Raw genomic sequence first — 115,343 nt, forward strand, 5'->3', positions numbered from 1 at the left:
GATCAACATGCGTGCAGGCTACACGCGATTCGTGACGCCAGAAAGTCGGTTTTTACCCTGCGAATACGGGTTTTTACCGGGTTGATCGCAGCGCATACCGGATCGATCGCGCCCTTTGCGGTCGATTATCGTGCGTGTTTGCCCATTCAACGTGCCACGCAATAAATCGCGACGCGTGAAAGTAGTGCGTAAGGCGGTAAGGTCATCGCGACTCGCGGCACGGTGAAACTGCGCGCACCGCCATCGCGCCCGTTTTACAATCGAGCATCAGTTAGTGAACAGTAACGGAACACCATGTCACTTCATTCGAAGAAAGAGCAGATTCATACGTTGCGGGAGCAGGGTTTTGTCGTCGTGCCCGGATTGGTGTCGCCCGAGCGCTGCGAAGAACTGAAGCAGATTGCGCAGCAGCAGTTGGTCGAAGCCGCCGCGCCGATCGAGTTCGAAGCGGATCTGCAATATCCGGGCGCGCCGTCGTCGAAACATGCGCCTGGCGGACATACGGTGCGGCGTTTGCTCGACGCATATGGCCGTCACCCGGCGTTTGCGCAATGGGCGACCGCGCCGGAAATCCGCGGCTGGATGGAACTGTATTTCGGTGAAGAGCCGCGTCTGTCGCGTGCGCATCACAACTGCATGATGACCAAGCACCCAGCGTACGGCAGCCTGACCGGCTGGCATCGCGATGTGCGTTACTGGTCGTTCGAGCGGGACGATCTGGTGTCGGTGTGGCTCGCGGTAGGTTCCGAAACCGTCGACAACGGCGCTCTGTGGCTGGTGCCGAAATCGCACAACGCTCCGTTCACATCGGATCGTTTCGATGAAGCCAAGTTTTTCCGTTCGGATCTGGAAGAAAATCAGGCGTGGATTCGCAGTGCCGTGTCGCCCGAACTCAAAGCCGGTGACGTGGTGTTTTTCCACTGCAACACGCTGCATTCAGCGGGCAAGAATCTCAGCGATCAGGTGAAGTTTTCGCTCGTGTACACCTATCACGGTGCGAGCAATGTGCCGTTGCCGGGAACCCGGTCGGCGGCGAAGCCTGAGGTGGCGTTTTAATCTGCCGATTCCGGCAGCGGCGCTTGAATGTGTTTAATCAGCATTCGAACAGACAGACCACCAGGCGCCGCGCCAATCACGAATCCATTACCGCTTGCGTCCGGACAACGCCATGCCGGTGATTCCCGCAAGCGTCGCCACCACGCCACCCACGATCAGCATGATCGCCTTGTTGCTCGGCGAGCCGGTGAAAAAGCGCGCGACGTCGCTGCTTACCGAATTGAACGCCTGCCCGCCGAAATACAACAACACGATACCGCCGACAATCAGCGCGATCGAAATCGCTTTCGTCATCTGATGCTCTCCCTTGACTTTGATCGGCCAAAGTTTAGGGGAGCGGTCAGCAATCGTCCATCCCGCATACTGGGCGCATGCACGTCTCGCTTCGATTGGCTAACATAGCGGTCTGCCTGCCGCTTTACCTCGATAAAACAGACAACAGATAGCAGCAGAACGCCTCCGCAGCACGCGATTGCCTCACGCCCGCAATGACCGGGTGACTTCCACCAACAAGGACACAAGCAATGGCTTACGAAGCAGCTTCAGAACGCTATTCGGACATGCAGTACCGCGTCTGCGGCAAATCGGGTCTCAAACTGCCGGCGCTCTCGCTCGGCCTGTGGCACAACTTCGGCGACACCACGCCGATCTCCACGCAGCGCGACATCCTGCGCACGGCCTTCGATCTCGGCATCACGCACTTCGACCTCGCGAACAACTACGGCCCTCCGTACGGCAGTGCGGAAACGAATTTCGGCCGCCTGTTCAAGGACGACTTCAAGCCGTATCGCGATGAACTGCTGATCTCGTCGAAGGCGGGTTGGGATATGTGGCCGGGTCCGTACGGCCAGGGCGGCGGTTCGCGCAAGTACGTGCTCGCGAGTCTCGACCAGAGCCTGCAACGCATGGGCCTCGACTACGTCGACATTTTCTATTCGCATCGTTTCGATGCGGACACGCCGCTCGAAGAAACCGCCGGCGCATTGGCGACTGCGGTTCAGCAGGGCAAGGCTCTGTACATCGGCATTTCGTCGTACTCGGCAGCGAAGACGCTCGAAATGACGAAGCTGCTCGCCGAATACAAGGTGCCGATGCTGATTCATCAACCGGCGTACAACATGCTCAACCGCTGGATCGAGCATGAGTTGCTCGATACGCTGGAGCAGGTCGGCGCGGGTTCGATCGCGTTCACGCCGCTCGCGCAAGGTCTGTTGACCGGCAAGTATCTGAACGGCGTGCCGGACGACGCGCGCGTCAACAAGCCGGGCGGCGGCTCGCTGAAGCAGGAGCATCTGAGCCCGCAAAATATCGAGCACGTGCGCAAGCTGAACGACATCGCCCAGCGTCGCGGACAAAGCCTCGCGCAGATGGCGCTTGCGTGGGCGCTGCGCGATCCACGCGTGACGTCGGTGCTGATCGGTGCGAGCCGTGCTGAACAGGTGCGCGAGAACGTCGGCGCGCTGAAGAACCTCGCGTTTTCGAAGGACGAACTCGCCGAGATCGATCGCTATGCGACCGAAGGTGGAATCAACCTCTGGGAAAAGCCGTCCACGGATCAGGCGATCTGATCCGCGAAACGTCACCCCGTCAGTAGAAAAGCCGCCCGTGAGGCGGCTTTTTTTTTGCGCTGTCGCTAGACCAGTGCGGGCAATCCTTCGACCAGCGCGACCGCGCACATCACGCCGATCAGCGCGCCAACGACCCGCAGCGCGTTGTGCCGCAATTCCGTCTTGCAGGGAAGCGCGCCGACAAACAGCGCACCGGCCAGCGCCATCGGAATCACCAGGATGAAATCGCCGATCGTGAAGTAGGTCGTCATGGTTGTCTCCTTATGTATTACTGGCGAAGGCGGCGGCTCCTTTCATGGAGTCATGTATCGCCAAAGCTCAGTTTGAGTATAGGAGACAGTTCGACCAACATAACGACGCCCGGCGGCGTTTCAGCAGCTATTCGCAAGCTGCTGAAACTAGAGCCATCAAGGCTCGCCGAGATTGGCGCGGCGCAGCAAAACGCGAAGAAAAAATGAAGCGTTTGCTTACGTCGTCCTTACTTTTTGATCGTATTTCATGCGATACGGATTACAGCGTGACTCACGCGATCACCTCGCGGTTTGTTCGCGTCTGCGTAACCGTGTTGCCGCAACAATGCCGATAACGAGCAGCGTGCCGACCAATCCGGCGACGCCGTTCCAGCCGTGATTTGCCCACACATGACCGCCGTATGAACCGATCAGGCTCGACCCGGTGTAATACGCGAGCAGATACAGCGCGGCCGCCTGGCCTTTCGCTTCTTTCGCGAGGCGGCCGACCCAGCCGCTCGCCACCGAGTGTCCGGCGAAAAAGCCGAACGTCACGCAGGCAATGCCGGCTGTGATCGCGGCCAGCGGATGGAGCAGCGTGAGCGCGAGACCGAGCACCATCAGCAGCAGGCTGGCGGTGAGCACGCGCGCGCGGCCGAACGTGTCGGCCATGCGTCCCGACCACGGCGATGCAACCACGCCCGTCAGATACACGACGAAGATCGCGCCGATTTCCGTCTGACTCAACTGATACGGCGGCGCGAGCAGCCGGTAACCGATGTAGTTGTATAGCGTGACGAAGCTGCCCATCAGCACGAAGCCTTGCAGGAACAGCAGCGGCAGGCCGGGTCGCGTGAACTGCTTGAGCAGCGCCGTGCGGTGATGCGCGAAGCCGAGCCCGCGGCGCGGCACGAAATGGCGTGACGGCGGCAGCAGCGCGCGAAAAGCGAGCATCGACAGAAGTCCGAGCACGCCGATCGTGCCGATCGCGACGCGCCACGAGAACAGATCCGCGACCACGCCGGTGATCACGCGACCGGCCATGCCGCCGATTGCGGTGCCGCCGACGTAGAGGCCCATCGCGAGCCCGAGGCCGTCGGGATGCACTTCCTCGGCGAGGTAGGCCATCGCGACGGCGGGCACACCGCCGAGCGCGAGGCCTTCGAGCGTGCGCAGCACCAGCAGTTGATGCCATTGCGGCGCGATCGACACGCAGATCGTCAGCACCGCGGATACGGTGAGCGAGAGCGTCATCAGCTTGTGACGGCTCCATCCTTCCGAAACGAAACCGGCGACAAAAATGGCGAGCGCGAGTGCAGCGGTGCTGAACGACAGCGACAGGCTGGACTGCGCGGGCGTCACGTTGAACGTCGCGGAGAACGCCGGCAGCAACGGCTGTACGCAGTAAAGCAGCGAGAATGTGGCGTATCCGGCGAACAGCAGCGCGATGCTGGCGCGCCAGTAGGCTCGCGAACCGCGTTCGAGGTAGGGGATATCAGCGACGTCAGACAAGGCGGAGGCGGTGAAGGAAGCAGACGAAGTGGGAGCAGCCGATGAAGCAGTCCGGTGGGATTCCGGCGAGGGGGTCACAAAAAAATCTCCTGGGAGGAAGCGAAGTCTTCGAAGGAGTTAACGATACGCTGAAAAGAACGATTGGGTTGGCGGGGCGGGCAGCGGGATAGATGAGAGGGTGGAGGCAAGGGCGAAGGGCGAAGGGCGAAGGGCGAAGGGCGAAGGGCGAAGGGCGAAGGGCGAGAGCACAAGGCACAAGGCACAAGGCGAGATAGCGGGGGGCCAAGTCGGCTTGTCGTGAAGCGCGAGGGGGCGTTGTTCACGCACGCACGAAGCGAAATAGCGACGGATTAAGCGGCGCCGCTAATGCGTTCAGCTCAGCTCAGCTCAGCTCAGCGCGAAAGCATAGAAGCATCCAGCCACGTCACTCGCCTCCCCCACCTTTCCCCTCGCCCGCAAAAAAACGCCGCTCAACCGTGCGCCGCCCCGGCCCCCGCCCCCGCCCCCGCATCGCTCGCGCTCGCAGGCGCCGCCGGATGCACGATCTGCTCATCAGTCGGCAGATCGGACACGTTCCAGCCGCCGCCCAATGCCTTCACCAGCGCGACGCTCGCAGCCATCCGCCGACGCGCGATCGACACCGCATTGCGCTCATTCGTCAGAGCCGTAGTCTGCGCGACGACCACATCCAGATAGGTAATCGCGCCGTTCTTATAGCGGTCCGACACGACCGCCAGCGACCGTTGCGCGGCGCTTACCGCGTCGTCCTGCGCGCTGGCTTCCTGTTCGAGCACGCGCAGCGTGGCGAGATTGTCCTCGACCTCGCCGAACGCCGTAAGCACCGTTTGCCGGTATTGCGCGACGCTTTCGTCGTAGTGCGCGCGCGCCTGTTCTTTCACGGATGCGCGTCCGCCGAAATCCAGCAGCGTGCCCGCGAGCGCAGGTCCGAGCGACCACAAGCGGCTCGGCGCGAGCAGCCACTGACTGTAGTTGGTCGCTTCGAGTCCGCCCGTCACCGACAGCACGAGGCTCGGGAAAAACGCCGCCGTCGCCACGCCGATCTGCGCGTTCATGTCGGCAACCTGTCTTTCCGCCGCTGCGATGTCGGGCCGTCGCTCAAGCAACGTGGACGGCACGCCCGCTGCCGCCACCACCGGCACGGCCGTGAGCGGCGCAACCGGCAACGAGAAAGTGGAAGGCGACTGGCCGGTCAGGATCGCGATCGCGTGTTCGAGCTGCGCGCGCTGCACGCCGAGATCAAGTGCCTGTGCCTGCGTGGTTTTGAGTTGCGTTTGCGCCTGCGCGACGTCGGCGTCGGTGGCGATGCCGCCCGCGTAACGATGCTGCGTCAGATCGAGCGCTTCGCTGTAGGCCTTGAGCGTGTCGTCAAGAAGCTGGCGCTCCTGATCGAGTCCGCGTAGCTCGAAGTAGTCGGTGGCGAGTTCGGCCTGCATCGACAGAAGCACGGCCTGGGCGTCGGCGGCACTGGCTTGCGCCTGGGCTTTCGCGCCTTCGACGCTGCGCGACACGCGACCCCACAGGTCAGGTTCCCACGACGCGTCCGCTTGTACGAGGTAGTCGTTCAGCGTGAGGCCAGCGGTCGATTTGTGCAGCACGTTCTCCGACGACCGCGCCCGCGAATAGTTGCCATTTGCGCTGACGACCGGGAAGAAGCTCGACCGGTATTGCGCGACGGTCGCGCGGGCGGCGCGAAAGCGCGCTTCGGCCGACTGCACGTTCTGGTTGGCGGTGGCGACCTGCTGTTCGAGCAAATCGAGCGATGGGTCTGCGTAGATGTTCCACCAGGCGCCGCGCGTGAGCGTATCGGCGGGCTGCGCAGGTTGCCAGCCGCTGCCCGCGAGTTCCTTGTAGGTGGCGGCCGTGGTGGTGGGCGGCTTCACGTAGTCGGGGCCGACGGTACAGGCGGTGAGCGCGAACACAAGCGCAGCGACTGACCATGCTCGCGTATAAGCGCGCCCGCGTGACCGTGTGGATTCGCCGCGTGAGACCAGCGCGTTCATGACGACGCCTCCGCTTTCCCTTCGCCGCCTGGCGCTGCGGAAGAACCAGAAGCACCAGAAGCACCCTTCGCGTTATCCGCCTTGCGCGGTGCAATCCGCACCGCCGCTCCGTCGACGATCGAATCCTGCGGATTCAGAATCACCTGTTCGTTGCCTTGCAAACCCGACGCAATCGCCACACGCGTGCCGAAGTCCGTTCCCAGCGATACCGGCAACAACCTCACCTTGTGATCGGCGTCCACGGTCGCGACCTTCACGCCATCCGGGCGAAACAGAAATGCGTTGCCCGGTAGCGTGAACGGCGCCTCGCCTGTACCCAACGCAAAATGCACCTGCGCATACGCACCCGGCAGCAATTCGCCGTTGCGATTGTCGACATCGACTTCGACCAGCATTGTGCGTTGTTGCGCATCGACTGCGCCCGCCGTACGCGCCACCGTCCCCGGATAATGCTTCGATGGCGTTTCCGTCAGCGTCAAAAACGCGCTCTGCTGCGCGCGGATTTGCTGTGCGTATGCCTGCGGCACGTTCACATACACTCGCAGACGATCCGCCTGCGCAACATGAAACAGTTCCTTCGTCGGACCGCCCGCGCTGCCCGCGTCGATCAGCGCGCCGACATCGACATTGCGCGCGGTCACCGTGCCGTCGAACGGCGCGTAGACCTTCTGGAACGATTGCGTTTTTTCGAGTCGCGCAACGTTGAAGCGCGCGGCGTCGAGCGTGGCTTTTTTCGCGAGCATGTCGCCAACTTTTTCGTCGGTTTCCTGCTTCGATACTGACTTGCTTTTCAGCATGTCGGTCCAGCGATCGGCGGTGCTTTTCGCCAGCGCGTAATTGGCCTCGGCATTCGCGAGATCCGCGCGGGCGGCGCGCAACTGATCGTCCACTTCGGGCGTGTCGATTTCCGCGAGCAACTGGCCGCTCTTCACATGTGCGCCGATATCGGCGTACCACTTCTTCAGATAGCCGCTGGTGCGTGCATAGATCGGCGTGTCGAGAAAAGCCTGCACATTGCCGGGCAAAACAAGATCGAGCCCAACCGACGACTTCTGCGGCCGCACCACTTCGACGCTCAACTGGCTCGCATGCTCCGCATCGCGTTCGAGCGCGGCGTGCGCATCGTGACGCGACCAGATGCCTTGCGCGGCGAGCGCAATCACGGCCAACGCCACCGCGACGGCAATTGCGCGAGTGCGCTTCGTTTTTGCGGGACGGTGCGCAGTATCGGTAGCGGAACTGGAATCGTCCGGACGTTTTGCTTCCATCAAACTTCCCCTGTGAAGATGCGTGGGCAGTCGGCGCTGCCTCTTGTGTAGCGTGTCATTGCGATGGCGATGGCGTTAGTCGGCTTCATGGTTTCTGCACCACGTGTTCGGCCGCGCGCAGACGCCGCGCCGCGAGCCGTTTGTAGATCATCGAGAACACCACCGGCACGAAGATCAGCGTCGCCAGCGTGCCGACCGTCAGACCGCCGATCACCGCGCGCCCGAGCGGCGCGTTCTGCTCGCCACCTTCGCCGAGACCGATCGCCATCGGCACCATGCCGATGATCATCGCGAGCGCGGTCATCAGCACCGGACGGAAACGCGTGAAGCCTGCTTCGATTGCCGCGCGCGTGGCGTCGCCGTGTTCGAGTAACTGCTCGCGCGCGAAGCTGATCACGAGAATCGCGTTGGCCGTGGCGATACCGATACACATGATCGCGCCGGTCAGCGCGGGAATCGACAGCGTGGTGTGCGTGAGAAACAGCATCCACACGATGCCCGCGAGCGCACCCGGCAGCGCGGTGATGATGATGAACGGATCGAGCCACGACTGGAAATTCACGACGATCAGCAGATACACCAGCAGGATCGCGAACACGAGCCCGGCGAACAGACCCGAGAACGAATCGTTCATGGTCTGCACCTGGCCGCGCACTTCGATAGTCGATGTTTTCGGCAGATCGGCCTTTGAGTCGTCGATGATCTTGCGGATATCGTCGGAGACGCCGCCGAGATCGCGACCGTCGGCGGTGCCGTAAATATCGATCGTGGTCTGCGCGTTGTAGTGGTTGATCGTTGCATTGCCGGCTTCGCGCTTCATCGTCGCGAGCGAGCCGAGAATGTTGCTGCGACCGTTCGCGTTCAATGGAATATTTGCGAGCGATTGCAGCGAATCGATCGTGTATTGCGGCGCTTCCGTGATCACGTTATAGCTCACGCCATTGCGCGGATTGAGCCAGAACGTCGGCGTGGTTTGCTGGCTGCCCGACAGCGTGATCAGCAGATTGCTCGCGATGTCGTGTTGCGAGAAACCGGCTTGCTGTGCGCGCGTGCGGTCCACGTCGATGAAAATACGCGGCAAATCCGCAGGCTGCTGGATGCGGGCATCGGCGAGACCCGGCACTGCGCGCAGACGGTTCAGCAACTTGGCAGCAAACACGCGATTGCCCGCGACATCGCGGCCCACGATCTGAATATCGATCGGCGACGGCATGCCGAAGTTCAGCGTCTGACTGACGATATCCGCAGGTAGAAACGCGAACTGCACGCCGGGAAATTCGTCGGTGAGCGTGCGCCGCAGCGTGCGAACGTAATCGGCGCTCGGATGATGATCGGGATTGAGCGTGATGAGCACGTCCGCATCCGACGTGCCGATCGTGCCGGTGCTGCCGTACGAAAGATTGATACCCGACACCGGCAAACCGATATTGTCGATGATCGAATGCAACTCGCCCGCAGGGATCAACTGACGAATGCGCGTATCGACACGATCGGTCATGACCGCTGTTTCTTCCACACGCATGCCGGTTTTCGCACGCAGATGCAGCGCGATGGTGCCCGCATCGACGGCCGGAAAAAAGTCGCGACCGATAAACGGCACGAGCAGCATCGACGCGCCACAGCAAACCAGAAACAGCGTAACGAAAAGACCCGGCCGCGCAACGCGTGCTTCGAGGAACACGCGATAACGGTCGCGCAAACGCGAGAAGCCGCGCTCGAATGCATAGTGAACCCGCATGAACGGATTGCGCGTTTGCACAGACCCGTGATGCGCGGTCGTCGCCACATGGTGATGGCGCAGCAGGTATTTCGCGAGCGTCGGCACGAGCGTACGTGAGAAGAAATACGACGCCAGCATCGCGAACACCACGGCTTCCGCGAGCGGAATGAACAGATAGTGCGCGACGCCCGTCAGCATGAACATTGGCACGAACACGATACAGATGGACAGCGTCGACACTAGCGTCGGAATCGCAATCTGATGCGCGCCGTCGAGAATCGCCTGCTCGAGATTCTTGCCCTGTTCCAGTTGATGGCTGATGTTTTCGATCGCGACGGTCGCATCGTCCACCAGAATCCCGACTGCGAGCGCGAGGCCGCCGAGCGTCATGATGTTGATGGTTTCGCCGAGCATCGAGAGCGCGATGATCGACGTGATCATCGACAGAGGAATCGACACGGCGATGATTAGCGTTGCGCGCCAGTTGCCGAGGAACAACAGAATCATCAGACCTGTCAGGCACGCGGCGATCAACGCTTCGCGCAATACGCCCTGCACGGAAGCACGCACGAATAGCGATTGATCGGCAACGGGGTCGATATTCAGCGACTCGGGCACGAGATTGCGCAGCGTCGGCATCATCGATTTGATGCGGTCGACGATTTCCAGTGTGGACGTGTTGCCGCTTTTGTTAATCGTGAGCAGCGCCGCGCGTTGGCCGTTCACGCGCACGATATTGGTTTGCGGCTGGAAGCCGTCGCGAACATGCGCGACATCGCGAATATAAACGGTGCCGTTCGCGGTGGATCTGATCGGAATATTGTTGAGGCCGGCGAGCGAATCCGGGCTGCCGTTCATTTCCACCGAGTATTCAGTCGAGCCGATTTTCGCGGTGCCCGACGGCAGAATCAGGTTCTGCGCGGTGACCGCGTTGACCACATCGAGCGGCGACAGATTGCGCTCCTGCAATTTGCGCGAATCGATATCGACCATGATCTGCCGCTGCTTGCCGCCATACGGCAATGGCACCGATGCGCCGGGCACGGTGGCGAGTTGCGTCTTCAGAAAATTATTGCCGAAGTCGAACAGCTCCTGCTCGGTCAGCGACGCCGACGACAACGCGAGCCGCAAGATCGGCACCGTCGACGCGTTATAGCGCAGGATATTCGGCGGCGTGATGCCAGGCGGCAGCGAGCGCAATTGCGTTTGCGATAGCGCGGTGACCTGAGCCAGCGCTTCGTCGATATTCGCATGCGGCTGGAAAAAAATCTTGATGACGGCGATGCCGTTCAGCGAAGTCGATTCCGTATGTTCAATATCGTTGACGGTGGTCGCGAGGCCGCGCTCGTAATTGAGCACGATGCGCTTTTCCATTTCGTCGGCGGGCAGACCGTTATACGACCAGATTACCGAGAGCACCGGTATATCGATGTTCGGGAAAATGTCGGTGGGCGTACGAAGAATGGTCAGCGGCCCGACGATCAGAAGTAGCAGGGCCAGGACGACAAAGGTATAGGGGCGCCGAAGCGCGAGTCGAACAATCCACATGACTAGCGCAATCGATAAATGCCGATGACAGCGAGCTTACGCGACCCGCAAACGTTGCAAATAAGCTGGACGTTGTGCACGTTTTTGATATCTCCCCCCGGGTGGGTTTATGATTGTCTCGTTACGACGCGTTAAGCCGAGATGATCGTTTGAGCGAGCCGTAATTGGAATAGGGCGAAACGACGGGTGAAGCGGTTTTTACCTGCATTTTTGATATTTTCGTTTGCACTTTCCAAAGTCCCTTAAAACGGGAACAATGACTTTCAACCTCTCACGCGTATCACGCGCAGCAGATTGGGTGCGTAAGCAACGTTATCGACGGAGCGACGCTTTTATCATCACCTTGACCGGCGCGAAATCATAAAGCCGGCTACGGGAGAAACGGGGAAACATCATGCAAATCGGTTCCATTGTCCGATCGGTGCACATCGCCGTGCCGCAAGGCGCGCGCGGAATTGTCATGCGCATTCTGGGCGACATGGCCATGGTTGCGTGGTACGCGGGCGAGCCCGGTACGTCGCAGCACCTGAATACTGAACCCTTTTTTCTCGAAGACCTGATCGATACGGGCGAGCAGGTGCGTCCGTCCAGCGCGCAGATACATTGATCGTGCTGTGAGTTTCGCTACGTGCGCGCGATGTTAAGCGTGTTGTAAGTCACGCTGAAGTCGCCGTGTCATTCGTATGTTCAACCGCAACGTGAGCCGTGGCCCTCGTCTTTGACGGCGGCGCGGCGCACAATGCGGGCATGAACGACGACATTTCCGATCCTCAGGACGGCGCCACTAGCGCCGCGCCTTTCGCCCGGCTCCAGCCGGAAATCGTGCTCGACGCGCTCGACAGCGTGCTCAGCACGGCAGGCGTGCGCACTGATGGCCGCATGCTGCCGCTCAACAGCTACGAGAACCGTGTGTACCAGGTGGGCGTCGAAGACGGTCCGCCGGTTGTCGCGAAGTTCTATCGTCCGGAGCGTTGGAGCGATGCCGCGATTCTCGAAGAGCACGCGTTCGTCGCCGACCTCGCCGCGCGCGAGATTCCGGCAGTGCCCGCGCGCGTACTTGATGGCCGCACGCTGCATACGTTCGACGGCTACCGCTTTTCGATCTTCGAGCGACGCGGCGGTCGCGCGCCGGACCTCGACCGTAGCGACACGCTCGAATGGCTTGGGCGGTTTATCGGCCGCATTCACGCGGTTGGTCAGACGCAAAATTACACCGAACGTCCTACGCTCGACATCAACACCTTCGGCTACGAGCCGCGCGACTTTTTGCTCGCGCAGCGTTTCGTCCCCGACGACGTTCGCACTGCATGGGAAACCGTTGTGAATCTCGCGCTCGAAGGTGTGGAGCGCGCGTTCGAGCGTGCCGGCGAAATTCGCATGCTGCGAATGCACGGCGATTGTCATCCGAGCAATGTGTTGTGGACCGATGCCGGCCCGCATTTCGTCGACTTCGACGATAGCCGGATGGGTCCGGCCGTGCAGGATTTGTGGCTATTGCTACCGGGCGAGCGTGCCGAGGCATCGCGTGCGCTGGCCGATCTGCTCGCCGGATACGAAGATTTCTGCGAATTCGAGCCGCGCGAACTCTATCTGGTCGAAGCGTTGCGCACACTGCGGCTGATTCACTATCAGGCGTGGCTTGCACGCCGCTGGGACGACCCCGCGTTTCCCGCGGCGTTTCCGTGGTTCAACACGCAGCGCTACTGGGAAGACCGCATCCTCGAAATGCGCGAGCAACTCGGCGCCATGCAGGAAGGGCCGCTCTGGCCGGTTTGAACCCTGCGATTCGAGTTTCGAGTGTGGCGCGTGCAATACGCTTCAAGGCGCCTGCGACGCCACACTCGATGACTCCACCAGCGTCGACTTCACGATCACCTCGGCGCGCACGTCTCGCCCGATCGCCTCGATCGCCGGACGCATCTGCGCGAAATCATCGGGCGAGCACACGTCGCTGTCGAAGTGCGTGGTGCCGTCGCGCGTCATCGTCACCACGTTGCTCGACGGATCGAATGCGTATTGCGACTGGAAATCGACGAAGCGGTCTTGTGCGCGCTTCGCCTCCGGCATATCGAGCACATGGAAGTTGGCAGGCAACTCGATGCGCGCATGTTCGTGCAGCGACAGGTTGTGGCAAACGAACGGCTGCGTGCGCCGCCGCTCGCCGAGCCAGTAACGCGTATCCGCTTCGACGCCGCCGGCGAGACTCGTCAGCGCGCGAATCGACGCCGCCGCGCCGGGCACGACCAGACTCTCCAGCGTGCCTTTCATCGTGATCGTCAGCGGGCCGTCGGCGACGTTCAGATCGTTGGTGCTGAGCGTGGCGGTGCCGCGCAGGTTAGCGCCGCGCAACTCGGCCTGAATCGACTCCTCGCGCTGCGACGGTGTCTGCATGCGCAATCGCGCACGCGCCTGTTCCGCGAACGGGCCGTTGTCTTCCAGCCGGTACGTGAAGCTCGCCGAGCCGTCGGGATCGACCTTGATCGACAGATCGGTGCTGCGTTTCATCAGCGCGGTGGCGGGCGTATTGGCGAGTACGCCGTCGCCGACGAGCACGGTCGGGCGGTTCATATCGGTGGAAGGCAGAAAGCCGAATTCGACATTCGATGCGGTCGAATCGGCGTATTGCTGCAAGTCCGGCAGCCACGTGATGACGTGATTGATGACGCCGTAACCCGGCACGCTCGGCAGCGTGTAGATCGTGCCGCTGCTGATCAGCGCGGGCTCGTTGCGCACGCCGACCGCGTCGAGCAGCGCACCGTACAGCGCGACGTGATCCTTGCAGTCGCCATAACGATTCGCGAGGATCGCGCTCGCGCTGTGCGGCACGACCGCGCCGCGCCCGACGTTGATCGCCACGTAGCGCACATTGCGGCGGACCCAGTCGTACAGCGTTTTCGCCTTGTCGCGCGGCGTGCGGTCGTGCACGGTGAGTTGCTGCGCGAGTCGCGTGATTGCCGGATCGTGCGCGCCCGGGTCCGCAGCCGATTCGCGATAGGTCGCGGCGAAGGCGGCGTAGTCGGGAAAGGTCGACACCATCAGCCGGTCGCCATACGACACGTACGCAATCGAGCCATTCTCCAGCCGGCTGAAATGCGCCTTGTCGTAGCGGAATTCGTAACGCGTGCGGCCGTTCAGCGTGACCGGTGATTGCGCGGTGAAACCCCTGGCGTCGGCATAAAGCGGCTTGCCGGCGGGCAGGTCGTAGATCAGACGGAAGTTGTGGGTCGGGGCGAGATCGGGCGGCGTGAAGTCGCTGAATTCGCCGGGCACGATCGGCTGCTTCTGCGTCTTGCGATACGTCAGATGCACGCGCGCGCCCGGTTCGACCGCCGGGAACACGATCACCTTTTCCTGGATGTCCTGGAACATCGGCGCGTCGAACGAACGGGCCTCCTGTACGTCGCGGATCTGGTCGGGCTGCACCTCGTGACGCACGCCGTCGACGGTCGTCGTGTACGCCTCGAGAATCTGCACGTCCGCCATGTTCCGGTTGAACCAGACGTATTGCTGCGCCACCCGCGCGACGCCGGCCTCGCTGTTCACGCGCAGCGTCAGGGAATCGAGCTTGGAATACGAACCGTCGGCGTTGACGGTGAAGGTTTGCGTCTCGCCTTCGTTGGTATACGGATCGTCGAGTTTATCTGCGACGCTCGCGCTCGCGACGTGGATGCCGGCAAGCCAGCCAACTGAAACGACGCAAAGCACCGAAAGGAATCGCATGGCAGGCAGGTATCCGAACGCGCAACGTTGACGGGATCTGGAGCTAGAGTCGGGTTGCGCCGCGCGCTTGTCAAGCGCCTGCAACACGTTGCGATTGAGCAAAGCGGGTAAATGTGTAATGATAGTCGTTCTCAATTGAAAGGCATCGCCAGCTTCGGTCACATTTCTCCTCCTCTGTGACCGCCAGCCAGCCTTTCGATCAGGACGACCTGGACCGCAAGCCGGGTCGTCCGCCTTCTGACACTTTCCCTCACCGCTGCCGTATGAGCGCGCGCCTCCCCCAGTGTGCCGTCGACGGATCGAGCTGATGCCGCCTGGAGCCTGGATGAACGCCCCCGTTTCAATCGATGCAAAGTCCGCTGCCGGTCAGCGCACACAATCCACCGCCCATACCGAATACACCGCCCATCAGCCGCCGCGCACGCATCATCTGATGGATGACGCCGAGCAGGCGGCGCGGCGTCAGCGTTCGCGTCGCTCGAATTTCATCAAGTGGCTGCGCAAGGTGCATGGCTGGGTCGGCTTGTGGGGCGCGGTGCTGGGTTTGATGTTCGGCGCGACCGGGTTCCTGCTGAACCATCGGGCCGGGCCGCTGAAAGTGTCGACGGGCGAGCCGATCGTCGAGGAAATGCAGATTCCCGTGCCGCAAAAACCGCTGCATTCGCCGATGGATCTGGCGAAGTGGCTCAAAGCCGAATTGAAGCTGGACGGCAAGCCGGGGCGCGCGCGGCGCGAGCCGGCGCATCCGGTCGCGTGGGGCGATCACAGCGCGATGCAGCCGGAGTTCTGGCAGGTCGGCATCATGGGCCCGTCGCAGAACGTGCAGGCGGAGTACTGGGTGGGCAATGGCTTTGTCGCGGTAAAACGCACGCACAACAGTTTTCTCGCGACGATGAACAATCTGCACAAGGGCGCGGGTTTGAGCGTCGGCTGGGTGCTGCTGATCGATACGATCGCCGGCAGTCTGATCCTGCTTTCGCTGACCGGCGTGCTGCTATGGACCGAGTTGAACAAGCGCCGCGTGGTGGGCGTGGTGCTGGTGGGCGGGTCGATTGTCGCGACGGTGGTGTGCGCGCTGATGTGAGCGTTTTATGCGGCGGCGAGCGTTGGACGTTAGCGGTTGCCGGAAAACGCCCCGCGTTCAAACGCTGCAGGCTGCACCGCCCGAGGCCGCGACTTCCCGAGCCGCCTTCGCACCTTCAACCTGAAGCAGCGTCGGCAGCGACACGCCATTCTTCGCCGCCGTCACCTCGGCGAGTATCGAAACGGCAATTTCGGGCGGCGTCCGGCTGCCGATATAAATGCCAACCGGTCCATGCAAACGGGCCAACTCCGTCTCGTTCAGGTCGAACTCTTTTAGCCGCTCGCGCCGCGCCTGGTTATTCCTTCGTGAACCCAGCGCGCCGACATAGAACGCGGGCGTTTTCAACGCTTCCATTAAAGCGAGATCGTCGAGCTTCGGATCGTGCGTAAGCGCGATCACCGCGCAGCGTTCGTCGAGTTTCATGTCGATCACGGTATCGTCCGGCATGGTCCGAACGATCTTCGTGCCGGGGATATGCCACTCCTCCGTGTACTCCTCGCGCGGATCGCACACGGTGACCTGATAATCGAGTCCCACCGCAATCTGGCACAGATAGCGCGACAACTGCCCAGCGCCGATCACCAGCATCCGGTAGCGCGGACCGTGGATGGTCAGCAGACGCTCGCCGTCGAAATGCACGCCGTCCGTTGCGAGCGCCGCATCGAGCCGGACCGCACCGGTACTCATTTCGACCTGACGCGCGACCAGACGCCCGTCCTCTACCGCACGGCACAATTCGGCGATGCCGCTTTGCCGCGTCAACGGTTCCAATACAAGCTGGATCGTGCCGCCGCAAGGCAGGCCGAAACGATGCGCTTCCTCCGCGGTGATGCCGTACTTCACCGCCTCCGGGCGCGTCTGCTCGATTCCCCGTTGCCGCACGCGGTCGATCAGATCGTCTTCGATGCAGCCGCCCGACACTGAGCCGACCACTAGCCCGTCGTCGCGGACCGCGAGCATTGCGCCCTCGGGACGCGGCGACGAGCCCCACGTCTTCACGACCGTCACCAGTAGCGCGCGATGTCCTTCTTCCAGCCAGCGTGCGCTGGACTTCAGGACTTCGAGATCCACGCTGTCCATGATTTCTTCCTCTTGGTTGGGTCTGCGTCGGCGTCGGTGCCGTCGTTCGATTGTGTGTCCTGCGTGGCGGCATCGACGGCGGATGCTTCTTCGGTCGCGTCCGTCGACGCGCCATCCTCTCCCGCAACATGCGCGCCAAATCGCTTGAAGAATTCGCCGGCGATCTTGCGCGCCGCGCCGTCCACCAGCCGCGAGCCGATTTGCGCCAGCTTGCCGCCGACTTGCGCGCTTGCCGTATAGCTTAACTTCGTTGCGTTTTCGCCGTCGGCTTCGAGCGCGACCCGCGCGTTGCCTTTGGCGAAACCCGCAGCGCCACCCTGGCCTTCGAACACGATGCTGTAGGTGTTCGGTGCTTCGATGTCGGTCAGTTGCATGCGTCCCTTGAAACGGGCCTTGACCGGGCCGACCGCGGCGCTCAGCGCGACCAGATACGCGTTCTCGCCGTCCGCTTCGATGCTTTCGCAACCGGGGATGCAGGCGCGCAGCACCTCGGTGTCGTTCAGTGCATCCCATGTTTGCTGCTGCGAAACTGGCAGCGTGTGAGTTTCGGTCAATTCCATGACGTTGCTCCCGAGGTAGCTTTAGCGGCAAGCGCGGGGCGAGGCGCGCGCGTGAGTTGCGCGAGATCGCGGCCGAACGCTGCCAGGCTGTCCAGATTGTGAACCGGACGATGCGCATCGACATACGGCAGGATCGCCTGCACGCCACGCGCCTTCGGAGAAAAGCCGCTAAAACGCAGCAGCGGATTGAGCCAGACAATGCGATGCGCGAAGCGTCGCAGCCGGGCCATTTCGGTATCGAGTACGTCGATGGCTTCGTGATCGAGGCCATCGGTGACGAGCAGCACGGTCGCACGTCCGGTCAGCACGCGCCGCGCCCAGCGCCGGTTGAATTCCGCGAGTGCCGCACCGATGCGCGTGCCGCCCGACCAGTCGACCACCTGATCGGTGAGCGTCGCAATCGCCACATCGGGATCGCGTTCGCGCAGCGCGCGCGTCGCGTTGGTGAGCCGCGTGCCGAACAGAAACACCTGCAGGCGTTCGCGCGATTGCAGCAGCGCGTGGCAAAAATAAAGCACTGCGCGCGAGTAGCTGCTCATCGAACCGGAGATGTCGAGCAGCAACACGAGCGGCGGTTTGCGTTCGACCACCGCGCGATATTTCCATACCGTCCAGTCGCCGCCCGCGCGCACCGCGTGCCGGGCACTCGCGCGCAAATCGGCATGCGTGCCGTGCGATGACGCTTTCAGGCGACGCGTCGGTTCGGTGGCGAGCGGTAGACGCTGGCCACGAATCAGGTGACGCAAGCTGCGCCATTCATCGGCGGAAAGGGTGTCGAAATCGCGGTGACGCAAGCGCTCTTCCGCGCTGAACGTGACGTGCGCGTGCAACTCGTGCTGCTCGGTCTGCTGCGGCGTTCTGGTGTGCGGCGACGGCGGCGCGCGGACGGCGAGGGCATCGGCGAGACGGTTGTTGCGTTTGGGCGGCGGCAGGCCGTCGCGAACTTTTGGTAGCAGCAGCGCGCGCAGTTTGCCCTCCCAATCCGGGTCGCGCCAGAACAGCGCGAACGCGGCGTTGAAGAGTTCGCGCTCGTCGGGCGCGCAGACTAGCGAGGCGGCGAGCGCGGCGCGCACGTCGTCGCGCCGGCTGAGGTCGATCCAGTGCAGGGCGGCGAGGGCATCGACGGCCTGGGCGGGCGACATCGGCAAGCCCGCGCCGCGCAGCACGCGCACGAAGTGAACGACGTTGCGCGCGAGTGTTGGAGTTTGGTCTGGCGTCTCAACCGTTGCGCCTGAAGGGGATTGCCTGGTCATGCTGACGATCCCGGTGCGGGCGCGAGACACTGCGCAATCTGCGCGGCATCGACGCGCGCCAGATCGTCCTGATACTTGAGCAGCACACCCAGCGTGTTCTGCACCGATTGCGGATCGAGTTCCGTCACCGACAGCGCTTCCAGCGCGCGGCACCAGTCGATCGTCTCGGCAATGCCGGGCGCTTTGAACAGATCCATGCCGCGCAGCCGGTGCACGAAATCGACCGCCCGCCGCTGCAATTCCGCCGATGTCTGCGGCGCGCGAGCCGCGACGATCTCCAGTTCCCGATCCCGCTCGGGATAGCCGATCCATTGATACAGACAGCGACGCTTCAACGCGTCGTGCACTTCGCGCGTGCGGTTCGAGGTCATCACGACGAGCGGCGGTTGCGCTGCCCGCACGGTGCCGTATTCGGGAATCGACACCTGGAAGTCCGACAGCAGTTCGAGCAGGAACGCTTCGAACGGCTCGTCGGCTCGATCGATTTCGTCGATCAGCAGCACGCGCCTCGCGCCGGGATGATTTTCATCGGGCATCAACGCTTGCAGTAGCGGACGCTTCAGCAAAAATTCGCCGCGATACAGCGTGTCGTTATCGGGCCGCTCGCCGGCGGCTTCCGCGAGACGCAGCGCCATGATCTGACGCGGATAGTCCCACTCGTACAGCGCGCTCGCCGTATCGAGTCCCTCATAGCATTGCAGACGCAACATCGTGGTGCCGAGCATTCCCGCTGCGGCTTTCGCGAGTTCGGTTTTGCCGACGCCCGGCTCGCCTTCGACGAACAACGGCCGCTCCATCCGCAGCGCGAGATAGAGCGCGGTCGCGAGTTCGCGGCTGGCGAAATAACGTTGCGCGGCGAGTTGCGCGAGGGTGTCGTCGATTGAAGCGGGTTGCATGGCGGTCCTGAATCTGCGCGCCTGATTGACGCCGATGAAGCCTGACAAACGGGCGAGCTGCGATAAAACGGGAACGGGGCTGACGTGCCGAAATAAAAGCACGCCAGCCTGTTCGACGAATCGCTAGCCGTTCGCCTTCGCCACCGCCCGCGCGGCGAGCACCGGGATCAGGTGCGCGCGATAGTCGGCGCTCGCGTGCATGTCGGTGTTCAGATTCGCCGCCGACACGCTTACTCCGCGCGCGGCCTCCGGCGTGAAATTCGCGGATAACGCGCTTTCCAGTTCCGGCACACGAAACACCGACGCCGCCGCGCCCGTCACCGCCACTCGCACGCCGCTCGCGAACTTCGCGACGAACACGCCGACCAGCGCGAAGTGCGACGCAGGATTGCGGAATTTCTCGTAGGCCGCGCGCTCGGGAACCGGAAACTCGACCGCGACAATCAACTCGTCCGGCTCCAGCGCGGTTTCGTACATGCCGACGAAAAAGTCCGCCGATGCAATCCGCCGACGCTCGGTGACGATGGTCGCGTCCAGTGCCATCGCCGCCGCCGGGTAGCACGCGGCCGGATCGTTGTTTGCCAGCGAGCCACCGATCGTGCCCAGCGCTCGCACCTGACGGTCGCCGATGTGCGCGGCGAGATCGGCGAGGCCGGGCGATACGCGACGCAATTCCGCGTGCTCGGCGACATCCGCGTGGCAGACGGCGGCGCCGATCGTCACCGTGTTGGCATCCACGGTGATCGATTTGAGCGCGGGAATGCGCGTCACGTCGACCAGTTGCGACGGTTGTGCGAGACGCAGCCGCATCGTGGGCAGCAGGCTCTGGCCGCCGGCCAGGAATTTCGCGTCGCTGTCGGCGGTGAGGATGGCGGCGGCCGCTTTGGGATCCGTCGCGCGTTGATACTCGAATGAATACATGTCGATTCTCCGCTCAGGATCTCAATGGGGTTGCGCATTGCCTTGCTTCGCCGCGCGAATCGCGGACCACACGCGATGCGGCGTCGCGGGCATTTGCAGATCGGTCACGCCGAGCGGCGCAAGCGCATCGATGATCGCGTTGATCACCGCCGGCGGCGAGCCGATCGCGCCGGCCTCGCCGCAGCCCTTCACGCCGAGCGGATTGTGCGTGCACGGCGTGCCCTTCGCGGTCTCGACGGTGAAGTCGGGCAGATCGGACGCGTGCGGCATCGCGTAATCCATGTACGAGCCGGACAGCAACTGGCCGCTGTCGTTGTCGTACACGCAGCGTTCCAGCATCGCCTGGCCGATGCCCTGCGCGAGGCCGCCGTGCACCTGTCCTTCGACGATCATCGGATTGATCACGTTGCCGAAATCGTCCACGGCGGTGAACTGCTGGATGCGGCACACGCCGGTATCCGGATCGACTTCGACCTCGCAGATGTACGCCCCGGACGGATAGGTGAAGTTGGTCGGATCGTAGAACGCGCTTTCTTCGAGACCCGGTTCGAGCACGTCGAGCGGATAGTTGTGCGGCACGTACGCCGCGAGCGAAATGTCGGCGAATGCTTTCGTGCGATCGGTGCCCGCGACGCGGAACACGCCGTCCTTGAACTCGATATCTTCGGCCGCCGCTTCCAGCAGATGCGCGGCGATTTTCTTCGCCTTCGTTTCGATCTTGTCGAGCGCCTTCATGATCGCCGAGCCGCCGACCGCAATCGAGCGCGAGCCATACGTACCCATGCCGAACGGAATCCGCCCCGTGTCGCCGTGGACGATCTCGACGCTTTCCAGCGCGATGCCGAGCCGGTCGGCGACCACCTGCGCAAAGGTCGTTTCGTGTCCCTGGCCATGACTGTGCGAACCGGTGAACACGGTGACGGAACCGGTCGGGTGCACGCGAATCTGTCCGACTTCGAAGAGGCCCGCCCGCGCGCCCAACGCGCCGGCGATATTCGACGGCGCGAGGCCGCATGCCTCGATGTAGCACGAGTAGCCGAGGCCGCGCAGCTTGCCGTGCTTGGCGGATTCCTGTTGGCGGGCAGCGAAGCCTTTGACGTCTGCGAGTTCGAGCGAACGCGCGAGGATCGTCTCGTAGTCGCCGGTGTCGTAAGTGAGGCCGACCGGCGTCGCGTACGGAAAATCGCGAATGAAATTGCGGCGGCGAATCTCGGCCGGATCGAGCTTCATTTCGCGCGCGGCGGTTTCGACCAGACGCTCGACGACGTAGGTCGCTTCGGGACGGCCCGCGCCTCGGTAGGCATCGACGGGAACGGTGTGGGTGAAGACCGCTTTCACTTCGGCGTAGATCGCGGGCGTCGCGTACTGGCCCGCGAGCAGCGTCGCGTACAGGATGGTCGGCACGCTCGATGCGAACGTGGACAGATACGCGCCCATGTTCGCGATGGTGTGGATGCGCATGGCGAGGAACTTGCCGTCGGCGTCCATCGCGAGTTCGGCTTTCGTCACATGATCGCGGCCGTGCGCGTCGGACACGAACGCTTCCGAGCGCTCGGCCGTCCACTTCACCGGACGGCGGATTTTCTTCGACGCCCAGGTGAGCGCGACGTCCTCGGCGTACAGAAAGATCTTCGAACCGAAGCCGCCGCCAACGTCCGGCGCGATGATGCGCAATTTCGACTCCGGCAGCGACAGTACGAACGCGGCCATCAACAGACGCTCCACGTGCGGGTTCTGATTCGCGACGTAGACCGTGTAGCTGTCGTCCTGCGGCGAGTAGCTCGCGTTGACCGCGCGCGGTTCGATCGCGTTCGGCACCAGCCGGTTGTTGACGATGTCGAGTGTGGTGACGTGGGCGGCTTTGGCGAATGCGGCGTCGGTGGCGGCTTTGTCGCCGTGGCCCCAGTTGTAGCAGACGTTGTCGGGCACTTCGTCGTGGACCGCGGGCTGGCCCGCATCGGCTGCATGCGCTGTGTCGACGACGGCGGGCAGCACGTCGTAATCCACGTCGATCAGTTCAGCGGCGTCTTTCGCGGCCTTGATCGAATCGGCGATCACGAGCGCGACCTGGTCGCCGACGTGGCGCACTTTCGTATGCGCGATGACCGGGTGCGGCGGCTCGTTCATCGGCTTGCCGTCAGTGCTGTGGATCAACCAGCCACAAGGCAATCCGCCGACGTTTTCAGCGGCCATGTCCGCGCCGGTGAAGATCGCGATCACGCCGGGCGACTGCTTTGCCGCCGCGATGTCGATGCTGTTGATCTTCGCGTGCGCATGCGGCGAGCGCAGGAACACCGCGTAGGTTTGCTGCGGCAGGACGATGTCGTCGGTGTACTGGCCGTTGCCGGTCAGAAACCGATAGTCTTCCTTACGTTCGACCGAGGCGCCGATCAGATGGGGGGTGTCGGGTGCGTTCATCGTCGGCTCCTCAGGCGGTGACTGGCGCGGTGGCCGATGCGCTGGCTGCGTTCGCTGTATTCGCATGGGCGGCGGTGTCGGCGCTGGTCGCGACGGTGGCCGCGTTGCCGGCGGACTTCATGCCTGCTGCGCCTTCGAGGACTGCCTTGACGATGTTGTGATAGCCCGTACAGCGGCACAGATTGCCGTCGAGCTGTGTGCGGACGTCGTCGCCAGTGAGGTCGGGCTGGCGTTGCACGAGCGAGACCGCGCTCATCACCATGCCGGGCGTACAGAAGCCGCACTGGAGACCGTGACAGTGTTTGAACGCTGCTTGCATCGGATGCAGGGTGCCGTTCTGCGCGAGCCCTTCGATGGTGGTGATTGCCGCGCCTTCGGCTTGTACTGCGAGGATGTTGCAGGATTTGATCGCGCGGCCGTTCAGGTGGACTGTGCAGGCGCCGCATTGAGCCGTGTCGCAGCCGATGTGCGTGCCGGTGAGGCGTAGCTGGTCGCGCAGGCACTGGACAAGCAGGGTGCCGGGTTCGATAGACGCGGTGACTGGCGCGCCGTTCACCGTCAGACTGATGCTGATCGCCATGAAGTTGTCTCCTGATGGGGTGAGACCGGACCTTCGGGTTTTGGCTGCTTTTGTCTTGTTTCTGGTTTTGCTTTGTTGGTCTGTTGCGCTTCGGGTCCGGTATTGGGGGACTGCTGCTTTTTTCTTACGGGTGTGCCGAAAAGTAAAGCACAAATTGGACGGGGGCGCTATGAGGGGAAGTTTTCTGCGCGGGGCGCTGGGGGGGGGTGTGGTCTTTGGGTGTTGGCCTTTCCTTGTGATCGCGGTGGTCTATTGGCGTTGCCCCTGTGCGGGGCGGCACTCACTTTCTTTGCCGCCGCAAAGAAAGTAAGCAAAGAAAGCGGGCTCACACCGCTAGCTTTGAAGCGGGTCCCCTGGCTTGGAGGGGGCAGTGGTGCATCTGGAATCGGTGCTCCCGCACACTTCGAGCTCGTGACAAGGCAGTCATTCTTCCCGCCTCGCACTACGTGCTCGCCGGAAAGGGCGGTGCCCTGCGTTAGCTGGTGTGCATCGGGATCGCCCTGCGATACGCGGATGCTCGTTCAAATTGAAATGCAAATGCTTGCGCGGCGCACATAGCCACAATTCAATTGAATAGCGCACCCTCAGAACGAGGATGCACTGGAAGTGCACAGAATGAGCGGGGGTTTGAGAACTACTGCGACGGCGCGCGCAGCGTCGCCGGAAGAATGACTGCTTTGTCACTGACGTGGAGTTTGCGGGGGCACTGATTCCAGATGAACCACTGCCCCCTCCAAGCCAGGGGACCCACTTATGAGCTAGCGGGGTGAGCCCGCTTTCTTTGCTTACTTTCTTTGCGGCGGCAAAGAAAGTGAGTGCCGCCCCGCACAGGGGCGACGCTAATAGACCACTGTGATTTCAAGGAAAGGCCAACAACCGAAAGGCCAACAACCCTAAACCCCACCACCGCGAATTCAAGGAAAGGCCAACACCCCAAAACCACCCCCAAACCCGCCGCGCGAGCGTACCTGATCAGGCCAACTTCGAATTCCGCCGCGAATACCCGAAATAAATCACCATCCCGATCACCAGCCAGATACCAAAAGCCGCCCACGTCACACGCTGAAGATTCAGCATAAGAAAGAGACAGGACGCAACAGCAAGCACCGGCACAACCGGCACGCCAGGGCACTTAAAAGCGCGTGGCAAATCCGGATGCGTTTTCCGCAAAACCAGCACGGCAATCGACACCATCGAAAACGCTGCCAGCGTCCCGATATTGATCAGCTCAGCCAGCACATTCAACGGCACGAGCGCGCCGATCAGGCCGAAGAAAATCCCCACGAGCCAGGTCGTGAAAAACGGCGTCGCGAATTTCGGGTGCAGGCGCGAAAGCCGCTCCGGCAGAAGCCCGTCACGCGACATCGCGAAAATCACGCGCGTCTGTCCGTAAGCCATCACGAGAATCACGGTCAACATGCCGAGCACGGCGCCGAGATCGATAAAGCCCGCCACCCAGGTTTGCCCCGCCTGCTGCAACGCATAAGAAACCGGATGCGAAATGCCCGCGAACTTCGCCGACGGCACGATCCCCGTCACCACCGCCGCGACCGCGACGTACAACACAGCGCACACGCCAAGCGAAGCAATAATCCCGATCGGCAGATCGCGTTTCGGATTCTTCACCTCTTCCGACGCCGACGACACCGCATCGAATCCGATAAACGCGAAGAACATCACCGCCGCCGCGCCGAATACGCCGTTCCAGCCGTTCGGCATGAACGGATGCCAGTTGGCCGGCGTCACGTGAAACACGCCCACGCCGATCACCAGCAACACCACCGTCACCTTGATCGCGACCATGATGTTGTTGATCCGCGCGGATTCGCGAATGCCGACCGACAACAACGCGGTAATCGCCATCATCACCAGGAATGCGGGCAGGTTGAACAGCGTGTGCTGTCCAGCCACCGCGCCGGGCGCGGCGCTCAACGCAACCGGCAAAGAAACGCCGAAGCCCGACAGCAACGATTGCAGATAGCCCGACCAGCCGACCGATACCGCCGACGTCGCCAGCCCGTATTCAAGCATCAGATCCCAGCCGATGATCCACGCGGCCAACTCGCCGAGCGTCGCGTACGAATACGTATAAATGGACCCGGCGACCGGAATCGTCGACGCGAATTCCGCGTAGGCAAGCGCAGCGAAACCGCACGCGATCGCCGCGATGATGAACGACAGCATCAGCGCCGGGCCGGCCTGAACGGCGCCCGTGCCGGTCAGCACGAAAATGCCGGTGCCGATAATGGCGCCGACACCGAGGAAGGTCAGATCGAGTGCGCCGAGCGCTTTCTTGAGGCCGGCTTTCTGAGCGCTCGACGCGATCATGTGCTCGACGCTTTTTGTTCGAAACAGGGACATTGGCGTGGGTCTCCAGTGGTGCACGCGTGTTGCGCGCCGAATGTCGGGGAAACCCACGATTTTAACGGATGCGAAGCACTGCACTATTTTGGGACGTACCGCACGGCTTGTACCGGCCGGGCGGAAACTCCCGGCGGCAGGGGCATCGGGCGCGACGTTCGTCCGCCGAACGCAAAACGGCAGCAAAGCTTTCGCGCGATGCGGGATAAATGGGGAGGGAATCTCTCCGTTGCAAACTCGCCGTGTGAGCGGCGAGTTATTCAGCAGACGTAGGACAAATGCAGAGGCAAAAGCGCAGGCGTTCAGCCCGCCATCGCCGGATTCAGATCGACGAGCCGGTTGCTCATCACGTAGAAGGTCAACTCGGCGTTGTTGCGCAGCTTCATTTTCTCGAGCAGCCGCGTGCGATACACGCTAACCGTCTTCACCGATAGCGACAGCGTCGCCGCAATATCGGTCAGCCGCTTGCCGGACGCGAGCATGCACAGCGTCTGATATTCGCGATCGGAGAGCTTTTCGTGCGGCAACTGTTCGCCGTCGAAGGAAACGTAGTCGGCAAGCGCTTCGGCCATCGCCGGGCTCACGTATTTGCGGCCGGCCGCGACCTGCTGGATCGCGCAGATCATCTGCGCGGCATCGACCGTTTTCGACAGATAACCCGACGCGCCCGCCTTCAGCGCGCGCACCGCGTATTGATCCTCGCGATACATCGAGAACATCAGCACGGCCACGCGCGGCGCTTTGCGCTTCAGGCGCTTCAGCACTTCGACGCCGTTCATGTCGGGCAGACCGATGTCGAGCAGCACGACGTCGTAAGTCTGATTGCCGACGGCTTCGAGCGCCTCGGTACCGCTTTGCGCCTCGGTGACTTCACGCGCCACACCACGGTCGATCAGCAATTGACGCACGCCCTGGCGGACCACGGCGTGATCTTCGGCGATCAGAATGCGCAGGCTCATGACCGGTCGCTCACGATTGCAGCGCGTGCCGTTCGGCGCGCGGCGCTTGCGCCAGCATCGCGTCCCACGCAAAGCGTGCGCGCACGAGCGTGCCGCGCGATGGGGAGCCGCTTGCGTCACCGCGTCGGGCGCTGACGCGCAACGTGCCGTCGAACGCGGCGCAGCGTGCCTGCATGCCGCTCAGGCCGAAATGCCCGCGCTGGTTGCCTGCATGGCGAGCCAGTCCGATGCCGTCGTCGCTGACGAGCAGCGTGAGGTGCTGGCGGCTGGTTTCGATCCGCACATCGGCCGATTCGGCGCGCGCGTGCTTCGCAATATTGTTCAGCGCTTCCTGGGCGACACGGAATACGGCCAGCGCGGCGTCGGCGGGCAGGCGCGTGAGGCGCACGTCGGCGGCGCAGACGAAACTCGTGCGCAAGTGCGTGCGGGTCGAGAAGTCGCCGGTCCAGTGCGCGAGTGCGCCCACAATCCCTGCTTCGAGCGACGGCGCATGGAGTTCCGCCACCGCCTGTTGGCTTGCGGCGCACGCGGCGTCGAGCGAACGGCCGGCGACGGCGAGTGCGGCCGCGCATTGCGACGGCGCATCAGCGGGCAGCCAGGTTTCGACACCGGCCAGTGCAAAGCGCATCGCGGTCAGTTCGGCGCCCACGCCGTCGTGCAGTTCGCGCGCCACATGGCGGCAAGCGGCTTCACGCGCCTGAACCAGTTCCGCCGACAGTTCGCTGACCCGTGCGCGCAGCCGTGCAAGTTCGCGTTCGACCGACGACGACGGCGCGGCAACGTCCGCGTCGAAGCCGTCACGCGTCGGCGACGAAGGGGGCTGGGTGTTGAACGGGACGACAGTCAGCGTATCCATAATGTTTCCTGATCAGGAAGCGATGTGGACAGCAAAGCAGGGGCGCAACGGCTGCGCGAAGACGAAAGAACGCATGCGAGTCTCTAGCCTCCAGATACGACCGTCTGACGGAATTCCGTGACGGACAAAACGCTATGGTGAGAGGTAACGAAATTTACATTCAGTAACAAGCTAGCTGGTTGCTAGAAGACTTGTCAAATCGTCTGATTGTGCGGCGCGATGATATCTCAAAAAAAGAAAAAATGCAGGCCCACCAAGGCTTAGAGCTTGCTTTTCATGCAATGGTTGATGATTTTAAACAACGCATTTGTAGGAAGAATACCGACATTGAATGTTAAATGTCGGTTGTGTCATTTGTAACCTGGCCAATAAAAAAAGGAGCCAGAAGGCTCCTTTTTTTGATTCCGCGACATGGTGTCGCGCGTTAGCAACGTGGCTTAGCCGACGAATGCTTTTTCGACAACATAGTGACCCGGCGAATTGTTGCTGCCTTCCTCGAAACCGAGGTCGTCGAGCAGTTTGCGGGTGTCGCGCAGCATGTGCGGGCTGCCGCAAAGCATCACGCGGTCGTTTTCGAGCGAGAAGCCCGGCACGCCGAGGTCGGCGAACAGCTTTTCGGTTTCGATCAGCTCGGTGATGCGGCCGCGGTTCTGGAACGCTTCGCGTGTGACCGTCGGGTAATACAGCAGCTTTTCCTGGACCAGTTCGCCGAGGTGCTCGTGCGCCGGCAGGTGGTCGGTGATGTATTCCTTGTACGCGAGTTCGTCGACGAAACGGCAGGTGTGCGTGAGCACTACGCGCTCGTAACGGTCGTAAATGTCCGGATCTTTAATGATCGACATGAACGGCGCGAGGCCCGTGCCCGTGGACAGCAGCCACAGCGTCTTGCCCGGCAGCAGGTTGTCGGCCATCAGCGTGCCGACCGGCTTCTTGCCGATCAGGACTTCGTCGCCGACCTTCAAGTGCTGCAGACGCGACGTAAGCGGACCGTCCTGCACCTTGATGCTCAGGAATTCGAGATGTTCTTCGTAGTTCGCACTGGCGAGGCTATAAGCGCGGATCAGCGGCTTGCCGTCGACTTCGAGGCCCACCATCGTGAACTGGCCGTTTTCGAAACGGAACCCCGGGTCGCGCGTGCAGGTGAAGCTGAAAAGCGTATCGGTCCAGTGATGGACGCTCAGGACGGTTTGTGAATTCAGGTTGCTCATGGCTTCTTGGATAGTGCGAAAACAAAGGCGGCCAGTCGTTGGAGCCGGCCGGCACGGCAAGGGCGATGCTGCGCTAACCCGTGGTCGGGAGTCACGCGCAATCCGCTATTTTACCGCGCTCGCTGGCTGGAGGCTCGCGACGCGGCGATTGAGCGTGTGATGCGGGTTGCCGGACCTGGAAGCGGCGGCGCCGGCTAGCAATTCAGTCGGGCGTCGCGAAGTACATCGGCGGGAGTGCTGCCGCGCTTCAGCAGGGGTACGGCGATCGGCGAAAACCGCGCTGGGCGGTTGCCATCGGCTGCCTGGCAGACGCCGTAAAGGCACGCCGCGCGGGCAACATTTTCAGGATGATACCGAAACGCGGCGTGCACTGCAGCATTGACCCTGCTGATAAAACTGGCAAATGGGAATGCGGTGCGGGGTGGTGGGGGAGTGCGGGGCGATGGCGCGGCGAGGGATTTGGAAGGTGGAGGAGTCGATTTTTGGTACACAGCAACGAGTTCGGCTTGATGAAGGTTGCTCAAATACACCGTTGATAACCGGCTTTTAGCGATCTCTTATCCGTTCACTCTGAGATGTATAAAGCGTGCTGACATGTGACAAGCGACAGATGGCAAATGCGACGCACACGGTTGTCTGCCGATTTGTGGAAGCCAAGGCGGCAATCAGAACCTTGCCGCCTCGACTCAAACACTTTCACTGCATTTCACGCGTCCGCCGCAACTCAAACGAAATCACGCAATCGAGCCTCACCAACCCGTCAAGCCGCCGCAACCACCCGCTTCTTGCCGCGCTGCTTCAACACCCGAGCCTGCAACACGATCACCAGCAGCAGGAACACGCCGCGAATCACCGACTGCCAGTAAGCCGACAAGCTGATAAACCCCAGTCCGTTCTCGAAGTTCAGCAGGTTGAACACAAGCCCGAGCAGCAGCACGCCGGCAATCGTCATCGCGACCGACCCTTCGCCGCCGGTCAGCAGCGTGCCGCCCAGCACCACCGCCGAAATCGCGAACAGCTCCCAGCCGACGCCCTCGTTCGGCTGCCCCGCGCCAAATTGCGCGGCGAGGATCACGCCCGCCATGCCCGCCAGCAAACCGCTCACCGCGTAAGCCAGCACCAGAGTCCGGTCGACGTTCAGGCCCATCAGTCGCGCAGCTTCCTCGCTGCCGCCGATCGCGAGCGAATGTCGTCCGAAACGCGTGCTGCGCAGTGCCAGCCAGCCGGCCACCGCCGCGACGACCGCGACGATCCCCGGAATCGGCAGGCCGAACAGATCGCCTTGTCCGAAGTTGCCGAAATTCGAGTCCGACGCGATCGACACCGCGTCGTTCTTGCCCAGCAGCAGCGCGACACCGTGCGCGCCGAGACTGGTCGCGAGCGTCACGATAAATGGCAGGATCTTGAGCCGCGTGATGATCAGCCCGTTGAGCACGCCGACCGCGAGTCCTGCAACGCAGCCCGCTACGACCGCGGCCAGGCCGCCGTACGGGCTCGCCAGTGCCGCGACGACACTCGCCAGAGCCGCCACCGTGCCGACCGACAGATCGATACCGCCGGTAATGATCACGAACGCCATGCCGATGGAGATCAGCGCGAACATCGAGTTGTAGCGCCAGAATGACGTGATGTTGTACGCCGAGCCGAAATGGTCATAGCGCACGAGGCCGAAGATAACCAGCGCGGCCAGCGCGACCAGGATAGGAAGATTCTTTTTCATCGCATCGAGTCCAGAAGTGTCCTTGAGGCGTCAGCGCGAGCGCCGCTGCACATAAACCGCCGCGACGATAATGCCGGCCTTCACCACCAGCGCCGCCGCATCGGGAATGCCGTGCGCGAGCAGCGTGTAACGCAGCAACTGGATGATCAGCGCGCCGATCAGCGTGCCGCCGATATACGCCTTGCCGCCCGTCAACGCCGTGCCGCCAACCGCCACCGCTGCAATCGCATCGAGTTCGACGCCGAGGCCGACCACGTTCGCATCGGACGACGAATTCACCGAGATCGAGATCAGCCCGGCCAGACCCGCCAAAGCCGCGCACAACGTGTAGGCGATCAGCTTGATGGTGGCAGTCGGCACGCCGCACAGATACGCGGCCTTTTCGTTGCCGCCAGTGATCAGCAGGTATTGGCCGAACAGCGTCTTGCGAACCACCCACACGAACAGCGCGACCAGCGCCAGCATCAGCAGAACCTGGAAGGGCACGCCCGCGACCTTGCCGAGCGCGATCCACTGGAATGCGGGCGTGTTGAACGCCTGCAGGCTGCCGTCGGTGACGACCTGCGCGATCCCGCGTCCGGCGATGAACAGCACCAGCGTTGCGACAATCGGCTGAACGGCCAGCCTCGTCACCAGAAAGCCGTTAAACACGCCGCACAGCGCCGCGGCCAGCACCGGCAGCACGAAGGCGAGCGCGATCCCGCCGGGGCCCGCGATGTTCAGGAACAGCATCGGCGCGAGCGCACCGGAAATTGCCATCGACGCGCCCACCGACAGATCGATCCCGCCTGTCGCCACCACCAGCGTCATGCCGATGCCGACGATCACGATCGTCACCACCTGCGTCATGTTCACGTTGAAGGTTTGCAGCGACCAGAAGTGCGGCGTGAAGATCAGGTTGAACAGCACCATCGCGAGCAACACGATGACTTCGCGCTGCATCGCGAGATGCCGCCATTTCTGCACCGTGCTCGATGCTTTGGTGCGGGTCGCGCTGGCCGGCGACGAACCGCTGTCGACCTGGCGCCCTTCGGGTTGCAGTGTTTCGGTATGCAGCTTAAGCGCCATGACGGTCGCCCTCCAACGCGTCTTCGATATGGGCGGCGTTTGCCGTTTGCGCGGCTTCGGCCAGTTGCGAATGACCTTCGCTGCCGTACGCGATCGCGTCCATGATCGCGGTCTCGCTCATGTCGGCGCCATTCAGTTCGGCGACCGTGCGGCCGTCGCGGATCACCACCGCGCGGTCGGCCACGGCGGTCAACTCTTCGAGTTCGGACGCGGACAGCAGCACCGCGAGTCCGGCGTCGCGCAATTCGCGAACGATCTTCGCCACGTCCGCTTTCGCGCCGACGTCGATACCGCGGGTCGGTTCATCGAGCAGCAGCAGCGACGGTTCGGCGGCGAGCCAGCGTGCCAGCAAAACCTTCTGCTGATTGCCCCCTGACAGTTCGCGGATCGGTTGATCGGCGGAACGCAGTTTGATGCCGAGCGACGCGATGAAACGGTCGACAATCGCCTGCTGCTTCTTCACATCGACGACGCCGTTTTTCGCCAGCGTGCGCAGACAAACCAGCGTGAGGTTGTCGCGCACCGACAGTTCGGGGACGATGCCTTCGCCCTTGCGGTCTTCGGTGAGATACGCGAGGCCGCGCGCGATCGCGTCTTGCGGCGACTTCAGCGCGACCGCTTCGCCGCCGATCGACAGGGAGCCTTGCTCGAGTGGATCGGCGCCGAACATCAGCCGCATGGTTTCGGTGCGGCCCGAGCCGAGCAGACCGGCGAGACCGACTGCCTCGCCTGCATGCACGGCGAGCGACACGTCGTTCACTTTCGGATGCGCGCTCAGGTTGGCGGCGGCAATCGCCTGCTTGCCGCGTCGCGCGAGGTTCGCTTCGCGCGACGCGGTGTCTTCCTGCACGACCGCGGCGAGCGTGCGGCCGAGCATCGTCGTGACGAGTTGCAGTTTGTCCATCTCGGCCATCGTGCTTTGCGCGACCGTCTGACCGTCGCGCATCACCGTGACGCGGTCACACAGTGCGTAAAGCTCGTCGAGCCGGTGCGACACGAAGATCACCGCGCGGCCGTCGTCGCGCAGCTTGCGCACCACGGTGAACAGCAGTTCCACTTCGCGTTCGTCGAGTGACGACGTGGACTCGTCCATGATGACCATCTTCGCGTCCGACGACACCGCGCGCGCCAGCGCCACCATCTGCTGGATCGCGGTCGAATAGCGGCCAACCGGTTTCTTCACATCGATCTGCAAACCGAACGATTCGAGCAAGGCGCTGGCACGTTGCTGCACCGCGCGCCAGTCGATCAGACCGTAACGGCGCGGCTCGCGTCCGAGAAAAATGTTTTCCGCGACCGAGCGAAACGGCACCAGGTTGATCTCCTGATAAATCGTGCTGATGCCCGCTTCACGCGCCTGCTTCGGCGTGCGGAAATCGACTTCGCGGCCCTCGAAGCGTACGCTGCCCGACCCGCGCCGATATGCGCCGGTCAGGATCTTGATCATCGTGGATTTGCCCGCGCCGTTCTGGCCGATCAGCGCGTGAACTTCGCCTGCTGCGACGCTCAGATTCGCGCCACGCAAAGCGGGTACGCCGCCGAAGCTGATGCCGATATCCTGCATCTCGAGCAGCGGCGAACGGTTAAGGGGGGAGTGTGGCGTCTGCGTGCCGGATTCCGTCACGGGGTGTCCTCCTGATGCGGTGCTGCGTGTGCTGCACGGGCAAATTGCCGTGCACGTCCGGACTCGATGCAGGGGCGTCTCAGATCGTCGTCGGAGCGTGAGTCGGATCATGTTACGCCGCATAAAAGCGAAGCGACGGTCCGTGCAATCACGGGCGCGTCGCTTCGAACCCTTCCCGTCACCCGCTTCCCGAGGAGACGGTTGTCAAAGCGGGTGACTTTCCTGCTGCAACGCTTCTCTACAGCTGATCGTGGCTAGTCGATCAATAGCCGTACTGCATGTTCTGCTGGACGTTGTCCTTGTCGTAGAACTTGTCGGACACCTTGACCCACGTCGGGATCTTTTCACCCTTCGCATAACGCTGGGCGACGTCGCAGGCGAGCGGGCCGAAGAACGGGCTCGACTGCACGCTCGCGCCGAGTTCGCCGGCGGCGATGGCGTCCATGCCGCCCTTGGTGCCGTCGATCGTCACGACCTGGATGTCCTTGCCCGGCTGCTTGCCCGCAGCCTTGATCGCGGCGATCGCGCCGAGCGCCATTTCGTCGTTATGCGCGTAGACCGCGGTCACGTCCGGGTGCGCCTGCAGCAGCGTTTCCATCACCTGACGACCCTTGTCGCGTGCGAAGTCGCCGCTTTGCGACGCGATGATCGTCATGCCCGGGTTCTTCGCGACGACTTCGTCGAAGCCCTTCTTGCGATCGTTCGCCGCCGACGCGCCGGTCGTGCCTTCCAGTTCGATGATCTTCGCCTTGCCGCCGGTCGCTTTCACGAGCCAGTCGGCTGCGCGATGGCCCTGATCGATGAAGTCCGAGCCGATGAACGTGATGTAGTCGCGGCCCGCCTTCGCCACCGACTGATCGACATCACGGTCGACCAGGATCACCGGAATGCCGGCCTTCTTGGCTTGCAGAACGATCGGTGCGAGCGGCTTTTCTTCGCGCGGCGGGAACACCAGCAGATCGACGTGCTGCGCGATCATGCTCTGGATGTCCGAGACCTGTTTGGAGTTTGAGCCGTTGGCGTCGGTCATCACGACCTGCCAGCCGCACTTCGCGGCAACGTCCTTGAACGACTTGGTTTCCGCAAGACGCCACGGGTTGTTGCTTTCGGTCTGCGCGAAGCCGACCTTCAGCGGGGTCTTGGTCGCCAGTTTGGGCAATCCGTCGTCGGCGTGCGCGGTGGCGACGCCGAGACCGATTGCGAGTGCCAGCAGCGAACCTGCCAGCGGACGAATCTGATGCTTGCGCGCGAGTTTGCGCGACTGCGTATTGAGCGACGCCATGTCTTCCTCCAGTACCTGGTGAGGTAGGTGTGTATTTGCTTTTTGTGTTTCTTTGCCGGTCGCGTTTTCTGCTGACCGGACGTGCCGATTATTCCACCCGGAATTATTATCGGTCAATCACTAATAATATTAATTATTGGCTTTTTTGCCTCGGTAATTACCCTGACCGACGCGCGTTCGACCAGCGGGCCATCGAGCTTGACCATCCGGTGACGCACCGGCGCACCGGCCGACCGGTTGTGTTCTTCCTGCAGCAGGGTTTCGACGGCCCAGCGCCCCAGTTCATAGTTCGGCAGCACGACGGTCGATAACGGCGGGTGCGTGTGGCGGGCGATTTCCTGGTCGTCGTAACCGAGCACCGACACGTCTTCGGGCACGCGCAAACCGAGCTGCTTCAGCGCTTCGATTGCGCCGATTGCGGTCAGGTCGTTCGCGCAGAAAATCGCGGTGGGCGGGTTGGCTTCGCGCATCAGCGAGAGCGTCAGTTCGAAGCCGAGGCCGGAACTCCAGTCGCCGTCGCGCACGAGTTCGGGCGGGTAAGGCAGGTCGGCGGTGGCGAGCGCGGTGCGATAGCCTTTGAGACGATCTTTCGACGCATCCTGCCAGGGTTCGCCGTTGATAAACCCGATCCGCCGATGCCCCGATTGCAGCAGGTAATCGGTCGCGAGATGACCGCCCGCAGCCTCCGCCGGAACGACCGACGAAAACCCGCCGTCGCCCGTGTAGCAGTTCAGCAGCACGGTCGGAATCTGCGACAGCGCGGCGGGCGGCGTCACCTTGCGCGTGTAGACCGTCGCGTAGATCACGCCGAACACGTGCGGATTCGCGAGCACCGTGTCGAGCACCTGCTTCTCGATGTCGGCGTTGCCGTGCGTCGAGTAGACCGCTAGCATTTTGCCGGCCGCGTAAGCGGCGTCGCGTGCTCCGTCGGCATTCACCACGGGATGCGGGCTGGTGGAAATTTCATCGGCGAGATAGACGATCAGATTGCGCTCGTCCGTCGATGTCGCTACCGGCTCGCGCAACGACAGCCGGTAGCCGAGATCGTGCGCGGCCTTCAGCACCTTGTTGCGGGTGGCCTCGGAGAATTTCGCGCCGGTCGCGTTGTTCAGCACCAGCGAAACGGTGGATTGCGACACGCCAGTGAGCTTGGCGATGTCGGTCATGGTCGGACGGCGTTGAGTCGATTTTTTCATTGTGCGGGCCGCGCGGTAGCGGCGCAAAAGCGGGAGCATGCCGTAGGCATCGTGATGGTGACGGTACCACTAATAATATGCGCGCGGCAACGCGCGCTAACCCGCCATTTGGGACTTTTCTGCACACGTGGATAGGCCCGGTAAGACAAATTTATTACTAATAATATTGACCAATGTGCTTTGGCGTGCGATTCTCGGTCGCGCGGACTTCGAAGGTCCGTCGGCTGCGCGCTGTGTGCGGCACGCAAAAGGAGACACCAATGCGCGTATTTGCCGCCATCCGCCCGAGGCCACGCCTCTTCTGACCATGCGCGACGTTTCCTTGAATTCAATTCAACCGATTGCCACCGACCTCGCGTGGCTCGACGATCCCGTGATTGCAGCCGGGCTCGTCACGCTGAAGGCCGGCGCGTTGCGGGCCGTGCTCGCTCCCGAAGTGGGCGGCGCGCTCGCGGCTTTTTACGAAGTCACACCCGATGGTCCGCTGCACTGGCTGCGGCCCGCCGCACCGGAAGCATTCGCCGAGCGCGATCCGCTGAAGATGGCGAGTTTTCCGCTGTTCCCGTATTGCAACCGGATTCGCGACGCGCGCTTCGAGTTCGACGGCGCGACGGTCGACCTGAGCGGCAACGACCTGCGTTTCGCGCATGCGTTGCATGGGAACGCGTGGAGGCATCCGTGGCAGGTCGGCGCGCGCACGGAGCGCGCGGTGGAGCTGCATTTCGAGCACGAGCCGGACGCGCGCGAGCCGGGCGACTGGCCGTTCCGTTATCGGGCGCAGCAGCGCATCGAGTTGCGTGACGGGGCGCTGGTTATCACGATGTCCGCGCAGAACCTGGCTGAAGGGCCTATGCCGTTTGGGATGGGGCATCACCCGTACTATCCGCGCACCGCGCAGACGCGAGTGCATGCGAACGTGCAGGCGATGTGGCATGCCGACGCCGACGTGCTGCCGACGCATCTCGGTCCGCATCCCGCAGTCGACGCGTTGCGCGAAGGCATGTCTGCCGACGCATTCGACCTCGACAACAATTTCGCCAACTGGACGCGCGAGGCGGTGATCGCGTGGCCCGACGAACACCGTCAACTGACGATGACCGCCGATGCGCCGTTCGATCACATGGTGGTATTCGCGCCGGCCAACGATCCGCAACTGTGCGTGGAGCCGGTGACGAACACGACGGATTCATTCAACACGGCGGGTCAGCGGGAACAGGTGGGCGGCTGTGTGTTGCAGCCGGGCGAGGAGATTGCCGCGACCTTGAAGTGGACGCCGCAGCGGGCGGCGTAGTCGAGCGGCTTTTGTCGCTCGTTTGACAAGAAAAAGAGGCGGCCTTAGCCGCCTCTTTGCATTTAAAGCCCTCGCTCACTCCACCCGCAAGCGCGCCATATACGGCAAATGATCCGACAGCCACGCGGTTTCCTGCGTCGGCTGGATCCACTCGACGGGCTGCATGCCGCGCACGAACATCTTGTCGAGCGCGAGCGCCGGTGAAAACGCCGGGAACGTGCGGCCCGATTCGCCCAGCAACGTCGCCACTTCCTGCAAACCGTGCTCGCGAAACAGCGGCACCGAATCGTTGCGCCAGTCGTTGAAATCGCCGGCCAGCACGAGCGGTCCTTCCGGCGCTTCCTTTTCGATCCAGTTGGCGATCCAGTGCATTTGCCGCAAACGTGCCGGGCGTGTGAGCGCGAGGTGCGCGCACAACAGCGTGACCGAATGACCGCCGAACGTCGCGCGCGCGACCAGCAAACCACGCTTTTCGAAGCGATGCGCGGAGATGTCCCAACGTCCGCCGAGATCGAGCGGATGCGGCGACAAAATGGCATTGCCATGCCGCCACGACGGTTTGAACACGTTCGGTCCGAGCGCGACTTCGAGTTCCAGCGCGCGGGCAATTTCCGTAGCCTGGCAGTGCCAGACATCGTTTAAAGGATCGCCGATGGGCGCGCCGAAACTGCTGGCCAGCACCGGCGACGGCATGCGCCGCGCCATCGCTTCCTGCAGGAAATAGGCATCGGCGTGAGTCGACTGGACCCAGCGCTGCATTGCCTGCCACGCCTGAAAACCCAATGGTGTACGGCCTTTGTGCAAGTTCCAGCTCACCGCGACGAAATCGTTCGGCGCAAGGTTCTCGCGGATCAATTCTTCTGGGTTTCGCATGCCGCGTTATCCACGTGTTCTGTTTTGAGGGCTTGATTTACGCGCGCCTGGTCAGCCTCGTAGTGACCGGTTCGGCGCGCGGCGTTCGTGTCACTTTGCATTGCTGTTGCCGTTGCTGCCGTTGTTGCCATTGCCGGCGGCGTTGCTGCTGCTGTCGGCGAGATTCGCACGCACGCGATAGACCAGGTTCGGATTCTTGTCGACGATCGTCCAACTCGCCCACTGCCCCGGCGCCACCATCAAACCAGGGTGACTCGCGTTCACCTGACGCGGCTGCGGCGGCAACTTGCAGCCGGTGTCGGTTTGCTGCGCGGTGCTGTCTTCGAGCGTTTCCTGTGCGTCGATTGAAAGCATCACTTCGTTCGCGTCGGCCCGCAGCGGCGACACCGTCAACGTGCGCGACAGATCGATGCTGCCGCCCGGCTGATCCTTACAGCCGACGTTATGCTGCACGACCTTGTGATGCGTATCCGTACGCGCCTGGCCGACGGTGGTGGTGCCGTCGAACGCGTCGATCTGCTGACCGTCGCGCATCACCTGCAACTGCCATTGCACGACCTGCGGCTCCGGCCGTTGTTGCGCGTTTGCAAGCAACGAAGTGCCGAGCAGCACGGCTACGATACTGGTTTTCCACATAGAAGGAATCTCCGGTCACTGCGCCGGCCCGAGGCGTCAAAGGGCCATCTTACCCCTGATGGGGACAACGATTTTCTGACACGTCAAACGGGGCCGGGTTCAGCAACAATCCATTTCAGATAAGGACGCTTCCGGGCGAAAACAACCTGTCGCGCGCAGGGAAGCGGGCGGTCGTCATGGTCGCGCCGTTAGCAGCAGAGCCATGAGACTGCTGGCTTGCAAGGGAATATGTCGTCGATACACTGGACTTGAAACGGTGCCCATCAAGCGCCGCCACAAGCAGGACCAGCCAGACGGGGTAAGCGATGACAACAGCAATGGTCAAACAGGAAATCGCCGTGGCGTCTTTCAGCCGTGTGTACGACCTCGATCAGGTCGAAACCGCGCTGAACGATCTGGGCGAGGGCGCGAACGACGCACTCCGCGCAACCTACGAGAAGATGCTGAAAACCGGCAACCTGCGCTTTTGCGTGAAGCCGAACCGGATGCCGTCGATCGACGATCTGATCGACGCGCTGCCGAATTTTTCAGCGCCGCTCGACGACATCCGCAAGCAGGTCGCGCTGTGTCTCGAAACCGAAGACCGGCTCGAACTGATGCCGATCCTGCTGCTCGGCGATCCCGGCATCGGCAAGACGCATTTCGCCAAGCAACTGGCGCGTCTCCTCGGCACCGCTTACCAATACGTGGCGATGAGTTCGCTGACGGCCGGCTGGATTCTGTCCGGCGCGTCGTCGCAATGGAAAAACGCGAAGCCGGGCAAGGTGTTCGATGCGCTCGTGAACGGCAGTTACGCGAACCCCGTGATTGCCGTCGATGAAATCGACAAGGCGACCGGCGACTCGCAATACGATCCGCTCGGCGCGCTGTACGCGTTGCTGGAACATGACACGGCGCAGACGTTCATTGACGAATTCGCGGAGATTCCGATCAACGCGGGCAATGTGATCTGGATCGCGACGGCAAACGACGAGCGCTCGATCCCCGAGCCGATCCTGAACCGGATGAACGTGTACGAGATTCCGTCGCCGGACCGCGACGGCGCGCGGCGCATCGCGCAGGCGATCTACGACGAAATCCGCTCGGCGCATAACTGGGGTCTGCGTTTTCCCGAAACGCTCGGCGACGACGCGCTCGACACGTTGATCAAGGCCTCGCCGCGAGAAATGCGTCGCGCAATGCTGAATGGATTTGGATCGGCGCGGATCGCCGGACGCGATCAGATTGAATCTGGCGATATCCGCCTGGACTATGGAAATCGTCGAAAACCGATTGGTTTTTGAGGTTTTTTGCCCGTTTTTCGCAGGAAAGCCGCCTTCGGGCGGCTTTTTTTTCGGCCGAAAACCGGCTATCTCTGCTGGAAGCTAAATGAATGCCACAGCAATTGTTGCTAATTTTGAGATGCTAAGTTGAAATCAATCGGTCTAGTTTTTCGATAGTCGGGGAATACACTGAGCACCAACGAATGACGGCAAGCGCAACGAAGCGAAACGTCACTCCCGAATGCACAGAACGCACAGAACCCGAATTCAACGACTATTGGAAACCATCATGAGAACCGCTTCCTTCGCTTTGCTTTTCTCCGCTGCTATCGCTGCACCGGCTTTCGCTAGCGGTTATGGTCCGGCCACGTCGTATCGCCCGGAAGTCGCGAGCTACACGCAACCGAGCGGCGTAACCCGCGCTGAAGTGAAGGCTGATGTGGTGCGCGCCCGCGCTGCCGGCGAACTGAATCAGAACCCGTACGCGCCGATTTCCGCCGACAGCGTTAGCGCCGCGCCCGGCAATGGTCCGAAGACGCGTGCGGAGGTCAAGGCCGAGTTGGCGCAAGCGCGCGCCAACGGTGAGTTGAACGTGAATCCGAACGCGCCGGCTTATGTGCAGGAGCTCGCGGTTGGCGGCTATTCGGTGCCGCGTGCTCAGGCGCGACCGCGGACGGTGGCGGCTGTTGCTGCGTCGAACCGAGTAGTGACGACGCAAAACTGAATCTGGAAGACCGGCCGTTCCAGCCTGATACGGTCTGTCCCGCCTCACGCCTGACACCTCAAGCCTGACACCGCGCACCGTCCCGAAAACGGTACACGAAGAAACCGCCCAGGAAGCAAGCGTTAGCACTTTCGACGGCGTACACTGAATCAGTCCAACCGATGCGCGCCAGACGCGCCCAACATCGAATGCCCGCAGCCGTTCAGACTGCGGGCATTTCTGTCTGCGCGGCGTCGTACAATTTTGCGCAGCGGTTGTGCAAGGGCAGGTGCGTGTGGCATCGAGCAGTTTGCAATATTCGAGCGTCGCATCCTGTCTTTTTCTTATTGGCTGAACGAGGCAGCGCGCGGTGAAGTTAGCCGCGTCAAGGGACATGGATCAAATCGAATGTGTTGTGATCGGCGCAGGCGTGGTCGGTCTCGCCGTGGCGCGCGCGCTGGCGGCGCGGGGACGCGAAGTGATCGTGCTGGAAGCCGCCGAGGCGATCGGCGTCGGCACCAGTTCGCGCAATAGCGAAGTCATCCACGCGGGCATCTACTATCCGCGCGGCTCGCTGAAGGCGGCGCTCTGCGTGCGCGGCCGCGAAATGCTCTACGACTACTGCGTCGAGCACAACGTACCGCATTCGCGGTGCGGCAAGCTGCTGGTCGCCACCTCGCGTAATCAGATTCCTCAGCTCGAAAGCATCATGGGCAAAGGGCGCGACAACGGCGTGCTCGACCTGATGCGAATCACCGGCGACCAGGCGCAGGAACTCGAACCCGAACTCGAGTGCGTCGAAGCGGTGTTCTCGCCGCAGACCGGCATTGTCGACAGTCACCAGTTCATGCTGGCGCTTCAGGGCGATGCCGAGCGCGACGGCGCAGTGTGCGCGTTTCACGCGCCGGTCGAAGCGATCGAAGCGAGTAACGGGCGCTTCATCATCGAGGTTGGCGGCGATGCGCCGACAACGATCAGCGCCGCGTGCGTGATCAACAGTGCCGGGTTGTACGCGAACAAGCTCGCGCGCAAGATTCGCGGGCTCGATGCGCGTCACGTGCCGCCGCTGTATCTGGCGCGCGGCAACTACTTCGGCATCTCGGGGCGAGCGCCCTTCAGCCGCCTGATTTATCCGATGCCGAACGAGGCCGGCCTGGGGGTGCATCTGACGATCGATCTCGGCGGCCAGGCGCGTTTCGGTCCCGATGTCGAATGGGTCGACGCGATTAATTACGATGTCGACCCGCATCGCGCGGACTCTTTTTATTCGGCGATTCGCGCGTACTGGCCCGCGCTGCCTGACAACGCGTTGCAGCCTGCGTATGCGGGTATTCGTCCGAAGCTTTCGGGGCCTGGCGAGCCGGCAGCCGATTTCGTGATTCAGGGGCCGGCCGCGCATGGCGTGCGGGGGCTCGTCAATCTGTTCGGTATCGAGTCGCCGGGTTTGACTGCGTCGCTCGCGATTGCGCAACGGGTGTGCGAGTTGAGCGGACGGGCGTAGTTAATGCGCGATACGGCACGGGATCAAAGCGCGAGTTGAGCGGCTCGCGCCAACCATTCCCGGTTTGGCGCTTACGCTCGCTTACCGCTTACCGCTTACCGCTTACCGCTTACCGCTTACCGCTTACCGCTTACCGCTTACCGCTCACCACCCGCCGCTCGCCGCTCGCCGCTCGCCGCTCACCACCCGCTGCTCACGCTACCCCGCTCCTTAACCACCTCACCGCGCTGGTTCGCTATTCGCTTTCACTCTCGCAGACCACAAAACCGCCGGGCACCCGCACTCGCCGCTTTCGCTCCGACTAACTACCAATTCGGTTATCTCCAGCATTTGGGCCGTCACGCGCGACGGCTTCATTGCTATCCTTGGGGACCGCTGTCGAAGAACGGCGATCGGTTCACTAAACAAAGCGAGTCCCCCATGAAATCATCCCGTCGTACGTTTCTGATTACGAGTATTGGTTTGGCATCCACGTTTGCGCTGTCGCGCCAGGCTTTCGCTGATGCTCCGAAGGTCGCCGAGACCGATCCGACCGCACAGGCGCTCGGCTACAAGGCAGACGCGAGCAAGGTCGACAAGGCGAAATTCGCCAAATACGCAGCCGGCCAGGACTGCGGCAACTGCAGCTTCTACCAGGCGAAAGCCACCGACCCCTACGGCAATTGCCCGATGTTCGCGGGCAAGCAGGTCGCGAGCAAAGGTTGGTGCAGCGCATACAACAAGAAGAGCTGATCGGCGGTTCGAGCGGCGGCGTTTGCCGCGGGTATCGTGCCGCTCGCGTGCGCATCGGACAGCGGCGGGTCGCCCCTCATGCCGGCGCGGGCTCTTCGTCCTCAAATTATCCCGTGGACGTGTGCCGCGTGCGACGCACGCTGGGTGCACGCCCGGCACTCGATTCTGAAGGCGTTATCCGCCGCACGCGGACGACGCCTTTTGTCGCTTGAAAACCGAGTGTGCGCGACGCTCGGCGAGTTCTTCAGAAGTCATGGCCGGGAAGTGTGGTGCGGACTCGCGTCGAGTCATCGCGCTCATGGTGACGAATGACGGACTCGTCCGCTATCTGTCGACTTTCGCGGTCAAGCAACTGAAGCCGCTTGTATTCCGTGCCACAGATCACGTCGTTCCCGATACGCAGCGCAAGCCTGCGTGAGCGATTGCACCGTGTGAATCGTTCACGCCGACTCGACCACTAACTCCGCGCCTTCATCAACGGAGGACGTTTGTCGAACCACGGACGCGCGGCTTCGAGTTGCGCCGCGAGCCGTAACAACGTTGCCTCTCCACCAATGCGCGCCGCGAACTGCACCCCGACCGGCAACCCACGCGCATTCCAGTAAAGCGGCACCGACATCGCCGGCTGGCCGCTCAGATTGAACACCTCCGTGCAGCCCGCCCACGCAAACGCCTTGTTCGACGCTTCGGTGAGCAGCTTTTTCATCAGCGCTTCGAGCGGCATCGCGGTCACGGCGCGCATCTGCATGCGTTCCGCCGACGTGGGTTGCATCTCGCCAATCTTGATCGGCGCCGACGCGAGCGTCGCACACAGCACGACGTCGAACCGGTTCAGCAGATCGCTCAGATGGTCTGTAATTCGACGCTGTTCTTCGAGCGCGGCGGGCAGTCCGCGCTCGCCGAGTTTGCGGCCGACATGCGCCATCGCCCAGGTCGAGATTTCGAATTCACTGCGCTGCGGTTTGTTTCCGGTGATGCGCTCGGCGTTCAGCACGAGGTCTTGCGCCGTGACCGACCACAGCGTCAAAAATGCATGACGTACCGCCGCGAAATCGATACCGAGCGACACCGGCTCGATGTTATGGCCGAGCGAACTCGCGAGTTGCGCGGCGTCTTCGAGTGCGGCGCGCGAGTCTGCGGATAACGACGGCGCGAGCATCGCGTCGGTCACGTACGCGATGTTCAGCGGTTTGCAAGGCTCGCGGCTCGCGCCGAGAAAAGTACCGGGCGCGCCGAGCGGACGATCAGCATTGCCCGCGAGGAGATCGAGCAGCAACGCGCTGTCGCGCACACTGCGCGAGATCGCATGATCGATGCCGAGGTCGCCCGCGCCTGGCGGTGTCGCGCGCGGCACGCGTCCACGGGATGGTTTGAGGCCGAACAGTCCGCAGCACGACGCCGGAATGCGGATCGAGCCGCCGCCGTCGGATGCGTGCGCGAGCGGCACGATACCCGCGGCAACGGCCGCCGCTGCGCCGCCGCTCGAACCGCCCGGCGTATGGTCCAGATTCCATGGATTGCGGCACGCGCCAAACAGTTCGGGCTCCGTATAAGGCATCTGGCCGAGTTCGGGCGTGCTGGTCTTGCCGAAGATATTCAACCCCGCTGCTTTGGCCAGCGCGACCACGGGCGCATCTTCGGCGGGAACGAAATGGCGGTAGTGACGGCTACCCATCGACATGCGCAGTCCCGCGACGGGAGCGCCGAGATCCTTGATCAGATAGGGCACGCCGGCGAGCGCGCTTTGCGTGATCGTGCTATCAGCAGCATGCTCGCCGTTCGAACGAGCCGTGCGATTCGCGTCGTCGCGTGACGCTCGTTGACGGGCTGCGTCGTAGTCTTTCAGCACAATCGCGTTGATCGCGGGATTGACGGCTTCAGTGCGCGAAATCGCGATGTCGATCAATTCGCGTGCGCTGGCCTGGCGGGTTCGCACGAGTTCGGCGAGGCCGATGGCGTCATGGGCGAGATAGTCTGATTGCACGGCGGATGGGCCCTCGTTATCGAGTTTGTCGAGTGTTGGATCAGCCGCTTTTTCCTGCGCGCGATGGGTTGGCCTGAGTCGTTTTCACGTCGCCATATTCGACTGCCGCGCATGGAAAAAGACGGCGTGCCGTGTTGCCGGCACACCGTCTTCGAGAGACTACCCGAGATAGGCGCGAGTGAGTGATTCGCGCATTCGATTCGCGCGTTCGATTGGCGCGGATCAAAGCGCCATTCAAACGCACAAATACAAACCGCGAATTACAGACGCTCGCCGAGGAAGGTCAGCGTACGGCCATGCGCCAATGCAGCAGCGCGCTGGTTATACGACGCGCGGTCCGAGCAATTGAAACCGTGATCGGCATTCGGATAAATGTTGAACTCGACATCGGTGCGGCCTGCGAAGCGTTCCTGAATCTGACCGACGTCCGACACGGGAATATGCGCGTCGAGTTCACCGTAGTGGAACTGCATCGGCACCTTGATGTTCGGCACCAGATCGAGCTGGTTCTGGATGCCGCCGCCGTAATAAGCGACCGCGCCGTCGACCGAACCTTGCGCCGCCGCCAGATACGCGAGCCGTCCGCCGAAGCAGTAGCCGATGGCCGCGACCTTGCCCGTCACTTCCGGCATCGCGCGCAATGCGGCGGCGGCGGAGCCGATATCGGCGACGGCTTCATCGACCTTGAGCTTTTGCATCAGTTCGATGCCCTTGTCGCGATCCGCGCCGTTGTACGTCAATTCGACGCGCGGCTGCACGCGCCAGAACACGTCCGGCGCGAGCGCAATGTAGCCGTCTTGCGCGTATTGATCGGCGACCGAACGGATGTGGCTGTTCACGCCGAAGATTTCCTGAATGATGATGACGGCCGGTCCCTTGCCGCCTTTAGGCAGCGCCAGGTAGCCGCCGAAACTGTCGTCGCCGGCGGGGATGTCGATCCATCGGGAAGTCGTGCTCATACTGTTCTCCATAGCCCGCACGATGCCGCGCGGAGTCGGTCTTGATGAAACGCTGGAGGCCGGAATGCCTGAAGCGGGCGCTTAGTTTGCCATCAAAAGAACGGCCTTGCAGTGGCCCCGGAAGCGCGCTGAAACGCAGCGTGGGCGTGCCTTTTGCCGATACGAATCTCGTAAGGCGATTGAAACGTTCTCGATAATTCATTTCTCTGCCGAGGGGCGTCTCGGTAGAGTCGGGAATAGTGGCGCGTGCTGATTGCGCGCGTATTAACCGGATAGGAGCGATTCATGAGCGAAGGCAATTTTGTGACGCCGTTTGCCGAGCGTTTTCAGATGCGGGTTCCCGTAATACAGGCGCCGATGGCGGGCGGCGCAACCACGCCGGCGATGGTGGGCGCCGCGTCGAACGCGGGCGGCTTGGGTTTTCTGGCGGGCGCGGCGCTGTCGCCCGAGAAAATTGCGAGCGAAGTCGCGGCGATTCGCGCGCTGACGGATCGCCCGTTCGGCGTGAATCTGTTCGTGCTCGATCCGGCCTCGCCCGATGAAGCGACGGTGCGCGGCGCGCTCGAAGCGATCGATCCGTTGCGCGCCGATCTCGGCTTGCCGCCGGGTCAGCCGCTCGAACGCTACGCGCCGGATTTCCGCGCGCAACTGGAGATGCTGATCGAATTGCGCGTGCCGGTGGCGAGCTTCACATTCGGTCTGCTTTCCGCCGATGACGTCGCCCGCCTGCATGCCAACGGTCTATATGTAATAGGCACCGCGACGCACGTCGCCGAAGGCCAGGCCTGGCGCGACGCGGGCGCCGATGCGATCGTCGCTCAGGGCGCGGAAGCGGGCGGCCATCGCGGCACGTTTATCGGCGCATTCGAAGACGCGCTGATCGGGACCATGACGCTCGTGCCGCAACTCGTCGACGCAGCGGGTCTGCCGGTGCTGGCTGCGGGCGGCATCATGGACGGCCGGGGCATCGTCGCGGCGCTGTCGCTGGGCGCGCAGGCGGCCGTCATCGGCACGGCGTTTCTCACGTGCGAAGAGAGCGCTATCCCGCAGGCATGGAAAACCCGGGTGCGTAATATGTCCGACACATCGACCACGGTCACGCGCGCGATCACGGGCCGTCATGCACGCGGTATCCGTAATCCGTTGATGCAACGTCTGAGCGAAGCGGCTGAAAAGACCGCGCCGTATCCGGTGCAAAACGCGTTGACGCAGGAACTGCGTCAAACTGCGGGCCGCGCGCAAAACAGCGACTACCTCTCGTTATGGTCGGGCCAGGGCGCGCCATTGGGTCGCGCGCGCCGCGAAGCTTTGAGTGCCGCCGAATTGATGGCCCAACTCGAACAGGAATGGCTTGCGGCAACGGCCAGAATTGACGCGTTCAAACGTTGATTTCGCATGACTCGGGCGCGTCGCGCGGCTGCGTGCGGTGCGCCTCATTTTTAAGCACGAAAGCGTTTCGAATCATGAGTCGTTTAACCCGTGTTTAACCCATGTTTTGGCCGTCTTTAACCGTCTTTAAAGCCAGGTTCAACCCTCCAGAAAAGCATGTCAACGTGCTGTCAGAGGAATTCTTCACATAGCGGAAACCCGCATGGGCTGGTGCTTTCCAGCCTTTTCTCCTGACCGGCGCGAGCCACTGTTGGATAAACGCTATTAGTGTTCATCCCACTTTCTCAAAAAAGCCCCACAAATTAATTTGATCACCTACACTTGCGCGCAAGTACGGTTTGCCGCCTGCCACAAACAGCCCGGCAGATTTACTGGCCAAGTGCATGAACGATGCAACCGGCGTGATCGTCCACGGGACTGAGCGACACGTGTTGGGGAAGCGGGGGCACAGGGCGATTACGTTGTTTTTGGGACCGAAACTGGAGACTTACATGAACATCAAGATTCAAAAGCTGTTGCCGATCAGCGCTGCGGCGATGCTCTTCGCAACGTTGGCAACATCGGCAGCAGCCGACACGGTCGTCAAGATCGGTCACGTTGCGCCGTTGACCGGCGGTATCGCTCACCTGGGTAAAGACAACGAAAACGGCGCGCGCCTGGCAGTTGAGGAAATCAACGCCAAGGGCCTGACGATCGGTGGCCAGAAAATCACGCTGCAACTCGATCCGCAAGACGATGCAGCCGACCCCCGCACGGCAACTCAGGTCGCGCAGAAGCTGGTCGACGATAAGGTCGTCGCAGTGGTCGGTCACCTGAACTCGGGCACGTCGATTCCGGCTTCGAAGATCTATAGCGATGCAGGCATCGTGCAGATCTCGCCGTCGGCAACGAACCCGGCCTACACGCAGCAAGGTTTCAAGACGACGTACCGCGTCGTCGCGACCGATGCGCAACAAGGTCCGGCACTGGCTAACTACGCAGCGAAGGGTCTGAAAGTGAAGAGCGTCGCGATCGTCGACGACTCGACCGCTTATGGCCAGGGTCTCGCGAACGAATTCGAAAAGACCGCCAAGTCGCTGGGCCTGAACGTGATGTCGCATGACGCGACGAACGACAAGGCTGTCGACTTCCGCGCGATTCTGACGAAGATCAAGGGCGAAAACCCGGACGCGATCATGTACGGCGGCATGGACGCTACCGGCGGCCCGTTCGCGAAGCAAGCCAAGCAGCTTGGCCTGCGCGCGAAGGTGCTGGCAGGCGACGGCGTCTGTACCGACAAGCTGTCGGATCTGGCTGGCGACGCAACCGACAACATCGTCTGCTCGGAAGCCGGTATGGCGCTCGAGAAGATGGCTGGCGGCCCGGCGTTCCTCGCCAAGTATCAGAAGCGTTTCGGTCAGCCGATCCAGATTTACGCACCGTTCACGTATGACGCTGTGTACATCATCGTCGACGCTATGAAGCGTGCAAACTCGACCGATCCGGCGAAGATTCTCGCAGCGATGCCGGCAACGGACTACAAGGGTGTGATCGGCGAAACCACGTTCGACTCGAAGGGCGACCTTCAGCACGGCGTGATCTCGCTGTACAACTACAAAGCAGGCAAGAAGACGCTGCTCGACGTAGTGAAGATGTAAATTTTGTTTAGTCGAAGGCGGCAATCTGGCTGCTTTCGATTAACGGATTAAAAAGGCACGCGCGCTGAAAAGCCCGCGTGCCTTTTCTTTTGCGCACGCGCAGACGAGACTGTCGGCTCGAACAAACGCGAGGGGAATGCAGTGACCACGATCACCCGTTCAATCGACGACGAATGGCGGCGCTGGATCGCCGAAAATCTGCTGCTGGACGCAGCGCCGCCCGCATTGCATGGCGCGCTGGTCAGCCACGGTTTCGATCCGGCCGAGGCCACGCGGGAAATCGAGGCGGTACTCGCGAGTCCTTATTTTCACGGTGCGACACGTTTGCGCAATCGTTTGCGAAAGCGCGAATGGATTTTGTCGGTGTATGGCGAGTTGAGCCGGATGCGTGCGTCGGGCGGCATGATCGAACGTCGTGAACGACTGTCGCGCGATGAGTTTTTTGAGCAGTACTACTTCCAGAACCGGCCGGTGATTATCACCGGCGCATTCGATTTCTGGCCGGCACGTACGCGGTGGAATTTCGGCTATTTGCGTGAGCGTTGCGGCGATTGCGAAGTCGAGGTGCAATTCGGCCGCGAGTCGGATGCGAATTACGAAATCAATCAGCCGCAACACAAGCGGATGATGCGCTTCGCCGATTATGTCGATCTCGTTGCACACAGCGCTCCGACTAACGACTTCTACATGACAGCGAATAACACGTCGCACAATCGCGCGGCGTTGGCGGCATTGTGGACGGACGTGCCGGTCATTACCGAATATCTCGATAAGGATTCGCCCGACACCGGTTTTTTCTGGATGGGGCCGCCGGGAACCCGAACGCCGTTTCACCACGATCTGACCAATAACTTCATGGCGCAGGTGATCGGCCGCAAACAGATCAAACTCGTGCCTTTATCGGACACCGCGCATATGGCGAATCATCGGCACTGTTATTCGCAAGTGGACGGCGCCGCGATCGACTACGAACGTTTTCCGTCGATGCGAAATGCGCAGTTGGTCGAATGCACGCTGTCGCCAGGCGAATTGCTGTTTCTACCGATTGGCTGGTGGCATTACGTCGAAGGGCTGGACGCGTCCGTCACGATGACGTACACCAATTTTCTGCGCGGTAACGACTTCTCGCGCCGCTACGACACCTATCACGAACTATGAAGCGTTCGTGAAAGCGCGAATCGTTTAGCCGCTTTAAAACTCTCAACAAAAAAATGGCGAGCCGGTTGCCCGGCTCGCCGCTCCCCTATAGCGCTTGTTAATGCCGCGCCTTTATTTGCCGTCGTTATACAAAGCGTTATTTCTTCGTCGTCAGATTGGTGAGACCGCCGAGCAGGCCGCCGCCGGAGGTCGTGCCGCTGGTGCCGCCAGTACCGCTCGTCGTCGTGAGGGTGCCGGTCAGCGTGCCCGTGACGGTGGTCAGCAAGCCGGTGATCGGCGCGAGCGGATTGGCGGCCGTGCTGCCGCTGCCGGTTCCCGTGGCCGAGCCGAGTGCGCCGGTCAGCGAAGACACCGCCGATGTCACCGGCGCCAGCGGATTGCTGCCGCCGCCGGCCGCGCCGCTCAATGCGCCGGTGACGGTGCCCAGCACGTTGGTGAGCGGTGCGAGCGGACTACTGCCCGACGTACCGCCGCCAAGGCTGGTCAGACTGCCGGTCAACGTGGTGACCACGCCGGTGATCGGCGCGAGCGGGCCGCCGGACGTGCCGCCGCCCGACAGGCCACCGCTCAACGTGCCGGGCAACGCGGTGAGGATGCTGGTCAGCGGTGCAAGCGGATTACCCGATGTGCCGCCGCTGCCGCCCGGATTCAGCAGACCCGTCAGACCGCTGAGCGGACTCGCGCCTGCCGTGCCGCCGGAGGTCAGCAGAGCGCCGGCTGACGTCACCGTGTCGCCGAGTTTGGTCACGACGTTGCCGAGGTTCTGGCCGATCGCGTTGTTGGTGGCGCTGCCGAGCTTGCTGCCGGCGCTGTCGAGGCCATGGCCGATGGTCGACAGCAGGCCGTTCAGCGGCGAGCCGAGACCGGTCGTGTCGCCGACGGTTTGGGTCGTTTGCGCGAGCGTGGCCGTGATCGGCGTGATGGCGGTGCTGAGTGTCTGCGTGACTTGCTGGATCGGGCCGGTCGTCAGTTGTGAGGTGAGTTGCGTGCCCACGCCGCTGACGGTGGTGCCGAGTGTCGAGACGACGGTGCCGAGCGGCGTGGTCAGCGGGCTGAGCGCCGCCGTCGGGCCGCTGCCGAGACTGGTCACGAGCTGGCCGGCGCTGTTCACGGCCTTGCCCGCATCGTTGACGAGATTGCCGCTGCTCGCGAGCGTCGTGCCGAGCGGATCGCTGGAGTTGCCGAGCTGGCCGAGGCCGTTGGCCGCGCCGGTGCCGAGCGCGGTGACGCCGTTACCGAGATTCGATACGACGCTGCCGAGTGCGGTGGTGGTCGCCTGATTCGCGCCGGGGATCGCGGTGAGACCGATCTGGTTGCCGATCGCGGACACGGTCTGACCCGTCGCGGTGACGACGTTGCCGGTGTTTTGAACGACCACGCCGATTGGGTTGGCACTGGTTGGCGTTGGTGTTGGTGTTGGCGTTGGCGTTGGTGTTGGCGTTGGTGTTGGCGTTGGCGTTGGTGTTGGTGTTGGCGTTGGCGTGGGAGTCGGAGTCGGAGTCGGCGTCGGCGTCGGCGTAGGCGTCCCACCGCCCGTACCCGTCCCACCGCCCGCGCCCGAGCCGCTTCCCACGCCAGGTTTTGTCAGCGTGCTTCCGCACCCTGTCAGGACGATCATCGACGTCACGCATAAGGCGATCGCCGTCAGTTTGAATGTGCGCTGCATGGTCTGCTCCCCGTAATCTGAAGATTGTTGGGGGAGCTAACTGCAAGGCCTATGCCATTTTTGTTTTCAGCAAAATCGCGCGCCACAAACCATATAAATCAACGGGTTGTGGGGAGGTAGGCACGGCGGGGACGGCAGGAATACAGCGATGTGTCGGGGGAACACATCCGCGTGCCGCCCATGCGTAACGTAACGTAAGGCGGCACGTCTTCATAAGCAGGAGAGGCGAAGCGGATCAAGCGTCGCCGTGTCCTGTCGTCAGATTTTCAGGCGACGCAGCACCCTGGGACCCACCATCGCAATCGCCGCGGAACAGACCGCGACGACCGACAGGCCAATCGTCAGATTGGTCAACTGCGTCACCGCGCCGATGATCACCGGCCCCAACAACAGCCCGAAGTACGCGAGCCCCGCGACGTGCGCGAGGCCTTCTGCCGCGTGGACGCCTTTCACATTCGCCGCCGCCGCGAACAGCACCGGCATCATGTTCGCGAGCCCGAGTCCGAGCAGCGCGAAACCCACGAGCGCCGCGACCGGATTAGGCAGCAGCAGCGCGTCGACCATGCCCGCGCAGGCGAGCGTGGCGCTCATCATCACCAGTTGCGGGGCGCCGAAACGGGCGCGCACGGCGTCGCCGGCGAACCGCGCGGCCGCCATGCCGCCCGAGAACGCCGCATATGCCGCACTGGCCATCGCGGGCGTGGCCAGCACGACGTCGCGCATATAGACCGTGGCCCAGTCGTACATTGCGCCCTCCGCGATCAGGGCGACGAGCGCCATCGTGCCGAGCGCCCACAAGGCCGGCGAGCGCCAGCGGCTCGCGCGCGGCGTCGCGGAGTCGGGATGCTCGGCGTGCGGCACATGCGGCAAGACGGACGGACAAGCCGCCACCAGCACCAACGCGCTCACCGTGGCAGCCAGCGCCAGATGCACCGCGGGCGGCATGCCGCGCGACAGCAAGGCGCCGCCGACCGCCGCGCCGAACATCCCGCCCAGGCTGAACATGCCATGCAACGACGACATGATCGGCTTGCCCACGGCTTTTTCGACGGCGCTCGCTTCGGCGTTCATCGCGACGTCGAGCGTCGCCATGCCCGCGCCGAACACGGCGAGCGTGACCAGCAGCATCCAGTACGCGGGCACGATCAGGATCAGCGCCGCGCAGACGGCCATCACCAGGCCGCCGGTCAGACAGGCGCGGCGTGTGCCGACCCGCGCGATCCAGGAAGCGTTCGTCACCATCGCGCCGATCGAGCCGCCGGCCACGGCGAGCAGCGCGAACGACAGCATTGCCGCGTTCAGATGGAAGCGGTCGCGCACCGTCGGCACGTGGACCCCCCACGACGCGTACATCATCCCCGCGATAAAAAACACCGCCATCGTGGCGAACCGGGCGCGCTGCCGCTCGGTGTCGGACAGGTCGCGGTGAGCGGCGGGTAAGGCGGCGATGTCGGAAGAGTGGTCGGGCACTGAGATCTCTGGAGGAATGTCGTCAGAAAGCGGGTTGAAAGCGGATTTCCGATTTTATCGAAGCGTGCTGTCTTATGCTTGGAAGGCGGGGCCGATATGGGTGGCTATTGGGCTATTGGGCTATCGGGCTATGGGCTATGGGCTATGGGCTATTGGCGATCATCCGGCTCGAACGTGACAGACAGCGGACTTGCGCTGTCGGTTTTTGTGATCCGCTTCATCCATCGAGGTACGCGCACTTGAACATTCCTTCTCACGCACCGTTGAATCTGCTGCATACGGCCGCTGTCGGCACGCTCGCGACGCACGCGCGCCAGCCCGAAGGCTTTCCCTATCCGACCGTGCTGCCATTCGCACCCGACGCGCGGCATCGCCCGACCATTCTGGTGAGCCGGCTCGCAGAGCACACGCACAACCTGCATGCCGACCCGCGCGCCGGTTTTCTGGCCGTCGACGCTCCAGACGGTGATGTGCTGAGCAGCCAGCGCGTCACCTTGCTGGGCAGGTTCGAACCGGTCGATTCCACTCCCGAAGTCGTGCAACGCTATCTGCGTTATCACCCCGAAGCCGAGCGCTACCTCGTTCTCGGCGACTTTACGTTCTGGACGATGCGGGTCGAACGGCTGCGATATATCGGTGGATTCGGCGCAATGGGCTGGCTTGGCGGCGACGAACTCGACCCATTGCCACCGCTTGCTCACGATGAAGAGAATGCGCTGATCGCGCAATTCGGCAATCAGGCTAACCGCACTGGCGGTTTTCAACTGATCGGCGTGGATAGATATGGGATCGATCTGAAACAGAACGGCGCGCGTATCCGCTTTCCATTCGACGAACCTCGTCTCGATAATGAAACCTTGCATGCCACGCTAGAAGTTTGCATGCAGCGCTACGCGAATTAGATTGGTTGGGACATCCGAAAAAACACTTGATCGGCCATAAAGGCTTGCGGCTGTGGGTCGCAATATGATCCGATAATTCATGTGAAAGTTCTCACGCCATGAAATGTTTCCGCGAAATGCTTACGTTAAATTTCATTTTTTGATAATTAATCTCATAAATACCACCGGCAACAGAGATTTTCAGCAGAGTATGAAATCAGCTATTTGAAAGGGAGTCTTCAGGTTCTGGGTGGAATGGAAAGTTTTTGAAACGAAGATAGATTAATTTTTCACGGACGCTTTTGCGGATTTTCTATTTTGTGTTAATCTCGCCATCAAATTCCGAGGCATGAACATCTTCAAAGGGCAAGCTGGCTTAAGACTGGCAGTCATTTATCCAAACAATCAAGGGCACCTATGTCTTCCTACAAGGAACTACTCGCTCAGCGCGAAAAGCTCGAAAAGCAGATCGAAGAAGCGAAGTCGCGTGAATACGCAGAAGTGTTGAATGAGATCAAGCAGAAAATGGCCGATTACGGCATTACGCTGGCTGAACTCGGTGGTGGCCGCGCAGCGAAAGGTGCTGTTAAAGCAGGCCGTCCGCGTGCGGGCGTCGCACCGAAGTATCGCGACCCGGAGAGCGGCAGCACATGGTCGGGCCGTGGCAAGCCGCCGCGTTGGATCGCAGGTCTTGATCGCGAGAGTTTCCTGATCGAGAAGTAAAGTCTGACGGTATTAGCTGGGCTTCAGGTAATACATAGGGTGTCAATCGGCTGCGCTTAACGCGCGCTGTCGGGGTCTAAGAAAAACCGCGTACCGCTCAGGGCGCGGTTTTTTTATTGCGCCGACAAATCGCATTTTGTCGCAAGTACTTCAGGTAACTGGAACGCGAATACTTTTCGTTTCGATAAGCGGATGATTTAAAAGGATTTTTTAAGGCCTTTCGAGTGTGGGTCGAAGCCCGCCGGGTAGAATGAAGCAATTGAACTTTTACCGGTTTCCCAGATGCTTTCCGCCACTGCCGCCCAATCTGCCGAGAAACATCACGTTGCGCGCAAAAGCACTTTTGCGAGTATCGCGCTCAACACGGTTCTGATGGCGTTACAAATCGTCGTTGGAACGTTTGCGCACTCACAGGCATTGATTGCCGATGGCGTCCATTCTCTTGCCGATCTGATTTCCGATTTTGTCGTGCTGATTGCCAATCGCCATAGCGGCGCAAAGCCCGACGCCGATCACAATTACGGACACAGCCGTTATGAAACAGTCGCTTCGCTATTTTTAGGCGCTTTGCTGATTGCGGTCGGCGTCGGTATGTTATGGCGCGCTGGAACGCGTTTGGCCGATTTGCAAAGTATTCCGGCGGTTCATATCAGCGCGGTTGTCGTCGCAATACTGGTTCTGATTTCCAAAGAGAGTCTGTTTCGCTACATGTTGCGTGAAGCGCAACGCGTGCGTTCGGCCATGCTGATTGCAAATGCGTGGCATGCGCGCTCTGATGCGGCGTCATCGCTCGTGGTCGCGATTGGGATTATCGGCAGCATGGCGGGCGTGCGTCTGCTTGATCCGATTGCCGCGGCGATTGTGGGATTTATGGTCGCGCGCATGGGTTGGATGTTCGGCTGGGACGCATTGCAGGATCTCTCCGACCGCGCACTCGACGAAGCCGCCACCGCCGACATGCGCGCGCTATTGCTCGCGACGCCTGGCGTGCGCGGTCTGCACGAAATGCGAACTCGCAAAACAGGAGATTTCGCGCTGGTCGACGCGCATATTCTGGTTGATCCGCTGATCTCGGTATCGGAAGGGCATTACATCGCCGAGTTGGCGCGTTTGCGCGTGCTGACCGACAACCGGGTGCTCGATGCGCTGATTCACGTCGACCCGGAGAACGATGCAGTAGCGCGTCCGCCGGTCGATTTGCCGCCTCGCGAGCGGGTGGTCGCGGAAGTCAATGCTGCGTTAGCCGCGAGCGGTGTGCAGGCTGCGTCGGTGAATATTCACTACCTGAGCAGCGGACTCGATGTGGAGGTGGTGTTGCCGGCGTCTTTCCGGGCTTCGGATGGCGGCGCGCAAAACGTGGCGTCGATGGTTGATCTGGACGCGCTAAAGCGACGTCTGGGCGTCCGAAGGTTGAGCGTGTTGCAGGAACTGGATGTATCCGCGCCGGAAAGCTCTCAAGCCAGGAAAGCGTGGCCTGCTGGAAAAGCCGTCGGCCCCATAAAGACCGCATAGCCGTTGGTATCCATATCGCTCGCCCAATTCCCAAACGGCCAGACCATTAACGCGACGCGTACCGCCTCACACTCTCAAAGCGGCAACTGCGTATCAAACTTGATTTCGCGCAGCACAACGCTCGTACGAACCTGCGCGACGGCGGGAATCTTGAAGATGCGTTCGTGCAGAAAGCTGTCGTACGCCTTGATGTCCGGTGCGACGATTTTGAGGATGTAATCCGACTCGCCGGTCGTGCTGTAGCACTCGGTCACTTCGGGGCAGGTGGCAATCTCCCGCTCGAACTGTTCGACGCCGCCTTCGGTGTGCCGCGTGAGATGAATATGCGCGAGTGCGCAGACGTGCAGCCCCAGTTTTTCACGATCGAGCAGCGCCGTGTAGCGCTGGATCACCCCCGACTGTTCCATGTCCTTGATGCGCCGCCAGCAGGGAGTGCTCGACAGGCCGACCTGGTCGGAAATTTCTTGCACCGATCGGCGTGCGTCGAGCTGCAAAAGGCGCAGGATTTTTTGTGAGAACGTATCGAGTGTCAACTGCGCCTCCGTTTGCGTCGCCGTATCAACGCATGGTAGAGGGCGCGAAAACGAAACGCAATGCAAACCGGCTCCCGCGAGGGAGTTTGCCTAATTTGCCGGTTCCTCGGCGGCGTTTTGTCCTAAGCCGTCCCCATCTTTTGCAGCAGCGAGAAGGGTCGCCTGATTCGCGCGCAACTCTTTCAGCATGTTGCAGAAAAGCGCGCCCTGTTCGATCGCGTCATCCAGCGCGACGTGCGTGTGCGGGTGATCGTCGAACCACTGCTTCGGAAAGCGCGGTTTGATGTTCTTGCGATACGGCAGCCCGGTCATCGCGAAGGCGAGCGTCTTGATGTCGAGCGCCGACCACGAGAATGGGCAGCGTCCGACAAAACGCATCATGTACCAGAACATGTAGGTGAAATCGAAGCCCGCCGGCATCGCGACGAAAACCGGTTTGCCGGGGAGCGCTTCGACCCAGTCGACGTAGGCCGTCAACGCGGCTTCGGGTGTCTGCAAATCTTTGCGGCACGCTTCCCACGCGTCGGGCTGAGTCTTCCACCAAGCTTCCTGCACGGGATGCGGCTTCGCGCCGTCGAGCAGTTCGAGATTCGCGGAGAAGGTCGAGATCAGCCGCTTGTCTTCCGTGTACGCGGCGGACGCGAAACTGAGCATCGAATGCGGGCCGGGGATCGGGCCGTCCGCTTCGACATCGGTGCTGACATAGATTTCGCTGCTCATGCTTGCACCCCGTCGGCAACGTAAGGATTAGTGCGACGCTCGGCGCCGAATGTCGAAGTAGGACCGTGGCCCGGCACGAACGTGACGTCGTCGCCGAGCGGCCAGAGTTTTTCGCGGATCGACCGCACGAGGTCGGCGTGATTGCCGCGCGGGAAATCCGTGCGGCCGATCGAGCCGGCGAACAGCACGTCGCCCACCAGCGCGAGCCGATGCTCGCGGCTGAAGAACACCACGTGGCCCGGCGTATGTCCGGGGCAGTGGTAAACCTCGAGGGTTTCGTCGCCGAATTGCACGGTGTCGCCGTTTTGCAGCCAGCGATCCGGCTCGAACGCGTCGGCGGCCGGAAAGCCGAAGCGCGTGCTCTGATCCGGCAGCTTGTCGAGCCAGAAACGCTCGTCTTCATGCGGACCTTCGATCGGCACGCCGTAGTGCGCGGCCAGCGTCTTCGCTCCCGCACAGTGATCGATGTGTCCGTGCGTCAAAAAAACTTTTTCGACCGTCACGTTCTGACGCGCGATTTCGCCCTGGATGACGTCGAGGTCGCCGCCCGGATCGACGACAGCCGCACGTCCGGTTGCTCCACAAACGAGCAGCGAACTGTTCTGCTGGAACGGCGTGACGGGGATCAAAGTGACTTTCATGGGTGACGGCGCCGCTGGAAAAAGCTTGATTGTACCGGCGTCCTGCCGGTGTCTCCCGCTCGTCGTGGTGGCTCAAAAACAGCGCTTGCACCGGTCGATCTTTGCGTTAAATGTGAAGATTGGCCAAGGTTTACAGTCGGTTACCGTCTCGATTTTTTGTTTTAGGTATAATGGTGGTCATGTACAGGTAACTGTGCTGCCACAAGGCGATGCGTCCCCATCACAAATGGGAGCGCGGATCGCCACTCAAGTATGGGCTGTCGCGTTTGTCGACGGCCATCAAGTATCGAAGCTTTTCGATGCACACGTCTTGCCCAGCCAGGCGCCGCGCGCCTGCAACGGACTTAATCCGTGACGCTGGGTGGGGCCTACGCCGCCGTTCCTGTGCGCTGAGTTCCGCGCGCAAGAACGTGTTTGCCACGTTCGATGGCGGCATGTGGGGTCTGGTCAGGCTGCCGGGGACAGGTTGCGCCAGACGTGAAAATTAACCGTGCGGTAGCGGCTGAATGAGCCGCATCCGGGCTTTGACGTACTGCGCTTGTCAGCGCGGCGCGTTGTCGTCCATTGCCGCCGGAGTCGCAGGCAACACGCATAACTTTTCGCGTGATGCGGCTCGACAATTTGATTGCACGTCTTATGAAAACTCGGTTAACCCGCAGTCTGGGGACTGTTTTTGCCTTTTTTGTACTCGCCGGCTGTGCTACGCCGCCAGGCGCCACGGACACGTCAGCAAACGACGTGCCGCGCAGCACGAAAAATGCACAGGCAGCTTCTTTCGGACCGCAATCCTTCGGTAGCGCGCCGGCTTCGAGTACGGCCGACAAGGCGGCTCAAGGCACCTCGCTGGCGAATGCCCAGCCTCTGACTGATGAAGGTTCGGATGTGTCGGACTTTCACCAGACAGGTCGCGCCTCCTGGTACGGCCGTGGCTTCCATGGCCGCCGTACCGCGAATGGCGAACGCTACGACATGCATGCGCTCACTGCGGCGCATCGCACGTTGCCGCTCGGCTCCTATGTTCGTGTGACGAATCCGGCCACGTCGCGCTCGGTCGTCGTGCGCATCAACGACCGCGGGCCGTATGCGCGCGGTCGCGTGATCGATCTGTCGATGGCTGCCGCAGCCGCGCTCAACATGCGCCATGCGGGCACGGCACGGGTCCAGATCGAAGGTCTGACGCAGCAGGAAGCGCGCGCGGAGATGAACGAAACGCTGGCATCGAACTCGGGTTCGAGCGCCGACAAGTAATCCGCTGACATCGACGAGGGCGTCTGACGCGCTCTTGCCGCTGCACATGGCGCAGATTGCCGTGTACACATAAAAAAAGCCGCGTGATCACGCGGCTTTTTTTCGTCTGCTTTCTTTCAGTCTTCTTCTTTTTTCAGCGATAACGCGCGCGTGTAGAGCGCGTTGCGCGATGCCCCCGTGATGGCCGCGGCGACTTTTGCCGCGCTGCTCACCGTCAACTCTTCCAGCAGGATATTCAGTAGGGCGTCGTGGTCGTTCTCGCCAGCGGCTTCCGGCGACGCGCCTTCCACGGCCAGCACGAATTCGCCGCGTTGCCGGTTCGGATCGGCTGCGAGCCATGCTGGCCCTTCGGCCAGGGTGCCCTGGTGCAGCGCTTCGTGTAACTTCGTCAATTCCCGTGCGATCAGCAGACGACGCTCGCCACCGAACGCATCGGCCAGTGCCTGCACCGTTTCGACGATCCGGTGCGGCGCTTCGTAAAACACCATCGCGTGAGGATGTTGCGCGAGCGATTGCAGCGTGGTGGCGCGGGCCTTTGGTTTCGGCGGCAGGAAGCCGAGGAACGAGAACGTGGCGACCCAGTCACCCGCCGCGCTCAATGCCGTTGCAAGTGCGCTCGCGCCGGGCAGCGGAATGACCGGGAAGCCCGCTTCACGCACCGCATCGACGAGTTTCGCGCCGGGGTCCGAGATACCGGGCGTGCCCGCGTCGGACACATAGGCGACGCGCTCGCCTGCTTGCAGATGCTCGATCAGGCGCAGCGCGGCGGCGCGTTCGTTGTGCTGATGCACGGCCACGAGCGGTTTGGAGATGCCGTAGCGTGCGAGCAGTTGGCCGGTGTTGCGGGTGTCTTCGGCGGCGATGCGGTCCACCAGTCCGAGTACATGCAAAGCGCGCAGCGTGACGTCGGCGACATTGCCGATCGGCGTGGCCACCACATACAGCGCGGCGGCGGGATATTGCTGCCCTTGCGCGAGTTCGGAGAGAGGAGTCATGAGGCAGAAGACGCAAACGGACGTAAGGAGGCCGACATTGTGCCACGCGGGGGATGGGCGTTATGAACGGGGTTCGGGGGCGGAGGGCAAGGGTGTGGAAGACGGTTGCCCCGGTGAATCGACGATGCCGACAGCCGGTGGGCGGGAAAGGGCTGGGATGGAAGGGGCTGAGCGGAAAAGGGCTGGACGGGGAGCCGCCGGGCTGGAAACGCCTACGGGGGAAACGACAGGACAGGAAATGCCCGCAATAAAAATGGCGGCGAAGAAAGCGACCGGGCAGGAGGCAGTTGTGCGGGAGACGGCAGGGCAGGAAATGTCCGCGATGAAAACGGCGGCGAAGAAAGCGACCGCGCTGGCAACGACCGCAAAGGCGGCAAGCGAGCAGCAAACGACCACAAAGGAAATAAGCACGCAGGCAACCACTGTGCTGGAAACGATCGCAAAGAAATCCATCGAGCGGAAGCTTCTCGCCCAGAAACCTGGCGCGCAGGGAGCCGCGCCACAACGAACGACAACAACAAATTCAACCGGCTCAAAGTCGACCGCTACCCGTCCAATCGCCAAAGCGCCCGCTCCCGACAACTTTTCCCCGCCCCCCGGGTCCAAACTCGTCGGCTCGGCTTTTGAAACACGTGCCCAGGAATTTCTGCAGCGCCAGCGTCTGCATTTCATCGCGCGCAATGTGTCGTGCCGGGGCGGCGAGATCGACCTCGTGATGCGGGATCGCGACGGCTCGCTGGTCTTCGTCGAAGTCCGCGCGCGTAGGCAGCGTCAATATGGCGGCGCGGCGGCGAGCATCGGTTGGGTCAAGAAGCAGCGCATCGTGCGCGCGGCGCAGCACTATCTCGCCACGCATAGCCGCGTCTCACGCGATCAACCCGTGTGCCGATTCGACGTGATTGCGTTCGAAGCCGGCCGGCTAGTGTGGTTGCGCGATGCGTTTCGCGCCGATGAAGTCTGACGCGGTGCGCGGGTATCGTCCGTGAGTGCGATAAACTTGCGCTCGCGTGCGGGCCTTGGGGCAGCGCCGATAACCATGCGGCAATGCTGAGCCGGTGCAAAAACGGCGCAACAAGCCGGCGTGCAGAGCAGCGTATTTCACGATGCATTCGCGCTGACGTATTGCGCAGCGTTGTATGTCGCTGGCCGGTTTTATCGGCGTGACGCAACTTCGCAATATGACTTCACAACAGGACCGCGCAGTGCGGTCCATTCGCGGTAGAAGATAGAGACTCGATGTCAGTCGAACGTATTCAGCAACACTTCCGCGACAGCGCGGCAGTCAAACTCGAAGCCCTGGAATCCCTGTCGATGCCGATCGCCGCAGCGATCGACACGATGTTTGGCGCGCTCGCCAACGGCAACCGCATTCTCGCTTGCGGCAACGGCGGCTCGGCCGCCGACGCACAACATTTCGCCGCCGAACTGATCGGCCGGTTCGAACGCGAGCGGCCAGGCTTGCCGGCTATTGCACTGAGCACCGACACGTCCGTGCTCACCGCCATCGCCAACGACTATTCGTTCGAGCAGATTTATTCAAAGCAGGTGTGGGCACTCGGCCAGCCCGGCGACGTGTTGCTGGCGATCACCACGTCCGGTAATTCCGCGAACGTGCTCGCCGCGATCGAGGCCGCGCACGAGCGCGAAATGATCGTGGTCGCGCTGACCGGCAAGGGCGGCGGACGTATGCAGGACGTATTGAGCGATACCGACATCCACGTATGCGTGCCGTCGGATCGCACCGCGCGCATCCAGGAAGTGCACCTGTTGACCATCCACTGTCTATGCGACGGCATCGATGCCATGTTGCTGGGCGAAGACTGAGATTGATTCCGAAGGAGAGCTAGTTGATGAGCGTATTCCGCGTCAAGAAGACACTGGTGAGAACCGTGCTGGTGGTTGGGTTCGCGGCGGGGCTGTCCGCAACGTTGCAGGGATGCTTTCTCGCCGTCGCGGGCGCGGCGGGCGGCAGCGCGCTGGTGGCGACCGACCGGCGCACGCTCGGCGCGCAGACCGAGGATCGCGAGTTGCAGGTAAAGGCGCTCTCGCAGATCAGCCAGAATCTGCCGGATTCCGCGCACGTGAACGTTGCGGTGTTCAATCGCCGCGTGCTGCTGACCGGCGAGGTGGCGGGCGAGGGCTCGAAGCAGCGCGCCGAGAGCATCGTGCGTGGCTTGAACAACGTGAATACGATCGTCAACGAACTGGCGATCATGCCGGCCAGTTCGTTCTCGTCGCGCACCAACGACACGTACCTCGAAACGCGCGTGAAGACCGCGCTGATCGCCGAGAAGAACATTTCGGCGAACAACTTCAAGGTAGTGGCCGAGCGCGGTTCGGTGTACCTGATGGGCCTCGTCACGATGGACGAAGGCAATCGCGGTGCGGATGTCGCGAGCCGTGTGCCGGGAGTGACGCAGGTCGTGAAGGTGTTCCAGTACATTCAGCCGCAGGAAGCCGCAGCGGCGGCAACGGCAGCGGCCACGGCGCCGGTGGCCGCTTCGCAGCCGGATACGAGCGAGCCGACGGTTGGTGCGATACCGGATTCATCGGTGAGCGCGCGGCCTCTGGATCAGCAGGCACCCGCGCCGGTTAGTAATTCGAACTCGGTGCATCCGGGGAATCCGAAGGCGACGTCGCCATGAAGCGTGTCGGCTTTGTCGTGAGCGCTGCGGTGATGCTTGTTGTTGCAACCTCGGCTTATGCCGCCGATGCGCCGCGCGGGCAGAGCATCGCCAACGCAAATGCGTGCATGGGATGTCACGCGGTGAATCGCAAGCTGGTGGGGCCATCGTTCCAGCAGATCGCCGCGAAGTACAAGGGCGATGCACAGGCGCCGACGAAACTGGCGCGTAAGGTGAAGGACGGCGGCTCCGGCGTGTGGGGCATGATTCCGATGCCAGCGCATCAGTCGATGAGTGATGCGGACATTCGTACAGTGGTGGATTGGGTGCTTGCGGGGGCGCCTGAGAAGTAGCGGTTTTTTAAGGGTTTTGCCGGGTTTTTGGGCGGGGAAAATGGAAAATCGCTGTGCTAGAATTATTTGCACGTCGGGGGGGTAGCTCAGCTGGGAGAGCGTCGCGTTCGCAATGCGAAGGTCGGGAGTTCGATCCTCCTCCTCTCCACCACGGAACTCACAAACACAAAAACCGGCTAAAAGCCGGTTTTTGTGTTTTAGAACCAAGCGTTTCGGCCCAGCCTATTCTTTCTGTCGAGGGCTTAAACCGATCACGCCTAGAAAAGCACCGTTCCACAATCGCCGCCCATACAAGCACGGCGCATCACCGCAACAGCCTAGAAAAAACCAACCTCAAAACCGATCCCACCCGTCATCCGCATTAGCGCCTGTCGTCGCAGCCCCCGCGAGCGCCGGCACAGCCCCCGAACTCACCCGCACAGCTTTCCGCGCGAGCACCGGCGCACGCGTAGCCACAGCTACTGGTACCCCCCCACGCCCCACCGCATCATACGAACCACCACCAGCCGCAGCCGCAGCCGCAGCCCCCACCCCCCCCTCAACCACCCGAAAAAACCCCACCACCTCATTCAACTGCACCCCCTGATCCTCCATCGACCGCGAAGCCGCCGCCGCCTCTTCCACCAGCGCCGCATTCTGCTGCGTCACGTTGTCCATCTGCGTGATCGCGATGTTCACCTGTTCGATCCCGCGACTCTGCTCGCTCGAAGCCGCCGCGATCTCCGCCATGATGTCCGTCACTCGCGACACGGCCAGCGTCACTTCGCTCATCGTCTTGCCCGCTTCACTCGCGAGCGCCGAACCATCGCGAATCTTGCCCACTGAGTTCGCGATCAGATCCTTGATCTCCTTCGCCGCACTCGACGACCGCTGAGCCAGACTTCTCACCTCGCTCGCGACCACCGCAAAACCACGACCCTGTTCGCCCGCCCGAGCTGCTTCAACCGCCGCGTTCAACGCCAGAATATTCGTCTGGAAAGCAATCCCTTCAATGATCCCCGTGATATCCGCGATCTTGGTCGAGCTCTCGCTGATCTCCTGCATCGTGCCGACCACCTGACCGACGACCAGACTGCCTTTCTGCGCCACCGACGAAGCATTCGCGGCCAGCGTGCTGCCTTGCTGCGCGTTGTCGGCGTTCTGCTTCACGGTCGACGTCAGTTCCTCCATGCTCGACGCCGTTTCCTGCAACGAAGCCGCCTGCTGCTCGGTGCGCTGGCTCAAATCCATATTGCCAGCGGCAATCTCGCGTGCGGCACCGGCAATACTCGCGCTGCTGTCGCGCACCCGCGAGACGATCGCGGTCAGGCGCTCGTTCATCTCACGCAATGCGCCCAGCAGCTTGCCGGTTTCGTCATTGCTATCGACGACGATGCGCGTGCGCAAATCGCCTTGCGACACGGTCCGCGCGACGTCGATTGCGAGACGCATCGGCCCCGTCACCGAGCGCGTAATCAGCACGCACGCGCCAATCGCGAGCATGACGGCGATCGCGCAGAAGGCGATCAGCAGATTGCGCTGGTTCTCGTAATGCATCGCGTAATCGTTGATCAACTGTTCCTGACGGCTATGCGTGTAGTCGGCATATGCGTCGGTCGCGCGCACCAGCGCGGCGAGCAGCGGCCGGCACTGGTTGTCCATCTTGACGATCGCTTCGTCGCGCCGGTTGGTCAGCGCGAGGTTGACGATGTCCGTCGCGACGGGGCCGTAAGACGCCTCCACGCGATTGATTTCGGCGGCAAGGCTGCGCGCCTTCTCGGACGTATCGGTCGCGCCCGTCAACATGTCGTTGAGCTTTTTCAGATTGGTTTGCACGTCTTCGTGCGCGCGCAGCACGTCGGCCTTTTCGATGGCGACGTCCTGCGGTGTTGTCACGAGCACGAGATTGCGGGCGGCGATCGCGCGGCGGTCGACGGCAGTCCGAATTTGCGCCGCAACCTCCGCGCGCGCGTTGATGCCGTGGACAAAACTGGTGAACCCATCCGTCGAATCGCTAAGCGCCTTCAATGAAAGGCCGGAAACCGCGACGACGATGACAGACAGCATGCCGAAACCGGCAATCAGTTTGCTTTTGATTGTGAGATGCTTAAAAGTCACGATTTTCTTCTCCAATAACGAAACGTGAAAAGCGTTCGTATGGACTCTCAGGTCCGGGCAGGGAGCGTCTATGTGAACGCCGAAGAATTGGCGAACCTGCGCTGTTTATCCCTCGGTCCGGCAAGGTGCCGTATTCAATGCGCACCTGTGCCGGCCAAATGGGTATCCCATCTACCGGATATCGGACTATTCGAGACAGGACTTAAGCCAGATCGGGTAAATCTCTATGACATTGCACAAGATGAATGGAGAAAAACGATTTTGGTAGAAATTTGCACGTTTTTAGGCACATGATGAAAACTTGCGTTTGTCACTTTATTCAGCGTTTGCATGAGAAATGGCTCAATCTCACGCTTGACGCATGAATTTGAGCGCCGACGGCCGGACGCGATCACGGAGTCAACAAAATGAAAGTTCTGATATTCGGCGCGACCGGGATGGTCGGCCAGGGTGTGCTGCGCGAATGTCTGCGGGCGCCCGATGTCGAGGCGGTGCAGACGGTCGGCCGCACGGCCAGTGGGCAGCTCGATCCGCGCCTCGTCGAAATGGTCCACGCGGACCTGATGGACTACCGGAATGTGGAAGCGCAACTCGCCGGGTTTGATGCGTGCTTCTTCTGCCTGGGCGTTTCGTCGGCGGGGATGAGCGAGGCGGACTACGCGCGCCTCACTTATGACCTCACGCTGGCCGCCGCGCAAACGCTCTCCCGCCTCAACCCGCAGATGACCTTCGTCTATGTCTCCGGTGCGGGCACCGACAGCACTGAGCACGGCCGCAGCATGTGGGCGCGAGTGAAAGGCCGCACGGAGAACGCGCTGCAACGGCTGCCGTTCAAAGCCGTGTATCTGTTCCGTCCCGGCGTGATCCAGCCGTTGAACGGCGCACGGTCGAAAACCCGCTCGTACCGGTTGTTCTACACGCTGACCAAACCGTTCCTCTCGACGTTGCGCGCGACGTTCCCCAACCACATTCTGAGTACGGAAGACATCGGCCAGGCGATGCTGGCGGTCGCGCGTCACGGCGCCAGCAAAGCGGTGCTCGAAACCGCCGACATCCGCGCGCTGAGTCGTGAGTCATCCTCTGCGCCTGTGGGGCTGCACGCGGGTTAGGGCTCAGACGCACCGAGCGCACCGAGCGTCACAACCGTCGGGCAAAGGCCGCAAAACCGGGTCTGTTCGATCAATCGACGCGTGGGCGCGTCTGTTACGCTAACGTTTCACTTGCCGTGCCTTCGCTGCGCGGCCCACTTTTTTCACGCGCGAAAGTCCGCGCATGCCAGATCGAATAGTCCATGGTGACGCGTCGACCGAACATCGTGATTGCGATCAGTATCGTGCTAGCGGGCGCGATCCTCGCCATTGCCGTGTGGGTGCTGGCGCAAATGCGCGACGACGCATTGCGCCGCGCTCAGGACTCCGTCTTCAACGTGTCGCTGCTGATCGAGAAGGACGTCTCGCGCAATCTCGAGATCTTCGATCTGTCGTTGCGTGCGGTCATGGAAGGTCTGAAGCAGCCGGGCCTGATGGAGCTGAAGCCGGAAGTCCGTCAGATGGTGCTGTTCGACGGCTCGGCCGGCGCGCGGGACTTGGGGTCGCTCTTCGTGTTCGACGAGAACGGTAACGTTGTCTTCGACTCGCAAGCTTCTCCGCCGCGCAATTTCAATGTCGCCGATCGCGATTACTTCCAGGTGCAGCGCGATTCGCCGGACGTGGGCCTGTATATCAGCCATCCATTCATGCCGAAGGCGCGCAACAGGGAAATCAGCATCGCGTTGAGCCGGCGCATCTCGCGGCCGGACGGCAGCTTCGGCGGCGTGGTGGTCGGCACGATACGGCTGGCGTACTTTCACCATCTGTTCGACGGCATGAACCTCGGTCCCGGCGGATCGATGGCGTTGATGCTGCGCGACGGCACGATGCTGATGCGGCGTCCTTACGATCCGAAAGTTGTCGGCATCAGTCTGGCCGGCACCGCGAACTATTCGCGCTTCGTCAATCAGCCGAGCGGGGACTTCTTCGGCACGGCGTCGATTGACGGCGTGGAGCGCTGGTACGCATTCCGCCATATCGACATGTATCCGCTGATTCTCGATGTCGCGTTATCCACGCACGATATCTACGCCCAGTGGAGGCATCGCGCGTGGATCATCGGCTCGCTGATCGCCGCGCTCGACGCGACGATCATCGCGCTCGCGTTTCTGTTTTCGCAGCAGTTGCACCGCCGCCGCGCAGCCGAAGACGAACTGCGCGAACTGGCGCGCACCGACGGGCTGACCGGCCTGAATAATCGCCGCACCTTCGAAGAGCATCTGGAGGCGGAATGGCGGCGCGCGCAGCGCAGCGGGTGGCCGCTGTCGATGCTGCTGATCGACGTCGACAGTTTCAAGGGTTTCAACGATCTGTACGGCCACTCGGCAGGCGACGAAGCGTTGATCACGGTGGCGCGCAGCATTGCGCAGAGCGTGCGGCGTCCGGGCGATACCGCTGCGCGCTACGGCGGCGAAGAGTTCGCCGTGCTGTTGCCGGATACGGACGAAGCCGGGGCGGCGTGCATCGCCGAGCGGATTCGCGCTGTCGTGCAGGCGCGCGAGCTGCGTCATGTGGCGAGTTCGCATCACGTGCTGACGGTGAGCATTGGCGTGGCGACCGCGCAGGGTCAGGTAATCGCGACGAGCCGTGAGCTGGTCAATGCTGCTGACCGCGCTCTGTACGACGCCAAGGATGCGGGCCGTAATCGCGTGGTGCGTTATGGCCAGGCGGAAAATGCGTCGAATGCGGATGCCGGTCATTCGCCGGATACGCAACCTGATTCCGTGCCGGAAACGGCAATGCGAAGCGACACCTGAAGCGACCTGAATCGATCGATTGACTTCGCCATTCCGTTCGCGGCGCGCGCGAGCGGAGCGTCCAGCGAAAGGGCAAAAAATGCCCACGTTGGGGAACGTGAGCGAAAGTCGGAGAGGTTCAACAAGATTGCAAACAACGTCGCATACGCTTTTTATCGCGTGATGCAGCGGCGAGTCTAAGGTGCCTTCCGGCGCCGTAAATATCAGACAGATTCGAGTCGACGCGCACCTCACGCGATCCACGTCGATGCCCGGCATTCGCGCTCGACGCCTTACATCATCCTGTCCTCGTTATTCCCGCCATAGGTCGCTTCAGGTCCGCTGATCGCGGCCGTAAAGGAGTGGGGCGCGTAGCCACGTATCCGATAAATCGCGAAATGTTCGCGGTTGCGTGGCGGCCCGAGCGACCCGCCGTCGCGATTTGAAGGATGCCGAGATGAAGTGGTTCGACCGCATGACTGTATTCAGGAAACTGCTGCTGGCGTTCGCCGTGGTGATCGGCTTTTGCGTCGTGATCGGCGGGATGTCGCTGAGCAAGCTGTCGTCGATGCACGCGATTACCGACGCCATCTGCGACAAGCACATGGACGGTCTCTACTGGATGGAAGAGGCGAACCGCCACAAGATCGATTCGGATCTCGCCGCCGCGAATCTAGGCTATGCCACCGATGACGCCGGTCGTCAGAAGTTGAAGGACGGCATCGTCGGATCGTTGAAGGACATGCACGCCGCTTACGACTCATATCGCGCGTCAATCGCGACCGCCAAAGGCCGGGCGATGTTCGACGAGGTGATGAGCAAATCGGCCGTATGGGAGAGCATCGTGCATCAGCAGATCGGGCTGGAGCCGATTCCCGCCGGTGTCGATAACGCCGAGCTGGTGCGCCGCGCAATCGCGTCGAGCGAGGCATTGCGCGACCGCATCACCGCGTTGATCGACTATCGCCGTCAGCAAGCCAACGACGCGCAGCAGGAAGCGACCGCCGATTATCAGCACATGGTGATCGTGATGAGCGTGCTGGTGCTTGCGGCGATTCTCGCGGGCACGTTGCTCGCGGCGGTGATCGCGCGGCGTCTCGCGCGGCAGCTTGGCGGCGAACCGGGTTACGCGATGCATATCGCCAACCGTATCGCGGACGGCGACCTGAGCGTGCGCGTCGACACCCGCGCGGGCGACACCGACAGCATGCTGTTCGCGCTCTCCAACATGCGCGAGCGGCTGGCCGGGATCGTGTCGGGCATCAGCGAATCGAGCGAGTCGATCTTGCTGGCGTCGGGCGAGATCGCGCAGGGCAACACCGATCTGTCGCAACGCACCGAGGAACAGGCCGCCGCGTTGCAGCAGACCGCATCGAGCATGCAGGAACTGACGTCGACGGTGAAGATGAACGCCGAGAACGCGCAGCAGGCGGGCGGCGTTGCGCACGGCGCGTCGGAAGTGGCGGTGCGCGGCAGCGGCCTGGTCGGCGACGTGGTCGACACCATGCGCGAACTGGCGGCGGGCTCGAAGCGGATGACGGACATCATCGCGGTGATCGAAGGGATCGCGTTCCAGACCAACATTCTCGCGTTGAACGCGGCGGTTGAGGCGGCGCGCGCGGGCGAGCAGGGGCGCGGCTTTGCGGTGGTCGCGGGCGAAGTGCGTTCGCTCGCTCAGCGCAGCGCGGTGTCGGCGAAGGAAATCAAGGAGCTGATCGAAAGTTCGACTGCACGCGTGGGCAGCGGCGCCGAACTCGCCGAGCGGGCCGGTCAGACAATGGCCGAAGTCACGCATGCAGTGAAGCGCGTGACGGACATCATGGGCGAGATTTCGTCGGCGTCGCACGAACAGAGCACCGGCATCGAGGAGGTGAACCGCGCGGTCGCGCAGATGGACGACGTGACCCAGCAGAACGCGGCGCTGGTCGAGCAGGCGGCGGCTGCCGCGGCGTCGATGGCGGATCAGGCGAGACAGTTGCAGGCGGCGGTGACGGTGTTTTCGCTGGAGCCGAAGCGCGGGTGAAGGTCGTCAGCGCGTGGAAGCGGCGCCCCCTCGTTTTGCCGCGCTTGCCACGCCCCATGGCACTCCGTACACTCGCGCCTAATTCCTGAGCAGCGGTTTTTTCGCCGCCGTTCAGCACAAAACACGCCGAATAGAGGAGAACCCCCGCCATGGCCGATTCGTACTTCCCACGCTGGCGCCGCCAGCCTGCCGCTGCCGAGGGCAGCATCGTCGGCACCGACGAGCGCCTCGCCTGGCCGCAAATGTTCGCCATGGGCATCCAGCACGTCGTCGCGATGTTCGGTTCGACCGTGCTCGCGCCGTTGCTGATGGGCTTCGATCCGAACCTGTGTATTTTCATGTCCGGTATCGGCACGCTGCTGTTCTTCGTGCTGGTCGGCGGACGGGTGCCGAGCTATCTCGGTTCGAGCTTCGCGTTCATCGGTCTGGTGATCGCGGTGACGGGCTACGGCGGCCACGGTCCGAATCTGAACATTCCGGTGGCGCTGGGCGGGATCATCGTGTGCGGCGTCGTGTACGCGATCATCGGGCTGATCGTGTCGGCGGTCGGTACGCGCTGGATCGAAACGCTGATGCCGCCGGTCGTCACCGGCGCGATCGTCTGCGTGATCGGCCTGAATCTCGCGCCGATCGCAGTGCATGGCGTGAGCGGCAGCAACTTCGATTCGTGGATGGCGCTGGTCACCGTGCTGTGCGTGAGCGCGGTCGCGGTGTTCGCGCGCGGCATGATGCAGCGTCTGCTGATCCTGATCGGCCTGCTGATGGCGTATGTGATTTACGCGATCGTCACGAACGGACTTGGCATGGGCAATCCGATCGATTTCGCGATCGTCGCCAACGCTGCGTGGTTCGGCTTGCCGCACTTCACATCACCGGTGTTCGACCCGAAGGCGATGGCCTTGCTCGCGCCGATCGCGGTCATCCTCGTCGCGGAAAATCTCGGCCACATCAAGGCGGTGAGCGCGATGACCGGCCAGAACCTGGACCGCTACGTCGGCCGCGCGTTTCTCGGCGACGGCCTCGCGACCATCGTTTCCGGCTTTGCGGGCGGCACGGGCGTGACGACGTACGCAGAAAATATCGGCGTGATGGCCGTGACCAAGATCTACTCGACGCTGGTGTTCGTGATTGCCGCGGTGATCGCATTGGTGCTCGGCTTCTCGCCGAAATTCGGCGCGGTGATCCAGACGATTCCGGGTCCGGTGCTGGGCGGTGTGTCGATTGTGGTGTTCGGCCTGATCGCGGTGACGGGCGCGCGTATCTGGGTCGTCAACAAAGTCGACTTCTCGGACAACCGCAATCTGATCGTCGCCGCCGTGACGCTGGTGCTGGGCGCAGGCGACTTTTCGCTGAAGCTCGGCGGCTTTGGTCTGGGCGGCATCGGCACCGCGACGTTTGGCGCGATCATCCTCTACGCGCTGTTGAGAAAACGCTCGGCGCAAGGGCCGGTGGCCTGATTTTTTGCCCTCGCAATAAGCGGGGGCAGTGGGTGGCGGCTAGTGGTTCCTTTCCCGTTGCCGGGGCCAGGGAAACGGAAGCCGCCACCCGTACCGCAAAAAGCGTTACTTCCTCCGCGCCGTCAGCGCCGTCTCCGACAAATCCACTTCGCGCATCAGCTTGTTCAACGTCTCATCGTTGATGTCCTGGCTATTGCGCAGCGCCAGCAACGCCTTGCGCTCGGCACGCATCGCCGCCAGCTTCATCCTGAACTCGAGCGCGTCGGCGCGGCGTGCCATTTCTCTCGGCTCTTTTTCTTCGTCGAGCGTGGCGAGGCGCCGCCGGTAGAGGTCCATCACGCGCGCGGTGACATCCGCCGCATACGCCGACTCCGATTCATCCAGATTCGCGCATTCGGTATCGTGCACTTCGTCGACTGCGCGAATCGCGGCTTGCGCGGCGGCCGTGCGCGCGAGCGCTTCCTCGGCGGCGTGCGGGTCCTTGCCCCGCCGCCAGCCGTTCAACAACACCGGCAACGCGCCGACCGCCACCAGCAGCGACAGCAGAATCACGCCCGATGCGATGAAAATCGCCAGATCGCGACCAGGCAGCGGCGTGCCGTTCGGCAGCAGCTCCGGCAGCGACAGCACGCCCGCGAGCGTCACCGCGCCGCGCACCCCGGCCACCGTCGTGACCGACACCATCCTCAAGCCGGGGACCGCGTTCGACACCCCTTGTTTCGCCGCGCCACGGCTCGCGAAATAGCGCAGCAGCCAGACCCACACGAAGCGCATCGCGTAAAGCGCGAGCGCCACCGCCGCGATGTAGCCGATCAGCAGACCGACTTGCGCGTTACTGGTTTCGTGCGCGTCGAGCAGCGCGCGGCCCAGAATGTGCGGAAACTGCAGCCCCAGCAGAATGAACACCATCCCGTTGAAGACGAACTCGATCATCGTCCACGTGCTGCTTGCACGAACTCGCGACGACACCGGGCCTTCGGTCACGACGCTCGTGTAGTTCATCGTCATGCCCGCAGCAACGGCGGACAGAATGCCCGACAGCCCGAGGCGTTCCGCGATCAGATACGCGGCGAACGGAATCAGCAGCGTCATCACGACGCCGGGTGCGGGATCGCCCTCTTCGGTGAGACTGAAAAAATGCGCCGACACGAAGCTGAACAGCCAGCTTACCGCCGCGCCCACGGCCAGCCCGCCCACCGCGATGACCACGAAACTGATCGACGCGTCGCGCAGCGAAAACACGCCGGTCATCGCGGCGGCGATGGCGAACTTCAGCGCGACGAGACCCGACGCGTCGTTCATCAACGCTTCGCCTTCGAGGATGTGCATCAGCCGCCCAGGAATGCGGTCCTTGCCGACGATGCCCGACAGCGCCACGGCATCGGTCGGCGACAACACCGCCGCGAGCGCGAATGCGACCGGCAGCGAAATGGCCGGCACCAGTGCATGCACGAAGTAGCCGACCACCAGCACCGTCATGAACACCAAGCCGAGCGCGAGCATCAGGATCGCGCGGCGTGCCATGAAGAATTCGCGCTTGGGAATGCGCCAGCCATCCGCGAACAGCAATGGCGGAATGAACAGCAACATGAAGATTTCGGGATTGAAGCTGACGTGCAGGTCGAGCCTCGGCCACGCGAGCAATGCGCCGATGGCGATTTGCACGAGCGGCAGCGGCAGCTTGAACGGCAACGAGCGCGTCAGGACGCCGGAGCCCGCGACGGCGAGCAGAAGAATCAATACGGTAAAGACTATTTCCATCGGTCTATTTCTACGGATATAACGAATGTTTCCTCGGAGATTTTCGACGATGCCGCCGCGTAGCGTTCACGAGGGGCAAGGCCGCAGTTTAGCCCGAGCACGAGAAAGGCTATTGTCAGCCGCGCATTGCGCGCTCGAGGTTGGCGGCGAAGGCCGGCAGCAAAGCGCTTCAGAACGCGTCAAATCGGGCAACTGAAAGCCCGCGCACCGCAACGGTGCGCGCTACGCCCACGCTCGGCGCACGAACCTTTCCGCCGGTGCAATCTTCGGTCGAAACTGATTTGGAATGTGCGTCAGCGTGCGCATGGAGCTTGCTTAAGCAGTAACGATGACGCACATTTGAGAAACGGTGCCGAGGTTGTTCGCCTCCGCGTTCGGACCGGGCCGGCTCTTGCGTGAGAGGACTGCATGACGATTGCGCAACAGGATAGAACGGCCAGCGTGCCGCATGGTTTCGATGTCGAAGTGACGTCGGGGCTTCAACGTTTTTCAGCGCAGCACGGCGAGCTGACGCTGTCGAGCGTGTTTCAGCCGATTTTCAGCCTGTCGCATATGCGGGCGGTCGGCTACGAAGGTTTGCTGCGCGCGCACGACTCGCTCGACCGCCCCGTGTCTCCGCTCGACGTGTTCGGCGAGGCCGCGCGTGTCGGCGACGTGCTGCAGGTGGACCGGCTTGCGCAGACACTGCATCTGGAAAACTTCAAGGTGCTCGGTGCCGAGCGTGAGTGGCTGTTTCTGAACGTGCATCCGGGCGCGCTCACCGATCCGTATCTGTCCGCCGCGTTGCTGGCGACGCTGCGGCGGCTCGATTTGCCGCCGCGCCGGATCGTGCTCGAAGTGCTGGAACAACGTGCCGAAGACCTGGAGCGTCTCGCCGATGCGGTGCGTCAGTTCCGCGAGCGCGGCTTCCTGATCGCGCTCGACGATTTCGGCGCGGGGCATTCGAACGTCGAACGGATCTGGCAGCTGAATCCCGACATCGTCAAACTCGACCGTGTGATGCTGTCGCACGCTGCGCATCGTGCGGATATGGCGACGATCCTGCCGGGCCTCGTTGCGTTGCTGCACGAGGCGGGCAAGCTGGTGTTGATCGAAGGCGTGGAAACGGAGCACGAAGCGCAGATGGCGCTCGCGTGCAACGCCGACTTCGTGCAGGGCTTTTTCTTCGGCAGACCGAACCCCGGTGCCGCCGATGCCGTGCACGCGACTGCCTGCATCAGCGAACTCACCGAGCGTTATCGTGATCTGGCCGAAGCGCGCGAGCGGCGCAGCGCGAGTCGTCTGGCGCCGTATTTGCGGGCCTTCGAGCGCGCGGCCGAGCGGCTTGCCGCAGGCGAGCCGCTCGAAGAAGTGTGCTGGAATTTTCTCGCGCTCGATCACGCGGCGCGCTGTTTTCTGCTCGATGCGAAGGGCAAGCAGGCGGGCCGCAACGTCGTGTTGCGAGCCGACCGGGCCGCGCACGAAACGCGCTTTTTGCCGCTCGCCGATGCACAAGGCGCGAACTGGCTGCGTCGGCCGTATTTCCGCGATGCGATCAATGCGCCGGAACGTGTGCATGTGACGCGGCCTTATCTGTCGATCAACGAGGCGTTGCCGTGCGTGACGTTGTCGGTGGCGACGCGGGTCGGCGATCAGACTTGCGTGCTGTGCGGCGACATCGACTGGATGGATGAAGAGCGGTTCTGAGATGATGTCGTTTTTAACGACCGTCTGCCGCGCTCATGTCCATCCTGCTTGAAGTCATTGCCACGACCGTTGCCGATGCGCGCCTCGCCGCGCGAGCCGGCGCTGACCGGATCGAACTCGTTACCGCGATGGGCGAGGGCGGTCTGACGCCGAGCGTCGGCCTGATCGAAGCGGTGGTCGCGGCCGTCGAGATACCGGTGAATGTGATCGTGCGGCCGCATAGCCGCTCGTTCACTTACGACGCCGACGACTACGCCGTCATGCTGCGCGACGTTCGGGCCGTGAAAGCGGCGGGTGCGAACGGTATCGTGATCGGCATGTTGAATGGCGATGGCGAGATTGACCGTGAAGGACTCGAACGTGCGATCGATGCCGCCGACGGACTCGCCATCACCTTCCATCGTGCATTCGATGAAACGCGTCATCTTCAAAAAGCGCTGGACGTGTTGCTTGGTTTCGACGCGGTGACGAATGTGCTGACGTCGGGCGGACAAGCTTCGGTGCTGAACGCCGAGGACACGATTCGCGAATTGGTGCAGCAGGCTCGCGGGTCGCATTGCACGGTGCTCGCCGGTGCGGGTTTGACTATCGATGCAATCGAGGGCTTCGTGACGCGAACGAAAGTCGACGCGGTGCATTTCGGTTCGGGTGTTCGCGTGGGAGGGAGCGGGCTTGCGGCGGTGGATATTGCGAAAGTCGCACAGGTGCGGACGTTTTTGAATAACGCAATCGAATAGCTAACTTGCCGTGCAACGTGCAACGCGTAACTAAAAAGCCGCTTCGAATAAATTCGAAGCGGCTTTTTTTCACAGCTGGCAATGCACGTCACCCGCAAGTCACTTACTTCGCTACAACCACCGGAATCCCCCGCAACTGCCCAGCGCCCTTCATCTCCTCCAGCGACTTCCTGACGGACTCGCCCGTCGCTGCGTCGATCAGCAAGCGTGCCGCCAGTTCACGCTCGCCGCGCTTCACACCCGCCAGATTCGCCAGCTTCACATGACCGTAACCGCGTACACGCGCATGCAGATCGGCAAGCTTCGCCACGTCTTCCAGGTTATTCGCGTCGAGCTTCGCGAGCGCACGCTGCAGCGTGGTTTCGTAATCGCCGGCGAGTTCGCGCTCCATCTTGCGCTCCAGTGTGCGGCCAAACGGATCGAGCACCGTGCCGCGCAGACCGCGCCATTTCGCCAGCATGCCGAGCACCGGCCACATCCATTGACCGAAGGTTTTCTTGACCGGATTGACGCCGGGTTGCGCGCGGCTCAGCGCAGGCGGCGCGAGGTTGAATTTGATGCCGAAGTCCTTGCCCGCGACACCTTCGAATTGCGCTTCGAGTGCTTCACGGAAGGCCGCATCCGTATGCAGACGCGCGACTTCGTATTCGTCCTTCACCGCAAGCAGCCGATAAAACGTCGTAGCCACCGCGCGCGTCACGCGTTCGCTTTGAGCATCGACTGAATGTTCAGCGCGGCGCGCCGCATCGACCAGCGCGCGATAACGCTTCACATACGCAGCGCCGCCGTAAATTTGCAGACGCCCTTCGCGATGCGCGATCAGTTCATCGAGCGTATCGACGCGAGTGCCGGGCTTGGCAAGATGCCGCGCCTGCCACAGCGATTCGAGCGCAGCCGGATCGTGCGCCGCCATCCGGCCGATCGAAAACGCCAGTTGGTTCATCGTCACCGCGACGTTGTTCAATTCGATCGCGCGCATCATCGCCGCGAACGAAACCGGGACGAGCCCGAGTTGCCACGCGTAGCCGAGCATCAGAATATTCGCGCCGATCGTATCGCCGAGAAAACGGGTGGCGAGTGCCTGAGCGTCGCAAGTAGACATACGCTCCGGTCCCGCAGCGTGACGCATCTTGTCGATCAACGCGCCGGCGTGCAGCGTCGCGTCCGGGTTCGTCACGAAGGTTGCGTTCGGAATCGCGTGCGTGTTGACGACGATTCGCGTGCGGCCGTGACGCACCGTTTGCAACGCATCGGCGCTGGCGCCGACCACCATGTCGCAGGCGAGCAGCACGTCGGCCTGTTGCGTGTCGATGCGCACCTGGTTCAGCCATTCGTCGCGCGCGGCGAAGCGCACGAACGACAACACCGAGCCGCCTTTTTGCGCGAAGCCCATGAAGTCGAGCACCGACGCGCTCTTGCCTTCCAGATGCGCAGCCATGCTGATCAACGCGCCGACTGTCACCACGCCCGTGCCGCCGACGCCCGTCACCAGGATGTCGTACGGTGCGGCGTCCAGATGCGTCGCGGGAATCGGCAATGCTTCGACGTGGGCGGCGAGCGCTTGCGGATCGAACGCGACACCTGCGGCTTTTTTCAGCTTGCCGCCTTCGACGGTGACGAAGCTCGGGCAGAAGCCGTTCACGCACGAGTAGTCTTTGTTGCACGACGACTGATCGATCCTGCGCTTGCGACCCAATGCCGTTTCAACCGGTTCCACCGACAGACAATTCGACTGCACGCCGCAATCGCCGCATCCTTCGCATACCTCTTCATTGATAACGAGACGTTTGTCGGGATCGGGAAACTCGCCTTTTTTCCGGCGACGACGTTTTTCCGCCGCGCACGTCTGGTCGTAAATCAGCACGGTGACGCCGTCGGTGTCGCGCAATTCGCGCTGCACGGCATCCATTTCGCTGCGGTGATGGAACGTGGTGCCCTTCGGAAACTGATCGTGATGGCCGTCGTATTTTTCCGGTTCATCGCTGACCACGACGAAGCGCGATACGCCTTCCGCTTCCACCTGACGTGCGATCTGCGGCACCGAGATGCTGCCGTCCACCGGCTGGCCGCCGGTCATCGCGACCGCATCGTTATAGAGAATCTTGTAGGTGATGGTCGCTTTCGCGGCGACCGCCTGACGGATCGCGAGAATGCCCGAGTGAAAGTAGGTGCCGTCGCCGAGATTCTGGAATACGTGACGCGTTTTCGTGAACATCGAATGCGATGCCCAGTCCACGCCTTCGCCGCCCATCTGAATCAGGCCAGTGGTGTCGCGTTCCATCCACGAGGCCATGAAGTGGCAGCCGATGCCTGCCTGCGCGATCGAACCGTCGGGTACTTTCGTCGACGTATTGTGCGGACACCCCGAGCAGAAATACGGCGTACGTTTCACGCTATCCGCTTCGTTCGACAGAATTTGCGGTGCGACCAGATCGACCACGCGCTCGCGCCGGTCGAGTGCGGGTTTGTGCCTGGCGAGCCACGTCGCGAACACCGGCAGAATGCGCGACGGCCGCAATTCGCCGAGCGACGACAGCAGCATCGTGCCGTCCTCTGCATTCTTGCCGACGACAACCGGCCGCGTGCCTTGCGTGCGGTTGTACAGATAGTCCTTGATCTGCTGCTCGATGACCGGACCTTTTTCCTCGATCACCAGCACCTCGGACAAGCCGGAAACGAACGCATCGATCCGAGTCATTTCGAGCGGAAACGACAGGCCGACTTTATAGATGCGCACACCGGCGGCATCCAGATCGGCGACGGTCAGATCGAGCCGGCGCAGCGTCTCCATCAAATCCAGATGCGCCTTGCCGCACGTGACGATCCCCACGTTTGCATGCGGACTCGGCGCGATCCATTTGTCGATGCTGTTCACGCGTGCAAAGTGCCGTACGGCGTCGAGTTTCGCGTGCATCCGCGATTCGATGGTGAGACTCGGCAGATCGGGCCAGCGGTTGTGCAAGCCACCGGCTGGCGCGGCGAAATCGTGCGGCGCGGCCCATTCGGTTTGCAGCGCGTCGAGATCGACGGTCGAGCCTGATTCGACCGTTTCGGAAATTGCCTTGTAGCCGACCCACGCGCCCGAGAAGCGCGACAACTCCCAGCCATACAGGCCGAATTCGAGCATGTCCGCGATATTCGACGGATTCACCACCGGCATGTGCCACGCCATCATCGCGAAGTCGCTTTGATGCGGCATCGACGACGACACACAGCCATGGTCGTCGCCCGCCACGACCAGCACGCCCCCATGCGGCGACGAGCCGTACGCGTTGCCGTGCTTCAGCGCATCGCCCGCGCGATCCACGCCCGGGCCTTTGCCGTACCACATCGCGAACACGCCTTCGACGGTGCGCTCCGGGTCCGATTCCACCCGCTGCGTACCGAGTACGGCGGTGCCGCCGAGTTCTTCGTTGATCGCGGGCAGGAAGCGGATTTCACTCGCGGTGAGCAGTTTCTTCGCTTTCCACAACTGCTGATCGACCATGCCGAGCGGCGAGCCCCGATAGCCGCTGATAAACCCGGCGGTGTTCATCCCGCGTGCCTTGTCGAGTGCGCGCTGCATCAACGCGAGACGTACCAGCGCCTGCGTGCCGGTCAGGAAGATGCGGCCGCGCGCGGCGGTGAGGTTGTCGGACAGCTTGTAATCGGCCAGTGCGGGCGTGCCGTCGATGGGCAGGCGAGCGGTCATGGGTGAGTCTCCGTTGTTATGGCATCCGCAGCGCAGGTTGGGGACCACGCGGTGACGCTGCGGAAGAGACTCTATTTTTTAGCGCCGATTAGAGTGATTTATTCCTACTTTGATGGACGGCAAGCGAATACGCGCGAAGAGCCGCGCGTTTTAATGAAGTTTTGAGGTGGATTTTCCATACGGCGGCGGGCTTCGGGTATGCCCTGGGAGCCTGCATACCATTGCGCGCGACTTCGGAAAACGCGATTTATCGCGCTGCCGTTTGTGTCTCGACGTCCGCTGCAAGAGGTGCTGCATCGAGCGGCAGGATCTCGTCGAAATGTGCGTAATCGATATGGCTCACGCCGTCGCGCTCGCTCATGATGTCAGCGAAACGGTGATGCCAGTAAATCTGCTCGCACGCCCACAAGTGGCGAGCCTGCATGGTTTGCGACGTCGATTCGTCGACCCCTTCGAGCGTGAGCAGCAGCGTCGTATCGCGCGCTTTCAGCGTCTCGGCGTTTTCGCCGAACAGCGGACTGTTTTCGTCGATCACATGCATCACCAGCCAGCCGAGTTTGAACACCGGATGCTGATCGCGCACGAGCGTCAGGTCGTAGAGCTTGCGCATCGGGAAGCCTTCAATGGAGGTTTCCTGACGCATGATCCGCAGCCTCGCGCGCGCTTCGGCGATCACGTTCTGACGCGCGTTGGCGGCGCGCACCATCAGCGTCGTGCGGCCGTCGAGCGGCCGCACGACCGCATAGCGGGCAAACACGATCTTCGCGTGCGGCCGCGAAAAGCGCGCGAAAATCAGCCCGGTCGCCAACGCAATGCCCGACATGCCGACGAAGATTTCCAGCGTGGCGATCCAGTGCGCGTAGATGGTCGCCGGATGCATGTCGCCATAACCGACGGTCGCCAGCGTCTCGACGCTGAAGAAGAAGGCGCCGCCGAAGCCTTTCGGAAACTGATTCGCGATTGATCCGTCGCCGAGCATGTAAAGCGTGGCGAAGGCAGTGTTGAGCAGCAGGAACAGCACCGCGAGCGACACGAAAAATATCGGCCAGCGAACCACCAGCGCGCGGTGATAAAGGTCCTGCCACAGTGGCGTCGGCATGCCGTGTTCGATGACCGTGCGATCGTCCAGACGCAATTCGCGGCTGCCGCGTGCGCGACGCTTTTGCGCGTCGGTGCCCGCGCCGGTGCCCGCTTCGGCGTCGTCGGTTGCGAATCCGGAAGGACGGTCTTGTGGTTCAGTGGCCATCGCGTGCTCGTGGAAAAGAAAACGCGCAAAGCGTAGCACGCCGGTTTGCGCGTGGAAGCGGATTTTCGGCTGGCTCAGGCGTGAAAAATGAGCGGTGAAAACGGCATCTGTGGAGCGCCGGTTGCGGCCTGATTCGCGTCTGTACAGTGAGTCGAAAACATTGGACGCACAGCAGGCGGCGAGTAAGTATCCCCGCAGCCAGGCGAACCGAACGAAGCCGATACCCAGTCGTTATGGAAACGCTCGCGGCTTCGGAATGCCCGCGCCATGTTCGATATCGACGACCGCCTGCTGGTGCGCCGCCGCTACAGCTTCGGCTTCGTCGCCATAGCCGCTGTCGCCGCCAATCGTCGTCCACGATTTGACGGCTTTCTCGCGATGACGGATTTCGTATTCCGCGTCCCAGCGCGCGCCGTTCAGTTCGATGGGGCGGACGTGTATCGAGTACACGCCGTAGAGGAAGAGTTGTTCAGCCATGATTGCCTCCGGCCGATGTGTGCAAGGCGGCGCCGCGCGGCAAACGCAGCGCCTATGCGTCTACAGTTCGATTTCTCCGAGGATACGGTGCGCGAGCGCCTTGGCTTCTTCCAGCGCTTCTTCCGGTGTCGACGAGGTGGCGTCTACTTCGTATTGCGTAGTTTCCTGATCGGAGCCTGAGTCGCCGTCGTCGCGCGAGAGGGTAACCACGCCCTGCCAGCTATCCGCGCCGACCTGTCTGATCGACGCGGTGGCCGTGTAGATGCCTTTGGTATAGGTGATGTCGTCCATAACGTCGCTCCGTCTTCCAAAGGTTTCGGTTTTTCATCCTAGCACGATGATGGAGCTTCGTTTTCCCGCCATGCGAGTGCGGGCGGCGCTCCTGTCGCATGACAATGCGCGCCGCACATGGCACCCGAATTACAGCAGCGCGACCACTTCGTCGAGCGACGGCGCATGCGCGCCCGAATGGCGGCAAGCCGCAGCTCCTGCCGCCAGCGCGAAGCCGAGATGCTCGGCCCAGCCGCGTTGCGGCGCAGTCATCAAGCTGAACAGCAAGCCGCCGATCGACGCGTCGCCCGCACCGACGGTGTCGACTACCTCGACGCGCGGCGGACGCGCTTCGATCACCGCCGCACCGTCGATCAGCATCGCCGATTCCGGTCCGCGCGTGACCATCACGATCGCGGACGGGTTCATTGCGCGCAATTGGGCGAGCGCGGCGGATTCGTCGTCGGTCTTGAACAGCAGGCGCAAGTCTTCGTCGGATACCTTGATCAGATCGGCCAGCGCGGCCATTTTGCGCAGCGTCGGCTCGTACCCGTGTTCCATCAGATTGCGATAGTTCGGATCGAAGCTTATCTTCACACCACGCGAACGCAACTCGGCGGCCAACGCAGCCAACGTATCGCCGAGCGGCTGACGCACGAGGCTGATGCAGCCGAAGTGCGCCCACTTCACATGCGACATCCAGCCGGCCGGCAGCTTCGCGGGATCGAACGCGAGGTCGGCGCCGTTTTCGCCCATGAAGAAGTAAGCGGGCGGATGCGTCTGATGAACGATCGCCAGCAGCGGCGGACGCTCGACCCGCTGCAAAAAGCGCATGTCGAGACCGGCGGCGACGCTCGCGTTCCACAAGTCGTCGGAGAAATTGTCGACGCCGAGCGAGCCCGCGCTCGCGGTCGGCAAGCCGAGGCGCGCGACGCAGCGCGCGACGTTCCAGCCCGCACCGCCCGGGTGAGACAGCCATTGCGACGCGCCGGTCCGGACGAGATCGGTGAGGATGTCGCCCGCCGAAACGAAGAGGGGAAATTCTGGGGTCGCGCTCATTGTGCTTTCTCCACGGACTCAGAAGAAGTGGCCGCGCCGTCGGGCAACGCGTGAGCGAGCACTTCGTAGCACGCGCCCATCGTGTGATAGTCGGTCTTGCCGGCCGGGCTCTTTTCGTCGCTGTACTTGCGGTTGTCGCAAGTGAGGATGCGATACCACGCGCCGTACTGGTGATCGACGAAATGCGTCCAGCTATAGCGCCAGATCTCGTCGTACCAGTCCCAGAAACGCTCATTGCCGGTGCGCTTGCCGAGCAGCGCGGCGGTCGCGAAAGTCTCGGCCTGGACCCAGAAATACTTGTCGTGATCGCAGACGGTGCCGTCCGGGCCGAAGCCGTAATAGAGGCCGCCGTGGTTTTCGTCCCACGCGTGCGTCATCGCGGCGTCGAACAGTTCGATCGCGCGCGGCAACAGCCACGGCAGCGGCCGGAAGCGTTCGAGAATCAGCAGCAGCTTCGCCCATTCCGTCTGATGTCCCGGCTGGAAACCCCACGGGCGGAAGATGTTCGAGCTGTCTTCTTCGTTGTAATGCCAGTCGACCGACCAGTCCGCGTGAAAGTGCTCCCACACCAGACCCTGCGACAGCTTCGCCTGACGCAGCGTGATGTTCGACGCGACCCGCTCGGCGCGGTCCAGATAAACGAGATGACCGGTCGCTTCGTGCGCGGCCAGCAGCGCCTCGGTGGTGTGCATGTTCGCGTTTTGCCCGCGATACGAACTGACCCGCCATTCGGGCGATGCTTCGTCGGCATAGAGACCGGCGGCGGCGTCCCAGAAGCGGTGTTCCATCAGCTCGAAGGTCGCGCCGATCATCGGCTTCGCTTCTTCGATGCCGGCCATCGCCGCATGCGAATACGCGAGCAGCACGAACGCGAGGCCATAGCAATGACGCGTGGCGTCGAGCGTGCGCTTATGGCCGTCGCGCCATTCGAGTTCCCAGTCGTAGCCTTCGTGCTGCGCGTCCCAATGCGCGTCGCGCAGAAAGCGCAAACCGTGACGCGCGTATTCGAGGTGCTTCGGGTCGCCGAACTGGCGATACGCCATCGCGTAATTGAACACGTAGCGGCAGCTGCTCACCAGGTGGCGCGTGGTTCTGTCGTAGATCGAACCGTCGTCGCGGAAGAAATGGTAGAAGCCGCCGCTCGGGTCGAACACGTTCGGCGCGTAGAAATTCAGCGTGTCCTCGACATGCGAGAGCAGAAAGTCGCGGCTGCGGAAACTCTCGACAGGCGGCACCGTAGCGGCGTTGTTAGCAGGATGAAGCGGATCGGATTGCGTCATGGCGTTTTCACCAGCGTACTGGCGCGGGCAATGAGTTGAACGGGCAAGCGGACTTCCAGCTCGGCGGGCGCTTCTTCAAGCAGTAGTTCGACGCCGCGCCGGCCGAGCGCTTCCTTGTCGACGGAGAGCGTCGAAAGCGGCGGTGTGGCATGCGCGGCGGCAGGGATATCGTCGAAACCGATGATCGCGATGTCTTCGGGTACGCGCAAGCCGCGCGCGTGGCAAACGCGCAGCGCGGCGAGCGCGGCGGCGTCGTTGTAGGCAAATACGGCGTCGGGGCGCGGGCCGGGTGCATCGAGCAGCCGATGCATCGCGCGCGCCGCGCCGGTGTCGGGGTCGAGGCCTGCGTCGATCGTCAGTTCCAGCGACGGGTCGAACAGCAGCCCCGCTTCGAAAAACGCCTTACGGTAGCCGAGCGCGCGCTGCGCGATGCTGAAGTGCGCGAGCGACCCGCCGATAAACGCAATGCGCTTGCGTCCCTGTTCGAACAGGTGCCGCATGGCCAGCATCGCACCCGCGACATTGTCGAGATTCACCGAGCGCAGGCCGGGCGCCCACAGGTCGATCAGCACCAGCGGGCGCTGCATGGCGACCAGCGTGGTCAGCGTTTCCGGTTCGACGAAACCGGCGATGGCGACCGCGTCCGGCGCGTGCAGGCGCATCTGCTGGATCACGTCTTCGGTTGGGCCGGCGGTCAGCACCGACGGCACGATACCGCGCTCGCGGCAGGCGTCTTCCACGCCGTGCAGCACATGCGAAAAGAACGGGCTGGCCGCGAAGTTATTGTGCTGACGATGCAGCAGGAAGGTCAGTCGACGGATGCGCGGGCGCAATTGCGCCGCGTCGTAACCGAGTTGGCGCGCGGTTTCGACGACGCGCTCGCGGGTGGCTTCGGAGAGCCCGGGCTGATTCTTCAAGGCCCGGGAGACGGTGCCGATCGACACGCTGGCCGCTCGGGCGACATCGCGGATGGTTGTGGCCATCGAATGAAGCGGCACGCCAAGGTGCGGCCGCGGGGTGTTTGGGTTCGGGCGATTGTATAGTAAAACGCTGCTAAAACTGCCCGCCAAAGGTGCCGACGACACCCGGAAATACCCGTAGATGTTGACGCTGGCTCGGAATATACTGTTTAGTAAAACAAGCTAAACACGTTGCTCGCGTGACCGAAGCGTGGCCTCGATCCTGGCCTTGCCCAATCAGGCATCCAGCGGCGCAGCTTCACGCTGTCCCTTCAACAACACCGCGCTTTCGTCGGCGTCGATCAGCACGAAACCGCTGCTCTCGTGTTTGGCGCGCCGCTTCGCCACCGCGGCGATCGACGCGATCTGTTCGCTGTTGTATGGCGTCACGTCGCTTGCCGGTTCGACGCGCACGCAGCCAATCGCCATCGTCACGAAGCCGAAGAAGGTCGGATTGCCGCGCCGGTCTTCTCCGTGGATGCCGCCGGCAAGCCGGTCCGCCGGCGCGTAAAAGCGCTGCGCGCCTTCGTTGAACAGATGGATCGCGCGCAACACGCGCTCGCGCCAGTCGTCGCTCTGGAACAGGATCAGGAAGTCGTCGCCGCCTACGTGTCCGAGGAAGTCGCGGGTCGGCTCGCACACGTCGGCGAGCACGGCGGCGGCGAGTTTCAGCACTTCATCGCCTTGCCAGTAGCCGTATTGGTCGTTGAACGGCTTGAAGTGATTCAGATCCACGTAGCACGCATGGAAACCGGCCTGGTTGTCCAGTAGCCGCGCAATGTGCGAACTGATCGGGATATTGCCCGGCAGAAAGGTCAGCGGATTCGCGTAGCGCGCCGCTTCGAGACGGACTTCGGTGACCGCGCGCACCAGGCTTTCGCCCGTGCCGAGGCCCGCGTATTTGCCGTTCTCGGTAATCACGAAGCCGTCCGCGAGATAGCGCTGATCGTCGCTGGCGAGAAGCCGCGCCATCTGCTCGACCGTCATCGATTTCTCGATCAGGACCGGCGACGCATTCGCAAACTGCATGCACGGCTTCTTGCCGAACAGCTCGCGGTGATACGGCAGCGCATAGCGGTCCATGAAACTGCGCCGGTTGATCAGCGCGACCGGTTCGTCGCTTTCGATTACCGCCACCGCGTGCAGTTCGGGCAGGCGATTGAACAGGTCGAGCACGTTGTTATTGGTCGCGTGACGCGGCAGCGCGGGCGCGTGGACCAGCATCCTCTCCGACGCCATGCCGCCCGACGGCGACGCGCTGCTGACCGCGCGCGTGGTCTCCGGGAACACGGCGATGTGCCCGGCGCGCATCGCGTCGCGGGCCGCTTCGCTCACCTTGAGCGCAGGTTGCGCGTGCGGACGGCCGAAGAAAAAGCCTTGCCCGTAGCCGATCCCCATGTCGCGCACCACGATCAGATCCGCTTCGTTCTCGATGCCCTCGGCCACCAGCTGCGCGCCGCTCGCTTTCGCGAAGTGCTGCATCGCGCGGACGGCCTCGAACTTGAGCGGATCGCTGGCGATGTCGTGAATGAAGAAGCGGTCGATTTTCACGACGTCCGGTTGCAGCCGTACCCACAGATTCATGCTGGCGTTCGCGGTGCCGTAGTCGTCGAGCGCGAATTGCGCGCCGGTATCGCGCAACGCCGCGACGACCGGCGCGAAGTCGGCCATGTCGGGAATCGCACTTTGCTCGGTCAACTCGATCACGATCCGCTGCGGATCGATGCCGCAATCGCGCAGCAGCGCCAGTGTGTCTTCACGTGCGGCGGCCAGCTGGCGGATCGCGCCCGCGCTGAAATTGAGGAACAGCTTGCCGACGATATCGAGTTTCGCGAACGTTTCGATGCAGGTGCGCGCGGCGGCGCGCTCCAGTTCGATCGCGCAACCTTCGGCCAGCGCCTGCGAAAACAGCGCGAACGGCGCTTCGAGCGGTGTGCCCGCCGGGCCGCGAATCAAGCCTTCGTAGCCGAGGATCGCCCCGTCTTCGAACTCCACGATCGGCTGGAACACGGCGGACAGCTCACGCTGGGCGATCAACTCCTCGATGCGCGGCGCAGCGGATCGGGAGGGCGAACGAGGTTGCATGGCAGGAGGGCGTAGCGATCGATCTACGGCTTATCGGCGATTCCGGTTTCGAAGTTAAGTGAATTTTTAATGAAATTAAGCACTGATGTGGTGCTTCGGAGCATTTCTGAGATGCGATCGGCGGCCGATTGAGAAACGTCTTATGCCATCAGGCTGAGGCGACAGCGCGGGCGTTTGGGCGTGAAATAACAAAAAAGCCGCACAAGGCGGCTTTCTTCACATGACGCTCAGGGAGGGCGCTTATGAACGTTCTGTTTGCATTGCGCGCGTATTTACCGACGCGCGACGGCGGCAGCAGCCCGCTCGCGCGAGGCGGGGTGAGTCTCGCCGCTGATATCGCGCGCGCCCCAGCGCTGCGCGAGCGCGGCGCACACCATCAGCTGGATCTGGTGGAACAGCATCAGCGGCAACACGACGGCGCCCACCGCGTGCGAGGCGAAGATGACCTTGGCCATCGGCACGCCGGCCGCGAGGCTCTTCTTCGAGCCGCAGAAAATGATGGTGATCTGATCGGCGCGGTTGAAGCCGAGCCGCTTGCTGACGAAGATCGTCAGACCCAGCGCCAGCGCGAGCAGCACGGCGCACACCACCAGCAGGCCGCCGAGCGCGGACAGCGGAATCTGATGCCACAAGCCTTCGTTCACCGCCTCGCTGAACGCGCCGTACACCACCAGCAGGATCGAACCCTGGTCGACGAACTTCAGCACGCCGCGATTGCGCTCGATCCACTTGCCGATCAGCGGACGCAGCAGTTGACCGGCGACGAAAGGCACCAGCAGTTGCAGCACGATGTTGCCCACCGTATGCCACGGCGAAGCGCCGCCGCCGGCAGCCTGATTGGTAACGACGACGCTGACGAGCGCGGGAGTGATGAAGATGCCGAGCAGGCTGGACGCGGACGCGCTACATACCGCCGCCGGCACGTTGCCTTTGGCGATGGAAGTAAACGCGATAGACGACTGGACAGTCGACGGCAGCGTGCAGAGGAAGAGGACCCCCGCATAGAGCGCCGGCGTGACAAGTGGCGAAAGGATCGGTTTAAGCGCGAAGCCGAGCAGCGGAAAGAGCGCGAACGTGCTGAGAAGTACGACCAGATGGAGCCGCCAGTGCGTCGCGCCCGCAACGATCGCTTCGCGTGAGAGCTTGGCACCGTGCAGAAAGAACAGCAGGCCGACCGCCACGTTCGTCACCCAGTTGAAGCCGATGGCGGCCTGCCCGTGAACCGGCAGCAGGCTGGCGAGGATCACGGTGCCAACCAGGCACAGCGTGAAGTTATCGGGAAGCAGTTTCGGGCGAGCCATGTCGGAATCTCGATTCGGTGATGCGCACTGGCGCGGAAGGGGCGCGTAACAGCGCCACCTTAGGCTATGGGAAACGGCTATTGTTGTTGAAAATCGATTGAAAAAGCAAATTCATTTGCCGAATCGATTAATGAATGTTGTGCATTAAGAATGTTGTGTTAGCAGGACTTGATGGAATGCTTCGGGCCGTCTTTCAGTATTGGTCAGTGTGTCGGATTGGTCCATCCTGTTTTGATAATCGGAAGCAAAAGTGGCGGCTGGAAGAAGCGCCGATTCGTCATACGCGAGAGCGATTCGCAGGGTGCCGAAAAGCCCTGCCGCCAAGCTGTTCCGATGCGTTCGCGCAAGTGCTGTGTCGCACAAAAACGTCGCAGTAACAAGGTGTTACATCCAGGGAGGAGGCCTAACACTTTTTGGCTCGACACCCTCCGCCGACGCCCATAAATTACGGTTCAAAGGCCGTCGGGATACCACGCACCGCGAATCGAACGCGTTGTTCGTAGCGTCCCAGAACAAGTCCGTTGCAGCTCGAACGGCGGACTTCAGGCAAGTCTTCGGGCGTGAGAGTCACCAAGGTGGACGGGTTGTCGAGAACGAAGCACTGGGCGCTGGGCGCGGTTATCGCCGTGTTGTGCTCGTTCGTCCATGCAAAAGGACCGGGCGTGCCGCACGGCGGCGGTGGTTTTTCCGGTATGCATTCGGGTGCTTCCTATTCGCATGCGCCGGATCGCTCCATGCGTGCGGACATGCGCGGCGGCGGTAACGTCCGTTACTCGGGTGCGCCTGCAGCAAGATCAGGCCGATATCAGGCGGCTGATCGCAATGCACGATCGTCGCGTGGCGCCGCAAACTATGCCAGCGACAGGTATGCCGACGGTTTCCACGGTGCCAATGGTTTTGGTGTCTATAGTCCCAGCGTGCGCGGCCTCACCACGCCGTCCCATTATCCCGATGACGGCCGTGGCCGCATGCAGTACGCCGGCGCACTTACGCAGGTTAGCGCCGAGTCCCGCTCGGTGCCGCGACCGCCTCCCAATGCGCCCATGCGCTCCGGTTCGATTCGCGCCGACGTTGCCCGCTATAACGAAGAGCGTGGTGCTTCACGTGTGATGCAGCGTCAGAGTGACGATCCGCGTCAACCGGAAGGGTCGCCGTACCGTAACTAGTTCAAGCGGGTTCTCCGCAGACCTGTATTTAACTTCATCAATTCAGATAGCTGACCGGCGCGATTAATGCGCGATGATTTCGCGCGTCCTGTTTCCTGTTCGCCGCCTGCGCTGCAAAAATTCAAGCTGCAATCCTCGCTCGATCGGCTCGTTTTTGCCGCGTCGCTCAGCTTTCCGCGCTCGTCCGCTTTAATCCGCCACTAATCCCGCCGCTCAATGTGACGTTTCGACGCCACACTTTTTTGAAAACGCTCGGCAGTCATACCCTTCCCGTCGTCAAATCTCACCCGTTCTGCGGCAGTGCGTCATTCGTATGTCATCAGATGTCTGAAAGCGCCTCGTAGCTTGGCCTCCAGGCCATTTTGCGCGATGCAGCGAATTCGATCGCGACGCCGTGCGGATGACGAAGACTGCAGCTGTAGCAGGTCGATAAGCGACAAAACTAATCAGACCGATATACCCGCAATAACCAACGATATTTTTGTCCATAAAAATGGTCCGCAAAGATGGTCCCGCCCAGCTTGGTTCGACGATCGAACGGACAACAACAAAAGTTCACGCGAGCTCCCTTTCGCACAGCCACACCTTTTTTGACAAAGACAGGAGAACCCATGAAAACAAGCAACAGCAGTGCGCTGAAGACCATCCTCAAGGCAACCGCGTGTGCCGCTCTGCTGGCCAGTGCATCGTCTGCTTTTGCGCAATCGAGCGTGCAGCTTTACGGTCAGGTCGACGAATGGGTCGGCTCGCAAAAATTCCCCGGCGGAAAAAGCGCAGCAGTGGTGTCCGGCGGCGGTATGTCGACGTCGTACTGGGGCTTAAAGGGTTCTGAAGATCTGGGTAACGGCTACAAGGCGATTTTCGCGCTGGAAGGCTTCTTCCTCGCGCAGAACGGCCAGTACGGCCGCTTCACCGGCGACACGATGTTTTCGCGTAACGCGTACGTGGGCATCGAATCGCCGTACGGTACGATCACCGCCGGCCGTCTGACGACGCCGCTGTTCGTGTCGACGATTCTGTTCAACCCGTTCGTCGACTCGTACGTGTTCTCGCCGATGATTTACCACACGTACCTCGGCCTCGGCACGTTCCCGACGTACTCGACGGACCAAGGCGTGACCGGCGACTCGGGCTGGAGCAACGCGGTTCAGTATTCGTCGCCGAACTTCAACGGTTTGAGCGCGACGGCAATGTACGCACTCGGCAACACGACCGAAAACGGCGCGAAGAAGTGGAGCGGCCAGGTGCTGTACTTCCACGGCCCGTTTGCGGCGACGGCGGTGTACCAGTACGTGAACTTCAACAACACGCCGGGCGACCTGGGCAGCTTCGACACGTCGGGCGTGCCGGGCCTGAAGAGCCAGAGCGTCGGGCAAGTCGGTGTCTCGTACGACCTGAAGTTCGTGAAGCTCTACGGTCAGTACATGTACACGTACAACGACCAGCAGGTCACGAGCTGGCACGTGAACACGGGACAAGGCGGCGTGACGGTGCCGTTCGGCCCGGGCTCGATCATGGCGTCGTACGCTTACTCGCGTAACGGCGGCGGTTCGAACCAGACGCGTCAGACGGCGGCAGCGGGCTACGACTATCCGCTCTCGAAGCGCACGGATGTCTACGCGGCTTATCTGTACGACCACATCACGGGCCAGTCGAGCGGCAACACGTACGGCGTCGGTCTGCGCGCGAAATTCTAAACGCGTCGATCCTGCCGGGTGCGTCTGCTTGCAGACGCCACCTGGCGGTTGGTCAATCAGCACAATTAGCATCCTCCTCGCAAAAGCCCGCCTTCTTCCGAAGGCGGGCTTTTGCGCTTCTGGAACTGACACAGTGCGAGGTTTGCCGACCATCTTTTGATAAACGCGGCAAAATGGCATCGATTAATTCCTGAAGCGAGCGATTGAGATGGATACCCTCGTCAGCATGAAAGTGTTCCGCCATGTGGTCGAAGTCGGCAGTTTTGTCGGCGCGGCCGAGCGGATGGAGATGTCGGCGGCGATGGCGAGCAAGCACGTGATGCATCTCGAACAGCAACTCGGCGCGCGTCTGCTGAACCGCACTACGCGGCGCGTCGCTCCGACCGAGGCGGGGCGTGAATACTACGAGCGGCTGAGCCAGGCGCTCACCGAACTCGACGAAGCGGGGCAGGTGGTCGGCGCGGCGAGCGTCGTGCCGCAGGGGCGCTTACGGGTGTCGTCGCTGTCGGCGTTCGGCTTGAGCTATGTGATGGCGGCGGTCGGCGACTACGCCGCGCAATATCCGCAAGTCACCGTCGATATGACCTTGTCCGACCGCGTGGTCGAACTGATCGACGAGGGTTTTGATGTCGCGATCCGGGCTTCGCCGAGCGGGCTGAAGTCATCGTCGCTGATCGCGCGGCAGATCGCGACGGCGCATCTCGTGCTGTGCGCGTCGCCCGCGTATTTGCGACGGCACGGCACGCCGAAGAGCGTCGCCGATCTCGCGCGCCACAATTATTTGCAGTACGCGGGCGTGTCGGTGCCTGAAATCGCGACCGGCGAGACCTCGCCGCGTGTGCGTCTGTCGGGCAATCTGATCGTTAATCACCTAGAGGCGCAGCGCGTACTCGTGCTGCAAGGCGCGGGTATCGCGATGCTCGGCACCGAGGTGATCGGCGCGGATCTGGCCGAGGGTCGCCTCGTGCCGCTGCTGGTGGACGAAGTGCCGCCACGCGAGCTGCCGATTCACGTGGTGTATGCAAGCCGGCGGCATTTGTCGGCGAAGGTGCGTTCGTTCGTCGACTTTCTCGCTGAGCGGTTCACGAACGAGTCGCTGTGGCCGTCGCTTGAGCAGATCAGGGAGTTAGCGGTGGGGTAGCGGGGTGTTGCGGGCGGCTTGTATTCGGCGCCTCGCAGCCAGTCATTGCTGGCAGGTGCAACTGGCGAAGGACTTAGCCTGTCGCCGAGCGTCTGCGGGAATTTTTTAAGCCGGGGTTCGACCTGATCTTAACGAACCCCGGCATCTCACCCGACCAACAACCCGATCAGGTGAGCACTCATTCACCGACCCTTAGCGCGCAATTCCCAGCCGCGCCTTCGCGTCGTCATATTCCTTCTTCAGACGCTGCACCAGTTCACCCACGCTCGGCACGTCGTCCATCAGACCGACGCCCTGGCCTGCGCCCCAGATGTCTTTCCACGCCTTCGCCTTGTCGCTGGCGAAGTTCATCGCACTCTTGTCCGACTCCGGCAGCGCGTCCGGGTCCAGCCCCGCGTTCACGATGCTTTCGCGGATGTAGTTGCCGTGCACGCCGGTGAACAGGTTCGTGTAGATGATGTCCGACGCGGTGGAATTGACGATCGCCTGCTTGTAGCTCTCGACCGCGTGCGCTTCCTGGGTCGCGATAAAACGCGTGCCCATGTAGGCGAGGTCCGCGCCCATTGCCTGCGCGGCGAGAATCGAGCCGCCGTTGGCGATCGAGCCGGACAACACGATCGGGCCGTCGAACATGCGCCGCACTTCGCCGACCAGCGCGAACGGCGAGGTCGTGCCCGCGTGGCCGCCCGCACCGGACGCCACCAGGATCAGACCGTCGACGCCCGCTTCGAGCGCCTTCTGCGCGTGGCGCAGGTTGATCACGTCGTGCAGCACGATGCCGCCGTAGCTGTGCACCGCGTCGACGATTTCACGCGCGGGCGCGCGCAGGCTCGTGATGAAAATCGGCACCTTGTGTTCGACGCACACGCGCACGTCGTGCTCGAGCCGAGTATTCGACTGATGGACGATCTGGTTGACCGCAATCGGCCCGATGATCGCGTCGGGATGGGCGGCCTTGTGTTCGGCGAGTTGTGCCTGGATCTGCGTGAGCCATTCGTCGAGCAGTTCTGCGGGGCGCGCGTTCAGCGCCGGGAACGAACCGACGATCCCGGCCTTACATTGGGCCAACACGAGTTCGGGATAGCTGACGATGAACATCGGCGAAGCGACGACCGGCAACGCTAGGTTTTGCAGAACGGCGGGCAATGCCATAGTGCGAGTCTCCTGATTTGGACGAACCGGCGCGACGTTGAGCGCCCGGCGTTTGATGAGTTTAGCGGCACATGGAACGGCGCACATGGCAGCGCAGCTAGTGTGCCGCGCGCCCGGATTGACCAGCGGTCACGCTGCGTTTAGCTCCGAGCTTCCAGATGCAAAACCATGTCCGTCCGAAAATTTAAGAACGGTCGTTCGATTATAGGCGAAGCGTGACGCGTGCGCCGTGCGGCATCGTTTGGAACAGTTGGAAGGAGAGTTCAGTTTCTACGTTTGCGTGGGTTACCCCACTGGTGCGGACAGATTGCGCTTTTACAATGCTCGAACTCCCAAACGACAAGAGAGACGCCATGGCCTTCGAGAATTTCACGCCCTTTCGCGTCGCCGTGGGCGATGTCGACATTTTCGGAGTGAAGGGAGGCGCGGGGCCGCCGTTGCTGCTGCTGCACGGTCATCCGCAGTCGCATCTGATCTGGCAGCGCTGCGCCGCTCAACTGGCTGCGCACTTCACCGTGATCGCGACCGATCTGCGCGGTTACGGCGCGTCGGGCAAACCGGCCAGCGACGCCACGCACATGCCGTATTCCAAGCGCACGATGGCCGCCGATCAGGTCGCGGTGATGCGCCATTTCGGCTTCGATAAATTCCTCGTGTGCGCGCACGATCGCGGTGCGCGCGTCGCTCACCGGATGGCGCTCGATCACGCCGACGCCGTCGAGCGTCTGATGCTGCTCGACATCGCGCCGACGCTGGCGATGTACGAAGCCACCGACCGCACGTTCGCGACGCACTATTTCCACTGGTTCTTCCTGATTCAACCCGAGCCGCTGCCCGAAACACTGATCGGCGCAAACCCGGCCGCTTACGTCGATGCGGTGATGGGCGGCCGTCACGCGGGACTCGCGCCGTTCGAACCCGCGTCACTTGACGCCTATCGCGCCGCGCTCGCGCAACCCGGCGCGGTGCATGCGATGTGCGAAGACTATCGCGCGTCGGCGAGCATCGATCTCGAGCACGACCGTGCCGATATCGAACGCGGTAACAAGATTGGTTGTCCGCTGCGCGTGCTGTGGGGCGATAAAGGCGTGATCGAAAAGTGCTTCGATGCGCTTGCCGAATGGCGTCGTGTGGCGCGCGACGTCAGCGGGCGGTCGCTGTCTTGCGGGCATTACATACCCGAAGAGGCGTCGGACGAACTGGTTGCGGAGATGCTGTCTTTCTTCGAAGCAGTCGAGCAGTAAGTAACGAACGATGATACGGATTACGGAATAAATAAAAGGAGATCATTGTTCATATGAGCGGAGCAATGATCGTGACTCTGGCGACAGGAGACCTGCTGACAGAGGTGTCTGCGGATCTAAAACATAGCGTCAACATTCTGTAGGGAAATCACCGATGCGGTCCAAAAACCCGCGCGCGTATCATCCGTACAGACGCTGATCACGTCCGACAGAATTTCCGCCGCTCGCCTTGATGGTCGAGCGGCTTTCTTTTTGTGCCGACGGTTTTGTGCCGCCGCGCGAAGTCTTCACCGTTCACGCGCAAGAACCCGCGCACCGTCTATCTCCAGCGGCCCATTCTTCGCCGCAAGTTCATCGACAATATCCGCTATCAGCGCAGGCCATTGGTCTCGCGGCTTGAGTATCGATGCCGCGGCGCGCATGACGTCGGCGTCGTCGAGAAGCTTTTGCAGTTCGTCGAAACTCATCGCGCGGACGTCGAGCAGCTTGAATACGATCAGTACCTTCAGCGCATTTTTCGCGTTGCGCGCGGGATCGTCACGCAACCATGCGAGCCGCGAAAACGCTCTTTCAAGCGCCTGTTCGACATTCGTGAACGGTGCGCCATGACCGGGAATCACCACGCGCACATCCAGTTCCGCTATGGCTTCGAGCACGGCCTGCTGTTCGGCGAAACCGCTTTCGCCTTCCAGTTCCGGAAAGATCACGCCGAAGCCGTTTTCCCATAACGCGTCCGCGCTGATCAGGATGCGTTCGTCCGCGCAATACAGCATCAGCGAATGCGGGTCGTGACCGGGTGCGCCGAGCACTTGCCAATCGAGTGCGCCGAGCCGCAACGACGCGCCCGGTGCAATGGTGCCGTTGAAGGTGAAGCGGTCGCAGGTCTGGCCGGTCGCGCGAAATGTCAAACGTGCTTCGTCCCAGGCGCGAACGTTGCCGGCTTCCGATTCGGGAATCAACGTGCGGCACGGCCACGTTGCCTGCAATAGCGCGTTGCCGCCGCAGTGATCCGAATGAAGATGTGTGTTCACGATCAGATCGAGCGGTCGCGCGCCCAGTGTCTGCTGCACCAGCGCGAGCGTTTGCGGCGCGTGCGTTGCGTAGCCTGTGTCTACGAGCGCCGTGCAATTTGCGTCGGTCAGCAGCACATTGTTCGACGACAGCCAGCCCCGTTCAAAAACGCGGATCGATTCCGGCAGCGCGATCATTGCGCGCCCGTTTGCGTATCGACACGCGTGGACGCAGCTTCAGGTTTCGGCATCACCAGAATGGTCGACGTGCCGGTCAGCATCGTGTCGCCGCGTTGATTCACGACGGTGCCTTCAAGATGCGCGAGGTCGCCGTTCAGGCTCGCCTTCCAGTGCGCGTCGCGCACGCGCCAGGTCATGGTTAGCGTGTCGTTCGCGTGAACCGCTTTTTTTAGCTTGATGTCGAACTCCAGGCCGAGCGGCTGCGCGTAAGTCGAAAAATGCGTGGCCAGCAGTGCCATGAAATGCGCGGTGGGCTGCGTGCCCGATGCAATCAATCCGCCGAAGCGGCTTTGCTCGGCATAAGCGTCGTCGTGATGCAGCGGGTTGAGGTCGTTGACGAGCGTGGCGAACGACTTCACCGAATCGGCGGATAACTCCAGCGTCGAACTGAAGCTCTCGCCAATCGTGACGATGCGTGGCGCGGCGGTCATTGCGGGCCTTTCGGTTGTTGCGCGTGCGTGGCCATGAACTGCGCGTGGCGCACTTCGATCTCGTCCCAGACCGCGCGTTTTTTATCGTCGTCGAATAGCGACCAGCCGGCGATTTCCTCGATGGTGCGCAGACACCCTTCGCACCATCCGGTCGACGCATCCATCCTGCACACGCTGATGCACGGCGACAGCACGGAGCCGTCGTCGTCCTCGTTATCGTTGCGCTCGCCGGTGGTCATCTCGTTAGCCGGTTACCCGTTCGGTTCCCCGTCACGCCGTTTCGCGCAGCGCCACGTCGACCACCGGCGCGCCCGTTAGCGCAACCAGTTCCTGCGCCGTCAGATTGAACACCGCATGCGGATGACCGGCGGCAGCCCACAGGCTGTCGAGCGCGAGCAGATCGGCGTCGATCAACGTAACGGGTTCGGTCGCGTGCCCGATCGGGCAGACACCGCCAATCGCATAGCCCGTTTTTTCGCGGACAAACTTCGCGTCCGCCCGGCCGATCTCGCCGACGTGCGCGGCCACTTTCTTTTCATCCACGCGATTCGCGCCGCTGGCGACCACCAGTACCGGCGCATCGTCTTCACGGCGGCGAAACAGAATCGACTTGGCGATCTGCGCCACCGAGCAGCCGAGTCCGGCGGCGGCTTCGGCGGAAGTCTTGCCGGTCTCCGGCAGCATCACGATCCGGCCGGCGTGACCGCGTTCGCGCAGCAATTGCGCGACACGGCGAGCCGCGTCGGGCAGCGCGGTGAGATCGTCGGATTCGAGAGACGCGTAATCAGTCATCGTTTCAGGTCCTGATTGAGTGAGCGTGTTGCACAAAAAATTCGACGGAACATCAGACGCAGTTCGCCGCTTCGCTGCGCGCCTTCGCGAGCAGCGCTTTACCGGCGCGCGACACGTTCGGGCGTCCGATCGACGTCGAAATGAAATCGCCGATCGCAACGACTTGCGCGAGGTCGATACCGGTCTCGATGCCGAGTCCGTTCATCAGATACAGCACGTCTTCGGTCGCGACATTGCCGGTCGCGCCCTTCGCATACGGACAGCCGCCGAGCCCCGCCACCGAAGCGTGATAAATCTCGATGCCTTCCTGCAACGCCGCGTAGATGTTCGCGAGCGCCTGGCCGTACGTATCGTGGAAATGGCCCGACAGACGCTCGCGCGCAAACACTCTGGTCACGGCGTCGAACACTTCGCGCGTGCGCTTCGGCGTGCCGACGCCAATCGTATCGGCGATATCGATTTCATCGCAGCCGAGCGCGGCGAAGCGTTCGACCACGTCCACCACCGACGCCACCGGCACCTCGCCCTGATACGGGCAGCCGAGCGCGCACGACACGCTGCCGCGAATCCGTATGCCATGTTCCTTCGCCGCCTGCGCAACCGGCGCGAAGCGGTCGATGCTTTCCGCGATGCTGCAATTGATGTTCTTCTGCGAAAACGCTTCGCTGGCCGCGCCGAAGATCACGATCTCGTCGGCACGCGCGGCGAGTGCGCCTTCGAAGCCACGCAGGTTCGGCGTCAGCACCGAGTAGATCGTGCCCGGACGACGCGCGATACCGGCCATCACGTCGGCGCCGTCGGCCATTTGCGGCACCCATTTCGGCGACACGAACGACGCTGCCTCGACATTGCGAATACCCGCCGCCGACAGACGGTCGATCAACTCGACCTTGGTCGCGGTGGGCACGAATTCTTTCTCGTTCTGCAGCCCGTCACGCGGACCGACTTCGACGATTTTCACTTGCTGTGGGAAGGTCATGTTCTGTCTCCTGCCGCGTGGTGGCGGCGCTTTTTCAGTCTGATTCCAAGGTGCCGGTCAGTATCCGCGTTCCAGATTCACCACGCCGCTCACGGCTTCACCGCGCATCAGCGCGTTGATTTTTCGCGCGACCTGCTCGACGCTTTCGCTGCGCAATGTCAGCGCGGAGACGTGCGGCGTGATCGTGATACGCGCTTCGCGCCAGAACGGATGATCGGGCGGCAACGGTTCTTCGTGGAACACGTCGAGCGTGGCGGCGCTTAGTTGGCCGCTTGCCAATGCATCGAGCAGATCCGCTTCGACCAGGTGCCCACCGCGCGCGACGTTGATCAGATACGCGCCGTGAGCGAGCTTCGCGAACACCTGTGCGTTCAGCACGCCGCGCGTGTCCGATGTATGCGGCAGCAGATTCACGAGTACTTTCACGCCGTCGAGAAACGCGTCGAATTGCGCTTCGCCGGCGAATGTCGTGATGCCGTCCACCTGCCTGGCGCTGCGGCTGTAGCCGCGCACCGGCATGCCGAACGACGCGACGGTTTGCGCAACGTGCGCGCCGAGTACGCCGAGTCCGAGCACTCCGACCGTAAAGCTGTCTCGCGGATGCGGTTCGAGCGCCTGCCAGCGGCGTTCGGCTTGCAGTGTCTGATATTCGTCGAATCGACGCAGATAGCGCAGCACCGCGTGCGCCACATACTCGGCCATTTGCGATGCCATGCCGCCGTCTTCGAGACGGATCAATTGCGCGTTGCGCGGCAACGTGCCGGGATGGTCATGTTCGAGCGCGAGGATCGCATCGACGCCCGCGCCGAGATTGAAGATCGCGCGCAAGTCGTCGCGGCCGGCCAGCATTTCATGCGGTGGCCGCCACACGACCGCGAAGTCGGCCGGCGCGGTATCGCCCGGTTGCCATTCGCGCAATTCGGCCTCGGGCAGCGCGCGGGCGAAATCGTGCAGCCACCCGGCAGCGTCGGCATGCGGCATGTAGAAGAGGATTTTCATACGGTCCTGGAGATGCCAGCGTTGCCCGGGCGGATCGCGTCCGCGTCACGATACGACGGCTGCGCTGGTTCCGACGGCGCTTGCGGCATGAAGGCTCCTTCGTCGATGGAAGCTTCATTCTACTTTTTCGACGCCGATCGCGCGCGATTGCGAACGGACGTGCGGAACGGCGGCGCGCGCGCCAGTTGGGCACGGCGGGTCCGATTTGCCACGGCGGCTACGGTGGTTGGCCGCAATTGCCCCATAACCAAAGCACAAAAACTTGGTTCATCCCCGAGGCTCGGCGCGTGACAATCATTTCCCGGATTCCCGCAGCGAGGCACCGACATGCTTTCATGCACCAAATCGACATGGCCGCCGCGACTCGTCACCGTTCCCGGCCTGCACGGCAGTGAAGGCGCGCATTGGCAGACATGGCTGGAGCGTCAGTTCGCGCGTTCGCTGCGCGTCGAGCAGGCCGATTGGGATGCACCCGATGTCGCGCAATGGGCCCAGTCGTTGCGCGATCTGCTCGCGCGCGAGCGCGGGCCGTTCGTGCTGGCCGCGCATAGCTTCGGCTGCCTGGCGACCGCGCATGCGTTGGCGCAGTCGTCGTATGCGAACGATGTCGTCGGCGTGCTGTTCGTCGCGCCCGCGAGTCCGCAGAAATTCGCGTTTGCCGGACCTTTCGAGGCGCGGCGTCTCGGCGTGCCGTCGATTCTGATCGGCAGCGAAACCGATCCGTGGATGTCGCTGGCCGGTTCGCGTGAACTTGCGCAGCGTTTCGGCAGCGCGTTCGTGAATCTCGGCGATGCAGGGCATATCAACACGGCAGCCGGTTACGGTCCGTGGCCGCGCGCAAAATATTTCATCGATACGCTCGTGCATTGCGCTGCACCGCTGCGCTTTCGCGAAGACACATTCGAGGTCGCGCAGCACGCGTTCGTTTGAACGAAATCGGTGGGCATTGCGGCGCATTGAAGACCTGTCAAAAGACGCGCCGGGACCGCGGTCGAGCTGGTAAGCAATCCGTTAGAATCCCGCTTCACGCTGCATATTCGTGCGGCGACCGGTTTTTATCATCGAAAGGCGGGGACAAGATGGCAGGCAAGACGGGGACTTCGCGCTGGCTCGCAGCCGGCATGACGGCAATCACGCTCGCGTTGGGAACGCTGTCGACGGCACACGCCGACACGTCGTTGCTCAACGTGTCGTACGACGTGACGCGCGAGTTGTACAAAGACATCAACGCCGGTTTTGTCACGGCCTACAAACAGAAGAGCGGCGAGACCGTGTCGATCCGCCAGTCGCATGGCGCGTCGAGCGCGCAGGCGCTGTCGGTGCTGCAAGGACTGCAGGCCGACGTCGTGACGATGAACCAGCCTAACGACATCGACCTGCTCGCGGAAAAGGGGCAACTGGTGCCGGCCAACTGGCGCGCACGTCTGCCGGACGACAGCGCGCCGTACACCACGACGATGGTGTTCCTCGTGCGCAAGGGCAACCCGAAGCACATCAAGGACTGGGACGACCTCGCGAAGCCGGGCGTGCAGGTGGTGATCGCGAATCCGAAGACGTCGGGCAATGGGCGCTATGCGTATCTCGCCGCGTGGGGTTTCCGCAAGCAGCACGGCGGCACCGATGCGCAGGCGCTCGACTTCGAAAAGGCGATCTTCAAGAACGTGCCGGTGCTCGATACGGGCGGTCGTGGCGCGACGACTACGTTCACGCAACGCGGTATCGGCGACGTGCTGGTGACGTTCGAAAACGAAGTCTCGCTGATCGACACGGGCGTGGGCGCGGGCAATTTCGAGGCGGTGTATCCGTCGGTGAGTTTGCTGGCCGCACCGCCGGTGACGATCGTCGACAAGGTGGTCGACAAGCGCGGCACGCGCAAGGAAGCGCAGGCGTATCTGGACTATCTGTGGTCGCCGGCCGCGCAGGAAATCATCGCGCAGCATCATCTGCGTCCGCGTGACAAGAACGTGCTGGCTAAACATGCCGCCGAGTTCAAGCCGATCAAAACCTTCACCGTCGAAGAGATGTTCGGTAGCTGGCAAAAAGCGCAACAAACTCATTTCTCCGATGGCGGCACGTTCGACCAGATCATCGTCGACAAGAAGTAAGCCGGGAGTTTGATTTTGATGTGAGAAGGGCCGCGTGTCGTGAGACACGCGGCCCTTTTTTATTCATGCATTCACGCGAGCGTTTTACTGCCCGCGTTGCCGTTCAATGTTCACGCTCAGTTCGGCGCGGCGTGCTTGTCGCAGCCATGCTCGCAACCGCTTTGATCCAGCGGCATCTGCTGCGACGCTTCGGCGCGAATGCCGAGGCGTTCGAGCAGTTTGCGATCGGCTTCCGCTTGCGGATTGCTGGTGGTCAGCAACTGATCGCCGTAGAAAATCGAGTTCGCGCCGGCGAGGAAGCACAGCGCCTGCAACGCTTCGTCCATCTGCTCGCGACCCGCCGACAGACGCACCATCGCCTTCGGCATCGTGATACGCGCAACCGCGATCGTGCGCACGAATTCGAACGGATCGATGGCTTCCGTGCCGGTCAACGGCGTGCCTTCGACCTGAACCAGATTGTTGATAGGCACCGATTCCGGATACGGCTCCATGTTCGCCAGTTGCGTGATCAGACCGGCGCGCTCACGACGCGATTCGCCCAAGCCCACAATCCCGCCGCAGCACACGTTGATACCCGCATCGCGCACACGTTCGAGCGTGTCGAGACGGTCCTGATACGTGCGTGTCGAAATGATCTGACCGTAGAACTCCGGCGACGTATCGAGGTTGTGATTGTAGTAGTCGAGGCCCGCATCGCGCAGCGCTTGCGCCTGGTGCGTTTCGAGCATGCCGAGCGTCACGCAGGTTTCGAGGCCCATCGCCTTCACGCCGCGAATCATGTCCTTGATCGGCTCGAGGTGACGGTCCTTCGGATTGCGCCACGCAGCGCCCATGCAGAAGCGTGTCGCGCCGTTTTCTTTCGCGACCTTCGCGGCGGCGAGCACTTCGTCGACCGGCATCAGCTTGTCGGCAGCGAGGCCCGTGTCGTGATGCACCGATTGCGGACAGTACGCGCAATCTTCCTCGCAGCCGCCGGTCTTGATCGACAGCAGCGTCGACAGTTGCACGGTGTTCGCGTCGAAATGTTCGCGGTGCGTTTGCTGGGCGCGGAACATCAGGTCGTTGAACGGCAGTTCGTACAGCGCGACGATATCGGCGACGCGCCAGCGCGCGACCTGCTTTGCTTCGGCGGCTGCCGCGTTGGCGTTGTTGTTGGCTGCGGCTGCATCGGCTGCCGTCGGGGTGATGTTCAGATGCGTCATAGGGCAATCCTCTTGGATAGATGGGATGTTTGGGATCAGCGTTGCGCGTGGGTCTGTGTTTCAGACTGCAATGCGCGCAACGTCTGCAAAAGACGGTTGATATCGAGTTGGTCGGCCGCGAGTTCGGGCGATGCCGGGCTCAGGTGCGGCACGATGCCGAGCAGCGGCGCGTCGTGTTCGCGCGCGAGATGCTCGCGGATCGACGCGATGTTTTCGTCGGGGAACGTCATGTCGGGATCGACGCGATTCGCGACCCAGCCCGCGAGCGTCAAGCCGCGTGAAGCGATGGCTTCGGCGGTCAACAGCGCATGGCTGATGCAGCCGAGGCGCATGCCGACCACCAGCACGACCGGCAGCTTCAGCGCGACGGCGAGATCGGCGGTGTCCTGCGTCGCCGTCAACGGCACGCGAAATCCGCCGACGCCTTCGACCACGACGATGTCCGCGCGCTGCACAGCTTGCGCATGGCAATCGACGATATGGTCGACGTCGAACGTCACGTTTTCCAGCGCGGCGGCGATATGCGGCGCTGCGGGTTCCTTCAGCAGATACGGCGTGCGCATGTCCGGCGGCAGCAACACGTTCGACGCGGCGTCCAGTTGATCCGCGTCCTCGTTGTGCAGCACGCCGTCCAGTTCGAACGCGCCGGCGGCGATCGGTTTCATCGCGGCGGCTTGCAGGCCTTCGCGGACAAATCCGCGCAACAGGGCCGACGAAACGAAGGTCTTGCCGATTTCCGTATCGGTACCGGTGACGAATAAAGAGAGTGCGTTTTTGTTCATACCGTTGATGCTTTTAAGACCGTTCATACCGGTTGCGCAGCGACTTGCTGCAAGCCGGCTTCGAGCCGGTCGAGATCCGCGTGCGAGTGCGCCGCCGACAGCGAAATGCGCAAACGCGACGTGCCGGACGGCACCGTGGGCGGACGAATGGCGGGCACCCACAGCCCCGCGCGATCGAGCGTGGCCGCGATGTCGAGCGTCGCATCGTTTGCACCGATGATCAGCGGTTGCACGGCAGTGTGCGAATCGACGGGAATCCACGGAGTGGCTTTCAGCATCGCGCGCGTGCGCTCGATCAATTGCTGAAGATGCGCACGCCGTTCGTCGCCTTCCTCGCCGCCGATAATCCGCAAGCTCGCCGACACCGCGTGCGCCGCAGCGGGCACCGACGCCGTCGTGAAGATGTACGGACGCGCGCGCTGCACCAGCCATTCGATCACGGTCTCGTGCGCGGTGACGAATGCGCCCGAGACGCCCGCGGCCTTGCCGAGCGTGCCGATCGAAATGAGATTCGGCGAGCGCAACGCGGCCTGCGCAACCGCGCCCCGTCCTTGCGGACCGAGCACACCGAAGCCGTGCGCATCGTCGACGATCAGCCACGCGCCGTGCTGTTCCGCGAGTTCCAGCAGACGCGGCAGCGGCGCGATATCGCCATCCATGCTGAACACGGTATCGGAGACGATCACTTTTACTTCGGCGTCCGACGCGTCGAGCATCGCGCTCAACGCGTCCATATCGCAGTGCGGATAGATCTGCACCTCCGCGCGCGACAGACGCGCTCCGTCGATCAGCGACGCGTGATTCAGCGCATCGGAAAAGAGCGTCGTGCCGCGGCCCGCGAGCGCGGTGAGCGTCGCGAGATTCGCCATATAGCCGGTGCTGAAGTAGAGCGCGCGCGGGTTGTCGACGAAGCCGCCGGTGAACTCCGCGAGGTCGTCTTCGAGTTGCGCGTGCGAGCGCGAGTGGCCGCCGAGCAAATGCGAGCCGCCGCTGCCCGCGCCGTAGCGCCGCGCGCCTTCGGCGATGGCTTCGATCAGCAACGGATGCGCGGCCAAGCCGAGATAGTCGTTACTGGCGAAGCCGATCATCTCGCGGCCGTCGACGGTCATGTGCGCGGCGCATGGCGTGTCGGCGGTGCGACGACGACGGCGCAGCCCGCGTTCGTCGATCTCTTTCAGACCTTGCGCGAGGGTGTCCAGCAGATGCATCAGCGCGCCTCCGCGAGTGTGGCGTCGAAGGTGTCGCGCGTGCGCGAGGCGAGCAGCGCGAGTTCTTCGTCATTGAGGATGTATGGCGGCATCAGGTACACCGTGGTGCCGATCGGGCGCAGCAGCAGTTCGCGTTGCAACGCGTTTTCGAAGAAGCGGCGCGAGAAAGTTTTCGCGTGCTGCGCGTCGTCGATCACGGCGTCGAACGCGAAGATCGTGCCGCAGTTGCGCAGATTACGCACTTGCTTGTGATCGGCGAGAGGAGCGAGCGCGGCTTTCAGTTTCGTGGATTTCTGCGCGTTGACGGCGAGCACGTTGTCGCTCGCGAACAGGTCGAGCGTGGCCAGCGCTGCACGGCAGGCGAGCGGATTGCCGGTGTACGAGTGCGAATGCAGGAAGCCGCGCGCGGTGTCGTCGTGATAGAAGGCCGCGTAGATTTCATCGCGCGACAACACGATCGACAGCGGCAGATAACCGCCGCTAATCCCTTTCGACAGACACAGAAAATCCGGCCAGATGCCCGCTTGTTCGCACGCGAAGAAAGTGCCGGTGCGGCCGCAGCCGACCGCGATTTCGTCGGCGATCAGATGCACGCTGTACTCGTCGCACAGCGCGCGCAGGCCGGCGATGTACGACGGATCGTGCATCGCCATGCCGGCCGCGCATTGCACGAGCGGCTCGACGATCAGCGCGGCGATTTTCGTTGCGCGTGAGTCGAACAGCGCGCGAACGTGGTCGAGCGCGCCGCGGGCGACGTCGGCGGCGGATTCGCCGGGTTGCGCGAGGCGAGCGTCGGGGGACGCGACGACGTGCGCGTTGCGGATCAGCGGGTCGTACGCGTCTTTGAACAGCGCGACGTCGGTGACGCCGAGCGCGCCGATGGTCTCGCCGTGGTAGCTGTTGGCGATGCAGACGAATTCCTGCTTATCCGCGAAACCGCGATTGCGCCATGAGTGGAAGCTCATTTTCAGCGCGATCTCGACGGCGGACGCGCCATCCGACGCGAAGAACGCATGGCCGAGCGTGTTGCCGGTGAGCGCGTGCAGGCGCTCCGCGAGTTCGATGGCCGGCTCGTGGGTGCAGCCGGCGAGCATCGCGTGTTCGAGGGTGTCGAGCTGATCTTTCAGCGCCGCGTTGATGCGCGGGTTCGCGTGGCCGAACAGGTTGACCCACCAGGAGCTGATTGCATCCAGATAACGGTGGTTGGCGCGATCGTAGAGCCACGCGCCCTGTCCGCGCGCGACGGGGATCAGCGGCAGGCGCTCGTGGTGCTTCATCTGGGTGCAGGGGTGCCATACGGCACGCAGACTGCGGGCGACCCAATCTTCCGGGGCGACGGATTGTGCTGCTGAGTTTTCCAAAGGGGTACTCCAACGGTGCTTTTTTGCCGCGTTTTTTGCCGCTGCGCGGGGGCTTTTTAGGGCCCTGTCAGGGACGATGCGCCTGGTTTTTGCGCGCGGCGCGCGGCTTTTGGCGGGCGTGCGGGGTCGAGATTAGCGGTTTATTTGGGGTTCTGCACTAGCTGTTGGAGGGGCTGTTTTCCATGCTGGGCGGGGGTTTGGCGATGTTTGGAGCAGGTGCGTTCAGTTCGGGCGGGAAGGTCGCTGATGGGCGGAGTTAGCGACGGCAAAGTGGTTGGACCTTATGGGGGAGGTTTGGGCCCTGCGGGCCGGCTTTTGGGGTTTTTGGTTTTTTTTGGGGTGTTGGTCTGTTTTTGTTTTTTGGGCTAGGGGGTGGGTTCTTTGCGGTGTTGGCTTTTTTGTGGCCACGGTGGTTTATTGGCGTTGCCGTTGTGGTCTTGGCTGTGTTGGCCTTTCCTTGCTTTCACGGTGGTCTATTAGCACTGCCCCTGTGCGGGGCGGGGGTTGAGCTTTTGTGGGCTGCGCCCTTTGGCGGTGTTCTTCGGGGTGTTGGCCTTTCCTTGATGTCACGGTGGTCTATTAGCGTTGCCCCTGTGCGGGGCGGCACTCACTTTCTTTGCCGCCGCAAAGAAAGTAAGCAAAGAAAGCGGGCTCACACCGCTAACCATTAAGCGGGTCCCCTGGCTTGGAGGGGGCAGTGGTGCATCTGGAATCGGTGCTCCCGCGCACTCCGCGTTCGTGACAAGGCAGTCATTCGCTCCCACTCCGCACTACGTGCGTCGCGGAGGGGTCTGCTTGGGAAACCAGCGGTTTTTGTTCAGGTGTCGAGGGACCGTTGCCCCGCATTCGTGACGACATGCAATGGAGCAATGCGAACACGCCAGGACGCAGAGAGAGAAGAAGCAGCAAGTCTTCTCCGCACTAAAGGCAACTAACTGACCGCACGCGTCGAACGGCCCGATTGGCGTGCGGTGCACGGTAGCTGGTGAAGTGCGGAAGGGGTGAGGATTGATGCGGGAATTGCTACGCGGTTGTCTGCGACCGGACGATAGAAGTATTGTGGGCGCCAGGGATATCGATTGGTTTGATGAACGACCGCGACGGCGCGCGGAGCGTCGCCGGAAGAATGACTGCTGTGTCACTGAGGTGGAGTGTGCGGGGGCACCGATTCCAGATGTACCAATGCCCCCTCCAAGCCAGGGGACCCGCTTAAGAGCTAGCGGGGTAAAGCCCGCTTTCTTTGCTTACTTTCTTTGCGGCGGCAAAGAAAGTAAGTGCCGCCCCGCACAGGGGCAACGCTAATAGACCACCGTGACTTCAAGGAAAGGCCAACACCTTAGGAGCACACCCAAAACCAAGCGCCCCGCGCAACCTAGTTCCGACTAGCAATAGCCCGCTGCCCTTCATCGGCAGCAGCAGAATCAGTACCCCGACCGCCACCATCCGCCGTCTGCGAAGACTCCTTCCCCCAGACCACCGAATTATCCACCGCATACAACCGGCAAGGCACAGCACTCTGCTTCTGGCAATTCGCCACCGCCACCGACATCGGATCGTCCCCGCCTTCAGCCCACGACCACGCCCCCGAATCCGACACGGCAAACGCGCGGCTCGGATACTGATGCAGGAAGTTCCGATATCCCGCGCGACCCGCTTCGTCGACATACGGCACGGCGTCGACCGCATCGACCGCAGCAAAGCCGCTCGCGCTCGGCAGCGACGGATCGGACACCTGATACCGCACGCCCGTCGGCATGCCTACCCGCGCCAGAAACGCCTCGACAGCCGGCCACCACACATGCACGCCATCCCGATCGCCGACCAGGCGGTGCGCGTCGTTCTTGTAGCTGCCGTAATCGACCATCTTCGCGCTCGCACCGTGCGCGCCAAACGCGGCGTACATGCCCGCGACCAGCGGCGCATTCCAGACCGAATCGTTATCGCCGTACATCCACAGCGACGGTACCGTGGTCTTCTCGCCGTAAGCGCCAAACGCGCGCGTCAGATTGCCCTGCCAGTCGGTACACGCATCCTGCCGCAAACCGCCCGAGAAATTGATCAGTGCCCGCACGCCGGGCGCGGCTTCGGTGCCGTAGGCCATCGTCGCCAAACCGCCGTGCGATGTGCCGGCGACGACGATATGCGTCGCATCCACGTAAGGCTGCTTCGACATGTAGCTGATCGTTGCCGCCACGTCGCCGGCCTGACCGAGGCCATTGCGTTCGACGTCGCAGCCATCCTGTTCATACGCGCCGTCGGAATGGCCGAAGCCCTGACGGTTCGGTGCGACCACCACATAGCCGCGACGGACGAATTCGCGTGCGAACGGCAGCGGATCGCTGCGTTCCTGAGTGCGCGGATCGCCAGGAATCTTGCCGTGGTTGAACACGATCATCGGAAACGGGCCTGGGCCGTCCGGTTTGTAGATCGTGGTTTCGAGCGTGATCGTGCCGTCGGCATCGACCGGCACGCGGATGATCTTTTCGTTGAGGCTCGCCGTGGGCAGATAGACGTCGTCGAGCGCAATACGCGGCACGTGTGCGCGTGTCAGCGGACCCGGCTGGTTGTCGGCGAGCGAAGCGGTGCGCGCATCGGCGAGAGAGGCGGCGAGCGGATCGGCATGCGCGACTGCGACAGCGCACGTAGCCGCTGCACAGATCACCACACACTTCGTCAGAACCTTGCTGAACACCATTGACGCACCCACCTCTAAAACCTGCCCTGAACACCGTGCGCCGTTCGCCGGAATATTGCTGACGTTTTCCTTTCGTCCGCATTTTCGACAAACAAAAACACACTCGCGTACGGAGTGCGCTATGCGCACGCACGCTAATCGAGATCGCACGGGATGAACCCAAACGGCCGACGCGACCCCACGCGCCGATGATGAGCGCCACCTTGCTGCCTGGGACCGCCGCCGAACCCACACTCTCTGGTGAACGGCAGGACCCCCTGCGCATTTTGCGGAGCCGCTATGGAGCGCCTCTCGCAATGTGACGTCATGAAGCTACGGCCTCATCCTGGCACGACAATTTTGTTTTGTGCAATCAAGGAGAACCCGCGACGAAAAATTTGCCGCAAGCTTTTTCATTCGATGAGCCCACGGGCCAGCAGGGCGCGGCGGTGATTGGCTGCACGAAGTAATCGAAGGAAAGGTGCTGGCTGTGGTGTCGAGCCAACACGAAAAAAAGCCCTGATATCAGGGCCTTATGTGAATGCAGAAGGAAGGGTCGGGGTCGTTGCGGGACGCGCGGCGCTAACGAACAAGGCGCAATGCGATCAACTTGTCGAACGAAATATTTGGAAACGCTCGCAGAGGCGGTCGTCGCGCTTATTCGCTGACGTCGCCGTCGACATAGAGCCAGCGTCCGTCATCGCCGCGTACAAAGCGGCTCAACTCGTGCAGCCGGTGCGCGCGGCCGCCCACCTTGTATCGTGCGACGAATTCGACGGTCGCATGCCGGTCGTCGGTCTCGGCGAATGCCTTGATCTGCAGTCCGAGCCAGCGCGGCGCATCGGGGGCGGCGGGGTCTGCGTCGAGATCGGCGGGGCAGGTGTGGGGCGCCCACGTGGCCCGCAGATAATTCGTTGCCCCGACAACATACGCGCTGTAACGCGAGCGCATCAGTTCGAGCGCGCGAGGTGCGGTTTCGCCGCCGTCAATGTAGCGGCCGCAACATTGCGCGAAGCGGGGCGCTTTGGCCCCGTTGCGCTGATCGGGCGCGGCGCCGCCGCAGGGACAATCGGATGGTCGTTGCATCGACAACAGTTGCTTATTCATTGGACTTTTAGCGAGGATCGCGAACGATCGGAGTTTCCACTGCAAGCGCCGCAGCGCCCTTTTACCAGTCGAGCGGCGTGCCGTCGTATTGATAGAAGCGGCCGTTGAACGCATCGCGCGATGCAGCGGCCTGCGCGAGCACATCACGCATGCCGGTAACACTGCGCGCGGGATCGATCGCTGCCTGTGCGCCGCCCATGTCGGTGCGCACCCAGCCCGGATGCAACGACACGCACGTTGCGCGCTGTGCGTCGAGCGAGGCCAGCTTCAGCGCGTCGTTCAACGCCGCCTTGCTCGCGCGATACAGCCAGCCGGTCGTGCCGCTCGTATCGCTGATGCTGCCCATCTTGCTCGAAATCACCGCGAATACGCCGCCCGCGTCTTCGACCAGCGGCAGCAGGATCGGCATCAACTGCATCGGACCGCGCACGTTGGTGCGCATCACGTGATCGAAGTCTTCGGCAGTAACTGTTTCGATGCCTTCGGTTTTCGGACCGTACACGCCCGATACGACGATCGCCGTATCGAGCCGCTCACCGTCGAGCTTCCAGCCGAGCGCGGCGATGTCCTGAGGTTCGGTCACATCGACTTCGAAAGTTTCCGCGCCGAGTTCTTTCAATGCATCGAGCGCTGCGCCGTCGCGCGCGGTGGCGAGCACGCGCCAGCCGCTCTTTTTGTATTGCCGAACGAATTCCTGGCCGATGCCCCGCGATGCACCGACGATCAACACTGTCTTCATCGAATACCTCAATCTGTTTAAAAGCGCGGTTTGAAAAGCACCGCGAATAGCGTGTTAAACCAGTTCGATACCCATTGCCGTGGCTTCGCCGCCGCCGATGCACAACGTCGCCACGCCGCGCTTCAGTCCGCGTTTTTTCAGCGCGCCGATCAGCGTCACGAGAATGCGCGCGCCCGATGCGCCAATCGGATGGCCGAGTGCGCAAGCGCCGCCGTTCACGTTGACCTTGTCGTGCGGCAGACGGTGTTCCTTCATCGCTGCCATCGTCACGACGGCGAACGCTTCGTTGACTTCATACAGATCGACTTCATCGGCACGCCAGCCGTTTTTCTCGAACAGCTTGCGAATCGCGCCGACCGGCGCGGTGGTGAACCTCGCCGGTTCCTGCGCGAAAGTCGAATGGCCGACCACGCGCGCAATCGGCTCGACGCCGAGCCGCTTCGCCGTCGATTCGCGCATCATCACGAGCGCGGCCGCGCCGTCTGAAATCGATGACGAATTGGCCGCCGTCACGGTACCGGTTTTGCTGAACGCGGGCTTCAGCGTCGGGATCTTGTCGAGGTTGGCTTTGAACGGCTGTTCGTCGCGATCGATGCTGACTTCGCCTTTGCGGCTCGCCACTTTCACCGGCGCGATTTCCCATGCGAACGAACCGTCTTCGTTCGCGCGTTTTGCGCGATTCAGCGACTCGACCGCGAACGCGTCCTGCGCCTCGCGCGTGAAGTCGAACGACGATGCGCATTCCTCGGCGAAGGTGCCCATCAGGCGGCCTTTTTCGTACGCGTCTTCGAGGCCGTCGTAGAACATATGGTCGATCACCTGGCCATGTCCCATACGCATGCCGCCACGCGCCTTCGGCAACAGGTAAGGCGCATTCGTCATGCTCTCCATGCCGCCCGCGACGATCACGTCGACCGAACCTGCTGCGAGCATGTCGTGCGCGAACATCGCCGCGCGCATGCCGGAGCCGCACATCTTGTTGACCGTCGTGCTGCCCGTGCTCAACGGCAAGCCCGCACCGAGCGCCGCCTGACGCGCGGGCGCCTGGCCGAGGCCGGCGGGCAGCACGCAACCCATCACCACTTCATCGATCTGCTCGGGCTTCAGCCCCGCGCGCTGGACGGCGGCTTCGATCGCGGCCGAGCCTAGCTGAGGCGCGGTGAGCGCGGCGAAGTCGCCCTGAAACGCGGCCATCGGCGTGCGTGCCACACCGACGATGACAATCGGATCAACCTGGTTTGCATTCATGTTTGTCTCACTCATGTTTTAGCTCCTTGATCACACCTTCGACGATAGCCGGCACGTCGCCCAGTTGCGCGGCATCGGCCGCGACCATGTCGTTGTCCGTTTTGTGCGCGCCGGTTGCCGACACTGCCGCGACGCACTCCCTGTACGTCGATTCGAGCGACGCGGCGTCGCCGACCGTCATGCCGAGATTGCGCACCTTGCCGTCGTGCACGCCATACGCCCAGCCGTGCACGGTCAATTCCTGGCCGCGCGCCCACGCATCGTTGACGATGGTCGTGCGGCACACGTTCATCACCTGCTCAATCGTATTCAGTTCGACCAGGCGTCGATGACGCACTTCACCAATCGGCCACTCCTCGATCAGGGCCGCGTGCTTGGTGCGCACGTCCTGCACGTGAGCGAGCCAGTTATCCGCGAGACCCACGCGGCGGCCGTGAAGTGCTGCGGCCACGCCCGAGCAGCCGTAGTGGCCGACCACCATGATGTGCTTGACCTTCAACAGATCGACCGCGAACTGGATCACCGACAGACAGTTCAGATCGGTATGCACGACCACGTTCGCGATGTTTCTGTGCACGAACACTTCGCCCGGCGGCAGGCCGATGATCTGGTTCGCGGGCACGCGCGAATCGGAGCAGCCGATCCACAGATATTCGGGCGCCTGCTGATGCGCGAGACGCGAGAAGAACTCGGGATCTTCGGACAACTTGCGCGAGACCCATGCGTCGTTGTTCTCGAAAAGATGCGCGAGCGGATGGGAAGAATTGGATGCGTTCGTGGTCATGTTGCGTCTTGTGGTTGATCGACCGGCCGACGCGTTCAGGCGATTCAGGCGGTCGAAGTCGTTACATAAGGTTCGGGCGATGCACGCGTATCACGCGGCTCGCATGTTGCGTTCGTCGTCAGCGGGGGCGGGTGCGAAACGCTCGGGATATCGCACGCAAAAACGCACGCTGTTGTCGTACGGAAAAAAGTCGGGCAGTTCGCCTTTCAATAGATGATCCTTGTGCCGCTGCCACAGCGCAGGATCGAAAAAGTCCGCGTGATGCTGCATGAAGGCGCGGCGCACGCGCGGGTCGCCGAGCAGAAAAGTGCCATACGTCTCCGGGAAAATGTCGTGCGGACCAACCGAATACCACGGCTCGCCCGAGAGTTCGTCTTCCTCGTTACGTGGCGCAGGCACCGCACGCACGTTGCAATCGGTCAGATATTCGATCTCGTCGTAGTCGTAAAACACGACCCGGCCATGACGTGTCACGCCGAAATTCTTGTACAGCATGTCGCCGGGAAAGATGTTCGCCTGCATCAGTTCTTTCACTGCATTGCCGTACTCGCTGATGCCGCGGTCCACGTCTTCGTCGCTGCCGTTTTGCAGGAACAGATTGAGCGGCACCATGCGCCGTTCGATATACAGATGCCGGATCACCAGGTTGTCGCCGTCGTATTCGATCAGCGACGGTACTTCCTTTTCAAGTTCGCGCACCAGCGCTTCGTCGAGCCGCGAAACGGGCAACGCGACGCTCGAATATTCGAGCGTGTCGGCCATGCGACCTAAGCGGTCGTGTCGTTTGACGAGCTGATATTTCGCCTGAATCTGCGCGCGCGTGGTTTCTTTCGGCGGCGGAAAGTTGTCTTTGATCAGCTTGAAAACGTACGGAAAGGAGGGCAGCGTGAACACCAGCATCACCAGCCCCTTGATGCCGGGCGCGATGATAAAACGGTCGCTCGAATGCGACAGGTGATGCAGAAGATCGCGATAGAACAGATTCTTGCCCTGCTTCTGCAAACCCACCGACGTATAGATTTCCGCCTTCGGTTTTCCCGGCATGATCGTGCCGAGAAATTCGACATAGGCGGACGGCACTTCCATATCGACAAGAAAATACGAATGCGAAAAGCCGAAGATGATCAGCAACTGGTCACGCTTGAGCAGTACGGTGTCGAGTGCGAGCACGCCGGGTTTCACATGACGCAGCGGCACCGCAAACGGCAGCAGCGAATCGCCGTTGATAATTCGCCCGACGATGTACGCCGATTTGTTCCGGTAAAACAGCGACGACAGCACGTGAATCTGGAAGTTAGGCGCTTCGTCGAACGCGCCGAACGCTTCGTGAATGGCCTGCATCACGCAGCCGACATCGCGTGTCAGATCTTCGAACGGAGGGTCGAGTTGGAAGTTGGTGACGATCCGTTCAAGCGTCGCGCGCAACCCGTCTTTTCCCGGGTAATAGGCGCGATAAGTCGGTTTCGCCGCGGGTTCGTCGTTCTCGATATAGTCGGTCGAAATGGCCGGCCGCACGAAAATGAAATCGTTGTTGAAATACGAGCGGTGCAGGATCTTGCAGCACACCGAATTGAAAAACGTTTCCGCGCATTCGGGCTGGCGATGCGTGGTCAATAAACCAATGTAGTGCAGCTTGATCTGCTGCCAGACTTCGTTGTCGATGTTCTCGGCGTCGTATTCGTCTTCGAGCAGAACGACGCATTCGGCAACGCGTTCGTCATACGAAGTAATGCGATCACGCGCGAGCTTTTGCAGAGCGTGCCAGTCGGCCGTTTCGAACAGCGTTTTGGCGTGAATCGCGGCGTCGCGGAAAATACGGTAATGCCGGTCGAATCCTTCGAGCATCGTCTGGGCGACGTCGAAGCCGATTTGCGACGACAGCAGTTTGGGGAAGTGATTCATGTCGACCGTGCATTCGTCTCATGTCGTGAAGACACCCGTGATTGTATCGTCCGGGTGGGCCCGCGACGCATCGCGCCGCTCGACTCACGCGCTCGCGCCTGGTGGGCGTTAGCAGGCGTTCGCCGACTTTCAGACTAACTTCGCTCAATGCTTCGGTTCGACATGCAATGAGCGGTGCAATTCCAGCGAAAAATATTTTCCAGTACGCGTTTCCTGAGGCTATTCGTTCACGCCGAGCTTGCTATCGCTTGCCCCGCTTTCAAGCAGCGCGCGCGCCTGCGCTTCATATTGCAGGAGATCTTCGAGCGTGGCGTCGAGGTCTTCGCGCTGACGTTCGAGCACCTCGCGATGACGCGCCACCGTCGCAAGGAACGCCTGCAATTGCGGCACGGTGTCGGTCGGCGACTCGTACACGTCCAGCAGATCGCGGATTTCCGACAGCGTGAAACCGAGCCGCTTGCCGCGCAGCGTGAGCTTCAAACGCGTTCGATCGCGGCCGGAATAAACGCGCCGCAAGCCGCTCGATCCTTCGCGGCTCGGCGCGAGTAAACCCTGGTCTTCGTAGAAACGGATAGCGCGCGGTGTGACGTCGAATTCCCGCGCGAGCTCGGTGATCGTGTATTGCGTGTTCATCGGGGCATCTCGTGGCCGGGCAGAAAGTCGGATTGAACGATAGAATCTAGACGTTTACGTTATCGTCAACCTGAGTTGAAATCAACCACTGCTGCACCCACGGCGTAATAGCGCGAAAACGCAGGGCAAAACGCGCCACAACCACGCTGACCGGCATCGCACACCTCGCCATGCCGGACAGCCGACGGAGGAAGACATCCCCAATGAATGCACTCGAACATCAACTCCAATATCCGTTCAACGACACCTTGCCGGAACCTGGTCACGCGATGCAGGTCGCGCCCGGCGTGTTCTGGCTGCGCATGCCGCTGCCTTTCGCACTCGACCACATCAACCTGTGGCTGCTGCGCGACGAGATCGACGGCAAGCAGGGTTGGACGGTGGTGGACTGCGGCATTACGTCGGACACGATCAGGCAGAACTGGGAGACCGTGTTCGACTCGGTGCTCGACGGTCTGCCGGTGCTGCGTGTGATCGTCACGCATTGCCATCCGGATCACATCGGCCTCGCGCACTGGGTGTGTACGGGCGGCGACAAAAAGCGCTGGGACGCGCGCCTGTGGATGACGCTAGGCGAGTACATGCAGGCCC

Annotated in this window: 98 protein-coding genes and 1 tRNA gene (2 of these 99 running past the window's edge); 37 read left to right on the forward strand and 62 right to left on the reverse strand. The window is 62.3% G+C overall.

What is annotated here, in order from left to right; all coding sequences use genetic code 11:
- Both ABH945_RS11510 and ABH945_RS11515 read left to right on the forward strand, forming a co-directional pair.
- A protein-coding gene (locus tag ABH945_RS11510; RefSeq protein ID WP_143026204.1) for a hypothetical protein crosses the window boundary here: on the forward strand, positions 1-165 show its final stretch. It extends 180 nt beyond the left edge of the window; only the last 165 of its 345 coding nucleotides appear in the window; its start codon lies beyond the left edge, outside the window; its stop codon occupies positions 163-165.
- Positions 166-294: 129 nt separating this feature from the next.
- Positions 295-1,056: a phytanoyl-CoA dioxygenase family protein gene (locus ABH945_RS11515; RefSeq protein WP_429250608.1), complete on the forward strand. Its 762-nt coding sequence runs from the start codon at positions 295-297 to the stop codon at positions 1,054-1,056.
- Between the two features lie 87 nt (positions 1,057-1,143).
- Here the strand turns inward: ABH945_RS11515 and ABH945_RS11520 are convergent, their stop codons facing one another.
- Complete coding sequence (locus ABH945_RS11520; RefSeq protein WP_074762711.1) at positions 1,144-1,350, reverse strand: DUF3185 family protein; 207 nt, start codon at positions 1,348-1,350, stop codon at positions 1,144-1,146.
- A 230-nt stretch (positions 1,351-1,580) separates the two neighbouring features.
- Here ABH945_RS11520 and mgrA point away from each other — a divergent pair, with 230 nt between their 5' ends.
- Positions 1,581-2,624 (forward strand): L-glyceraldehyde 3-phosphate reductase, encoded by a 1,044-nt coding sequence (mgrA, locus tag ABH945_RS11525; protein ID WP_074762712.1) that lies wholly within the window; start codon positions 1,581-1,583, stop codon positions 2,622-2,624.
- A 65-nt stretch (positions 2,625-2,689) separates the two neighbouring features.
- Here mgrA and ABH945_RS11530 read toward each other — a convergent pair whose 3' ends face one another.
- From ABH945_RS11530 to ABH945_RS11550, 5 genes are all read right to left on the reverse strand, one after another.
- A complete protein-coding gene (locus ABH945_RS11530; RefSeq protein WP_074762713.1) occupies positions 2,690-2,875 on the reverse strand; it encodes a hypothetical protein in 186 nt (61 codons plus the stop codon).
- Between the two features lie 279 nt (positions 2,876-3,154).
- Positions 3,155-4,366 carry an MFS transporter gene (locus ABH945_RS11535; RefSeq protein ID WP_429250609.1) on the reverse strand — a complete coding sequence of 404 codons (1,212 nt, stop codon included), beginning with the start codon at positions 4,364-4,366 and terminating at the stop codon, positions 3,155-3,157.
- 470 nt (positions 4,367-4,836) lie between these two features.
- Entirely contained in the window at positions 4,837-6,387 is a 1,551-nt protein-coding gene (locus ABH945_RS11540; protein ID WP_429250610.1) for an efflux transporter outer membrane subunit, read from the reverse strand.
- Positions 6,384-7,655 (reverse strand): efflux RND transporter periplasmic adaptor subunit, encoded by a 1,272-nt coding sequence (locus ABH945_RS11545; protein ID WP_429250611.1) that lies wholly within the window; start codon positions 7,653-7,655, stop codon positions 6,384-6,386. Before ABH945_RS11545 ends, ABH945_RS11540 begins: the two co-directional genes overlap by 4 nt.
- A gap of 85 nt (positions 7,656-7,740) precedes the next feature.
- On the reverse strand, positions 7,741-10,923 hold the full coding sequence (locus ABH945_RS11550) for an efflux RND transporter permease subunit (RefSeq protein ID WP_429250612.1): 3,183 nt from the start codon (positions 10,921-10,923) through the stop codon (positions 7,741-7,743).
- A gap of 394 nt (positions 10,924-11,317) precedes the next feature.
- On the opposite strand from ABH945_RS11550, the gene ABH945_RS11555 reads away from it, so the two are divergent.
- Positions 11,318-11,530 (forward strand): hypothetical protein, encoded by a 213-nt coding sequence (locus ABH945_RS11555; RefSeq protein WP_074762717.1) that lies wholly within the window; start codon positions 11,318-11,320, stop codon positions 11,528-11,530.
- A 140-nt stretch (positions 11,531-11,670) separates the two neighbouring features.
- Positions 11,671-12,699 carry a serine/threonine protein kinase gene (locus ABH945_RS11560; protein WP_429251080.1) on the forward strand — a complete coding sequence of 343 codons (1,029 nt, stop codon included), beginning with the start codon at positions 11,671-11,673 and terminating at the stop codon, positions 12,697-12,699.
- A gap of 42 nt (positions 12,700-12,741) precedes the next feature.
- Here ABH945_RS11560 and ABH945_RS11565 read toward each other — a convergent pair whose 3' ends face one another.
- Positions 12,742-14,643, reverse strand: a complete 1,902-nt coding sequence (locus ABH945_RS11565; protein ID WP_429250613.1) for a DUF3857 domain-containing transglutaminase family protein — start codon at positions 14,641-14,643, stop codon at positions 12,742-12,744.
- A 325-nt stretch (positions 14,644-14,968) separates the two neighbouring features.
- On the opposite strand from ABH945_RS11565, the gene ABH945_RS11570 reads away from it, so the two are divergent.
- The gene (locus tag ABH945_RS11570; protein ID WP_074762719.1) at positions 14,969-15,727 is read left to right on the forward strand and encodes a PepSY-associated TM helix domain-containing protein; all 759 of its coding nucleotides are present in this window, start codon (positions 14,969-14,971) and stop codon (positions 15,725-15,727) included.
- A 57-nt stretch (positions 15,728-15,784) separates the two neighbouring features.
- On the opposite strand, the gene ABH945_RS11575 is transcribed toward ABH945_RS11570, so the two are convergent.
- The 16 genes from ABH945_RS11575 to ABH945_RS11650 all read right to left on the reverse strand — a co-directional run bounded on the left by ABH945_RS11575 (position 15,785) and on the right by ABH945_RS11650 (position 35,679).
- Positions 15,785-16,807 carry an XdhC family protein gene (locus ABH945_RS11575; protein WP_429250614.1) on the reverse strand — a complete coding sequence of 341 codons (1,023 nt, stop codon included), beginning with the start codon at positions 16,805-16,807 and terminating at the stop codon, positions 15,785-15,787.
- Positions 16,780-17,367 carry a CoxG family protein gene (locus ABH945_RS11580; protein WP_429250615.1) on the reverse strand — a complete coding sequence of 196 codons (588 nt, stop codon included), beginning with the start codon at positions 17,365-17,367 and terminating at the stop codon, positions 16,780-16,782. Before ABH945_RS11580 ends, ABH945_RS11575 begins: the two co-directional genes overlap by 28 nt.
- Complete coding sequence (locus ABH945_RS11585; protein WP_074762722.1) at positions 17,358-18,620, reverse strand: vWA domain-containing protein; 1,263 nt, start codon at positions 18,618-18,620, stop codon at positions 17,358-17,360. The genes ABH945_RS11580 and ABH945_RS11585 overlap by 10 nt, the downstream gene beginning before the upstream one ends.
- Entirely contained in the window at positions 18,617-19,516 is a 900-nt protein-coding gene (locus ABH945_RS11590; RefSeq protein ID WP_074762723.1) for an AAA family ATPase, read from the reverse strand. The genes ABH945_RS11585 and ABH945_RS11590 overlap by 4 nt, the downstream gene beginning before the upstream one ends.
- A 123-nt stretch (positions 19,517-19,639) precedes the next feature.
- Complete coding sequence (locus tag ABH945_RS11595; protein WP_429250616.1) at positions 19,640-20,437, reverse strand: FAD binding domain-containing protein; 798 nt, start codon at positions 20,435-20,437, stop codon at positions 19,640-19,642.
- Between the two features lie 21 nt (positions 20,438-20,458).
- Positions 20,459-22,855: a xanthine dehydrogenase family protein molybdopterin-binding subunit gene (locus ABH945_RS11600; RefSeq protein WP_429250617.1), complete on the reverse strand. Its 2,397-nt coding sequence runs from the start codon at positions 22,853-22,855 to the stop codon at positions 20,459-20,461.
- 10 nt (positions 22,856-22,865) lie between these two features.
- Entirely contained in the window at positions 22,866-23,435 is a 570-nt protein-coding gene (locus ABH945_RS11605) for a (2Fe-2S)-binding protein (RefSeq protein WP_429250618.1), read from the reverse strand.
- A 972-nt stretch (positions 23,436-24,407) separates the two neighbouring features.
- On the reverse strand, positions 24,408-25,796 hold the full coding sequence (locus ABH945_RS11610; RefSeq protein WP_429250619.1) for an amino acid permease: 1,389 nt from the start codon (positions 25,794-25,796) through the stop codon (positions 24,408-24,410).
- Positions 25,797-26,098: 302 nt separating this feature from the next.
- Positions 26,099-26,755 (reverse strand): response regulator transcription factor RqpR, encoded by a 657-nt coding sequence (gene rqpR / locus ABH945_RS11615; protein ID WP_074762728.1) that lies wholly within the window; start codon positions 26,753-26,755, stop codon positions 26,099-26,101.
- Between the two features lie 10 nt (positions 26,756-26,765).
- Entirely contained in the window at positions 26,766-27,611 is an 846-nt protein-coding gene (locus ABH945_RS11620) for a sensor histidine kinase (RefSeq protein ID WP_074762729.1), read from the reverse strand.
- 437 nt (positions 27,612-28,048) lie between these two features.
- Entirely contained in the window at positions 28,049-28,819 is a 771-nt protein-coding gene (locus ABH945_RS11625) for a ferredoxin--NADP reductase (protein ID WP_074762730.1), read from the reverse strand.
- Between the two features lie 760 nt (positions 28,820-29,579).
- Positions 29,580-30,539 carry an ABC transporter permease gene (locus ABH945_RS11630; protein WP_074762731.1) on the reverse strand — a complete coding sequence of 320 codons (960 nt, stop codon included), beginning with the start codon at positions 30,537-30,539 and terminating at the stop codon, positions 29,580-29,582.
- A gap of 30 nt (positions 30,540-30,569) precedes the next feature.
- Positions 30,570-31,607 (reverse strand): ABC transporter permease, encoded by a 1,038-nt coding sequence (locus tag ABH945_RS11635; RefSeq protein ID WP_429250620.1) that lies wholly within the window; start codon positions 31,605-31,607, stop codon positions 30,570-30,572.
- Positions 31,597-33,171, reverse strand: coding sequence for a sugar ABC transporter ATP-binding protein (locus ABH945_RS11640; protein WP_429251081.1), 1,575 nt, complete (start codon positions 33,169-33,171; stop codon positions 31,597-31,599). The genes ABH945_RS11635 and ABH945_RS11640 overlap by 11 nt, the downstream gene beginning before the upstream one ends.
- A gap of 322 nt (positions 33,172-33,493) precedes the next feature.
- Positions 33,494-34,513: an ABC transporter substrate-binding protein gene (locus ABH945_RS11645; RefSeq protein ID WP_074762734.1), complete on the reverse strand. Its 1,020-nt coding sequence runs from the start codon at positions 34,511-34,513 to the stop codon at positions 33,494-33,496.
- A gap of 113 nt (positions 34,514-34,626) precedes the next feature.
- Complete coding sequence (locus ABH945_RS11650) at positions 34,627-35,679, reverse strand: LacI family DNA-binding transcriptional regulator (RefSeq protein ID WP_429251082.1); 1,053 nt, start codon at positions 35,677-35,679, stop codon at positions 34,627-34,629.
- 337 nt (positions 35,680-36,016) lie between these two features.
- Here ABH945_RS11650 and ABH945_RS11655 point away from each other — a divergent pair, with 337 nt between their 5' ends.
- Positions 36,017-37,000, forward strand: a complete 984-nt coding sequence (locus tag ABH945_RS11655) for an aldose 1-epimerase (RefSeq protein WP_429250621.1) — start codon at positions 36,017-36,019, stop codon at positions 36,998-37,000.
- Between the two features lie 75 nt (positions 37,001-37,075).
- Here the strand turns inward: ABH945_RS11655 and ABH945_RS11660 are convergent, their stop codons facing one another.
- Both ABH945_RS11660 and ABH945_RS11665 read right to left on the reverse strand, forming a co-directional pair.
- Positions 37,076-37,873, reverse strand: coding sequence for an endonuclease/exonuclease/phosphatase family protein (locus tag ABH945_RS11660; RefSeq protein ID WP_074762736.1), 798 nt, complete (start codon positions 37,871-37,873; stop codon positions 37,076-37,078).
- Between the two features lie 90 nt (positions 37,874-37,963).
- Positions 37,964-38,509, reverse strand: coding sequence for a hypothetical protein (locus tag ABH945_RS11665; RefSeq protein ID WP_074762737.1), 546 nt, complete (start codon positions 38,507-38,509; stop codon positions 37,964-37,966).
- 305 nt (positions 38,510-38,814) lie between these two features.
- Between ABH945_RS11665 and ABH945_RS11670 the strand changes: the two genes are divergently transcribed.
- From ABH945_RS11670 to ABH945_RS11685, 4 genes are all read left to right on the forward strand, one after another.
- Positions 38,815-39,792, forward strand: coding sequence for an AAA family ATPase (locus ABH945_RS11670; RefSeq protein WP_429250622.1), 978 nt, complete (start codon positions 38,815-38,817; stop codon positions 39,790-39,792).
- Positions 39,793-40,060: 268 nt separating this feature from the next.
- Positions 40,061-40,495 (forward strand): DUF4148 domain-containing protein, encoded by a 435-nt coding sequence (locus ABH945_RS11675; RefSeq protein ID WP_074762739.1) that lies wholly within the window; start codon positions 40,061-40,063, stop codon positions 40,493-40,495.
- Positions 40,496-40,868: 373 nt separating this feature from the next.
- Complete coding sequence (locus ABH945_RS11680) at positions 40,869-41,975, forward strand: NAD(P)/FAD-dependent oxidoreductase (RefSeq protein WP_074762740.1); 1,107 nt, start codon at positions 40,869-40,871, stop codon at positions 41,973-41,975.
- Positions 41,976-42,395: 420 nt separating this feature from the next.
- Complete coding sequence (locus ABH945_RS11685; protein WP_074762741.1) at positions 42,396-42,707, forward strand: high-potential iron-sulfur protein; 312 nt, start codon at positions 42,396-42,398, stop codon at positions 42,705-42,707.
- 457 nt (positions 42,708-43,164) lie between these two features.
- Here ABH945_RS11685 and ABH945_RS11690 read toward each other — a convergent pair whose 3' ends face one another.
- Both ABH945_RS11690 and ABH945_RS11695 read right to left on the reverse strand, forming a co-directional pair.
- The gene (locus ABH945_RS11690) at positions 43,165-44,691 is read right to left on the reverse strand and encodes an amidase (RefSeq protein ID WP_429250623.1); all 1,527 of its coding nucleotides are present in this window, start codon (positions 44,689-44,691) and stop codon (positions 43,165-43,167) included.
- Between the two features lie 260 nt (positions 44,692-44,951).
- Positions 44,952-45,650 (reverse strand): dienelactone hydrolase family protein, encoded by a 699-nt coding sequence (locus tag ABH945_RS11695; protein ID WP_429250624.1) that lies wholly within the window; start codon positions 45,648-45,650, stop codon positions 44,952-44,954.
- A gap of 285 nt (positions 45,651-45,935) precedes the next feature.
- On the opposite strand from ABH945_RS11695, the gene ABH945_RS11700 reads away from it, so the two are divergent.
- The 3 genes from ABH945_RS11700 (at position 45,936) to ABH945_RS11710 (ending at position 49,834) form a co-directional block, all read left to right on the forward strand.
- Complete coding sequence (locus tag ABH945_RS11700; RefSeq protein WP_429250625.1) at positions 45,936-47,039, forward strand: NAD(P)H-dependent flavin oxidoreductase; 1,104 nt, start codon at positions 45,936-45,938, stop codon at positions 47,037-47,039.
- Between the two features lie 491 nt (positions 47,040-47,530).
- Positions 47,531-48,676, forward strand: coding sequence for a branched-chain amino acid ABC transporter substrate-binding protein (locus ABH945_RS11705; protein WP_074762745.1), 1,146 nt, complete (start codon positions 47,531-47,533; stop codon positions 48,674-48,676).
- Positions 48,677-48,817: 141 nt separating this feature from the next.
- Positions 48,818-49,834, forward strand: a complete 1,017-nt coding sequence (locus ABH945_RS11710; RefSeq protein ID WP_429250626.1) for a cupin-like domain-containing protein — start codon at positions 48,818-48,820, stop codon at positions 49,832-49,834.
- Positions 49,835-49,970: 136 nt separating this feature from the next.
- Here the strand turns inward: ABH945_RS11710 and ABH945_RS11715 are convergent, their stop codons facing one another.
- Both ABH945_RS11715 and ABH945_RS11720 read right to left on the reverse strand, forming a co-directional pair.
- Entirely contained in the window at positions 49,971-51,500 is a 1,530-nt protein-coding gene (locus ABH945_RS11715) for a collagen-like triple helix repeat-containing protein (RefSeq protein ID WP_429250627.1), read from the reverse strand.
- 258 nt (positions 51,501-51,758) lie between these two features.
- A complete protein-coding gene (locus ABH945_RS11720) occupies positions 51,759-52,970 on the reverse strand; it encodes an MFS transporter (protein ID WP_074762748.1) in 1,212 nt (403 codons plus the stop codon).
- Between the two features lie 239 nt (positions 52,971-53,209).
- Between ABH945_RS11720 and ABH945_RS11725 the strand changes: the two genes are divergently transcribed.
- From ABH945_RS11725 to ABH945_RS11735, 3 genes are all read left to right on the forward strand, one after another.
- On the forward strand, positions 53,210-53,872 hold the full coding sequence (locus ABH945_RS11725; protein WP_429250628.1) for a HugZ family protein: 663 nt from the start codon (positions 53,210-53,212) through the stop codon (positions 53,870-53,872).
- A gap of 396 nt (positions 53,873-54,268) precedes the next feature.
- On the forward strand, positions 54,269-54,574 hold the full coding sequence (locus ABH945_RS11730) for an H-NS family nucleoid-associated regulatory protein (RefSeq protein ID WP_074762750.1): 306 nt from the start codon (positions 54,269-54,271) through the stop codon (positions 54,572-54,574).
- A 282-nt stretch (positions 54,575-54,856) separates the two neighbouring features.
- Positions 54,857-56,086, forward strand: a complete 1,230-nt coding sequence (locus ABH945_RS11735; protein ID WP_429250629.1) for a cation diffusion facilitator family transporter — start codon at positions 54,857-54,859, stop codon at positions 56,084-56,086.
- Between the two features lie 74 nt (positions 56,087-56,160).
- Here ABH945_RS11735 and ABH945_RS11740 read toward each other — a convergent pair whose 3' ends face one another.
- The 3 genes from ABH945_RS11740 to ABH945_RS11750 form a co-directional block, all read right to left on the reverse strand.
- Positions 56,161-56,619, reverse strand: coding sequence for an Lrp/AsnC family transcriptional regulator (locus ABH945_RS11740; protein WP_012431468.1), 459 nt, complete (start codon positions 56,617-56,619; stop codon positions 56,161-56,163).
- 90 nt (positions 56,620-56,709) lie between these two features.
- Positions 56,710-57,339 carry an exonuclease gene (locus ABH945_RS11745; RefSeq protein ID WP_429250630.1) on the reverse strand — a complete coding sequence of 210 codons (630 nt, stop codon included), beginning with the start codon at positions 57,337-57,339 and terminating at the stop codon, positions 56,710-56,712.
- Positions 57,336-57,980, reverse strand: a complete 645-nt coding sequence (locus ABH945_RS11750; protein ID WP_074762753.1) for an MBL fold metallo-hydrolase — start codon at positions 57,978-57,980, stop codon at positions 57,336-57,338. The genes ABH945_RS11745 and ABH945_RS11750 overlap by 4 nt, the downstream gene beginning before the upstream one ends.
- Here ABH945_RS11750 and ABH945_RS11755 point away from each other — a divergent pair.
- Both ABH945_RS11755 and ABH945_RS11760 read left to right on the forward strand, forming a co-directional pair.
- Positions 57,979-58,335, forward strand: coding sequence for a hypothetical protein (locus tag ABH945_RS11755; protein WP_429250631.1), 357 nt, complete (start codon positions 57,979-57,981; stop codon positions 58,333-58,335). The genes ABH945_RS11750 and ABH945_RS11755 overlap by 2 nt on opposite strands.
- A gap of 281 nt (positions 58,336-58,616) precedes the next feature.
- Positions 58,617-59,228 (forward strand): septal ring lytic transglycosylase RlpA family protein, encoded by a 612-nt coding sequence (locus ABH945_RS11760; protein ID WP_429250632.1) that lies wholly within the window; start codon positions 58,617-58,619, stop codon positions 59,226-59,228.
- 116 nt (positions 59,229-59,344) lie between these two features.
- On the opposite strand, the gene rsmI is transcribed toward ABH945_RS11760, so the two are convergent.
- A complete protein-coding gene (gene rsmI, locus ABH945_RS11765) occupies positions 59,345-60,223 on the reverse strand; it encodes a 16S rRNA (cytidine(1402)-2'-O)-methyltransferase (RefSeq protein ID WP_429250633.1) in 879 nt (292 codons plus the stop codon).
- A gap of 556 nt (positions 60,224-60,779) precedes the next feature.
- Between rsmI and ABH945_RS11770 the strand changes: the two genes are divergently transcribed.
- The 5 genes from ABH945_RS11770 (at position 60,780) to ABH945_RS11790 (ending at position 63,351) form a co-directional block, all read left to right on the forward strand.
- Positions 60,780-61,184: a YraN family protein gene (locus ABH945_RS11770; protein ID WP_429251083.1), complete on the forward strand. Its 405-nt coding sequence runs from the start codon at positions 60,780-60,782 to the stop codon at positions 61,182-61,184.
- Between the two features lie 275 nt (positions 61,185-61,459).
- Entirely contained in the window at positions 61,460-62,047 is a 588-nt protein-coding gene (locus ABH945_RS11775; protein ID WP_074762757.1) for a phosphoheptose isomerase, read from the forward strand.
- A gap of 26 nt (positions 62,048-62,073) precedes the next feature.
- On the forward strand, positions 62,074-62,868 hold the full coding sequence (locus ABH945_RS11780; RefSeq protein ID WP_074762758.1) for a BON domain-containing protein: 795 nt from the start codon (positions 62,074-62,076) through the stop codon (positions 62,866-62,868).
- Positions 62,869-62,900: 32 nt separating this feature from the next.
- Positions 62,901-63,200 (forward strand): c-type cytochrome, encoded by a 300-nt coding sequence (locus ABH945_RS11785; protein WP_429251084.1) that lies wholly within the window; start codon positions 62,901-62,903, stop codon positions 63,198-63,200.
- A gap of 75 nt (positions 63,201-63,275) precedes the next feature.
- Positions 63,276-63,351: transfer RNA gene (locus tag ABH945_RS11790), tRNA-Ala, on the forward strand.
- Positions 63,352-63,533: 182 nt separating this feature from the next.
- Here ABH945_RS11790 and ABH945_RS11795 read toward each other — a convergent pair.
- Complete coding sequence (locus tag ABH945_RS11795; protein ID WP_429251085.1) at positions 63,534-65,246, reverse strand: methyl-accepting chemotaxis protein; 1,713 nt, start codon at positions 65,244-65,246, stop codon at positions 63,534-63,536.
- A gap of 458 nt (positions 65,247-65,704) precedes the next feature.
- Between ABH945_RS11795 and ABH945_RS11800 the strand changes: the two genes are divergently transcribed.
- The 4 genes from ABH945_RS11800 (at position 65,705) to ABH945_RS11815 (ending at position 71,601) form a co-directional block, all read left to right on the forward strand.
- Entirely contained in the window at positions 65,705-66,406 is a 702-nt protein-coding gene (locus ABH945_RS11800) for an NAD(P)H-binding protein (protein ID WP_429250634.1), read from the forward strand.
- A gap of 182 nt (positions 66,407-66,588) precedes the next feature.
- On the forward strand, positions 66,589-68,142 hold the full coding sequence (locus ABH945_RS11805; RefSeq protein WP_429250635.1) for a sensor domain-containing diguanylate cyclase: 1,554 nt from the start codon (positions 66,589-66,591) through the stop codon (positions 68,140-68,142).
- Between the two features lie 436 nt (positions 68,143-68,578).
- Entirely contained in the window at positions 68,579-70,144 is a 1,566-nt protein-coding gene (locus tag ABH945_RS11810; RefSeq protein ID WP_429250636.1) for a methyl-accepting chemotaxis protein, read from the forward strand.
- Between the two features lie 149 nt (positions 70,145-70,293).
- The gene (locus ABH945_RS11815; RefSeq protein WP_429250637.1) at positions 70,294-71,601 is read left to right on the forward strand and encodes a solute carrier family 23 protein; all 1,308 of its coding nucleotides are present in this window, start codon (positions 70,294-70,296) and stop codon (positions 71,599-71,601) included.
- A gap of 105 nt (positions 71,602-71,706) precedes the next feature.
- On the opposite strand, the gene ABH945_RS11820 is transcribed toward ABH945_RS11815, so the two are convergent.
- The gene (locus ABH945_RS11820) at positions 71,707-73,362 is read right to left on the reverse strand and encodes a Na+/H+ antiporter (protein ID WP_074762788.1); all 1,656 of its coding nucleotides are present in this window, start codon (positions 73,360-73,362) and stop codon (positions 71,707-71,709) included.
- Between the two features lie 408 nt (positions 73,363-73,770).
- Between ABH945_RS11820 and ABH945_RS11825 the strand changes: the two genes are divergently transcribed.
- Positions 73,771-75,048, forward strand: a complete 1,278-nt coding sequence (locus tag ABH945_RS11825; protein WP_074762789.1) for an EAL domain-containing protein — start codon at positions 73,771-73,773, stop codon at positions 75,046-75,048.
- A 35-nt stretch (positions 75,049-75,083) separates the two neighbouring features.
- Positions 75,084-75,785 carry a copper homeostasis protein CutC gene (locus tag ABH945_RS11830; RefSeq protein ID WP_429250638.1) on the forward strand — a complete coding sequence of 234 codons (702 nt, stop codon included), beginning with the start codon at positions 75,084-75,086 and terminating at the stop codon, positions 75,783-75,785.
- Positions 75,786-75,888: 103 nt separating this feature from the next.
- Here the strand turns inward: ABH945_RS11830 and ABH945_RS11835 are convergent, their stop codons facing one another.
- From ABH945_RS11835 to ABH945_RS11875, 9 genes are all read right to left on the reverse strand, one after another.
- Entirely contained in the window at positions 75,889-79,476 is a 3,588-nt protein-coding gene (locus ABH945_RS11835) for an indolepyruvate ferredoxin oxidoreductase family protein (RefSeq protein WP_429250639.1), read from the reverse strand.
- 247 nt (positions 79,477-79,723) lie between these two features.
- Positions 79,724-80,722, reverse strand: a complete 999-nt coding sequence (locus ABH945_RS11840) for an ion channel (protein ID WP_429250640.1) — start codon at positions 80,720-80,722, stop codon at positions 79,724-79,726.
- A 231-nt stretch (positions 80,723-80,953) separates the two neighbouring features.
- Entirely contained in the window at positions 80,954-81,199 is a 246-nt protein-coding gene (locus ABH945_RS11845; protein WP_429250641.1) for a hypothetical protein, read from the reverse strand.
- A 60-nt stretch (positions 81,200-81,259) separates the two neighbouring features.
- The gene (locus ABH945_RS11850) at positions 81,260-81,490 is read right to left on the reverse strand and encodes a hypothetical protein (protein ID WP_429250642.1); all 231 of its coding nucleotides are present in this window, start codon (positions 81,488-81,490) and stop codon (positions 81,260-81,262) included.
- Between the two features lie 129 nt (positions 81,491-81,619).
- Entirely contained in the window at positions 81,620-82,528 is a 909-nt protein-coding gene (locus ABH945_RS11855; protein ID WP_429250643.1) for a carbohydrate kinase family protein, read from the reverse strand.
- Positions 82,525-83,808, reverse strand: a complete 1,284-nt coding sequence (locus tag ABH945_RS11860) for an AGE family epimerase/isomerase (protein WP_429250644.1) — start codon at positions 83,806-83,808, stop codon at positions 82,525-82,527. The genes ABH945_RS11855 and ABH945_RS11860 overlap by 4 nt, the downstream gene beginning before the upstream one ends.
- Positions 83,805-84,791 (reverse strand): LacI family DNA-binding transcriptional regulator, encoded by a 987-nt coding sequence (locus tag ABH945_RS11865; protein WP_074762797.1) that lies wholly within the window; start codon positions 84,789-84,791, stop codon positions 83,805-83,807. The genes ABH945_RS11860 and ABH945_RS11865 overlap by 4 nt, the downstream gene beginning before the upstream one ends.
- A gap of 213 nt (positions 84,792-85,004) precedes the next feature.
- The gene (locus tag ABH945_RS11870; RefSeq protein ID WP_429250645.1) at positions 85,005-86,852 is read right to left on the reverse strand and encodes an EAL domain-containing protein; all 1,848 of its coding nucleotides are present in this window, start codon (positions 86,850-86,852) and stop codon (positions 85,005-85,007) included.
- 272 nt (positions 86,853-87,124) lie between these two features.
- Positions 87,125-88,153: a bile acid:sodium symporter family protein gene (locus ABH945_RS11875; RefSeq protein WP_074762799.1), complete on the reverse strand. Its 1,029-nt coding sequence runs from the start codon at positions 88,151-88,153 to the stop codon at positions 87,125-87,127.
- Positions 88,154-88,713: 560 nt separating this feature from the next.
- Here ABH945_RS11875 and ABH945_RS11880 point away from each other — a divergent pair.
- From ABH945_RS11880 to ABH945_RS11890, 3 genes are all read left to right on the forward strand, one after another.
- A complete protein-coding gene (locus ABH945_RS11880) occupies positions 88,714-89,319 on the forward strand; it encodes a hypothetical protein (RefSeq protein WP_429250646.1) in 606 nt (201 codons plus the stop codon).
- A gap of 611 nt (positions 89,320-89,930) precedes the next feature.
- On the forward strand, positions 89,931-91,016 hold the full coding sequence (locus ABH945_RS11885) for a porin (protein ID WP_074762800.1): 1,086 nt from the start codon (positions 89,931-89,933) through the stop codon (positions 91,014-91,016).
- Between the two features lie 208 nt (positions 91,017-91,224).
- Positions 91,225-92,157: a LysR family transcriptional regulator gene (locus ABH945_RS11890; RefSeq protein ID WP_429250647.1), complete on the forward strand. Its 933-nt coding sequence runs from the start codon at positions 91,225-91,227 to the stop codon at positions 92,155-92,157.
- 192 nt (positions 92,158-92,349) lie between these two features.
- Here ABH945_RS11890 and ABH945_RS11895 read toward each other — a convergent pair whose 3' ends face one another.
- Positions 92,350-93,309 carry an NAD(P)H-dependent flavin oxidoreductase gene (locus ABH945_RS11895; protein ID WP_429250648.1) on the reverse strand — a complete coding sequence of 320 codons (960 nt, stop codon included), beginning with the start codon at positions 93,307-93,309 and terminating at the stop codon, positions 92,350-92,352.
- A 353-nt stretch (positions 93,310-93,662) separates the two neighbouring features.
- Between ABH945_RS11895 and ABH945_RS11900 the strand changes: the two genes are divergently transcribed.
- Entirely contained in the window at positions 93,663-94,553 is an 891-nt protein-coding gene (locus ABH945_RS11900; RefSeq protein WP_429250649.1) for an alpha/beta fold hydrolase, read from the forward strand.
- A gap of 287 nt (positions 94,554-94,840) precedes the next feature.
- Here ABH945_RS11900 and ABH945_RS11905 read toward each other — a convergent pair whose 3' ends face one another.
- The 6 genes from ABH945_RS11905 to ABH945_RS11930 are packed head-to-tail and all read right to left on the reverse strand — an operon-like array spanning position 94,841 to position 99,004.
- The gene (locus ABH945_RS11905) at positions 94,841-95,761 is read right to left on the reverse strand and encodes an MBL fold metallo-hydrolase (protein ID WP_429250650.1); all 921 of its coding nucleotides are present in this window, start codon (positions 95,759-95,761) and stop codon (positions 94,841-94,843) included.
- Positions 95,758-96,234 carry a MaoC family dehydratase gene (locus ABH945_RS11910; protein ID WP_429250651.1) on the reverse strand — a complete coding sequence of 159 codons (477 nt, stop codon included), beginning with the start codon at positions 96,232-96,234 and terminating at the stop codon, positions 95,758-95,760. Before ABH945_RS11910 ends, ABH945_RS11905 begins: the two co-directional genes overlap by 4 nt.
- A complete protein-coding gene (locus tag ABH945_RS11915) occupies positions 96,231-96,473 on the reverse strand; it encodes a DUF1289 domain-containing protein (RefSeq protein ID WP_429250652.1) in 243 nt (80 codons plus the stop codon). Before ABH945_RS11915 ends, ABH945_RS11910 begins: the two co-directional genes overlap by 4 nt.
- A gap of 31 nt (positions 96,474-96,504) precedes the next feature.
- Positions 96,505-97,026, reverse strand: a complete 522-nt coding sequence (locus ABH945_RS11920; protein WP_429250653.1) for a YbaK/EbsC family protein — start codon at positions 97,024-97,026, stop codon at positions 96,505-96,507.
- Positions 97,027-97,078: 52 nt separating this feature from the next.
- The gene (locus ABH945_RS11925; RefSeq protein WP_074762808.1) at positions 97,079-98,005 is read right to left on the reverse strand and encodes a hydroxymethylglutaryl-CoA lyase; all 927 of its coding nucleotides are present in this window, start codon (positions 98,003-98,005) and stop codon (positions 97,079-97,081) included.
- 57 nt (positions 98,006-98,062) lie between these two features.
- On the reverse strand, positions 98,063-99,004 hold the full coding sequence (locus ABH945_RS11930; protein WP_074762809.1) for a 2-hydroxyacid dehydrogenase: 942 nt from the start codon (positions 99,002-99,004) through the stop codon (positions 98,063-98,065).
- A gap of 327 nt (positions 99,005-99,331) precedes the next feature.
- On the opposite strand from ABH945_RS11930, the gene ABH945_RS11935 reads away from it, so the two are divergent.
- Positions 99,332-99,934, forward strand: a complete 603-nt coding sequence (locus tag ABH945_RS11935) for an RBBP9/YdeN family alpha/beta hydrolase (RefSeq protein ID WP_074762810.1) — start codon at positions 99,332-99,334, stop codon at positions 99,932-99,934.
- A 149-nt stretch (positions 99,935-100,083) separates the two neighbouring features.
- Positions 100,084-101,109, forward strand: coding sequence for a sulfate ABC transporter substrate-binding protein (locus tag ABH945_RS11940; protein WP_429250654.1), 1,026 nt, complete (start codon positions 100,084-100,086; stop codon positions 101,107-101,109).
- 116 nt (positions 101,110-101,225) lie between these two features.
- On the opposite strand, the gene bioB is transcribed toward ABH945_RS11940, so the two are convergent.
- The 11 genes from bioB to ABH945_RS11995 all read right to left on the reverse strand — a co-directional run bounded on the left by bioB (position 101,226) and on the right by ABH945_RS11995 (position 114,752).
- Positions 101,226-102,314: a biotin synthase BioB gene (bioB, locus tag ABH945_RS11945; RefSeq protein WP_074762812.1), complete on the reverse strand. Its 1,089-nt coding sequence runs from the start codon at positions 102,312-102,314 to the stop codon at positions 101,226-101,228.
- 35 nt (positions 102,315-102,349) lie between these two features.
- Positions 102,350-103,096, reverse strand: coding sequence for a dethiobiotin synthase (bioD, locus tag ABH945_RS11950; protein WP_429250655.1), 747 nt, complete (start codon positions 103,094-103,096; stop codon positions 102,350-102,352).
- A 23-nt stretch (positions 103,097-103,119) separates the two neighbouring features.
- A complete protein-coding gene (gene bioF, locus ABH945_RS11955; protein ID WP_429250656.1) occupies positions 103,120-104,304 on the reverse strand; it encodes an 8-amino-7-oxononanoate synthase in 1,185 nt (394 codons plus the stop codon).
- Positions 104,304-105,665 (reverse strand): adenosylmethionine--8-amino-7-oxononanoate transaminase, encoded by a 1,362-nt coding sequence (gene bioA, locus ABH945_RS11960; protein WP_429250657.1) that lies wholly within the window; start codon positions 105,663-105,665, stop codon positions 104,304-104,306. Before bioA ends, bioF begins: the two co-directional genes overlap by 1 nt.
- A gap of 1,372 nt (positions 105,666-107,037) precedes the next feature.
- Entirely contained in the window at positions 107,038-108,360 is a 1,323-nt protein-coding gene (locus tag ABH945_RS11965; protein ID WP_429250658.1) for a dienelactone hydrolase family protein, read from the reverse strand.
- A gap of 636 nt (positions 108,361-108,996) precedes the next feature.
- A complete protein-coding gene (locus ABH945_RS11970) occupies positions 108,997-109,446 on the reverse strand; it encodes a YchJ family protein (protein WP_074762816.1) in 450 nt (149 codons plus the stop codon).
- A 61-nt stretch (positions 109,447-109,507) separates the two neighbouring features.
- Positions 109,508-110,185 carry an SDR family oxidoreductase gene (locus ABH945_RS11975; protein WP_429250659.1) on the reverse strand — a complete coding sequence of 226 codons (678 nt, stop codon included), beginning with the start codon at positions 110,183-110,185 and terminating at the stop codon, positions 109,508-109,510.
- A gap of 54 nt (positions 110,186-110,239) precedes the next feature.
- Complete coding sequence (locus tag ABH945_RS11980; protein ID WP_429250660.1) at positions 110,240-111,448, reverse strand: acetyl-CoA C-acetyltransferase; 1,209 nt, start codon at positions 111,446-111,448, stop codon at positions 110,240-110,242.
- Positions 111,441-112,217, reverse strand: coding sequence for a carbonate dehydratase (gene can, locus ABH945_RS11985; RefSeq protein ID WP_429250661.1), 777 nt, complete (start codon positions 112,215-112,217; stop codon positions 111,441-111,443). The genes ABH945_RS11980 and can overlap by 8 nt, the downstream gene beginning before the upstream one ends.
- Before the next feature lie 90 nt (positions 112,218-112,307).
- Positions 112,308-114,119, reverse strand: a complete 1,812-nt coding sequence (gene aceK, locus ABH945_RS11990; protein WP_429250662.1) for a bifunctional isocitrate dehydrogenase kinase/phosphatase — start codon at positions 114,117-114,119, stop codon at positions 112,308-112,310.
- 219 nt (positions 114,120-114,338) lie between these two features.
- Entirely contained in the window at positions 114,339-114,752 is a 414-nt protein-coding gene (locus ABH945_RS11995; protein WP_429250663.1) for a MerR family transcriptional regulator, read from the reverse strand.
- A gap of 203 nt (positions 114,753-114,955) precedes the next feature.
- On the opposite strand from ABH945_RS11995, the gene ABH945_RS12000 reads away from it, so the two are divergent.
- On the forward strand, positions 114,956-115,343 hold the start of the coding sequence (locus tag ABH945_RS12000; protein ID WP_429250664.1) for an MBL fold metallo-hydrolase. It continues 686 nt past the right edge of the window; only the first 388 of its 1,074 coding nucleotides appear in the window; it begins with the start codon at positions 114,956-114,958; its stop codon lies off the right edge, out of view.

Origin of the sequence: Paraburkholderia sp. GAS333 (assembly GCF_050435665.1) — a bacterium.
Taxonomy (GTDB): Bacteria; Pseudomonadota; Gammaproteobacteria; order Burkholderiales; family Burkholderiaceae; genus Paraburkholderia; species Paraburkholderia fungorum_A.

Excerpts from the sequence above, each read along its gene's own strand:
- ABH945_RS11515 (WP_429250608.1), top strand. The coding sequence starts at position 295 with ATGTCACTTCATTCGAAGAAAGAGCAGATTCATACGTTGCGGGAGCAG.
- ABH945_RS11520 (WP_074762711.1), bottom strand. The coding sequence starts at position 1,350 with ATGACGAAAGCGATTTCGATCGCGCTGATTGTCGGCGGTATCGTGTTG.
- mgrA (WP_074762712.1), top strand. The coding sequence starts at position 1,581 with ATGGCTTACGAAGCAGCTTCAGAACGCTATTCGGACATGCAGTACCGC.
- ABH945_RS11530 (WP_074762713.1), bottom strand. The coding sequence starts at position 2,875 with ATGACGACCTACTTCACGATCGGCGATTTCATCCTGGTGATTCCGATG.
- ABH945_RS11540 (WP_429250610.1), bottom strand. The coding sequence starts at position 6,387 with ATGAACGCGCTGGTCTCACGCGGCGAATCCACACGGTCACGCGGGCGC.
- ABH945_RS11545 (WP_429250611.1), bottom strand. The coding sequence starts at position 7,655 with ATGGAAGCAAAACGTCCGGACGATTCCAGTTCCGCTACCGATACTGCG.
- ABH945_RS11550 (WP_429250612.1), bottom strand. The coding sequence starts at position 10,923 with ATGTGGATTGTTCGACTCGCGCTTCGGCGCCCCTATACCTTTGTCGTC.
- ABH945_RS11555 (WP_074762717.1), top strand. The coding sequence starts at position 11,318 with ATGCAAATCGGTTCCATTGTCCGATCGGTGCACATCGCCGTGCCGCAA.
- ABH945_RS11560 (WP_429251080.1), top strand. The coding sequence starts at position 11,671 with ATGAACGACGACATTTCCGATCCTCAGGACGGCGCCACTAGCGCCGCG.
- ABH945_RS11565 (WP_429250613.1), bottom strand. The coding sequence starts at position 14,643 with ATGCGATTCCTTTCGGTGCTTTGCGTCGTTTCAGTTGGCTGGCTTGCC.
- ABH945_RS11570 (WP_074762719.1), top strand. The coding sequence starts at position 14,969 with ATGAACGCCCCCGTTTCAATCGATGCAAAGTCCGCTGCCGGTCAGCGC.
- ABH945_RS11575 (WP_429250614.1), bottom strand. The coding sequence starts at position 16,807 with ATGGACAGCGTGGATCTCGAAGTCCTGAAGTCCAGCGCACGCTGGCTG.
- ABH945_RS11580 (WP_429250615.1), bottom strand. The coding sequence starts at position 17,367 with ATGGAATTGACCGAAACTCACACGCTGCCAGTTTCGCAGCAGCAAACA.
- ABH945_RS11585 (WP_074762722.1), bottom strand. The coding sequence starts at position 18,620 with ATGACCAGGCAATCCCCTTCAGGCGCAACGGTTGAGACGCCAGACCAA.
- ABH945_RS11590 (WP_074762723.1), bottom strand. The coding sequence starts at position 19,516 with ATGCAACCCGCTTCAATCGACGACACCCTCGCGCAACTCGCCGCGCAA.
- ABH945_RS11595 (WP_429250616.1), bottom strand. The coding sequence starts at position 20,437 with ATGTATTCATTCGAGTATCAACGCGCGACGGATCCCAAAGCGGCCGCC.
- ABH945_RS11600 (WP_429250617.1), bottom strand. The coding sequence starts at position 22,855 with ATGAACGCACCCGACACCCCCCATCTGATCGGCGCCTCGGTCGAACGT.
- ABH945_RS11605 (WP_429250618.1), bottom strand. The coding sequence starts at position 23,435 with ATGGCGATCAGCATCAGTCTGACGGTGAACGGCGCGCCAGTCACCGCG.
- ABH945_RS11610 (WP_429250619.1), bottom strand. The coding sequence starts at position 25,796 with ATGTCCCTGTTTCGAACAAAAAGCGTCGAGCACATGATCGCGTCGAGC.
- rqpR (WP_074762728.1), bottom strand. The coding sequence starts at position 26,755 with ATGAGCCTGCGCATTCTGATCGCCGAAGATCACGCCGTGGTCCGCCAG.
- ABH945_RS11620 (WP_074762729.1), bottom strand. The coding sequence starts at position 27,611 with ATGGATACGCTGACTGTCGTCCCGTTCAACACCCAGCCCCCTTCGTCG.
- ABH945_RS11625 (WP_074762730.1), bottom strand. The coding sequence starts at position 28,819 with ATGAGCAACCTGAATTCACAAACCGTCCTGAGCGTCCATCACTGGACC.
- ABH945_RS11630 (WP_074762731.1), bottom strand. The coding sequence starts at position 30,539 with ATGAAAAAGAATCTTCCTATCCTGGTCGCGCTGGCCGCGCTGGTTATC.
- ABH945_RS11635 (WP_429250620.1), bottom strand. The coding sequence starts at position 31,607 with ATGGCGCTTAAGCTGCATACCGAAACACTGCAACCCGAAGGGCGCCAG.
- ABH945_RS11640 (WP_429251081.1), bottom strand. The coding sequence starts at position 33,171 with ATGCAGGATATCGGCATCAGCTTCGGCGGCGTACCCGCTTTGCGTGGC.
- ABH945_RS11645 (WP_074762734.1), bottom strand. The coding sequence starts at position 34,513 with ATGGCGTCGCTCAATACGCAGTCGCGCAAACTCGCGCGCAAGCATCAG.
- ABH945_RS11650 (WP_429251082.1), bottom strand. The coding sequence starts at position 35,679 with ATGACCGACATCGCCAAGCTCACTGGCGTGTCGCAATCCACCGTTTCG.
- ABH945_RS11655 (WP_429250621.1), top strand. The coding sequence starts at position 36,017 with ATGCGCGACGTTTCCTTGAATTCAATTCAACCGATTGCCACCGACCTC.
- ABH945_RS11660 (WP_074762736.1), bottom strand. The coding sequence starts at position 37,873 with ATGCGAAACCCAGAAGAATTGATCCGCGAGAACCTTGCGCCGAACGAT.
- ABH945_RS11665 (WP_074762737.1), bottom strand. The coding sequence starts at position 38,509 with ATGTGGAAAACCAGTATCGTAGCCGTGCTGCTCGGCACTTCGTTGCTT.
- ABH945_RS11670 (WP_429250622.1), top strand. The coding sequence starts at position 38,815 with ATGACAACAGCAATGGTCAAACAGGAAATCGCCGTGGCGTCTTTCAGC.
- ABH945_RS11675 (WP_074762739.1), top strand. The coding sequence starts at position 40,061 with ATGAGAACCGCTTCCTTCGCTTTGCTTTTCTCCGCTGCTATCGCTGCA.
- ABH945_RS11680 (WP_074762740.1), top strand. The coding sequence starts at position 40,869 with ATGGATCAAATCGAATGTGTTGTGATCGGCGCAGGCGTGGTCGGTCTC.
- ABH945_RS11685 (WP_074762741.1), top strand. The coding sequence starts at position 42,396 with ATGAAATCATCCCGTCGTACGTTTCTGATTACGAGTATTGGTTTGGCA.
- ABH945_RS11695 (WP_429250624.1), bottom strand. The coding sequence starts at position 45,650 with ATGAGCACGACTTCCCGATGGATCGACATCCCCGCCGGCGACGACAGT.
- ABH945_RS11700 (WP_429250625.1), top strand. The coding sequence starts at position 45,936 with ATGAGCGAAGGCAATTTTGTGACGCCGTTTGCCGAGCGTTTTCAGATG.
- ABH945_RS11705 (WP_074762745.1), top strand. The coding sequence starts at position 47,531 with ATGAACATCAAGATTCAAAAGCTGTTGCCGATCAGCGCTGCGGCGATG.
- ABH945_RS11715 (WP_429250627.1), bottom strand. The coding sequence starts at position 51,500 with ATGCAGCGCACATTCAAACTGACGGCGATCGCCTTATGCGTGACGTCG.
- ABH945_RS11730 (WP_074762750.1), top strand. The coding sequence starts at position 54,269 with ATGTCTTCCTACAAGGAACTACTCGCTCAGCGCGAAAAGCTCGAAAAG.
- ABH945_RS11735 (WP_429250629.1), top strand. The coding sequence starts at position 54,857 with ATGCTTTCCGCCACTGCCGCCCAATCTGCCGAGAAACATCACGTTGCG.
- ABH945_RS11745 (WP_429250630.1), bottom strand. The coding sequence starts at position 57,339 with ATGAGCAGCGAAATCTATGTCAGCACCGATGTCGAAGCGGACGGCCCG.
- ABH945_RS11755 (WP_429250631.1), top strand. The coding sequence starts at position 57,979 with ATGGGTGACGGCGCCGCTGGAAAAAGCTTGATTGTACCGGCGTCCTGC.
- ABH945_RS11750 (WP_074762753.1), bottom strand. The coding sequence starts at position 57,980 with ATGAAAGTCACTTTGATCCCCGTCACGCCGTTCCAGCAGAACAGTTCG.
- ABH945_RS11760 (WP_429250632.1), top strand. The coding sequence starts at position 58,617 with ATGAAAACTCGGTTAACCCGCAGTCTGGGGACTGTTTTTGCCTTTTTT.
- rsmI (WP_429250633.1), bottom strand. The coding sequence starts at position 60,223 with ATGACTCCTCTCTCCGAACTCGCGCAAGGGCAGCAATATCCCGCCGCC.
- ABH945_RS11775 (WP_074762757.1), top strand. The coding sequence starts at position 61,460 with ATGTCAGTCGAACGTATTCAGCAACACTTCCGCGACAGCGCGGCAGTC.
- ABH945_RS11780 (WP_074762758.1), top strand. The coding sequence starts at position 62,074 with ATGAGCGTATTCCGCGTCAAGAAGACACTGGTGAGAACCGTGCTGGTG.
- ABH945_RS11785 (WP_429251084.1), top strand. The coding sequence starts at position 62,901 with ATGCTTGTTGTTGCAACCTCGGCTTATGCCGCCGATGCGCCGCGCGGG.
- ABH945_RS11795 (WP_429251085.1), bottom strand. The coding sequence starts at position 65,246 with ATGCTGTCTGTCATCGTCGTCGCGGTTTCCGGCCTTTCATTGAAGGCG.
- ABH945_RS11800 (WP_429250634.1), top strand. The coding sequence starts at position 65,705 with ATGAAAGTTCTGATATTCGGCGCGACCGGGATGGTCGGCCAGGGTGTG.
- ABH945_RS11805 (WP_429250635.1), top strand. The coding sequence starts at position 66,589 with ATGGTGACGCGTCGACCGAACATCGTGATTGCGATCAGTATCGTGCTA.
- ABH945_RS11810 (WP_429250636.1), top strand. The coding sequence starts at position 68,579 with ATGAAGTGGTTCGACCGCATGACTGTATTCAGGAAACTGCTGCTGGCG.
- ABH945_RS11815 (WP_429250637.1), top strand. The coding sequence starts at position 70,294 with ATGGCCGATTCGTACTTCCCACGCTGGCGCCGCCAGCCTGCCGCTGCC.
- ABH945_RS11820 (WP_074762788.1), bottom strand. The coding sequence starts at position 73,362 with ATGGAAATAGTCTTTACCGTATTGATTCTTCTGCTCGCCGTCGCGGGC.
- ABH945_RS11825 (WP_074762789.1), top strand. The coding sequence starts at position 73,771 with ATGACGATTGCGCAACAGGATAGAACGGCCAGCGTGCCGCATGGTTTC.
- ABH945_RS11830 (WP_429250638.1), top strand. The coding sequence starts at position 75,084 with ATGTCCATCCTGCTTGAAGTCATTGCCACGACCGTTGCCGATGCGCGC.
- ABH945_RS11835 (WP_429250639.1), bottom strand. The coding sequence starts at position 79,476 with ATGACCGCTCGCCTGCCCATCGACGGCACGCCCGCACTGGCCGATTAC.
- ABH945_RS11840 (WP_429250640.1), bottom strand. The coding sequence starts at position 80,722 with ATGGCCACTGAACCACAAGACCGTCCTTCCGGATTCGCAACCGACGAC.
- ABH945_RS11845 (WP_429250641.1), bottom strand. The coding sequence starts at position 81,199 with ATGGCTGAACAACTCTTCCTCTACGGCGTGTACTCGATACACGTCCGC.
- ABH945_RS11850 (WP_429250642.1), bottom strand. The coding sequence starts at position 81,490 with ATGGACGACATCACCTATACCAAAGGCATCTACACGGCCACCGCGTCG.
- ABH945_RS11855 (WP_429250643.1), bottom strand. The coding sequence starts at position 82,528 with ATGAGCGCGACCCCAGAATTTCCCCTCTTCGTTTCGGCGGGCGACATC.
- ABH945_RS11860 (WP_429250644.1), bottom strand. The coding sequence starts at position 83,808 with ATGACGCAATCCGATCCGCTTCATCCTGCTAACAACGCCGCTACGGTG.
- ABH945_RS11865 (WP_074762797.1), bottom strand. The coding sequence starts at position 84,791 with ATGGCCACAACCATCCGCGATGTCGCCCGAGCGGCCAGCGTGTCGATC.
- ABH945_RS11870 (WP_429250645.1), bottom strand. The coding sequence starts at position 86,852 with ATGCAACCTCGTTCGCCCTCCCGATCCGCTGCGCCGCGCATCGAGGAG.
- ABH945_RS11875 (WP_074762799.1), bottom strand. The coding sequence starts at position 88,153 with ATGGCTCGCCCGAAACTGCTTCCCGATAACTTCACGCTGTGCCTGGTT.
- ABH945_RS11885 (WP_074762800.1), top strand. The coding sequence starts at position 89,931 with ATGAAAACAAGCAACAGCAGTGCGCTGAAGACCATCCTCAAGGCAACC.
- ABH945_RS11890 (WP_429250647.1), top strand. The coding sequence starts at position 91,225 with ATGGATACCCTCGTCAGCATGAAAGTGTTCCGCCATGTGGTCGAAGTC.
- ABH945_RS11895 (WP_429250648.1), bottom strand. The coding sequence starts at position 93,309 with ATGGCATTGCCCGCCGTTCTGCAAAACCTAGCGTTGCCGGTCGTCGCT.
- ABH945_RS11900 (WP_429250649.1), top strand. The coding sequence starts at position 93,663 with ATGGCCTTCGAGAATTTCACGCCCTTTCGCGTCGCCGTGGGCGATGTC.
- ABH945_RS11905 (WP_429250650.1), bottom strand. The coding sequence starts at position 95,761 with ATGATCGCGCTGCCGGAATCGATCCGCGTTTTTGAACGGGGCTGGCTG.
- ABH945_RS11910 (WP_429250651.1), bottom strand. The coding sequence starts at position 96,234 with ATGACCGCCGCGCCACGCATCGTCACGATTGGCGAGAGCTTCAGTTCG.
- ABH945_RS11915 (WP_429250652.1), bottom strand. The coding sequence starts at position 96,473 with ATGACCACCGGCGAGCGCAACGATAACGAGGACGACGACGGCTCCGTG.
- ABH945_RS11920 (WP_429250653.1), bottom strand. The coding sequence starts at position 97,026 with ATGACTGATTACGCGTCTCTCGAATCCGACGATCTCACCGCGCTGCCC.
- ABH945_RS11925 (WP_074762808.1), bottom strand. The coding sequence starts at position 98,005 with ATGACCTTCCCACAGCAAGTGAAAATCGTCGAAGTCGGTCCGCGTGAC.
- ABH945_RS11930 (WP_074762809.1), bottom strand. The coding sequence starts at position 99,004 with ATGAAAATCCTCTTCTACATGCCGCATGCCGACGCTGCCGGGTGGCTG.
- ABH945_RS11935 (WP_074762810.1), top strand. The coding sequence starts at position 99,332 with ATGCTTTCATGCACCAAATCGACATGGCCGCCGCGACTCGTCACCGTT.
- ABH945_RS11940 (WP_429250654.1), top strand. The coding sequence starts at position 100,084 with ATGGCAGGCAAGACGGGGACTTCGCGCTGGCTCGCAGCCGGCATGACG.
- bioB (WP_074762812.1), bottom strand. The coding sequence starts at position 102,314 with ATGACGCATCTGAACATCACCCCGACGGCAGCCGATGCAGCCGCAGCC.
- bioD (WP_429250655.1), bottom strand. The coding sequence starts at position 103,096 with ATGAACAAAAACGCACTCTCTTTATTCGTCACCGGTACCGATACGGAA.
- bioF (WP_429250656.1), bottom strand. The coding sequence starts at position 104,304 with ATGCATCTGCTGGACACCCTCGCGCAAGGTCTGAAAGAGATCGACGAA.
- ABH945_RS11965 (WP_429250658.1), bottom strand. The coding sequence starts at position 108,360 with ATGGTGTTCAGCAAGGTTCTGACGAAGTGTGTGGTGATCTGTGCAGCG.
- ABH945_RS11970 (WP_074762816.1), bottom strand. The coding sequence starts at position 109,446 with ATGAATAAGCAACTGTTGTCGATGCAACGACCATCCGATTGTCCCTGC.
- ABH945_RS11975 (WP_429250659.1), bottom strand. The coding sequence starts at position 110,185 with ATGAAGACAGTGTTGATCGTCGGTGCATCGCGGGGCATCGGCCAGGAA.
- ABH945_RS11980 (WP_429250660.1), bottom strand. The coding sequence starts at position 111,448 with ATGAGTGAGACAAACATGAATGCAAACCAGGTTGATCCGATTGTCATC.
- can (WP_429250661.1), bottom strand. The coding sequence starts at position 112,217 with ATGACCACGAACGCATCCAATTCTTCCCATCCGCTCGCGCATCTTTTC.
- aceK (WP_429250662.1), bottom strand. The coding sequence starts at position 114,119 with ATGAATCACTTCCCCAAACTGCTGTCGTCGCAAATCGGCTTCGACGTC.
- ABH945_RS11995 (WP_429250663.1), bottom strand. The coding sequence starts at position 114,752 with ATGAACACGCAATACACGATCACCGAGCTCGCGCGGGAATTCGACGTC.